Origin of the sequence: Microcoleus sp. ARI1-B5 (assembly GCF_036705795.1) — a bacterium.
Taxonomy (GTDB): domain Bacteria; phylum Cyanobacteriota; class Cyanobacteriia; order Cyanobacteriales; family Microcoleaceae; genus Microcoleus.
On record NZ_JAUBVK010000009.1, the window covers coordinates 56,556 to 171,898 of the forward strand.

At 45.8% G+C, this 115,343-nt stretch carries 104 protein-coding genes and 1 riboswitch (1 of these 105 only partly in view); of the genes, 63 read left to right on the top strand and 41 right to left on the bottom strand.

The features are described from left to right. Together QUB63_RS15825 and QUB63_RS15830 are read left to right on the top strand one after the other, a co-directional pair. A protein-coding gene (locus tag QUB63_RS15825) for a hypothetical protein (protein ID WP_332946209.1) crosses the window boundary here: on the top strand, positions 1–81 show its final stretch. It extends 120 nt beyond the left edge of the window; only the last 81 of its 201 coding nucleotides appear in the window; the start codon falls outside the window, past its left edge; the stop codon is at positions 79–81. Beyond that, entirely contained in the window at positions 72–203 is a 132-nt protein-coding gene (locus QUB63_RS15830; protein ID WP_332946210.1) for a hypothetical protein, read from the top strand. The genes QUB63_RS15825 and QUB63_RS15830 overlap by 10 nt, the downstream gene beginning before the upstream one ends. Positions 204–247: 44 nt before the next feature. Here the strand turns inward: QUB63_RS15830 and QUB63_RS15835 are convergent, their stop codons facing one another. The 5 genes from QUB63_RS15835 to QUB63_RS15855 form a co-directional block, all read right to left on the bottom strand. Then, the gene (locus QUB63_RS15835; protein WP_332946211.1) at positions 248–574 is read right to left on the bottom strand and encodes a hypothetical protein; all 327 of its coding nucleotides are present in this window, start codon (positions 572–574) and stop codon (positions 248–250) included. A 108-nt stretch (positions 575–682) separates the two neighbouring features. Next, on the bottom strand, positions 683–1,078 hold the full coding sequence (locus QUB63_RS15840) for an HNH endonuclease (protein ID WP_332946212.1): 396 nt from the start codon (positions 1,076–1,078) through the stop codon (positions 683–685). Positions 1,079–1,081: 3 nt separating this feature from the next. Further along, entirely contained in the window at positions 1,082–1,429 is a 348-nt protein-coding gene (locus QUB63_RS15845; protein ID WP_332946213.1) for a hypothetical protein, read from the bottom strand. A gap of 260 nt (positions 1,430–1,689) precedes the next feature. After that, positions 1,690–2,892, bottom strand: a complete 1,203-nt coding sequence (locus tag QUB63_RS15850; RefSeq protein WP_332946214.1) for a hypothetical protein — start codon at positions 2,890–2,892, stop codon at positions 1,690–1,692. A gap of 84 nt (positions 2,893–2,976) precedes the next feature. Beyond that, positions 2,977–3,375: a pentapeptide repeat-containing protein gene (locus tag QUB63_RS15855; protein WP_332946215.1), complete on the bottom strand. Its 399-nt coding sequence runs from the start codon at positions 3,373–3,375 to the stop codon at positions 2,977–2,979. Between the two features lie 384 nt (positions 3,376–3,759). Here QUB63_RS15855 and QUB63_RS15860 point away from each other — a divergent pair, with 384 nt between their 5' ends. After that, positions 3,760–5,454 (top strand): NB-ARC domain-containing protein, encoded by a 1,695-nt coding sequence (locus tag QUB63_RS15860; protein WP_332946216.1) that lies wholly within the window; start codon positions 3,760–3,762, stop codon positions 5,452–5,454. Positions 5,455–5,794: 340 nt separating this feature from the next. Here the strand turns inward: QUB63_RS15860 and QUB63_RS15865 are convergent, their stop codons facing one another. Further along, entirely contained in the window at positions 5,795–6,775 is a 981-nt protein-coding gene (locus tag QUB63_RS15865; RefSeq protein WP_332946353.1) for an ABC transporter ATP-binding protein, read from the bottom strand. Between the two features lie 110 nt (positions 6,776–6,885). Here QUB63_RS15865 and QUB63_RS15870 point away from each other — a divergent pair, with 110 nt between their 5' ends. Beyond that, entirely contained in the window at positions 6,886–7,107 is a 222-nt protein-coding gene (locus tag QUB63_RS15870; RefSeq protein ID WP_332946217.1) for a hypothetical protein, read from the top strand. A gap of 165 nt (positions 7,108–7,272) precedes the next feature. Here the strand turns inward: QUB63_RS15870 and QUB63_RS15875 are convergent, their stop codons facing one another. Continuing rightward, on the bottom strand, positions 7,273–8,202 hold the full coding sequence (locus QUB63_RS15875; RefSeq protein ID WP_332946218.1) for a phosphoribulokinase: 930 nt from the start codon (positions 8,200–8,202) through the stop codon (positions 7,273–7,275). Positions 8,203–8,383: 181 nt separating this feature from the next. Here QUB63_RS15875 and QUB63_RS15880 point away from each other — a divergent pair, with 181 nt between their 5' ends. From QUB63_RS15880 to QUB63_RS15900, 5 genes are all read left to right on the top strand, one after another. Further along, positions 8,384–8,671: a hypothetical protein gene (locus QUB63_RS15880; protein ID WP_332946219.1), complete on the top strand. Its 288-nt coding sequence runs from the start codon at positions 8,384–8,386 to the stop codon at positions 8,669–8,671. A 309-nt stretch (positions 8,672–8,980) separates the two neighbouring features. After that, on the top strand, positions 8,981–10,114 hold the full coding sequence (locus QUB63_RS15885; RefSeq protein WP_332946220.1) for an adenylate/guanylate cyclase domain-containing protein: 1,134 nt from the start codon (positions 8,981–8,983) through the stop codon (positions 10,112–10,114). A 605-nt stretch (positions 10,115–10,719) separates the two neighbouring features. Further along, complete coding sequence (locus tag QUB63_RS15890) at positions 10,720–10,929, top strand: hypothetical protein (RefSeq protein WP_332946221.1); 210 nt, start codon at positions 10,720–10,722, stop codon at positions 10,927–10,929. Between the two features lie 331 nt (positions 10,930–11,260). Further along, a complete protein-coding gene (locus QUB63_RS15895) occupies positions 11,261–13,660 on the top strand; it encodes an ATP-binding protein (protein WP_442921810.1) in 2,400 nt (799 codons plus the stop codon). 84 nt (positions 13,661–13,744) lie between these two features. Further along, on the top strand, positions 13,745–14,341 hold the full coding sequence (locus tag QUB63_RS15900) for a hypothetical protein (RefSeq protein WP_332946223.1): 597 nt from the start codon (positions 13,745–13,747) through the stop codon (positions 14,339–14,341). A gap of 86 nt (positions 14,342–14,427) precedes the next feature. On the opposite strand, the gene crn3 is transcribed toward QUB63_RS15900, so the two are convergent. From crn3 to QUB63_RS15935, 7 genes are all read right to left on the bottom strand, one after another. Next, a complete protein-coding gene (gene crn3 / locus QUB63_RS15905; protein WP_332946224.1) occupies positions 14,428–14,757 on the bottom strand; it encodes a CRISPR-associated ring nuclease Crn3/Csx3 in 330 nt (109 codons plus the stop codon). A gap of 308 nt (positions 14,758–15,065) precedes the next feature. Beyond that, positions 15,066–15,995: a DUF192 domain-containing protein gene (locus QUB63_RS15910; RefSeq protein ID WP_332946225.1), complete on the bottom strand. Its 930-nt coding sequence runs from the start codon at positions 15,993–15,995 to the stop codon at positions 15,066–15,068. A 19-nt stretch (positions 15,996–16,014) separates the two neighbouring features. After that, positions 16,015–17,724, bottom strand: a complete 1,710-nt coding sequence (locus QUB63_RS15915) for an NAD+ synthase (protein WP_332946354.1) — start codon at positions 17,722–17,724, stop codon at positions 16,015–16,017. Positions 17,725–17,813: 89 nt separating this feature from the next. After that, positions 17,814–18,107, bottom strand: coding sequence for an isochorismate lyase (locus QUB63_RS15920; protein ID WP_332946226.1), 294 nt, complete (start codon positions 18,105–18,107; stop codon positions 17,814–17,816). A gap of 206 nt (positions 18,108–18,313) precedes the next feature. Continuing rightward, positions 18,314–19,063, bottom strand: coding sequence for an NUDIX hydrolase (locus QUB63_RS15925; protein WP_332946227.1), 750 nt, complete (start codon positions 19,061–19,063; stop codon positions 18,314–18,316). Next, the gene (locus QUB63_RS15930; RefSeq protein WP_332946228.1) at positions 19,024–19,623 is read right to left on the bottom strand and encodes a nicotinate-nucleotide adenylyltransferase; all 600 of its coding nucleotides are present in this window, start codon (positions 19,621–19,623) and stop codon (positions 19,024–19,026) included. Before QUB63_RS15930 ends, QUB63_RS15925 begins: the two co-directional genes overlap by 40 nt. 375 nt (positions 19,624–19,998) lie before the next feature. Beyond that, complete coding sequence (locus QUB63_RS15935) at positions 19,999–21,402, bottom strand: nicotinate phosphoribosyltransferase (protein ID WP_332946229.1); 1,404 nt, start codon at positions 21,400–21,402, stop codon at positions 19,999–20,001. 246 nt (positions 21,403–21,648) lie between these two features. Here QUB63_RS15935 and QUB63_RS15940 point away from each other — a divergent pair, with 246 nt between their 5' ends. Next, positions 21,649–21,813 (top strand): hypothetical protein, encoded by a 165-nt coding sequence (locus tag QUB63_RS15940; protein ID WP_332946230.1) that lies wholly within the window; start codon positions 21,649–21,651, stop codon positions 21,811–21,813. Between the two features lie 621 nt (positions 21,814–22,434). On the opposite strand, the gene QUB63_RS15950 is transcribed toward QUB63_RS15940, so the two are convergent. Next, a complete protein-coding gene (locus tag QUB63_RS15950) occupies positions 22,435–23,133 on the bottom strand; it encodes a diacylglycerol/polyprenol kinase family protein (RefSeq protein ID WP_332946232.1) in 699 nt (232 codons plus the stop codon). 273 nt (positions 23,134–23,406) lie between these two features. Between QUB63_RS15950 and QUB63_RS15955 the strand changes: the two genes are divergently transcribed. The 5 genes from QUB63_RS15955 to QUB63_RS15975 all read left to right on the top strand — a co-directional run bounded on the left by QUB63_RS15955 (position 23,407) and on the right by QUB63_RS15975 (position 25,959). Next, entirely contained in the window at positions 23,407–24,282 is an 876-nt protein-coding gene (locus tag QUB63_RS15955) for an SDH family Clp fold serine proteinase (protein ID WP_332946233.1), read from the top strand. Between the two features lie 223 nt (positions 24,283–24,505). Beyond that, on the top strand, positions 24,506–24,712 hold the full coding sequence (locus QUB63_RS15960; RefSeq protein WP_332946234.1) for a hypothetical protein: 207 nt from the start codon (positions 24,506–24,508) through the stop codon (positions 24,710–24,712). Positions 24,713–24,714: 2 nt separating this feature from the next. Beyond that, positions 24,715–24,900: a type II toxin-antitoxin system RelE/ParE family toxin gene (locus tag QUB63_RS15965; RefSeq protein ID WP_332946235.1), complete on the top strand. Its 186-nt coding sequence runs from the start codon at positions 24,715–24,717 to the stop codon at positions 24,898–24,900. Positions 24,901–25,003: 103 nt separating this feature from the next. Then, on the top strand, positions 25,004–25,285 hold the full coding sequence (locus tag QUB63_RS15970) for a putative quinol monooxygenase (protein WP_332946236.1): 282 nt from the start codon (positions 25,004–25,006) through the stop codon (positions 25,283–25,285). 170 nt (positions 25,286–25,455) lie between these two features. Next, positions 25,456–25,959: a DinB family protein gene (locus QUB63_RS15975; RefSeq protein WP_332946237.1), complete on the top strand. Its 504-nt coding sequence runs from the start codon at positions 25,456–25,458 to the stop codon at positions 25,957–25,959. 219 nt (positions 25,960–26,178) lie between these two features. Here QUB63_RS15975 and QUB63_RS15980 read toward each other — a convergent pair whose 3' ends face one another. Both QUB63_RS15980 and QUB63_RS15985 read right to left on the bottom strand, forming a co-directional pair. Beyond that, positions 26,179–27,135 (bottom strand): glycosyltransferase family 2 protein, encoded by a 957-nt coding sequence (locus QUB63_RS15980; protein ID WP_332946238.1) that lies wholly within the window; start codon positions 27,133–27,135, stop codon positions 26,179–26,181. Positions 27,136–27,260: 125 nt separating this feature from the next. Then, on the bottom strand, positions 27,261–27,731 hold the full coding sequence (locus QUB63_RS15985; RefSeq protein WP_332946239.1) for a tetratricopeptide repeat protein: 471 nt from the start codon (positions 27,729–27,731) through the stop codon (positions 27,261–27,263). A gap of 76 nt (positions 27,732–27,807) precedes the next feature. On the opposite strand from QUB63_RS15985, the gene QUB63_RS15990 reads away from it, so the two are divergent. After that, a complete protein-coding gene (locus QUB63_RS15990) occupies positions 27,808–29,187 on the top strand; it encodes a glycosyltransferase family 4 protein (protein WP_332946240.1) in 1,380 nt (459 codons plus the stop codon). A gap of 37 nt (positions 29,188–29,224) precedes the next feature. Further along, positions 29,225–31,144, top strand: coding sequence for a hypothetical protein (locus QUB63_RS15995; protein ID WP_332946241.1), 1,920 nt, complete (start codon positions 29,225–29,227; stop codon positions 31,142–31,144). Positions 31,145–31,448: 304 nt separating this feature from the next. Here the strand turns inward: QUB63_RS15995 and QUB63_RS16000 are convergent, their stop codons facing one another. Next, on the bottom strand, positions 31,449–31,595 hold the full coding sequence (locus tag QUB63_RS16000) for a hypothetical protein (RefSeq protein ID WP_332946242.1): 147 nt from the start codon (positions 31,593–31,595) through the stop codon (positions 31,449–31,451). 862 nt (positions 31,596–32,457) lie between these two features. On the opposite strand from QUB63_RS16000, the gene QUB63_RS16005 reads away from it, so the two are divergent. Together QUB63_RS16005 and QUB63_RS16010 are read left to right on the top strand one after the other, a co-directional pair. Beyond that, positions 32,458–33,033 carry a DUF4360 domain-containing protein gene (locus QUB63_RS16005; protein ID WP_332946243.1) on the top strand — a complete coding sequence of 192 codons (576 nt, stop codon included), beginning with the start codon at positions 32,458–32,460 and terminating at the stop codon, positions 33,031–33,033. Positions 33,034–33,175: 142 nt separating this feature from the next. After that, a complete protein-coding gene (locus QUB63_RS16010; protein ID WP_332946244.1) occupies positions 33,176–33,610 on the top strand; it encodes a helix-turn-helix domain-containing protein in 435 nt (144 codons plus the stop codon). A gap of 691 nt (positions 33,611–34,301) precedes the next feature. Here QUB63_RS16010 and QUB63_RS16015 read toward each other — a convergent pair. The 4 genes from QUB63_RS16015 to QUB63_RS16030 all read right to left on the bottom strand — a co-directional run bounded on the left by QUB63_RS16015 (position 34,302) and on the right by QUB63_RS16030 (position 38,195). Beyond that, a complete protein-coding gene (locus tag QUB63_RS16015) occupies positions 34,302–35,549 on the bottom strand; it encodes a URC4/urg3 family protein (protein ID WP_332946245.1) in 1,248 nt (415 codons plus the stop codon). Continuing rightward, on the bottom strand, positions 35,546–36,628 hold the full coding sequence (locus QUB63_RS16020) for an adenylate/guanylate cyclase domain-containing protein (protein ID WP_332946246.1): 1,083 nt from the start codon (positions 36,626–36,628) through the stop codon (positions 35,546–35,548). The genes QUB63_RS16015 and QUB63_RS16020 overlap by 4 nt, the downstream gene beginning before the upstream one ends. Before the next feature lie 89 nt (positions 36,629–36,717). Next, positions 36,718–37,965, bottom strand: coding sequence for a GTP cyclohydrolase II (locus QUB63_RS16025; RefSeq protein ID WP_332946247.1), 1,248 nt, complete (start codon positions 37,963–37,965; stop codon positions 36,718–36,720). 83 nt (positions 37,966–38,048) lie between these two features. Beyond that, on the bottom strand, positions 38,049–38,195 hold the full coding sequence (locus QUB63_RS16030; protein ID WP_332946248.1) for a hypothetical protein: 147 nt from the start codon (positions 38,193–38,195) through the stop codon (positions 38,049–38,051). Positions 38,196–38,374: 179 nt separating this feature from the next. On the opposite strand from QUB63_RS16030, the gene QUB63_RS16035 reads away from it, so the two are divergent. The 14 genes from QUB63_RS16035 to QUB63_RS16100 all read left to right on the top strand — a co-directional run bounded on the left by QUB63_RS16035 (position 38,375) and on the right by QUB63_RS16100 (position 64,026). Further along, entirely contained in the window at positions 38,375–39,703 is a 1,329-nt protein-coding gene (locus tag QUB63_RS16035; RefSeq protein ID WP_332946249.1) for a cytosine deaminase, read from the top strand. 219 nt (positions 39,704–39,922) lie between these two features. Then, complete coding sequence (gene queC / locus QUB63_RS16040) at positions 39,923–40,597, top strand: 7-cyano-7-deazaguanine synthase QueC (protein ID WP_332946250.1); 675 nt, start codon at positions 39,923–39,925, stop codon at positions 40,595–40,597. Between the two features lie 131 nt (positions 40,598–40,728). Further along, positions 40,729–40,920, top strand: a complete 192-nt coding sequence (locus tag QUB63_RS16045) for a diguanylate cyclase domain-containing protein (RefSeq protein WP_332946251.1) — start codon at positions 40,729–40,731, stop codon at positions 40,918–40,920. Positions 40,921–41,362: 442 nt separating this feature from the next. Further along, on the top strand, positions 41,363–41,755 hold the full coding sequence (locus tag QUB63_RS16050) for a hypothetical protein (RefSeq protein ID WP_332946252.1): 393 nt from the start codon (positions 41,363–41,365) through the stop codon (positions 41,753–41,755). 463 nt (positions 41,756–42,218) lie between these two features. Continuing rightward, positions 42,219–44,567, top strand: a complete 2,349-nt coding sequence (locus QUB63_RS16055) for a PhoX family protein (RefSeq protein ID WP_332946253.1) — start codon at positions 42,219–42,221, stop codon at positions 44,565–44,567. A gap of 259 nt (positions 44,568–44,826) precedes the next feature. Then, a complete protein-coding gene (locus QUB63_RS16060) occupies positions 44,827–45,966 on the top strand; it encodes a M15 family metallopeptidase (protein WP_332946254.1) in 1,140 nt (379 codons plus the stop codon). Between the two features lie 30 nt (positions 45,967–45,996). Next, complete coding sequence (locus QUB63_RS16065; RefSeq protein ID WP_332946255.1) at positions 45,997–46,680, top strand: lysozyme; 684 nt, start codon at positions 45,997–45,999, stop codon at positions 46,678–46,680. A gap of 73 nt (positions 46,681–46,753) precedes the next feature. Beyond that, on the top strand, positions 46,754–48,883 hold the full coding sequence (locus tag QUB63_RS16070; protein ID WP_332946256.1) for a caspase family protein: 2,130 nt from the start codon (positions 46,754–46,756) through the stop codon (positions 48,881–48,883). A gap of 148 nt (positions 48,884–49,031) precedes the next feature. After that, the gene (locus QUB63_RS16075) at positions 49,032–51,746 is read left to right on the top strand and encodes a CHAT domain-containing protein (protein ID WP_332946355.1); all 2,715 of its coding nucleotides are present in this window, start codon (positions 49,032–49,034) and stop codon (positions 51,744–51,746) included. A gap of 172 nt (positions 51,747–51,918) precedes the next feature. Then, on the top strand, positions 51,919–53,199 hold the full coding sequence (locus QUB63_RS16080; RefSeq protein ID WP_332946257.1) for a glycosyltransferase: 1,281 nt from the start codon (positions 51,919–51,921) through the stop codon (positions 53,197–53,199). 225 nt (positions 53,200–53,424) lie between these two features. Beyond that, complete coding sequence (locus QUB63_RS16085; protein ID WP_332946258.1) at positions 53,425–59,772, top strand: AAA family ATPase; 6,348 nt, start codon at positions 53,425–53,427, stop codon at positions 59,770–59,772. Then, positions 59,769–60,803, top strand: a complete 1,035-nt coding sequence (locus QUB63_RS16090) for an ATP-binding response regulator (RefSeq protein ID WP_332946259.1) — start codon at positions 59,769–59,771, stop codon at positions 60,801–60,803. The genes QUB63_RS16085 and QUB63_RS16090 overlap by 4 nt, the downstream gene beginning before the upstream one ends. A gap of 212 nt (positions 60,804–61,015) precedes the next feature. Then, positions 61,016–61,648, top strand: coding sequence for a response regulator transcription factor (locus tag QUB63_RS16095; protein ID WP_332946260.1), 633 nt, complete (start codon positions 61,016–61,018; stop codon positions 61,646–61,648). Between the two features lie 140 nt (positions 61,649–61,788). Beyond that, a complete protein-coding gene (locus QUB63_RS16100; protein ID WP_332946261.1) occupies positions 61,789–64,026 on the top strand; it encodes an SPFH domain-containing protein in 2,238 nt (745 codons plus the stop codon). A 460-nt stretch (positions 64,027–64,486) separates the two neighbouring features. On the opposite strand, the gene QUB63_RS16105 is transcribed toward QUB63_RS16100, so the two are convergent. After that, positions 64,487–64,726, bottom strand: coding sequence for a transcriptional regulator (locus tag QUB63_RS16105; RefSeq protein WP_332946262.1), 240 nt, complete (start codon positions 64,724–64,726; stop codon positions 64,487–64,489). A 100-nt stretch (positions 64,727–64,826) separates the two neighbouring features. On the opposite strand from QUB63_RS16105, the gene QUB63_RS16110 reads away from it, so the two are divergent. The 4 genes from QUB63_RS16110 to QUB63_RS16125 all read left to right on the top strand — a co-directional run bounded on the left by QUB63_RS16110 (position 64,827) and on the right by QUB63_RS16125 (position 69,999). Beyond that, positions 64,827–65,111 (top strand): DUF2470 domain-containing protein, encoded by a 285-nt coding sequence (locus QUB63_RS16110; protein ID WP_332946263.1) that lies wholly within the window; start codon positions 64,827–64,829, stop codon positions 65,109–65,111. A gap of 194 nt (positions 65,112–65,305) precedes the next feature. Beyond that, positions 65,306–66,946, top strand: a complete 1,641-nt coding sequence (locus tag QUB63_RS16115; protein WP_332946264.1) for an AAA family ATPase — start codon at positions 65,306–65,308, stop codon at positions 66,944–66,946. Positions 66,947–67,168: 222 nt separating this feature from the next. After that, entirely contained in the window at positions 67,169–68,269 is a 1,101-nt protein-coding gene (locus QUB63_RS16120) for a site-2 protease family protein (RefSeq protein ID WP_332946265.1), read from the top strand. Between the two features lie 284 nt (positions 68,270–68,553). Further along, complete coding sequence (locus QUB63_RS16125) at positions 68,554–69,999, top strand: hypothetical protein (RefSeq protein ID WP_332946266.1); 1,446 nt, start codon at positions 68,554–68,556, stop codon at positions 69,997–69,999. A gap of 126 nt (positions 70,000–70,125) precedes the next feature. On the opposite strand, the gene QUB63_RS16130 is transcribed toward QUB63_RS16125, so the two are convergent. Beyond that, the gene (locus tag QUB63_RS16130; protein ID WP_332946267.1) at positions 70,126–73,788 is read right to left on the bottom strand and encodes a PAS domain S-box protein; all 3,663 of its coding nucleotides are present in this window, start codon (positions 73,786–73,788) and stop codon (positions 70,126–70,128) included. Between the two features lie 687 nt (positions 73,789–74,475). Next, the gene (locus QUB63_RS16135) at positions 74,476–74,862 is read right to left on the bottom strand and encodes an AbrB family transcriptional regulator (RefSeq protein WP_332946268.1); all 387 of its coding nucleotides are present in this window, start codon (positions 74,860–74,862) and stop codon (positions 74,476–74,478) included. 266 nt (positions 74,863–75,128) lie between these two features. On the opposite strand from QUB63_RS16135, the gene QUB63_RS16140 reads away from it, so the two are divergent. The 4 genes from QUB63_RS16140 (at position 75,129) to pyrR (ending at position 77,958) form a co-directional block, all read left to right on the top strand. Beyond that, positions 75,129–75,572 carry an Rrf2 family transcriptional regulator gene (locus tag QUB63_RS16140; protein WP_332946269.1) on the top strand — a complete coding sequence of 148 codons (444 nt, stop codon included), beginning with the start codon at positions 75,129–75,131 and terminating at the stop codon, positions 75,570–75,572. A 33-nt stretch (positions 75,573–75,605) separates the two neighbouring features. Beyond that, a complete protein-coding gene (locus QUB63_RS16145; RefSeq protein WP_332946270.1) occupies positions 75,606–76,007 on the top strand; it encodes a GFA family protein in 402 nt (133 codons plus the stop codon). A 99-nt stretch (positions 76,008–76,106) separates the two neighbouring features. Beyond that, positions 76,107–77,186: an adenosylcobinamide-phosphate synthase CbiB gene (cbiB, locus tag QUB63_RS16150; protein ID WP_332946271.1), complete on the top strand. Its 1,080-nt coding sequence runs from the start codon at positions 76,107–76,109 to the stop codon at positions 77,184–77,186. 238 nt (positions 77,187–77,424) lie between these two features. Further along, positions 77,425–77,958, top strand: coding sequence for a bifunctional pyr operon transcriptional regulator/uracil phosphoribosyltransferase PyrR (pyrR, locus tag QUB63_RS16155; protein ID WP_332946272.1), 534 nt, complete (start codon positions 77,425–77,427; stop codon positions 77,956–77,958). Between the two features lie 506 nt (positions 77,959–78,464). On the opposite strand, the gene ltrA is transcribed toward pyrR, so the two are convergent. After that, positions 78,465–80,189 (bottom strand): group II intron reverse transcriptase/maturase, encoded by a 1,725-nt coding sequence (gene ltrA, locus QUB63_RS16160; RefSeq protein ID WP_332946273.1) that lies wholly within the window; start codon positions 80,187–80,189, stop codon positions 78,465–78,467. A gap of 733 nt (positions 80,190–80,922) precedes the next feature. Between ltrA and QUB63_RS16165 the strand changes: the two genes are divergently transcribed. The 6 genes from QUB63_RS16165 (at position 80,923) to QUB63_RS16190 (ending at position 87,498) form a co-directional block, all read left to right on the top strand. After that, on the top strand, positions 80,923–81,612 hold the full coding sequence (locus QUB63_RS16165) for a hypothetical protein (protein WP_332946274.1): 690 nt from the start codon (positions 80,923–80,925) through the stop codon (positions 81,610–81,612). Positions 81,613–81,732: 120 nt separating this feature from the next. After that, entirely contained in the window at positions 81,733–83,163 is a 1,431-nt protein-coding gene (locus QUB63_RS16170; RefSeq protein WP_332946275.1) for a hemolysin family protein, read from the top strand. A 497-nt stretch (positions 83,164–83,660) separates the two neighbouring features. After that, positions 83,661–84,149: a 2-amino-4-hydroxy-6-hydroxymethyldihydropteridine diphosphokinase gene (folK, locus tag QUB63_RS16175; protein WP_332946276.1), complete on the top strand. Its 489-nt coding sequence runs from the start codon at positions 83,661–83,663 to the stop codon at positions 84,147–84,149. 78 nt (positions 84,150–84,227) lie between these two features. Further along, positions 84,228–84,776 carry an NUDIX hydrolase gene (locus tag QUB63_RS16180; protein ID WP_332946356.1) on the top strand — a complete coding sequence of 183 codons (549 nt, stop codon included), beginning with the start codon at positions 84,228–84,230 and terminating at the stop codon, positions 84,774–84,776. 272 nt (positions 84,777–85,048) lie between these two features. Continuing rightward, positions 85,049–86,500, top strand: coding sequence for an FAD-binding domain-containing protein (locus QUB63_RS16185; protein ID WP_332946277.1), 1,452 nt, complete (start codon positions 85,049–85,051; stop codon positions 86,498–86,500). A 350-nt stretch (positions 86,501–86,850) separates the two neighbouring features. Beyond that, positions 86,851–87,498, top strand: coding sequence for a Uma2 family endonuclease (locus QUB63_RS16190; protein ID WP_332946278.1), 648 nt, complete (start codon positions 86,851–86,853; stop codon positions 87,496–87,498). Positions 87,499–87,548: 50 nt separating this feature from the next. On the opposite strand, the gene QUB63_RS16195 is transcribed toward QUB63_RS16190, so the two are convergent. Then, positions 87,549–87,998 (bottom strand): hypothetical protein, encoded by a 450-nt coding sequence (locus QUB63_RS16195; protein ID WP_332946279.1) that lies wholly within the window; start codon positions 87,996–87,998, stop codon positions 87,549–87,551. A gap of 101 nt (positions 87,999–88,099) precedes the next feature. Here QUB63_RS16195 and QUB63_RS16200 point away from each other — a divergent pair, with 101 nt between their 5' ends. The 4 genes from QUB63_RS16200 (at position 88,100) to QUB63_RS35060 (ending at position 92,106) form a co-directional block, all read left to right on the top strand. Beyond that, a complete protein-coding gene (locus tag QUB63_RS16200; RefSeq protein WP_332946280.1) occupies positions 88,100–88,420 on the top strand; it encodes a hypothetical protein in 321 nt (106 codons plus the stop codon). An 18-nt stretch (positions 88,421–88,438) separates the two neighbouring features. Then, positions 88,439–90,571 carry a pentapeptide repeat-containing protein gene (locus tag QUB63_RS16205; protein WP_332946281.1) on the top strand — a complete coding sequence of 711 codons (2,133 nt, stop codon included), beginning with the start codon at positions 88,439–88,441 and terminating at the stop codon, positions 90,569–90,571. Between the two features lie 340 nt (positions 90,572–90,911). Next, positions 90,912–91,316 carry a hypothetical protein gene (locus QUB63_RS35055; RefSeq protein ID WP_442921807.1) on the top strand — a complete coding sequence of 135 codons (405 nt, stop codon included), beginning with the start codon at positions 90,912–90,914 and terminating at the stop codon, positions 91,314–91,316. Positions 91,317–91,368: 52 nt separating this feature from the next. Then, positions 91,369–92,106, top strand: coding sequence for an RNA-guided endonuclease InsQ/TnpB family protein (locus QUB63_RS35060; protein WP_442922318.1), 738 nt, complete (start codon positions 91,369–91,371; stop codon positions 92,104–92,106). 34 nt (positions 92,107–92,140) lie between these two features. Here QUB63_RS35060 and QUB63_RS16215 read toward each other — a convergent pair whose 3' ends face one another. From QUB63_RS16215 to QUB63_RS16225, 3 genes are all read right to left on the bottom strand, one after another. Beyond that, positions 92,141–93,715, bottom strand: a complete 1,575-nt coding sequence (locus QUB63_RS16215) for an FAD-dependent oxidoreductase (RefSeq protein WP_332946282.1) — start codon at positions 93,713–93,715, stop codon at positions 92,141–92,143. A 243-nt stretch (positions 93,716–93,958) separates the two neighbouring features. Then, positions 93,959–94,657, bottom strand: a complete 699-nt coding sequence (locus QUB63_RS16220) for a Uma2 family endonuclease (RefSeq protein WP_332946283.1) — start codon at positions 94,655–94,657, stop codon at positions 93,959–93,961. A 118-nt stretch (positions 94,658–94,775) separates the two neighbouring features. After that, entirely contained in the window at positions 94,776–95,516 is a 741-nt protein-coding gene (locus QUB63_RS16225) for a Uma2 family endonuclease (RefSeq protein WP_332946284.1), read from the bottom strand. A gap of 193 nt (positions 95,517–95,709) precedes the next feature. Beyond that, a riboswitch (cobalamin riboswitch) is annotated at positions 95,710–95,856 on the top strand. Positions 95,857–95,878: 22 nt separating this feature from the next. Between QUB63_RS16225 and QUB63_RS16230 the strand changes: the two genes are divergently transcribed. The 5 genes from QUB63_RS16230 (at position 95,879) to QUB63_RS16250 (ending at position 99,887) form a co-directional block, all read left to right on the top strand. Beyond that, positions 95,879–96,637: an energy-coupling factor ABC transporter permease gene (locus QUB63_RS16230; RefSeq protein ID WP_332946285.1), complete on the top strand. Its 759-nt coding sequence runs from the start codon at positions 95,879–95,881 to the stop codon at positions 96,635–96,637. A 4-nt stretch (positions 96,638–96,641) separates the two neighbouring features. Then, positions 96,642–96,974 carry an energy-coupling factor ABC transporter substrate-binding protein gene (locus QUB63_RS16235; RefSeq protein ID WP_332946286.1) on the top strand — a complete coding sequence of 111 codons (333 nt, stop codon included), beginning with the start codon at positions 96,642–96,644 and terminating at the stop codon, positions 96,972–96,974. After that, positions 96,971–97,771: a cobalt ECF transporter T component CbiQ gene (gene cbiQ / locus QUB63_RS16240; protein ID WP_332946287.1), complete on the top strand. Its 801-nt coding sequence runs from the start codon at positions 96,971–96,973 to the stop codon at positions 97,769–97,771. Before QUB63_RS16235 ends, cbiQ begins: the two co-directional genes overlap by 4 nt. Before the next feature lie 208 nt (positions 97,772–97,979). Then, positions 97,980–98,867, top strand: coding sequence for a class I SAM-dependent methyltransferase (locus QUB63_RS16245; protein ID WP_332946288.1), 888 nt, complete (start codon positions 97,980–97,982; stop codon positions 98,865–98,867). Between the two features lie 171 nt (positions 98,868–99,038). Beyond that, positions 99,039–99,887: an energy-coupling factor ABC transporter ATP-binding protein gene (locus tag QUB63_RS16250; RefSeq protein WP_332946289.1), complete on the top strand. Its 849-nt coding sequence runs from the start codon at positions 99,039–99,041 to the stop codon at positions 99,885–99,887. Positions 99,888–100,066: 179 nt separating this feature from the next. Here the strand turns inward: QUB63_RS16250 and larC are convergent, their stop codons facing one another. Next, positions 100,067–101,482 (bottom strand): nickel pincer cofactor biosynthesis protein LarC, encoded by a 1,416-nt coding sequence (larC, locus tag QUB63_RS16255; RefSeq protein WP_332946290.1) that lies wholly within the window; start codon positions 101,480–101,482, stop codon positions 100,067–100,069. Positions 101,483–101,557: 75 nt separating this feature from the next. Here larC and QUB63_RS16260 point away from each other — a divergent pair, with 75 nt between their 5' ends. Next, entirely contained in the window at positions 101,558–102,223 is a 666-nt protein-coding gene (locus QUB63_RS16260; protein WP_332946291.1) for an L-threonylcarbamoyladenylate synthase, read from the top strand. Positions 102,224–102,952: 729 nt separating this feature from the next. On the opposite strand, the gene QUB63_RS16265 is transcribed toward QUB63_RS16260, so the two are convergent. Beyond that, positions 102,953–103,237: a DUF427 domain-containing protein gene (locus tag QUB63_RS16265; RefSeq protein WP_332946292.1), complete on the bottom strand. Its 285-nt coding sequence runs from the start codon at positions 103,235–103,237 to the stop codon at positions 102,953–102,955. Positions 103,238–103,334: 97 nt separating this feature from the next. Here QUB63_RS16265 and recQ point away from each other — a divergent pair, with 97 nt between their 5' ends. From recQ to QUB63_RS16280, 3 genes are read left to right on the top strand one after another with little or no spacing between them, the layout of a single operon-like run. Next, positions 103,335–105,530 (top strand): DNA helicase RecQ, encoded by a 2,196-nt coding sequence (recQ, locus tag QUB63_RS16270; protein ID WP_332946293.1) that lies wholly within the window; start codon positions 103,335–103,337, stop codon positions 105,528–105,530. A 60-nt stretch (positions 105,531–105,590) separates the two neighbouring features. Continuing rightward, on the top strand, positions 105,591–106,715 hold the full coding sequence (locus QUB63_RS16275; protein ID WP_332946294.1) for an AAA family ATPase: 1,125 nt from the start codon (positions 105,591–105,593) through the stop codon (positions 106,713–106,715). After that, a complete protein-coding gene (locus tag QUB63_RS16280; protein WP_332946295.1) occupies positions 106,712–107,398 on the top strand; it encodes a hypothetical protein in 687 nt (228 codons plus the stop codon). Before QUB63_RS16275 ends, QUB63_RS16280 begins: the two co-directional genes overlap by 4 nt. A 98-nt stretch (positions 107,399–107,496) precedes the next feature. Here QUB63_RS16280 and QUB63_RS16285 read toward each other — a convergent pair whose 3' ends face one another. Both QUB63_RS16285 and QUB63_RS16290 read right to left on the bottom strand, forming a co-directional pair. Beyond that, positions 107,497–108,237, bottom strand: coding sequence for a peptidylprolyl isomerase (locus tag QUB63_RS16285; protein ID WP_332946296.1), 741 nt, complete (start codon positions 108,235–108,237; stop codon positions 107,497–107,499). Between the two features lie 85 nt (positions 108,238–108,322). After that, entirely contained in the window at positions 108,323–109,120 is a 798-nt protein-coding gene (locus QUB63_RS16290; protein WP_332946297.1) for a calcium-binding protein, read from the bottom strand. On the opposite strand from QUB63_RS16290, the gene QUB63_RS16295 reads away from it, so the two are divergent. From QUB63_RS16295 to QUB63_RS16305, 3 genes are all read left to right on the top strand, one after another. Further along, positions 109,098–109,583 (top strand): hypothetical protein, encoded by a 486-nt coding sequence (locus QUB63_RS16295; RefSeq protein ID WP_332946298.1) that lies wholly within the window; start codon positions 109,098–109,100, stop codon positions 109,581–109,583. The genes QUB63_RS16290 and QUB63_RS16295 overlap by 23 nt on opposite strands. 6 nt (positions 109,584–109,589) lie before the next feature. Beyond that, complete coding sequence (locus QUB63_RS16300; protein WP_332946299.1) at positions 109,590–109,985, top strand: hypothetical protein; 396 nt, start codon at positions 109,590–109,592, stop codon at positions 109,983–109,985. A gap of 93 nt (positions 109,986–110,078) precedes the next feature. Continuing rightward, positions 110,079–110,240, top strand: a complete 162-nt coding sequence (locus QUB63_RS16305) for a hypothetical protein (RefSeq protein WP_332946300.1) — start codon at positions 110,079–110,081, stop codon at positions 110,238–110,240. A 158-nt stretch (positions 110,241–110,398) separates the two neighbouring features. Here the strand turns inward: QUB63_RS16305 and QUB63_RS16310 are convergent, their stop codons facing one another. The 7 genes from QUB63_RS16310 to QUB63_RS16340 form a co-directional block, all read right to left on the bottom strand. Next, the gene (locus QUB63_RS16310) at positions 110,399–110,713 is read right to left on the bottom strand and encodes a hypothetical protein (protein WP_332946301.1); all 315 of its coding nucleotides are present in this window, start codon (positions 110,711–110,713) and stop codon (positions 110,399–110,401) included. A 203-nt stretch (positions 110,714–110,916) separates the two neighbouring features. After that, positions 110,917–111,219: a hypothetical protein gene (locus tag QUB63_RS16315; RefSeq protein ID WP_332946302.1), complete on the bottom strand. Its 303-nt coding sequence runs from the start codon at positions 111,217–111,219 to the stop codon at positions 110,917–110,919. Positions 111,220–111,396: 177 nt separating this feature from the next. Continuing rightward, on the bottom strand, positions 111,397–111,696 hold the full coding sequence (locus tag QUB63_RS16320) for a hypothetical protein (RefSeq protein ID WP_332946303.1): 300 nt from the start codon (positions 111,694–111,696) through the stop codon (positions 111,397–111,399). Positions 111,697–111,873: 177 nt separating this feature from the next. Next, positions 111,874–112,173 (bottom strand): hypothetical protein, encoded by a 300-nt coding sequence (locus QUB63_RS16325; protein ID WP_332946304.1) that lies wholly within the window; start codon positions 112,171–112,173, stop codon positions 111,874–111,876. 349 nt (positions 112,174–112,522) lie between these two features. Then, positions 112,523–112,702 (bottom strand): hypothetical protein, encoded by a 180-nt coding sequence (locus tag QUB63_RS16330; protein WP_332946305.1) that lies wholly within the window; start codon positions 112,700–112,702, stop codon positions 112,523–112,525. A 30-nt stretch (positions 112,703–112,732) separates the two neighbouring features. Further along, positions 112,733–113,188, bottom strand: coding sequence for a HetP family heterocyst commitment protein (locus tag QUB63_RS16335; RefSeq protein ID WP_332946306.1), 456 nt, complete (start codon positions 113,186–113,188; stop codon positions 112,733–112,735). Positions 113,189–113,466: 278 nt separating this feature from the next. Next, a complete protein-coding gene (locus tag QUB63_RS16340) occupies positions 113,467–115,269 on the bottom strand; it encodes an HlyD family efflux transporter periplasmic adaptor subunit (RefSeq protein ID WP_332946307.1) in 1,803 nt (600 codons plus the stop codon). Positions 115,270–115,343: the final 74 nt, after the last annotated feature.

A 115,343-nucleotide genomic window follows, 5' to 3' on the forward strand; every position in this document is an offset into this window, starting at 1 on the left:
ACCCCTGGTTTACTGACAGGACAACTCGGTGATGCTTTTTTTGAACCCTTACCATTCGAGGAACTGGAAAAATGGGAATAAGCTACCTTATCGACATGATTATGGCACAAGCTGAACTCGAAAATTTGTCGCTTATTACCTACGACACAGCCTTTCACACGGGGCTAATTCAAGTTATCCCCACCATCGAATCAAGAGCATGAGTATCAGAAGGGCGATCGCACATTATAAGTAACTAACTTTCTCCTCATTTCACGGATATTTGGACTTCCTTGTTTAAAGAGAATCGTTCTATTTCTATAAATTCAAAATCGCCCAGATTAATCGGGAATTCTAGAGAGTCTCCGCGATTAAATTGAGACAATAGCTTATACAGTTTGACACTGGCTTCCTGATTCCATCTAAAGGTTTTGCAGAAATGCGAATCGCCCTTGATTAACGGGATAGTCTGTCCTGAAGCTGTGGCTGTTTCTGCGGTCATAGTAAACTGATGCCGATCGCGATCGAGCAATATAATGATATTGAATGTTCCCAATTCGATCGCTGGTTCTATTGAAAGCACTGTGATATTCATGGGATGCCTCAGAAAACTGCTGGCGATTCCTCTTGAGGTTCGGGGGAACTGCTAAGCTTTGTGCTGATTCCGATCGCACTATTCTGAACTTGAGAGCGTGAAGCGAAGCTATCCCGAAGGGAATCGCCTGCGTTCGGCCAGTCGCTCATCGCTGTTAAGCTGTAGTAAATTGACAGTTGTGCGCCCTTCTGGGGTTAACCCAATAATCCTGCCATTATCTAAGGTAAAGTGTTCGGGCCAGTTATGCGTCCGGGGGTGGAACAGGAAACTAAAAGCGCCAGTCTGGGGATCGAAAGAACCGAGGTCAGTCCCTTTATATCGGTTGCACCGCCAGCAAGCGAAGGCAAGATTGTCTGCATCAGTTGTACCTCCATGCTTGACAGCAATTATATGGTCAACTTCGTGAGGAAAGAAACTCAAAGAAATTCCCAGCAGACAATACTCGCAGCCGTAGGAAGCGCGTTCTTCAATATATCGGCGAAGGGTGGCAGAAATATAAGTCACAAATCAAGATTGGCGGGTGAGATAAGGTAGGTTGCCCATTTTGAGCATGATTACTAGATGTTCAATCCGCTCGTATTCATCTAGTTCTAGTTGTTCTGCGTTCGTGAGTTCACCGGCTTTGCTGCGTGCTACCAATATCCGCAGGCGTTCTTGCATCTCAGGAGTGGGGCGGAAGGCTGCGATTTCTTCCGCTGTGGGCGCGCTGGCAAGAAAGTTTAAAATATAGCGGTAGGTGCGGGATGGCAACACTGGCTGCTCGACACACAGGCGCAAGAGTTCTGGCAGTTGTTCGCCCAAGAGTGCGAGTTGCTCCCAGAGCTCGTCGGGAACTTCAATGGTGATGGTTGTCACTGTTATAAACCCTCAAAGTACAGGAGCTATTACTTATTCTAGGGCTTTTAGGATAAAGGGCGATCGCTCTTTTTGACGTAAGGGCGAGATCACTTTTGAACCGCAGATGCACGCTGATGGACGCGGATGGGGGAAAGGGATCTCGCTCTTTTTAACGTAAGGGCGATCAGTTTTAGTGGTTTTAGATAAATGAGAAGGCGATCGCTGGACTACAAAGTTTCAAGTTCTGAGTATATAATAAACTCGGAAAGAATTAACCACTAATTGAGTTCATTAACAGGTATATCCCGCCCATCTGCTGCCTCACGTTTGATGAGGACAGAACCGTAAACCACTCCTCTGCCATAATTAGTCCAGTGGAAGTTTGGGTATCCTCCCCCGTAACCATTTCTTGAGGCCCAACTACTGACAGCGCGGAAGAGTTCCTCTGGGGTTTGAGGGTTTCCCAACTCGTTAGCTGGGATGTCCCGCCAGTCTGCTGCTTCACGTTTGATGAGAACAGCACCGTAGACAACACCTCTGCCGTAATTAGCCTGATGGAAGTTTGGGTATCCTCCTCTGTAGCCATTTCTTGCTGCCCAATCACTGATAGCCCGAAACCGCTCTTCTGGGGTTTTAGGGTTGCCTAATTCACTAGCTGGTATATCTCTCCAATCTGCTGCCGAAGTTTTTATTAGCATTGAACCGTAAACAGGCCCTTTTCCGTAATTAGTCCAATGGAAGTTTGGATAACCGCCTCTGTAACCGCGTTTTGTTGCCCAGTCATTAACAACACGGAACCTTGGTTCAAGCCTCATCTGACCTACTAATTCTGTTCCATAATACTGGTTGCGGGCTCCTGTATTTGGTAGATTAGGCGACTCATAGAACCGAAACCCATTGGCATCGTCAAGAGGGACTGACGCAGCTATATTACCCGTACATGACGGGTTTTTACGTGGCTCAATGTGTATGTGAGCATATCCGCTGGGAGTAGATTTTTCTGGATTTACCGTACCCAGTACAGTTCCTTCTTCTACAGGTCCAGGCTTCACTCTGCTAGCAGGATTTAGATGACCAATGAATAGGCTCCCGCCCCCAGATTCCGGCGATAGACAGACAAATTCATTCCAACCATTAATGTAAGTTACATTTCCTGTTACAGGTGCCAAAACTGGTTGATTGTTGGACGCACTATTTGTACCTGGTTGGCATCCTGTTCCTCCTGGTCTAAAACTGTTTTTTGCAAAAGACAAGTCAAAAGCAAAAGTATTTCCATGACTAATTGTTCCATTGTAACCTTGGCAAACATACCAATATTGACCAGCCTTAAACGGAAGACCAATCCTCCGAACTTTTGGTTGAACTAACACTTGCGCTAGGCTGCTACTATTTGTTAATTCCAACAGAATGGGTATAGATATAGCTATTAAAAATACGATCAGCAAGCGCATCCAAACTTTGCGTAGATTAATTGTTTTCATGTTAATTGCTAATTAATGGTGATAGAATGCGTAATTTTTAGTAAGAACGCAATTGTATTTAACCCGAATATTACGCTGTCGTAATTATTTATAGTTGTTTATTGTGCCGTCAGGCATTATTGCACCGCTAAGGTCAGCATTCTTTAAAATAGTACCAGCTAAATTAGCACCAAATAAATTAGCTCCTTTCAAGTTAGCACCAGTTAAATTAGCACCTAACAAATTAGCTCCTTTTAAGTTGGCCTTAGTCAAATTAGCACGAGTTAAATTAGCGTCATGTAGGTCAGCTTCACTCAAATTCACACCACTTAGATCACAATTTTGGCATTGCTTAGTTGTCAACAATTGCCTGACTGTATCCAGATTTTTTTTTGTACATAGGCTTGTTAGATTCACGACTCTACCATCTGCTGTTTGCATATAACAGCTCCAATTATTATCTGAAGCAGGTTTGACAGAATTCGTAGTAGCTTCTGCTCCCATAATTGGGAACACAAGATAATTGAATACTTGCCAAAGCAGTAATCCTAGAAAATAAAAATTTCGGTGGCGATTTTGTAAACTTTTCAACATAAGAAATGAGATGTAAATTTCGGTGCTAGGAGCATCCTTTGTTCATTTACTTAGTTCATAAAGTTCATAGGATAGTTAATCTACTGACTTTGATTTCACTCGTGAACTGTATCCGAAAGCCAAAGTCATGTATCTACAATAATCCCTAATCCTTGCTCTGTATCGGCTCAACGGCTCACCATTTGGCTCAATGTGAAAGGCTCATTTGGCTCATTTGGCTCATTTGGCTCATCTTTCGGCTCTCCGATGTGAGCTATAATCCCATTGAGGTAAAGTTGTGGTATAGGAGTAAAGATGGCAGGTTTGCTCAGAGCATCCGAAGAAGGATTGAAAATTATTGATATGGTGCGGCGCAATCTTGGATGGAATAAAACTGAAGATACCTGGTGCAAAGCCGCTCTAACTTCAAAAGCCACTTTAAAGCGGTTTTGGACGCAAAACCGAATTCGACGCGAAACATTTATCGATATTTGCAAAGCTGTCGGAATCAATAACTGGGAAGATATTATCGAGCGCAATGATATAAAACAAACAGAATTACTTTTAGCCGCCTCGATCGCAGATATCGCCCTCGACTCCCAAACCGATCGCACTTTCCCCCTACCAGAAAACTTACCCCCCATCAGAAATTGGGTACAGCGCACCAAAGAAATCGACACCTTAAAAACCCTAATCACTGCTCCCCCCCTTACCAATGAGTCGCCTGCTCCTGCTCCCCCCCTTACCAAGGGGGGGCTGGGGGGGGTTCCCATCGCCATCTCAATTGTCGGATTACCTGGCACCGGCAAAACCACCCTCGCCAGCCAACTAATTCGCCAACTCCACACAGAAAATACCTTCTTCGCCTCCGTCGCTTGGCAATCCTTGCAATCTGCAACAAGCAAAGCACCACCGTTCGATCGCACCATTGACTCCCTGCTATTCACCCTCTCCAACGGCGAAATTACCCCAGCCGTCACCCCTCAAAATGACTATTTCAAAAAAACCGAAAACCTGCTCAAAATCCTCAGAGAAAAACCTTGCTTGCTGGCGTTCGATCGCGCCGAAACACTTTTGCAAACAAAAGAAGCAAAAACCGCCGGTTATTTCGCCGAAGATTGTGCGGAATATGCTTGGTTGTTCAAACAACTTTTAGAAACAGAACATCAAAGTAAAATCGTATTTATCAGCCGCGAAAGCTTGGCAGAATTGCCGCCAACAATTACTCGCGAAATTAGGCTCGACGGAATGACAAAAAATTGCGCTGTTGCCCTATTGACATCATTTAATTTAATCGCTACAATTGAAGAATTGACCGAACTTGCCCTGCGCTATCGAGGACATCCCGAAGCTTTGCAACTAATAGCGTCATTGATTCGCGATGACAGCGAATATCAAGGCAATGTTAGCAAATTTTTGCAAGAGAGAGACTGGTTGCTAACTCGATCGATTGAGAGTTTGCTCGATGAAACGATCGCCCGCCTCAGCGACATCGAGCAAACTTGCACGAGCCGAATTTCTGTCTATCAAACCGCAGAATATCCGCTAAATTTTGCAGCAATTGCCGCTCAAATGCCAGAAGTTAGCAAGTACGAACTTCAGGAAAATATTATTCAAGCGCTCAAACGCCGGCAATTGCTGTATTATGACAGTCAGCGATCGTCCTATCAATTGCATCCCTTAGTGCGCGAAAAGGGATCTCGGCTGTTGCATCAAAATCCTGAAAACTTTCGCACCGCACACCGCCAAGCTTACCGCTATTTTATCAGCATTCCCCTCAAACCGGAATCTGAATGGCAAGATATCGAGGATATAAAACCTTTGATGAGAGCGCATTATCACGGGTGTCAAGCTGGGGATTTGGATGCAGCAGCGACGGCTATTTCGGGAGTTGATGAATATCTGAAAGAGTGGAATTATCCAGAACAGATTTGCAGTCATCCGCCATTACCATTGTTGGCTGATGTGCAGAATATTACAGAAGATTTCCCGCAGGATAGCGATGTTTAATACAGACATAATGATTGTAGGGGCGGGTTCGCCGAAATCTATGATATAAACAAAAGATCCACGAAACCCGCCCCGGCCGGATATTATTGTTAATCAACCGGAATTGATAGAAAACGAAGCCTTAACCCGAAAGACCGCCAGGGACTCAAGTCCCCCTCTTATAGCGAAAGTCCTCTTGCATAGGACTGAAGAACTCATCAGTCCTATGCAAGAGGACTTTCGCTTTGAGGCGGGGGTTTAAACCCCCGCCGGACTGTGGGAAAGCGCGTTAAGTTAATTAACTAACACGCCTTGGGCATTGCCGTTTCCCTACAGATATTCTGTATTAACAAAACACCATTCAACTGCTCGAATAAATCCCTCTTTCATGCAGTTGCTGCATAAAAAACTCTTCCAAACTAGGCTTAGCCAAATTCATCCCAATTAGCTGCCCTCCCGTACCACTCAGACTAGAAATAAACTCCTTCGGACTGCCTTGTAAATGACCGTACCACAAATCATTATCAACTTCCATATCCGGTATCCATTTTTGCAGGATATTCAAGTGGCCGCCCCTACCTTGAACCCGGTAAGTTTCTGTTTTGCCGAGGAGTTCGTCGATCGCACCAATGCAGATTAACTCACCCCGGGCCAAAATTGCCACCCGATCGCAAATCTTCTCCACATCAGACAATATATGCGAATTAAAAAAAATTGTTTTTCCTTGATTTTTCAGCAATAAAATTATCTCCCGCATCTGATAGCGCCCCATCGGATCTAAACCCGACATCGGCTCATCTAAAAATACCACATCGGGATTGTTAATCAAAGCTTGAGCCATGCCGATCCGTTGCAGCATTCCCTTAGAATACTGGCGCAACTGTTTTTTAATTGCCGCCGATTGAGATAGCCCAACTAAATCTAGTAAATGCGGAATTCGCTGCCGCTGAATCGAGGCGGGAATTTCAAACAAGCCCGCCGCAAACTGCAAGAATTCCCAGCCCGTGAGATAATCGTAAAAGTAGGGATTTTCCGGCAAGTAGCCGACTCGTTGCTTCACAGTGCGATCGCCCAAAGGCCTCCCCAACAGCAGCGCACTGCCAGAAGTCGGCCGCACTATACCCAGCAAAGTCTTCAGCAGCGTAGTTTTCCCCGCTCCATTTTGCCCTAACAGCCCGAAAGTTTCCCCCTCACAAACAGTCAGAGTGCAACTTTTGAGCGATTCAATCTTTTCGTTCATCCAGAAGCCGGTACGGTAGAACTTCCCCAGATTAAATGTTTCCACCACTGGGGTAGCTCCGGGCCTCTCGGTGGGAGTTGGCGCATCTATAACAGGTTCCATTTTCGTCATATAAATAAGTAGCACCTGATTATATTCTATTGCATAAGTTTAGTCATAATTGCTCTTTTTAATGTTAAACTCATATTAGCTGCACTTAAAATTTTGTGAATATGGAACGTTCAAAAATTATTGCTATTATCACCGGCGTGATTTCTATAATTTTAGCAGTTGCCTACCTGCTGCTCGTCACAGTCTTGGACTTCCGAGGCGAAATGCTGCCCGCACCTCAAAGTCAGTTGCCAGTCTCGCTGCCTGTTGGGCAACTTGCTATTGCTAATCAGACGCAGGCCAGCACTGAGGATTTATCCTTAATTGTGACACCAATAATATAATTTAAATTTCGCCATTTCGCCAATAAATTATGTACATAAAACTACTGGCGAAATGGTGCTATTTGTAGGGTGCAATCGCGAGTATTCGCAGCAGTGTGACCGTCCTCGCTCCTAACATCGCACGCGAGCGGGCGCGCTCGCACTGCACTCTGACTGATGACTCAATTAATACACATGAATTGCTTTCATCATGTGATATGCTACCAGCAACTGCGTCAAAGCTAGCGGGTAACTTTGCAAAACTTCGCCAGTTGTGCCGATTAGTTTGCCAATTTCCGGGTTGCCTTGGGCGCTGCAAAATCCCCGGAGGTGGGGCATTTCGTTGCACAAAATCTTTTCCAGTTCGTTTACTTGCTCGCTGGTAGCGTGGGAATCTACTTCTAAAACATCTACTGGTTTGCCCATATCGCGATCGAGTCCCAAGCGAATTGCAGGCTTAAAACTCTCGCTGCCTCGACCTAAAATCTCAGTAAAATCAGGGTGAGGAATTGTCGGTCTCAGCACTAAACGCACGCTCAAATTGGATTCATTGTCCGCTTCTGGCGGGTAAAAACTAACTACAACGTCTGCAACTTTGCGCTGAGGGCGAATGAAATCTTCTGAATCCGGTTCCCGTTTTTTTATTTCTGCAAGTACCTGTTCTTCTGTATAACCGCGCTTCATAACATCGCGCTTAACTTTCCACTGAGTTCGCAATTCTTCTGGGGGAGCGAGATACACTTTTACGTCGTAAGAATCGCGGATTGTTCGAGTTGCGTAACCCAGCAAACCTTCAACTATTACAAATTTGCTGGGCTTGATGTATTCCGGCGGGTCGAATGTACCTGATTTGTGGTTGTAAATGGGTTTGAGAATTGCTTGTCCGGTGCGCAGCAGGCTGAGGTGCTGCTGCATGATGTCGAGATAATTGCAGTCGGGATGCAGTGCTGTGATCCCGATTTGGGCCCGCTGCTTTCTGTCGTACCTATGATAGTCGTCTGTACAAATCACAGTGACATTTTCCGGCCCCAATACTTGGGCAATTCCCCGTGTCAGGGTGGTTTTGCCCGCTGCGCTGTCTCCGACAATACCGAGAATGATTGGTCGATCGCTCATTGTTTTTACCCCGACGGACAATAGCAAATTTTGTTGTTAATATTAAATCTTATCAAAATTCGGTTCGATCCGATCGCTAGTCGCATGGTTTGACTTGCTCCCCTCCCGAGTCTCCCCAATCTGTAAAATTATTGTATTATTTCTTAATAAAATGCGGCACCGGAGACTCAGAGAGCATCTGATGAAAAAATCGCGCCCATTTCTCGATCGCGCAGGATGTCGATCGTACTTTTGCATCCGGCTATACTCAGAATTTCGGGAAAATTACCGCTGCCAAGTGTCCCGCTCGTCTGTGAGTGTAGTGCAAATAGCAGCAGCGGTGGCAGTGATGGGATATTTTTGGTTTCAAAACGGGCAGCAAGCAGTGAGTCAACTTTCCAGTCAATCAATCGACACGGAGGGCGATCGAATTTACCCGGAATATGAAGTTTTAGCCAAAGCTTTCGCCGTGCCTGACAAATTAAGATAAATTTGAGTTTAGGATGTACTCCCGCCCTCAGAAACCAGTTCTTTTTAATCTTTCTGACCTGCTGCAATGAAGTATCTTCGTGAATAAACCCGATTTCGACGCACCTGTGCGTAAGTTCTCAATTTAAACAAATCTTAAATTTAACTAATACCACATTCCCAAAATAATGGAACTGTAGGCAAGCTCCCAACCCATATCCACTAAGTGATTCCTAATCTCAAATCGTTCGACACTCCGACAAGCGATCGCGACCAGGAGCGCGATCGCCGAAATCTCAAATCTCAAATGGTATAAGCCCATAGCAAGCTGATGAATCAACCATATTCTAAACAATTTAGCGGCAGTATTTTAATTGTTGACGACAATCTTAACAATTTAGCGTTACTGGAGCGGATATTATCGAGGAAAGGCTATAAAGTACGACTTGCATCTAACGGCCAACTGGCGCTCGATTCTGTCAATTTGACTCAGCCTGACTTGATTTTGCTGGATATTATGATGCCCGGTATGGATGGCTATGAAGTTTGCAGTCGCTTGAAAGCTAGCGATCGCACTCGCGGCATTCCCATTATTTTTCTGAGTGCTTTGGTAGAACTTTCTAATAAGCTGAAAGCCTTTAATGCTGGCGCGGTGGACTACATTACTAAACCTTTTGAAGCCGTAGAGGTGGTGGCTAGGGTTGAAAATCAATTGCGGCTGAGGGAACTCGAACTGCAACTGAGGGAGAAAAATAAGATGTTACAGCAGGAAATTGCCTTTCGGGAAGAGGCAGAAATTGAAACGCGGTTGCTGTTGGAAACAACCAAGTTTCAGAAAGAAGAAATTGAAGAATTGTTATTAAATATTTTGCCTAAAGCAATTGCCGATCGCTTGCAGGAAGGACAAATCATAATTGCTGACAGCTTTTCGGATGTTAGCGTTTTATTCGCAGATTTGGTGGGATTTACGAATTTTGCATCTCAAAAAAGTGCGACTGAAACAGTAAAAGTTCTCAATCAAATTTTTAGTCAATTTGACCAGTTATCGTTACAGCACGGTTTGGAGAAAATCAAAACTATTGGCGATGCTTACATGGTAGTCGGCGGTTTGCCGGAACCTCAGGAAAATCACGCTCCGGCGATCGCCCAAATGGCACTGGATATGCAAGCTGCTCTCGCTAGCTTCAATCTCAAAAACAATCAAAGCTTTAGTCTGCGCATTGGGATCAATATTGGTGGGGTGGTGGCGGGAGTCATTGGTTTAACTAAATTTAGTTACGATTTGTGGGGGGATACAGTGAATGTTGCTCAGCGGATGGAATCAAACGGTATTCCGGGGGAAATTCAGGTGACTGCTGCGGTTTACGAGCGTTTGAAAGATAAATTTTCGTTTAAAATGCGCGGGGCTATTGAGATTAAAGGTAAAGGAGAAATGATGGCTTATTTGTTGCGGGGGCGAAATTAGTTATTAGTCCTTAGTCCTTAGTTATTAGTTATTAGTTATTAGTCAGTAGTTATTAGTTATTAGTTATTAGTTATTAGTCAGTGGTCATGAGTCATGAGTTATTAGTCATTGGTCATTCTGTAGATGAGCGGCACAATATATAAGCAGTCAAAATAACGGTTTTAATAACATGGCTCAAGCGCAAAGAAGTGCTGATTTTAATTTAAACACACTCAAAATCCTGTTCAGAATGAAATACTGCTCTAATTTTTATAGATTATATTTTGAGTTTTTGAGGTTAGATTGTTTTAATCTGGGAGCGGAAATTTTGCCGATCGACCTCTCTTAAATATACTTTATTTTAATTTGTAACTTTTAATACAATATTTTACCTGTATTACTACTTAGTTAAAACAGTCTTTTGGGTTCATTTAAGGCATTTAATATTAAGCGCCGAAATTTATACGCAAGTAAAAAGCTCCACTGGCGATCGCAAAAGTATAAAATGTTGTTTCCTAGCAGCTCAGTGGAATTTGAGATCGAGACATGGAAAATTATGATGTTTATGCCCTAAGATAGATACATTAAGTTTTTTCAAGTTAATGTCTGGGTTGGGGTGAGCCGATATGGATGCAACAGTAGATGTAGTAGATTTGACTGCGGTGATGCCTGGAGATCGCCCGAACGCGCAATTTTACACCGATTATCGATCGGCTGTCGCGCCGCGTGCCATCGGGATCGGCAACCCGCCCTCCGCAAACTCTGGGAGTTTCGCAACCGGCGCGCAACGGTCAAAAATATCGATATTCCCGGCACAATTCCTGCCCGGAGTATAAAACCCTACGCCGGCAGTTACGTCCTTGTGGAGGATTTCCGCGACGCCGCGATCCCAGAATACGATCGAGTTGCATCAGCAGCAGTTAATTGCACCGCTCGAAATAGTCCTCAAGCGAACAGACATTCTCGACGCACTCGAACGGAGTCCAGTTATTTACAAATAGATTCCACTCCAATTATGGGGATTTTTAGTGATAGTAAAAAAACAGATTTTTAGGCTAATATTTAGCACAAATAGGCGACGCATTCGCCATATATTCGAGCCGTAACCCGAAGCACACCGACAGGGGAATGCAGGCCAAATTTATTGGAGAAATTGTCTGGCAGGAAATGCTAGTAACTATGATACACAACTTTTACGATACGCTGGCACATTTGGCAATCTATGCAGGTGCCGCACCGACGGAGCGCAAAAAAATCCTTAAGCGCGTTTGGGCAAGTCAGAAAAAACTCAAAGAATGCGCGCACCGCAGCCCGATCGATTACCAGCACAAGCTCGATCTGGTTGAGGCAGAATGGCTGCGCATTTTCGGGAAGAAAGCAGAAGCAATGGAACTTTACGATCGAGCTATTGCCGGAGCTAAAGCTAACGACTCTTGGAATGAAGAAGCTCTTGCTTGCGAACTCGCTGCTAAGTTTTATCTGTCATTGGGAAGAGAAAAAATTGCCCGAGTCTACATGATAGACGCCTATGATTGCTATGTCCGCTGGGGAGATAGAGCCAAAATTGACGAATTAGAAAAATGCTATCCTCAATTGTTGTCACCCATTTGGCAGCCTGCAAAACTCGCTGCAAATCCATTAGCAACTTTCGCAGCGCCTGCCAACCAAAATCAATCGCTGCATCCATCCATTCATGCGTCTGTGTCGGCGAGTGTCTCAGATTTCGGAATTTTTTCAACTCTGCTCAAAGCTTGTCAAGCGCTGTCTAGTGAAAGAAATCTCGATCGCCTGATTGCCAAACTGATGCAACTGGCGTTGACAAATACAGGCGCTGACAAAGCAGTCCTGATTTTGCCAAACGGCAATCAATGGGAAATCGCAGCGATGAGCGCTCTTGACAATGTGGGTGTCCAGCGGGCGGGAGGCTTACGATCCGCAACACTCGATGAAAACAGCGATATCCTGCCCCTCAAAATTGTTGACTGCGTTAAAAACTTGTTGAAACCTGCGATCGTGCGGGATATCGCTCAAGAATGCGATTGGGATTCCGACTCTTACATCCTCAAATACCAACCGCAGAGCCTGCTGTGTTGGCCAATTCTCGATCGAGGCAACTTAGTCGGCATTTTGTATCTAGAAAATCGGTTAACCGCAGGAGTTTTTACCCGCGATTGCCTGCAACTTCTCAATCTCCTCTGTTCCCAAGCAGCCATCAGTTTGCAAAATGCTCTGCTTTATAAAAAATCTCAGGATTACAGCCAAAAATTAGAGCGATTGCTAACAAAATTCAGCCGCACCGAAGCTCAGCTTGCCGAGCAGAAACAAATGTTACAAGCAATTCTTGATGTCGCTCCGATTTGGATTTGGATGGTTAATCCTCAGGGAAAAGTACAGTTTTTTAACAACACATTTTGTCAAGATATCGGTGTGCCTCTCTCCGCTTTCCTAGCTGTGGATCATTACAAAGAGATACTGGGGGAGGATGCAGAGGGCTGTATGACTTCAGATGCTGCCTGCCTTGCCCAAGATTTGCCGCATTACTCCAGCGAAACTCTCACATTGGTTGACGGAAAAAAACACTATTTAGAAATCACGAAAGTGCAGTTAAAAAATTACGAAGGCGAGACGGTCGGGATTATTGGTTTGGGTGTTGACGCCAGCGAGCGCAAGCGCTCAGAAGAACTTTTGCAACAGCAAAATCAACAGCTAGAACAAACTTTAAAAGATTTACAGCAAGCACAGTTACAGCTCGTACAAAACGAGAAAATGTCGGCTTTGGGCAATTTAGTCGCCGGAGTCGCCCACGAAATTAACAATCCCATTGGGTTTATTTCTGGCAATTTAAGCGAAGCTAAAAGGAGTTTGAAAGATGTTGTGGAACACTTGGAATTGTATCGCTCCGGTGCACCCCAATCGGAAATTGCCGACCATGCCCAAGAGATAGACCTCGATTATCTCTTGGAAGATTTACCGAAGATGATTGATTCAATGCAAGTCGGGTGCGATCGCATTTGCAGCATCAGTACCAGCCTCCGCACCTTCTCCCGAGGCGACAAAGACTACAAAGTTCCTTTTAATATTCACGACGGCATTGATAGCGCCATTTTAATTTTGAAACACCGCCTTAAAGCAAACGAACACCGCCCGCAGATCGAAGTGATAACTAAATACGGCAGTCTCCCTAAAATCGAATGTTTTCCCGGCCAATTGAATCAAGTTTTCATGAACCTGCTTGCCAACGCGATCGATGCCTTAGAAGAGTCAAATCAAGGGCGCAGTTTTAGCGAAATTGCCGCCAATCCCAACTGCATCACGATTTGCACTGATGTAGTGGGCGAAGGGTACATTAAAATTACAATTGCTGATAACGGCACGGGGATGAAAGAGGAAGTCAAAAAGCACATATTCGACCATTTGTTCACGACGAAAGGTGTCGGGAAAGGAACTGGATTGGGGTTAGCAATTGCCCGTCAGATTGTGGAAGAAAAACACGGCGGCACCATCGAGGTGAATGCCGAGTTAGGAGTTGGCACTGAGTTTGCGATCGTTTTGCCTGTGAAAGGATAAATTTTAATTAAACTTAAATGTTTTTTGGGCGATCGCGTGATAACATTTAATTTGACCGATCAATTCTCTTGGAGGGTCTTTTAAATGCCCTACAGCCAATTTAGGCTCGAACAAATCAAGTCAGAATTTGGCATAACTCTCTCCGAACAATTCGGACTTTTTGCAGAAATTCCCGAGGCTACCTACAGCCAGTTTTTGTCGGAAACCCTAGAGTACAATATTCCGCTAGCTCTAGCAATTAACTCTGAAAAATCTCGTTCTGAAATGATTGTAGCGCCAATCTTGATTGAACTCAGAAAACAATTTGACAATGGGATAGGCTTATTTTCAGGTAAAGATTTTACGGTAGATAGCCAGAGAGGTTTAAACGGATTTTGCGATTTCCTGATTAGCAAATCGCCCGAACAGTTAATTATCGAAGCGCCGGTTATTGCTTTAGTCGAAGCCAAAAATGATAATATAGAATCGGGTTTGGCTCAGTGTATGGCTGAAACGATCGCAGCTCAATTGTTTAACCAACAAAAAGGTAATGAAATTAAGAAAGTTTACGGAGTTGTGACAACGGGCAGTCTCTGGAAATTTATGCAGCTAGAAGACCAAACTATATCGATCGATATAAATGAGTATTTTGTGGGGAATCCTGGCAAAATCATCGGTATTTTGAAAAGTTTTATTGAATAACGTTGTACAATTTGTTTGATCGTTCGGACTTTAGTCCTCGGATTGATGCGGACTGAAGTCCGAACGATCGAACCTTTTCTAATTTACTAACTTGGTAAACTTAATTTTATTACCTGTCCAACTGATACCTCGTGCTTGTGCGTCGCTACTACCACGGCACCTTCTAATCGCGGATCGTAACATCCAACCCAAGCCGCAGGATGGCATTCGTGCACTAAATACCCGTACAGCCAAATTGCTCCTCTACCTTCAATGACAATTCCTTGGCTGAATTGAACGTCTTGAGGAAGTTTCAAACCTTGTAAGTCCTCGGGTGTGATAATACCGTCTTGAGTTGTAATTCGCAAGCGCAAATGTTGGTAGGCTAAACCGTCTTGAGTTTGATTGGGGATTATTTTTAATTCAATAGGATTCATTGGATGCACAAATGTTGAATGCTGTTTTCAGTTGACAGTTGACCTGGGATAGCGACCTCTACCTGGAAGGAAGAGGATTGGAGTAATGAATAGTCGGATTTTAATTTCTCCCGAAAAAGCTTTGGGCTTTAAACCAATTCTTTCTGGTAAGTAGAAGGAAGTTCGGCAACGGATTCGCTTGCGCGAGATGTAACGGATGTAACGGATGGAAGGAAGAAGGAAGAAGGAAGAATGCTGATAGCAGCTCGTTTTTGAGCAATCTGTATTTGACGTTTAATTAGGTGGATTTACTTAAAATCATATACCTTTTAAGGTAAATTTGGAATGCGATCGCCCACTTTGATTCCCAATTGGGCCGCCCTGCCGCCTTTGAGTTCAATAACTCCGTCAACGGGAACATCCGGGCCGTAGTTGGGGCAGGTGTCGCTCAAACACGGCGGTACGTTGGGAATTATCGCCTGCACTACGCCTTCGCGCAGAAAAACCATATCGAGCTCGATTAACACGTTTTTCATCCAGAAACGCACGTTTCGCGCGGGGGCGATCGGGAACAGCATTCCCCTGTCATCGGGCAATTCTGTGCGAAACATTAACCCAATTGCTTGTTCTTGGGGAGTTTTCGCCACTTCTAGTCCCAGGGCGCGATCGCCCACAGTAGTGTTGACAGAAACTGGCAAAAGCTGACCCGTATCCATCCCGCCAAACATCGATATAAAGTTGGATTCAGTCAGATTAAATCTTCCCGAAACGACTCCTAAATAGTTGCCCGAATTTTTATCTTGCATCACAGTTTGGTTATCAGAAACAGAAATATTCAAATCGCTAAACTTAATGCCATCGGTCAAGACAATTTTATCATTGCCGCTGCCAAAATCTGTAATTACATCGGCTTGGGCGACAGTAGATGCGGCGGAGGTTCTTTCAAGCACAAATAAATCATCGCCCGCGCCTCCTGTCAAGATATCTTTGCCTTCGCCGCCGATTAGCAAATCGTTACCCCGATCGCCAAAAATCCAATCCGAGTCTTGTCCTCCATAGATTGTATCGCTACCCTGGCCTCCAAACAGCGTATCGGCGCCTTCATTTCCGGCGAGCAAGTCATTTTCCCGATCGCCAAAAATCAGGTCATTTCCCGCCAAACCTTGAACAGTATCATTACCCGCAAATCCTCTAATCGTATCGCTGTTGGGGGTTCCCAGGAGAAAATCGAAGCCGAAAGTACCGCCGGTGTTAACCATTTTGCGTTTAATGATGCGTTTAATAAGAAGAAGCTTTGGCGATCGGCATCCGCCAACCGGTACCAAAAGCTCGAGCGCTAATTTTCAAGCCCGGGGCTGCTTGCCGCCGTTTAAACTCCGATTGCATGACTAATTTTACTACAGGTTTAACCACCGCAGCATCGTGTCCCGCAGCGATGATTTGTTGGACAGATTCGTGATGTTCTATTAACCGCTGCAAGATGTCATCCAAAACATCGTAAGCAGGCAAAGAATCTTGGTCAACTTGTCCCGGTTTCAGTTCAGCACTCGGCGCTTTACTAATAATATTAACTGGAATAATTTCTTTTCCCATCTCGCTGTCAGAATTCAGCCACCGACAAAGCGAATAAACGCGAGTTTTCGGCACGTCAGAAATTACCGCCAATCCGCCATTCATATCGCCGTAGAGAGTGCAGTAACCCACGGACATTTCTGATTTATTGCCAGTGGAAAGCAGCAAATGTCCGAACTTATTAGAAATTGCCATCAACAGATTGCCGCGAATCCGGGATTGAATATTTTCCTCGGCAATCCCGAAAGTGGTATGGACAAACAAATCGGCGAGAGTGCGATCGTAAGTTTTCATCAAATCGCCGATCGGCAACATTTCGATCGCAATACCCAGATTTTTAGCTAATTCCAAAGCATCATTAACCGAATGATCCGAACTGTAAGGAGAAGGCATCAGCACCCCCAGCACATTTTCGGGCCCGATCGCGCAACTGGCGATCGCCGCCACCAAACCCGAATCTATCCCGCCGCTCAAACCAAGTACAACTTTAGAAAAACCGCATTTGCGAACATAATCTCGGACTCCCAAAACCAAAGCCGCCCAAATTTCTGCATCCTCTTGGGCCGGATGAAAACTCAACGGTGCCGCCTCACTTCCTGCTGTAGTTTGCTGATTGCTGCTCGCTAAATCTTGTTTATTTTCGTCATATTCCAGCACAGCAAAATCAGTTTCAAAAGAAGCTAATACCTGAATCAAATCACCCTTTCTATTTACAGCAAAACTGCTGCCATCAAAAATAATATCATCATTTCCCCCAACCTGATTGGCGTAAATAATCGGTATCCCGCAGCGGATGATGCTGTGCTGCAACATAGCCGATCGCACTTCCCGCTTCCCCACAGAATAAGGCGATGCCGACAAATTAACCACTAAATCCACGCCCAATTTGGCCAAATCGGAAATTGGATCGCCCGCGTAACTGCGTTTACCCCAAAACTCCTCATTGTTCCACAAATCCTCACAAATTGTCACCCCAATTTTGAGTTCGCCAAGAGTAAAGTAATTGCTGTTTTCTCCCTCCTCAAAATATCTATCTTCATCAAATACATCATAAGTCGGCAACAAGCGTTTATTAAAAACTTGTTTGACGGCGCCATTTTGCAACAAAACAGCGCTGTTAAACAATGATTTTCCGCCTAATTTAGCAGCACGATCGTTAGGTACGGCCGTGCCGGCTATAACTGCCAACTCCGGTGGCAAAGCTTGCGCCAGTTGCTGCAACTGTGCGGCTGCGGCTGCAATGAAACTCGGATCGATTAACAAATCGCGCGGCGGATAACCGATCAGGGAAAGTTCCGGTGTTAGCAATAAGTTTGCGCCCTCAACAGTTGCTTGTTTCGCAGCCTCCAGAATTAGGTTGGAGTTGCCAAAGATATCACCAATCGTTGGGTTGAGTTGTGCGATCGCAATTTTCATCTCACTTTCTTCACTACCATAAATATTGCTAACAGTCCGCCCGGGCGGACTCAATTTCCTATACTCCTAGATTTGAATCTAGGCAAACATTACTCAGATTTGTAATGTTTCAACTCTTCCTCAATATAATAATTTACCAAATCCCGGTAAATATTTTCAACCACATCAGGATTCAAACCCGATTCACTCGCCCACTCCCGCCGCTGCTGCAACATAGCCTGAAAGCGATCGGGCGCTCTAACGCTAGCTTCACTGGTTTTGAACCGGGCGGCGGCGATGACGTATTTAAATCTCTTGCTCAAAGCATCGATCACTTCTCGATCGATGATATCAATTTCCTCTCGAACCTCGTGAATATTAGCGCATTCATCAGGGTCTTTCATCGTCGGCACTCCTTAATAGCTTATTTTCTCATGTTACTCAATTGATCCCCGAATGTCCGTCAATTTTAGATTTTAGATTTTAGATTTTAGATTTACTCGCCTTGATTAATCTGAGAGCTTGAACAGGAGTCTAAAATTTGGGGAGATCCACAAAGCGATCGTCAGGGGCTTGTAGCCGTTTTTGGGCCCAGTCATCCTGGTAACAGCTAGATAAACACCAGCGGCTTATTTTTCAAAGGAGCAAAAGCTGCCGCATCAAAGCGGTACAAACTAGCAGGGCGGCCGGCCCCCCGCGAAACCTTAACCCCGGTATCGCACAAAAAACCCAATTTCAACAATCGAGTTCTAAAATTAGAATAATCCGCAAAATTTTCCCCCAAAATAGTCGTATAAAGTTGATACAAATCGCTTAAAGTAAAAAGCTCCGGCAAAACTTCAAAAGCTACCGGACTGTATTCAAGTTTGTTGCGCAGTCGCCGATATCCGTATTCGAGAATTTGATTGTGATCGAAAGCTAGTTTAGGAACTTGTTGCACGGGATACCAAGCAATGCCGCCGACGCGGTGGCCGACACCCGCAACTACACTCCCAGCAATTAACTCAGCTTCCTCAAACCGCACCAAAGCAAAATAACTCACCGAAAGATAGCGATCGCCCCTGGTAAATTCCCGAGGATCGCGTCCCGGTTCCCCAAAAGTATACAATTGCTCCAGATACAAATTTTCTACCCTGATTTTCTCCGACAAAATCCGGTAAGCCGCATTTTCCAGAGACTCTCCGTGCCGCACCAAAGTACCGGGAAGACTCCAAGAATCGATAAACGGTTCGTCTTGCCGCATTACCAACAGCACCAGCAAGCGGTTCTGCACGGTATCGACGGAGAAAATCACATTATCTACTCCTACTTTAAAGTCAGCTAACGAGCAACCCTCGCTCTTTTTTGTGCCTCGTGCCATGCGTACAAATGCTCCCGATTGATGTAATCTTCGATGGGTGGAGTCAGAGCTTCCGTGTCTCCTGTTTCGCGATAGGAAGTAGAAGAAACATCGGGAGCATTTAAAGATGCGATCGCCACTTCTGCACCCAGGCGCCTCAACTGCCACAAATCTAACTGTTCTGATGGATAACCAGGGCGCGGTACTATCAACAACTCCACTTCTTTTAACAACTGTTCAAATTTGTACCAGCGAGGCAGTTGCGTCACCAAGTCGGAACCTATTACCAGCGTCAACTCTGTATCCGGCCACTGCAATCTTGCTTGTTCCACAGTTTCTAGCGTCCTCGGACTGCTGAGTTCTGGATGCAAGCACAGGTTGTGTCTCGGCGAATTAATTTCTTGAATGATTAACAGCAGCATTGCCGATCGGTGTTCGAGGGATGTTTGGTGCGACTTAAAAGGATTGTCCGACGCCCAAACTGCTACCCAATCAAAATGCTGAGAAAGCCAACTCAGGATTGTTTTGTGTCCGGCTGTCGGCGGATCGGCACTGGTTCCAAACAAGGCAATTTTTTGCATAGGGAATCGGGAATGGGGAAAAAGGGAATGGGTTATTGGGAATTGGTAATCGGTAATCGGTAATTGGGGATTGAACTAGATACTAATGACCCAAGCGTGTCAACTTAATTATCAAACGTAGTTCAAAGCCTGCTGTTTGATGATTAACCTCTCGATCCCCCCTAACCCCCCTTAAAAAGGGGGGGACAAGAGCGATCGAAGTCCTCTCACAAAGGAGAGACTGTAAGCTCTCAAAGTGGGTCTTCTTAAGGGGGATTTAGGGGGATCTAGACGCTTGGTAGAAGCGAGATTTTTCATGAATTTTAGTCGGAACTTGACACCAATAACTGATGACTGATGACTGATGGCTGATGACTGATGACTGATGACTGATGACTAATGACTCTTTTTAGTTTTTTGAGTGAGACTCTGCAAATCAGTAGAAATTTCCACCGGCGGCGAAATCGGGTTGTCTAGCTGGCGAGTTTGGGCCGGGAGACTGGCGACAGAAGCAGCAGTTCGTTTAGCAATATCCTCCAAACTTTCCGCCTCCTGCACTCGTTTGCCCTCCTTGACAACCAATTCCATTAATGGTATGTAAGAATCGCAATTGTGAATATTTTCCCCTGTCAGTCCCAAACAATCGCCGATAATTTCTCCATCTTTCACAGTTCTAAAAATTTGCTTTCTTCCTGGATATGTTACCTTGCCACTGGCCTCCTTCATCACCGGAAGCCCGTCAATTTCCACCAACTTATAAACACCGTTCACCGGCGAACCGCTGACCAACTTGGTTCCCAAACCGTAACCGTCAATGCAAGCGCCCGCACTTTTTAATTTAGCAATTTCTCGATCGTCCAAATCGCCGCTAGCAATAATTGGCACGCCCGGAAGGATCGATCGCACTTCCCGAGACAGCGCCGCCAAATCCCCCGAATCCAGGCGCACGCCTTGCAAGGGCATTTCACCGTTATTTACTCGATCTGCCAACATCCGCGCCGCCCCCACAGTATCGTAAGTATCGATCAGCAGCGGCGCACCGGGAAAATAGCGGTGAAAAGCTGCAAACGCCTCATCTTCGCTGCCTTCAAGAGCCGCCACAGCCATTACCAAAGCATGAGCCATAGTACCGACTGGTTTGCGGCCCAACTTCAAAGCAGCCAAAACATTAGAAGTTCCATCTAACCCAGCAGCCAGAGCCGCCCGAGCCGCCCACACAGCAGCTTGAGGCCCAAAAGCCCTGCGCGTCCCGAATTCCAGCAACTTAGTCTCCGGGCCCGCCACATCCCGCAGCCTGGCCGATCGCGTCGCAATTAAAGTTTGATAATTGATCGCATTCAACAAATAAGTTTCGACTAACTGAGCCTGCCACAGAGGAGCTTCGATGCGCAATAGAGGCTCGTTAGCAAACACCGCCGTCCCCTCCGGAACCGCCCAAACATCGCCAGTAAAGCGGGCTGCGGCGAGCAGAGTCCAAAATCGCTCCGGGGCGCCAGCAAAAATCCCAGTGGACTGCAAAGCCTGAATTTGCGCCTGGGAGAACCGAAATTTCTCTAGATAGTCGAGAACTTGGGCTAAACCCATGGCGATCGCATAGCCAAAACCATCTGGCAGCCTGCGCGCGAATAATTCAAAACTCGCAGGGCGATCGTCGAGCCCTTCCCCGACGTAACAAGCAGCCATCGTTAGCTGGTAGAGATCGGTCAAAAGGCTGTAATCTGCTGGGGAAACCGTGAGTTCCCGGTCTTCTAAGATTTCCTCAAAACCTGTGAGGTGCAGGCTTTCTGTCGCAGTTTTCATAGCGAAAAACCCCGGACAAACTTCTTTGTCTTAATTATAGTGACAAACACCATATCTTTTTGTAATTTTTTGATGAAGATTGCAGATATCTGTCGGATGATTTCGTTGATTACGCCCTTTAATAGCTGGTTTCAGCTTAATAGCTGCAGGAATATTATGGTAGAATCAATAAAAATAGCTGTTTAAGAATCTCAGCAATTAACCCCAAAAACTCAAGGATTCGGGGTTGTTTAGGAAAATATTTCGTTGCAGCCCTCGATCGAAGTTAAAAAACCGGGTTGGCGATCGTCGTCCGTGCGATCGCGACTGTTTGCGTTAAGTCAAGAAAAATATACCAGGAAACCGGGGCGATCGCCCAAAAACGCGCGATTTCTCAAAGCTTCAGTTTGCTTCGATGCAGTTGACAGTTGACCGCTTGACAGTTGACAGTTACATATGGGAATCAAACCGTTTAGGGTAGAGGGGCCTCGGGTTCTATTCATGAGGTTATCGGTAGTCTTAAAAGCCAAGAAGGTTGCTATATACCGGGAAACCGGGGCGATCGCCCAAAAACGGGCAATTTCTCAAAGCTTCAGTTTGCTTCGATGTTGCAGACTAATAAGTAATTAAAACAAATATTGCTAAAGCGATCGCTCTGAAGAAACTCAGACTAATCTATAAAGTATCAACAGCCAGAAAAGAGAGGCGGTTCTTATGAATCTTTCTAAATCTGTGGTAGGCGCAATGCGTTACGTTTCGGAAGCTGCATCGAGGATTTTTAGACGGAGCGATGACGATTATCCGGCTACTGGCGTTCAGCCTTTTGAAGGTAGGCCACCCAAAGGCTCTAAATGGGACAGATGAAAAGCCGATCGGGCTTTTCTAGCGAGGTAGGCAAAGACATTGGTCTCACACAATAACGGTAAATTTTTCAACTACTTTTAAGTATCTTCAATTGGCCCCAGCTAAAATTTGTTTAGCTGGGGTTTTGCCGTTATAAATTGGTAGTGATGACCTTAATGTTTTGAGTTTTATGAGGACTCGGGGTCCTCACTACGAACCAATTACCCAAAATTGATCGAGCAAAAAGGCGATCGCCCCGCTGCCAATTGGCACAGTCAAATTGTCAATTCCCAACTTAGACACCGACTCCAAAGTAGCAGCAACCAAAGCCACAATTGCTGACACAGCCAAAGTTTGCCAAACTGCGCCGCCAACCCCCAGCAAAATCAAACTGCTAACAGCAAAACTCACCAAATACATAGTTGCAGAACCTTCCCAACTCTTCTGCATTCCCCAAACTCGATAAATATGCTTGCCGTATTTTTGACCGATGACAGCAGCCAATCCGTCGCCCCAAGTCATCACTAAAATGCCCAAAGCAGCGTATTCTTGATGTTGCATCGGCCAAAACCAAGCTACGAGAACGCTGATACTCACAGCATAGAAAAAAGTCCCCCAACTTGAACGGTTGATACTGTTAAGACTCGGCAAAATCGGAACTTGGTAGGAAATTAGGGCGATCGCACCAGCCAAAACCCCTGCCGAAATCCCCACCCAGCCGGGTATTTCCAGCCACCAAGCCAGCAAAATCACGTTTCCAGTACCGATGTGAACCACCTTCCGCGATACCTCCGCACCGACAGCAGTAAAGCGGTTTAACCCCTCAGCTACCAGTAAAATCACGCCCAACCAGGCTCCCACGAGGGAAATTTGCAACCACACAGTCGGAATTTCAGAAAATATAGACACGATATTTAGGAAAAACTCAAATCGGGCACTGTTTACTACTTTAGTGGAGATTCAATCGATTTCGGCATCAAGGGCGATCGCTCTCCCGACAGATTGGTTTAGACCCCGCTTAATGAAAAAATATAAATAAGTAGGTGAGGCTTAAAAATACATAACTATGTCATTGCGACCGAAGGGAAGCAATCGCCAAGTTGACGATCGCTTTAGATTTTGTGACACGGTAACTTTTATTTGCGCCTACCTACTCAACTACCGCTAACTAAAATTGCCCCCATGACCTTCAGCATATTCGATTTGTTTTGGGTTTTTCTATTGCTTAGCTCCCTGCAACCGGCTTGGCAAAAACGCTCTCTAGAATTCCGGCGCCTCCAAGCACTCAAAGAATTCGAGCGAGAGCGAAACAGCCGCGTGATTTTCCTAATTCACCGACAAGAATCGATTAGCTTTCTGGGAATTCCCCTTTCCCGCTACATCAGCATCGAAGATTCCGAGCAAATATTGCGCGCAATTCGCTTGACGCCTCCCGATGTGCCGATCGACCTTATTCTCCACACTCCCGGCGGCTTAGTGCTCGCCACCGAACAAATTGCCAGAGCTTTAATCCGCCACAGAGCAAAAGTAACAGTATTTGTGCCCCACTACGCCATGAGCGGCGGCACAATGTTAGCCTTAGCTTCCGACGAAATTATTATGGACGAAAACGCCGTTTTAGGGCCGGTCGATCCGCAGTTGGGCAATTTTCCCGCCGCCAGCATTCTCAAAGTTCTCGAAGACAAACCCGCCAGCGAAATCGACGACCAAACATTAATTATGGCAGATTTGTCGCGCAAAGCAATCAGACAAGTACAGCGATTTGTCCGCACGCTTTTAGAAGATACCGTTCCCCAACCGAAGATTAAACCGGAAAACATAGACCGAATTATTGAAACGCTGACGACAGGACAAATTACTCACGATTGTCCGATCGCAGTTGAAGAAGCGACGGAGTTAGGATTGCCGATAACCGTTGGTTTGCCGAAATCCATCTACTATTTAATGGATTTGTACCCGCAACCGCAAGGCGGCCGGCCCAGCGTGCAGTACATCCCCATGCCTTACGAACCGCGGCCTGCTTTACCGGAGCCCAAGACTCAGCCGGCGGTTCGCTGAAACAGAGGGCACAAGTTTAAAATTGTCGGCGGGGCGATCGCCTTGCGGTGAGAAATGTGCGATCGTCCGTTAGAATTTACTGCATAACAAACTTAACAGGAAAATAAGTTTTATTGCTGTGCAGTATGTCTTAATTATTCATGAAGTAAACTCAGCGCTTGAAACCGCGTTTACTTTTTCCATGTTAGATTAATCGGATAAGCACGATCGGGATTTTTAGACTATGACTTTCAGTGATGTAGTTGAGGCAATCAAAATTCTTTCCGCTGATGAGAAGCAGGAAATTCAACTGTTGTTGAAGCAATATCTCCGTGAAGAACGCCGTGAGGAGATATCTGAGAATTTTAAGTCGGCGCAAGTCGAACAACAAAAAGGTTCGCTGAAATTTTCTGCCAACATCACTGAACTGAGACAACTGATAGAGGAGTAATCATGGAAGTCAGTTTCAGTTCTTCATTTAAACGTGCTTTCAAAAAGCGCATTAAAGGCAATGCAGATTTAGAGGCGAGGTTTTGGCAGAAATTGGAGCAGTTCACGATTGATCCATTTGATCCGAGCTTGAAAACTCACAAACTGTCGGGGAAACTTAATGATTTGTGGAGTTTTACCGTAGATTAGGACGAAAGGGTGCTATTCTACTTTACGGAAGATGGAAAAGCTGTGGTTGTAGATATTGGTAGTCACGATCGAGTGTATTGATAGGAAAATAGGTTTGATTGCTATGCAGTATGTCTTAATTATTCATGAAGTCGAAAATTATGCAGCTTGGAAAAAGGTATTTGACAATGCTGCAAATATCCGAAAAGAAGCTGGCGAGCGCTCCTATCAGGTCTTGAAGTATGACAATGAACCCAACAAAATTGTTCATTTCTCGGCGTGGACATCGACAGCAGATGCCAGGGCGTTCTTTGAGTCGCCTGCACTGGTTAAAATTAGAGAGTCAGCGGGAGTTAAAGCTCCTGAATTTATCTATTTAGACCAATTGGAGTCAGGAGTATTGTGAAAGACGCATTCGTATAATGTAAGTTGTTCAGTCCTAGACGCACAGGACTAAAGAAACCGGGTTTTTGACCAAATCTTCTGGCTCAAACGAACTATTTTCGTAAAAAACCCGGTTTCTGACTACCCCTGCATCCAGGACTATTATTCAAACTAGGTGGTTGAGTTTTTAGTATGTACGACGGTAGCTACTACCAGCTAATGGCTGAGTACAATTGCTGGATAAACCAAAATCTATATTCTGTCTGCTCGGCAATTCCTGATGAACAGCGCAAACAGGATCTCGGTGCATTCTTTAAGTCGATTCATGGCACTTTGAATCACTTACTGTATGGTGACAAAGCATGGATGGGTCGTTTCACTCTTGAGCCATTTTTGGTGACAGCGATCGGTCAAGAATTGTATGCTGATTTTGATGTTTTGAGAGCAGAACGGGAGACAACCGATCGCCAAATTATACAATGGTCTAGACACCTTAATTCTGACTGGCTGAGTCAACCGTTTGAGTACACAAGCAATGTAGACGGTAAATGCCGGGTGTTACCGACTTGGGTTTTGGTGACACATATGTTCAACCATCAAACTCACCATAGAGGGCAACTTACCACACTGCTAACACAACTTGGTTACGCTCCAGGCGTTACAGATATTCCCTGGCTACCGGCAATATCGTGTTGAGATTTTAGATTTTAGATACTTCGATTTCGCTCAGTACAAGTTTTAGATTTTAGATTGGGGAATTGGTAATTAATTTGTGAGTGCCTCATTTTCCTGATAACCGCTGACTCAAGAAACCGGGTTTTTTAACCTTTATTGAGGGTTTGAACCAAATATTTTGGTTGAAAAACCCGGTTTCTCGCTACCCGTGCGATCGCGAACTAATATCGAAATCCTCTTTCACAACTCGCGTTTCAACAACTTTCGCACCGCCGCAAAAGCCCTCCCCCGCCACTTGACCGGCAGCAGCGACAATCCCAAACCCGCCCACATTTTCGCCTCAGAAATCGACTTTCCCGCCCGAACCATCCGCCGCCCTTTTGCAGTTTCACCCACCTCAATCAGCCGCAAACCAAGCGCTAATTGAGTTTCTGCAATCCTTTTGAGCCTGACTGTTTCCAACTTCTGGGACTCAAACTCGTAGCCGGTCAAATAGCGCAATTTATCGCTCAAATACGGAATTGCCCGATCGACTCCTTGCTGTTGAGCGTGAAATCGATACTCCATCAACAGCTCGGGCAAGTAATAGCACTTTTTGCCGGAAATTGCAAGTCTTACGAACAAATCGTTATCTTCGCAGTTTTGCCAATTCGGCCGCAGAAATCCGACTGATTCCAGCGCGCGGCGCCGAAACAAAGTTGCTCCTATTTGCAAACTTTGTCTCAGAAAAACTGTAGCCAGCAAATCTTCAATAATTCCAGCCGACAACTCGGTGCGGCCCCACCGCTGCGAATTGAGTTTTGTCTGGTTTTCGTCAATATTATTGTTGACATCAATTACCCAGTGGTCGGTACTGACAAAATCAATGCTGGGGTTTTTATCTAAAATAGCAGATGTCCGCTCTAGAAATTGCGCGCTCAGGCGATCGTCATCGTCAAACTTAATAAAATATTCGCCCCTAGCCGCCGCAAAGCCCGATCGCATATTATTGCTTTTACCGATATTCTGCAGGTGGCGAATGTAGCGAATCGGGCGATCGACAAATTCCGACATCAACAGCGCAGTGCTGTCAGTCGAACCGTCATCGCAGACAATTAATTCAAAATCTGTATAAGTTTGATCTAGCACGCTGGCGATCGCACTAGCCAGCAAATGCACTCGATTGCAAGTAGGAATGCAAACGCTAATTTTCGGCACAAACTGACACCATTTTAGATTGGGGATTGAGATTGCGAAAAAATTTCGCAATTGAGTTCAGGGAAAGAAACCACCTATGCCCTATGCCCTATGCCCTATGCCCTATGCCCTATACCCTATGTATTTTAATTTAAACGAGCCGTACATTCAAGAATTAACTTTTGATTCACCAAAGCAAAAGGTTGAATTTCCAAAGCGCGGCGAAAAGCTCGAATAGCACTTCTGTATTCTCCCAGAGCAGCGTAGCACAAACCCAGACCGTGCAAAGCCCCAAAATGCACCGGATTCAGTTGGAGGACTGTTTCGCAGTCTTGGATCGACCTTTTATAATTTCCTTGGGTATAGTGAAGTACGGCGCGCCGGTTCCAAGCTTCAGCAAAATCCGGCGCTTCCGCAATCAGTTTCGTCAGCAAATCCAAAGCGTGGCGAACATCACCTGCATCTAGGGAAACTTGCGATCGCCTGAGAACTTGCATCCCGTACTCACCCTTCTGGTTAAACCAAGTGCGCCAGAGTTCTGTAGTAGCCCGATCGCGCACGCTTTCGTCAGACTTTTTCAAGTCTTCGAGCAGCGCCTTGACAGATAATTCGTCCATAAGTGGGAAGATTGTTAAAAAAGTTTTATCAATCAATTTTATCGCGACAGCGACAACTTTATTTATCGAACAGCGCATGAAGATTTTGATGCTTTCCTCGACTTTTCCCTATCCGCCAAGCCGCGGCGGAACTCAGGTAAGGACGTTTAATTTATTGCAATACTTGAGCCGGCGGCATGATGTAATTCTCGGTACTGTGCGATCGCCCGATGTCACCGACTCACAAATCGACGCATTACGAGGGCAAGTTACAGAATTGGCAGTTTTCCCCCACCCGCAGACACCCCCCCAACCCCCCCTTGCTAAGGGGGGGCTAAGACTCCACCAGGAGACTGAGGAAGGATTCTTACCTCCCCCCCTTAACAAGGGGGGGACTGAGGGGGGGTTCTTTCCTCCCCTCAATCAGGGGATTGATGAGAAAATGAACGAAATACTAGGAAAACTGCACAGATTTAGTCAATTTTTGTTATCCGGGACGCCTCCAAACCTGCTCTCCAGCTACTCAAGAACCATGCAGAATTGGGCAGACGATTTGGTAACAGCCGGCAAATGCGATGCTGTTACCTGCGAACACAGCGTTAACGAGATTTACGTGCGTCCAGAATGGCGGCAAAAACTGCTGACAGTGGCAAATATTCACAGTTCCGTTTGGGGAACTTGCAGGGAAATCTTAGCCACCGGCACTTCCCAAAACCCCCTGCGCGATCGACTAAATTTGCCCCTACTCGCCCGCTACGAAAAACGCTACTGTGCCAAATTCTCCCGCATTGTGGCGACAACATCCACAGACAGAGAGCAACTCCTAGAATTGCTGTCGCCTCCGGGGAGACTCCGAGGGGAACAAGATTTTTTTGTGCCGCCAATTGATGTCATTCCTAACGGCGTGGATTTGACAGAATTTCCGTACCGGTCGATCGATCCAGGAGGTCACAACTTAATCTTTGCAGGCGCCATGAACAATTTGCCCAATATAGACGCGGCCAGGTTTCTCAGTTTGCAAATACTGCCGCCTTTGCAGCAGCGCTATCGGGATGCTACCCTCACCTTAGTCGGCGCCTCGCCAGTCCCCGAAGTCCTCGCCTTGGGGCAACTTCCGGGAATTCAAGTAGTAGGCCGGGTGCAAAGGGTGGCAGAATATTTGCATCAGGCTGCTGTTTGTGTGGTGCCCATGCGGATTGGTTTTGGGATTAAAAATAAAACATTGGAGGCGATGGCTGCGGGAACGCCTGTAGTTGGTAGCGATCGAGGTTTGGAGGGTTTAGCCGTCGGTGGCGGCCGAGAACCGACAAGGGCCTTGCGGGCGAACGAAGTTCAGGAGTATGTTGAGGCGATTACCACTTTGTTGGAAAATCATCAGCTAAGACAAGAACTGTCTCTGAGCGCGCGAAAGCGAATTGAAAGCCAATACACCTGGGATATCATAGGTCGGCAGTACGATCGGCTATTCCAATTTTAAACTCTAAATTCTAAATTCTAAATTCTAAAATTCGACGATGGAACACAAAATTAACCCCTCAAAAAATCGAGCCAAACCCCCAGAAAATCCCAAAGTTGCTCCCCCTCCGACAAGACGCCGCCGCCAAACCCGACGCCCCAAAAAACTTCAAGAGTCCCAGCTTCCCATATCAGCTTCCCCAACTCCCGCCAGATATCCCTGGAAAAGACTGGTAGCTAATTTGACAGCCCTCAGCGTCTTGTGCGGCTGTGCAGCTTTGATGGGAGGCGGCGCTTGGCTGAGTTACCAGCTAATTGTCGATCCCAACGGCAACAAGTTGATCTCTCAGTTTGTGCCTGGATGGTCGCGCCTGCCTACAGGTAGCAGAGATTCGATCCAAACTCTCGATCAAATCAAAGCCAGCATCCGCAAATTGGGATTCGTAACCGGAGAACCTCTGCCGCTTCCCGTCGAGGAATCGGCAGATAATTCTATTTCCGATTTGCTGTTGCCGGTGATGGTGGAAAGGACTGTTAATGCTTCTACTGTTTGCAAAAATCCTTGCCGTCAAATTGTCGAACTTCGCGTGTACAAGCGGGTGCAACTTCCCGATCGCGATTCCGATACCGTGCAGTATTTTCAGCTAGCAAGTTCAGTGAATATAGAAGGCCCTGCGGAATCTTTTGTTATTGCTTCTTTGGATGACTCCCCGTCTAACAATCAAGCCTCGAATCAGCCGCTACCGCTGACCGAACTGCGCCGCTTTGACGGCAAGCCCCCCTCATTGGGCATTTGGTTTAATGTCAGCGGTCAACTGGTGCGGGGCGACAAGAAAATTCCCTACGGACAAGTCGTTCGCTACAACCCCAGCCAAAATCATTTAATCTCGCTGTTGGATTGGGCCAGTGCGGCCGGACAAGCGCCGAATTGGCAGCAAATTGTTAAGGGCCAAAACCCGCAGTTGGCGATCGACCAAACAGTTGGTTTAGAGCCGCAATTTACCATTTATCAAATTGGCCCGCGCAAATTTCTGCCGAACCCAGTTCAGTTAACAGCGATTTCTTTAGAAGAATTTGCCTTCAATGACGAGACTTATAAAAATGGGCTGCGGCTGGCGAAAAGCGGGCTGTGGTCTCCAGCATTAAATGTCATGCGTATTGCTAAGGGGAAAGCCGGTCAGAATTGGCCGGCTGTCGCGCAAGCTCAGCTAGAAACGATCGAATTTCACGCTAAAATTACTCGGGCTCAGGCGATCGCATCTTGGGCCAGTCCCAGCCAACAAGTTCTCGCAGAATTGATCGACGGCCGCTGGAGCGAAGCTTTGCAAGTATTTGAAGCCGATCCGAGCAACAGTCACGAAATTGCCACCACCCTCAAAAATGACGGCGGGCGGATCTTCAACCGCGTAGACGCCGCCCTGAGAGTCAATGCTGCTGATGCCGATGTCAAGGCTTGGGGCGCCCTGATTGTAGCGTCTCAAGACGGAACTCGCGAGGCGATGAATTGGCTCGACCAGCAATCAGATACTGACAGCGAAACTAGAAGTCGAATTCGGAATTTGGTCAATAAACTTGAAGAAGCAGTTTCTCAAGCTGAAAGTTTAGAAGACCACAAGAGTCAAATTATGGGTTCTGCTACTTTAATTAGCAGTATCAATCCCGCTGAGTGGCTGGAACCCACCGCGAAAAACGAGTTAAAATTGACCGGAGAACAAGTTTGGTATCAGGTGCAGGTAGCGAGTTTTTACGACGGCACCCGCTGGGTTAACTCGCCCTTTGCAGATGTAGAAGTGCGCTCTTTTCCTGCTACTCAAATCAAGTGGTTGTGGGGGCGGCTGGGCTTGCAGGCTGACCCCAAGATTAAGATTGAGGTAGCGATGGCTAACGGTCAACAAAGAGTTGCTGTGGGAACGGTGAAAGCGGTGCAGATTCAAGACGGAAGTCTGCGCTTGCTGGCGGCGGTTGACAAGCGATCGTAATCTGCCAGAAAGCCTTCAGCAGAGGGAACAGTCCTAGACGCACTCTTGACACAAAGAAACCGGGGTTTTTTACCATTTCTGCCGATTGCAACAGAAGTATTTTCGTAAAAAAACCCGGTTTCCTTCCACCCGTGCGTCCAAAACTAAGAATCAGGAAAATGCTTTCTTCTCCCCCTCCCGCAACTCCGAAAGAGGCGCAATCTCAAAACTCTTCCCCTCCCCACTTATCGCTCTTGGACAACAATGCAGACAAAAATTTTGTTAATTTAATTAACACAAGTTGCACACAAAAAACCCAGAGATGTCAAATCGCGCCCTTTTTAGAGAGTGCTGCAATCATCTGCCGTTTCACCGCTTTAGCCCAAAGCTCAAACTCCAAACTGTTGATATTCTGAATTTTTACTTCCTCAACAGGCTGAGTTGGGGCTTCTTTCTGTGCTGTAGTCTCCATTGTTTTTTTCCTCGTCCAAAAAATGTTATTAGTCGATCGCAAGCAGTGAGCATCATACCTATATTTTATGTAGTAATTGCTGCCATTATTTATACTAAATACAGAGAATTTAACCATAAAATGCAGTAAATACATCTAGATAATGCAATTTGCGAATATCAGGTCAAAAGTCCTGTAACTCCTGCTAGATATAGGTTTTTCCTGACATTAAAATGTGACAATTTACATAGTATAGCCCGCTCGAACCAATACTTAAGTTAGTCAACTTATTTGAAAATCAATGTATTGGTATATACAGCAAAAATATATTTTATGCAATTTACCAGAAAGAATGGGTTTAAAGCCCCAAGCTTTTTCGCCCTTGATAAATTAAAAGAAGACTATTCATTACTCCCATCCTCGGACTTATGATTGTCAAGTGCTGTCCACTGTCAACTGTCAGCTGTCAACTGAAATAGGGCCGTAAAGCCGATCGTCCGCATCTCCCACTCCCAGCACAATATAGCCCTATGGGAACGCAGATCCGCCCCAAAAGCCTCCCGACCGAGCTCCCTCGCTGTCTCCCGCTCCAAAACAGCCCCATAACACAGATCCGGAGTTTCGCACAAGAATCTTCCGGAACATTCACGAACAGAGATGAATCTTAGAAAGTATCACCAGAAAACATTTTTTTTCGATTAATTCACCAATCGAAAAAACCGGCTCTACATACTGCAATTGAGGTAATCAGCTTGGCTTGAACGGCTTTTCATCTTGAAAGATGACAGCCGTCACATCCAAGTTTAAAAAACCTTACCTAAATTCAGTTTAAATTTTTTAGGCTGCTTCTAACACACAACTTAACTTATTAAGGAGAACATCCATGAAATTTGTAAAACTCTTGCTAGCCACGGCATTAACGACTGCTGCTATCAGCCCCGCCTTTGCTGCTACTCCGTCAGTTCAAATAGTAGGTGCAAGCTACGGCGGTACCGGTTGCCCAGACCGCTCCGCCAGCGTCACCGTCAGCCCCGACGGTCAAGAACTCAGCATCCTATTTGATAAGTTTGTAGCCCAGGGAAATGTCTCAGCAGAAACCCGGAAAAGCTGCAATCTGACCATTCCCATCAAAGTACCCCAAGGCTTCCAAATTTCGATCTACGATGCCGATTATCGCGGTTACGTTGCTCCTAAAACCAGCGGAAACCTCAGAGCAGAATACTTTTTCGCAGGAACCAAGGGCCCAGTTTATTCTCGCACTTTCAACGGCGAAACCAACTACAACGTTCGAGATAGCTTAGCCACTGTAGCTGATGTTTGGTCTCGCTGCGGCGACAGTGTAAATATGCGAGTCAATGCTGCGATGACAGCCCGCGGTGCCGGCACAGCCACCGTTGACTCCTTCGATTTAGCTCATCGCGGTTTAGTTTATCACGTCAAATATCGCACTTGCCGCTAAGCATAACCGCCAAAAAAACATCACACCGATGACCCGGTTTCGTAAAGGAACCGGGTCATCGGTGCGCTAATGACAATTTTAAGACTTATACCATTTCCCGAAAAATTTGCTACAATGACGCTGAGGTTTTGAGGAAGGTTCTATGAAAGTAAACTACCAAGAAAGAATTGATTTAACATCCGAGGAATTAAAAACAATTCTGGAGCAGCAACGAACCTTGACTAATCGCTCAAAAATTCAAGCACTTTATTGGTTAAAGGCTGGATATAGCCAAAGCCTTACAGATGTAGCTAAACGTCTAGGTGTACATAGAATTACTGTACATAGATGGTTAAAACAATATAGTGCTGGCGGTCTGCAAGAACTGTTAAAAATACGGCAAGCAACTGGTAGGCCCAGAGTAATTCCCTCCGCCGTAATAGCTGGAATTGCAGAAAAATTAAGTGAGGACTCCTGTGAATTCAAGAGTTACAAAGAAATTGCGGCATGGGTAGAAGATAACTATCAGGTATCAGTCAAATATCAAACATTACACAAGCAATTACACTATCGCATGAAAGCAAAATTAAAAGTATAGCAGTTGACAGTTGACCTGTGACAGTTGACAGCTTACTATGTACCCTAATCAAACCGTTTATGCGAGCGGTTTCAGGGAGCTATTGATCGGGTTATTTATGTCCGCGCCAGATGTGGCGGTTGCTATACCAAGGCGTTAGAGTAACAAAAAAGATAATGATGCAGTCTGCTGATTTTTCAACAACCACCATACAGCCTATAATTGAATCCAATCGCTCGGGTATGGCAGCACATAAAACAAGAACTGAGTTGGGTGATTTATGATAATTTAGATACTATTAAATAAAAAGTTGGCACTTATATAGCAATCCTAAATCATTTTCAATAACTGGTTAAGAGGCAGAGCCTCTTAACCGATGTCACTCTTGAAGAGCCTCGTCTGCGAAAATGGAGGCAGAGCCTCCGGATATGCCTTACCAGGCAGAGCCTGGTAACGAGTATAATCATTTAGGATTGCGATATTGAATACTTTTTAACAGTAACAATAGTATCTCTAACCGGGTGGGATTACATTTGATCGGCCCTAGCTACTGTTACATGACCTTTAAAAATTGGTATTAGGTTTGATCGTTCGGACTTTAGTCCGCATAAAAGTCTGAGGACTAAAGTCCTCACTACCAACCTTCTTTCTTCTTCCGACTTCACGCTTGACTTCGGTCAACTGTCAACTGTCAACTGTCAACTGTCAACTGTTAAAACACAGTGCCATCACTTTTAATCTGAATTGGCGGCAATCCACCAGCCCTCAATTCCCCGGCAATTTTCCGCCCCGCCGCCCAAGTTCCGCCTTGCAAAATCTTCACTAGCGGCAATGCTGCCGCACTCAAATGCAGCTTTTCTCGCATAGCTGCGGCAATTTTATCTAAAAGAATCACAGTGAGCGATCGCCATTCTACGATAACTTCCGAACCCGGCAAATAACTCTGCTCAAAAATAGCCGAATCTTTTGCCCGCAGCAGCCCCATATCCAAACACAAACCGCCGTTACGATATTCCGGCAATCCCGTCAACTCGTCCAATCCGGCGACGGCTAAACCGAGTTCTTGTAGCGGTTCCAACAGCGAATAAGTCAACCACTGCGAGAGTTTGTGAAACGGCACAAATTCATCTCCCAAATTTTCTCCTGTCAAAGCCCGATGCCGCCAAACATCACCTAAATTAACGCCACCAATGGCATATCTTCCCGGCCAAATTTCCCCAAAACCTGTCAAAACAGCGCTCAATACTTCAGCACACTTCACAGTTTTGACTCCAGAAACCCGACGGTCGAACAAGTATTTTGCCAAATTACCGGGACGCGGGTTTTCCCTATCAAACAATAATGGATGTTGGCAAATTGCCTTTCCCAAACGCTGCAACAATTCTAATCTGCCTGTTAAACCAACTAGCGGATTGTCTCGGCTTACCTGAAATCCCGCCGCTAAGCTTTCTAGTTTTAATTGAGAAAGTCCGCGAGAATCAGCTTGCCAAGGAAAATCGGGATTGCTGGAAAAAACTCCTTGACAAAACATCCGAAAAGTGGCTACTGCTAACCCTTCAGAACGGCGGTAAACTTGTCCGGTTTGTGCTTCGCAATACTGCCAATCTGCACCGGCACCGGCATCGAGCAAAACGCTGACAATTGCTAAATCAAATTTTATTTTAGCTTGTTCTATGGGTAAAAATTCTGTTAAAGCTGCATCCAATTCGGTGACTCGCGGCAGGTTGCCGGCTTCAAAATGCCGCCAGCGACTGTGAAAGGGAATGTTAAAATCGGGATACTGTTGGCGCGCTGTGTTAATTACATAATTAACTGCTTTGTCGAGTTGGGATAAATCGACGCAGAAGAAACAGAGTTTGTTTTCGGAGGCTAAATTAAAAAGCCGATCGCACTTTTGGCGAATTGCAGCCGGCGTTCTCAGATATTTTACAGTCTCAAGTTCAATTTGATTCAACTTCATACAACCAAACATCGGTAAACATCGTTTTCTTGAAAAAAGTCAAACTGACTGTAATCTAAAAGATTATCTAAAATCGCATTTTTATCGATTTTAATCAGCTTGTATTCCCACTTCGAGCCGCTGACTTCGCGTTTTATTTGATCGGAAACTATCACCGAATTTTTTTCTGTAGCCGGAGATACTATTTTACTTAAATCTTCCAGCCTGTCGGCTATGTTAATATCTTTCCCGTAAGTGCAAGACCGAAATATATACAAATTTCCTTTAGCAATTCCCACCGACAAGCCGCAAGGTATTTGATTCCCGTGAATAAACAGTTTCCAATTCTCGCACAAACTTTCCATTGCAGCTAAGGCTGAGTGAGCTTCCGGGAAAGTCAACAAATGCGAATCGCCAACAATACTCCGAATTGTACCGCCGTATTCTTCGCAAATTGTTTTTTCAAAAGTATCGAAGTTAGTGAGCAAATATTCAACATCTTTGATAGAATTAGATTCTTGATAAGCAATAAAACCTCTCAAATCAGCTTTAATTATTGCTTGATTTTCCACAATTCGCGTCTTATAACTTTGGTCAACTTTGTAAACCTTTTCAGGTTCGCTCATCCCTTTCAAAGAAAACTCGTTGACAAAAGATGTTTGTACTTCGGCTTTGTTGAGTGCCAGCCATGCTGCTTGGGACAAATATATTTCATCCGGCGGAGTTACTGATTCTATGCGCGCGGTTAAATTCACCGTATCGCCAAAGATATCTTTATCTTGATGCAAGACATCTCCTAATGTAATCGACACGCGAATAGCCAATCGTTCGTCGTTCGATTTGCTAGATTGTTCAGCTCTCAATTCTTGCTGCATTTCTATGGCTGCCACAGCCGCTGCCGTGACGCTGGGAAAAATCATCCAAAATGAATCTCCTTCCCCTTTAATCACGCTGCCTTCATTTCTGGTGCTAATATCTGAAATAAAAGTTTTATGAGCGTTTAACAAACTACTTAAGTCCGACTGAGATAATTTTTTAACTCTGGCGGTATAGCCGCAAATATCTGTTTTTACGATAACAGTAGAACGCAAATTAGCCATAACCTACCCTGACCGAGCAAAAACCAACAATAAATTTTCTTTGGCAAAGACGCGAGTGTTCGCGTGCGATCGATCGCGTCAAAGCCTTCTCAATCTCCTAAATCGCGTCCTTTGGCTGCTGCAAGAATTGTAGCATCAGGCACGGGGTCTGGCGTGTAGTAGCCGGCGGCTTTTTTGGCGACGATTTCGACTTGTGCGTCTGCGGGAATCCAATCTTCAGGAATGGGGATGCGATCGACCACCTGAATGCCAGAATTGATAATCGCATTGTATTTCATATCGCTCATGGAAACTAAACGGTCAATGCGAGAGATACCCAACCAGTGCAGCACGTCTGGCATTAGCTCTTGAAACCGCATATCTTGAACTCCGGCAACACATTCAGTGCGAGTAAAATAGGCATCAGCGCGATCGCCGCCTTCCTGCCGTTTTCTGGCATTGTACACCAAAAACTTAGTCACTTCCCCCAAAGCTCTGCCTTCCTTGCGGAAGTAAACAATAACCCCAGAACCGCCGGATTGTGCCGTTTGGATGCAAATTTCAATACCGTGTACCAAATAAGGACGGCAAGTGCAGATATCCGAACTAAACACGTCAGAACCGTTGCATTCATCGTGTACCCGTACCGCCAACGGCTTCTGTGGGTCAGAAATATTCGCGACACCGCCAATAATATAAACCGTAGTTCCGCCAATTGGCGGCAAAAAAACCTGCAAATCCGGCCTCGTCACTAAATCCGAGAACATACCGCCTGTTTGCTCGAACAAGACACGGCGGAGAACGCTTTCTTCAACGCCGATCCGCCGAGCAATTCCTGGCAAATACCACACCGGGTCGATCGCAATTTTAGTTACTGCTAAATTACCGCCTGCTTTGACTATTTTGCCATCAATTTGCACCCGCCCCTTAGCGATAGCATCTTGCAGTTCCGGCATATTAATGTGAGCTTTAGTCACAGCAATTGTCGGTCGAATATCGTATCCCTGCTGGGAAAACGAAGTATAAATTTCGCTCACCAAACCCCCAAACGGATCGAGAGAAACAATCAAATTGCGATCGCCCCAACTCGGGTGCGGCCCGATGCGTGCGGCCGGAGATGTGTTAGTAAAATCGGGGCGGTGATCGGCTTGGAGTGCGCCGCTCGCAACTGCTAGCGCTCGATAAACAGAGTAGGAACCTGAATGAGTGCCGATCGCATTCCGGTGAGACGATTTGCTGAGGCTACCAATCACAGGCCCCCGTTTCAGAGGATCGATTTCTCCCCAGTAAATAGGAAGAGGTTTTGTGCCGGATCTGTCGGGATGGGAAGTTAAAACTATATGCTTGGGTTTTGACACAGTTTTCTTTCTTGCTATAGATACTACTGTTGGTTGGAAGCTTCATTGCAATTTGAAGCAGTGATTTATGATAGCAACAAGATTCATGCTCTGGAAGTATCTGAGATAGCCAAAATTGTGACTCTGGCTTCGGGGCTTGCGTTAAAAATATAAAAATTTTGCATTTGTGCTTCAGCGCGAGCGGGCTGCACTGCCAACACCACAGCTATATATTTAACCCAATTTTCCATAGCAATTATATTTCATATGTCAATGAGATTTTTTTTACTAACCGCAGAGGGCGCAGAGGGCGCAGAGGATTTAGAAAAAAAGAAAGAGGGAAAAAGAGATGTTTATAAATCTTGCAAGGGTTGCTATAGTTACAACTGGTAGCGCTAAATTCTAAAAAAAATATTAACTCACAAAATTAATGTTGCCAAGTACATCTAATTATTTGCTCAAAAATGCTCGCGTGCCCGCTTCTCTTCTAGAGATGCAATCGATCGCGCCGGCGGCTATTACTATCCCAATTAGACAAGCTGAGAACGGTTTGTGTGCGGTGGATTTGGAAATTGCAGCAGGTACGATCGCCCAAATCATCCCCACAGGTACAGAACATTTATTCCCAATTGCAGATAATGCAATTGTCGATTTGTGCAATGGCTTAGTTTTGCCGTGTTTTGTCGATATGCACGCGCATTTAGACAAAGGGCACATTTGGGAACGATCGCCCAATCCCGACGGAACATTTGCTAGCGCGATCGACACAGTACGCGCCGATGCCGAAAAACACTGGAATGCAGAGGATGTTTACCGGCGGATGCAGTTCGGCCTCAAGTGCAGCTACGCCCACGGCACCAAAGCTATCCGCACTCACATCGACAGCGCAGGGGAACAGGGAACCGTTAGTTTAGCAGTATTTGAAGCGCTGCAAGCCGAATGGGGCGATCGGCTAATTTTGCAAGCAGTTTCCCTAGTTTCCCTCGACTATTACCTGACACCCGCCGGCGAAAAATTAGCAGACAAAATTGCCCAAATCGGCGGCATTCTCGGCGGCGTCGCCTACATGAATCCCGATTTAGACAAACAACTCGATCGAGTATTTAGCTTAGCCCGAGAACGCAGTTTAAACCTCGACTTCCACACCGACGAAACCGACGATCCAGAATCAACAACACTGCGGGAAGTAGCAAAAACCGCCATCCGCCATAAATTTAGCGGTCAAATTATCTGCGGGCACTGCTGTAGCTTAGCCGTACAACCGCCAGAGTTAGTAACAGAAACTATCGATTTAGTCAAGGAAGCAAATATTGGCATTGTCAGCTTGCCGATGTGCAACCTTTACCTGCAAGACAGACAATCTGGGCGTACACCGAGGTGGCGGGGAGTGACTGTATTGCATGAACTAAGAGCAGCAGGAATTCCCGTCGCAGTTGCTAGCGACAACTGTCGCGATCCGTTTTACGGATTTGGCGATCACGATGTTTTAGAAGTCTTTAATATGGCAGTCCGCATCGCGCATTTAGATCGGCCTTGGGAAGATTGGCCGCGCACAGTGACAGAGACACCAGCAAATTTAATGGGATTGCCGAATTTAGGAAAAATTGCCGTTGGTTTACCAGCAGATTTGATTTTGTTTAAGGCGCGGAATTTCAGCGAACTGTTATCTAGGTCGCAGCGCGATCGCACAGTTTTGCGGCAGGGTAGAGAAATTGATACAACCTTGCCCGAATACCGCGAACTAGACGATTTGTTGTAAATTAGATAAAATGCAGAATCCGCACCCAACTTCTCTTCCCTTCCCTTCATTTCTCTTCCTTCGCGACAAGAGCGCTTACGCGCGGCGCAAGCCTAACGATCCGAAAGCGGTTCGTTCAAAAAAATCTATTTCACAACGAATCATTTAGGACTGCTATCTTGTCAATTCCCAAGGAATTTGATATAAATATAAAACCTGATGCGATCGAGGATGTTTTAAGTGAAAGCAGTTATTTTATTGTCGGGAGGGCTGGATTCCTCAACAGTTTTGTATCAAGCCAAAGCCGACGGCTGCGAGTGTTACGCGATTTCCTTTGACTACCAGCAAAGGCACCGGCGGGAGTTGGAATCAGCACGGGCGATCGCACTTTCAGCGGATGTTAAGGCGCATCAGGTGGTAAACTTTGACCTGACGCTGTGGGGCGGTTCGGCTTTGACGGATAATGAGATGGAATTGCCGATCGATCGCAACCTTGCAGAAATGTCGCAAAACATCCCCATTACCTACGTTCCAGCTAGAAATACAATTTTTCTCAGCTTTGCCCTCGCCTACGCCGAAACTCTACAAGCTGAGCGAATTTACATCGGCGTCAACGCTTTAGATTATTCCGGCTATCCCGACTGCCGCCTCGATTACATCCAAGCAATGCAGGAAGTATTCCGGTTGGGAACGAAGCAGGGAAGGGAAGGAGAAGCTATTAAGATTGTCACACCTTTAATCGAACTTAAAAAAACAGAAATTATTGAATTGGGCAACAAGTTGGGAGTGCCTTGGGAGCAAACTTGGTCTTGTTATGCAGGCGGCGAAACTGCGTGCGGGGTTTGCGATTCTTGTCGGCTGCGGCTGGCCGCTTTTGAAGAATTGGGGTTGCAAGATCCGGTGCTTTACGCTTAATATGTAGGGTGCGTCAGACGGCAAACCCTAATTATTTCGTACTCGCTTCAAGCCTGACGCACCTTACAAGTTATTTTGTTGGGGTAGTGATTTTGATATTCATTGTTTGATTTGAAAAGGATGCTTCTTAGATGAATTATTCAGATATTGACAGCTTCACCGAATTGGGTAATCGAAAACTGATGCAAACTCGCTTCGATCAATTTGCTGGCGACGGAACCAAATTTGGGATCATCTTGATAGATAGAGATGGATTTATATATTTCAACGATCGCTACGGTCATACTGCTGGCGATGAAAAACTGAAACAGATTGCTAAGTAGATTTGCCAAAATTTACCGGATGGTATTGATGTCTTTAGAACAGGTGGAGATGAATTTTTAATTATTATAAATAATTTGAATATGGCAGAAGTTGTCTTACTAGCACTGCGAATTTGTAAGGCCGTTAATCAGAATTTTTCTCATCTTCCCCCATTGCGAAGATTTTTTTTGTAGGAGCGATATCAGTTATGTAGAAGTTCCTCTTCCGTTGACAGTATCTACAAGCCCTTTTATTGCCAATTTTTACCCAAAAAGCTGTATTTTTTGGGTAAACCCGACCAGATAAAATATTTTTTTAATCAAACCTTAATTAGGTGTTAAATTTGGTTGATTATCATTGACAAGTGTCAGCCTTTAGTAAAAAAAAATGAATTTGCATCGGCGCTTATTTTCAAGTTTTATTTTAGCAACGGTCTTTTTTGTCGCAAGTATATCAGTATCTTTGGCAGAAACTAAGGAAAGCTATCTTACCCTAAATTCGGACGGCAGTCAATCTTATGCAAGTTTAGTGCAGCAGGCGGAAGATTTAGCCGCATTGTCGATCGCCCGCCAGTTTCAAGAAAACCCGGCATTAACAGAAGTTACGGTGATAGTTACAGCCGATCGCAGCCGGCAAAGAGTTCCGGTTTTGCGATCGAGAGTATCCCGCAGCCAGTGGCAGAAAAATTCGAGCATCGAACAGTGGACTAGATATTTTGCGGATGCTAAATTGCTGCTGGGATTCATAGATCCCAATATCTCGCCCGCAAATTCCGGCCAGCCGCAAAGGATTAATGTACCTGCGCCCAGTCGATCGGCATCCCGACAAAACGATCCGGCTTTTCGAGATGATTGATATCATGTTGACAGTTGATAGTTGACAGCTTGCCCCGAGCGAAGCCGAGGGGTTGACAGCTTGCCCCCCGAGCGAAGTCGAAGGGTTGACAGCTTGCCCCGAGCGAAGCCGAGGGGTTGACAGCTTGCCCCCCGAGCGAAGTCGAAGGGTTGACAGCAATGTTTTTAAGTTGACAGCGTAGCAAGTGGACAAAGTTGTTCGCTATCCGCTGTCGGTCTGTCAACTTCGATCGCTGCCAATTTTAACGTTTTTTTAATTAAAATCTTCCCCTACTTTAAATAGTCAGATGTGCAGCGCGCACACTACGAATATACTGACGACTAATTAGCGGCAAATTTAACGTGTTTTTAACCAAAAAATTCCTCTGATTTAATTAACCAAAAGTTTAACTATCCTTAATTTAACAGTAGTAAATTTCTATGGAGACTCGTAAGACTAGGGATGTTGGGTTGAAAAGGAATTTATGTCTAAAATAACTCGCCGACAACTGCTAATTTTCTTCGGCAGCAGTGCAGCTACCACCGTGCTTGCTCCTGGCCTAACTCAAACGCTCTTCGGCATCAATTCCAGCGATGCCAAAGCTGTAGTTACGACATCTTTCACTCCTTTAAGACTTCCCCACCCGCTGCCAATTTATCGAGAACTGTCGAGTTTCATGCCGACGGCTTTGAACGGACAGGGGACTGTGATGAGTGCGTCGGGGGATACTAAATTAACCAGTTACAACGTGGTTGACGATGTGGTTGTGCCGCCGGAATACGAACGTTATGTGATTCTCCGCTGGGGCGATCGCGTTTTCCCCGATCCGGCAGACTATTTCGGCTACAACAACGACTATACAGGCTTCGTAGGCCTGCGCGGCAGCAATGACGACGGCTATCTGTGGGTCAACCACGAGTACGTATCTTTCCCGATGTCGAAAGTTGCACCGGAGGCCCCGTCGGATGTGGCATCTTTTCCAGCGAGCGATCGCGCCGTCCTCGGGATAGACTTATCGGTAAAAAATCAGGCTACCCTCGGCGAATTCCTGTACAATCTCGGCGGATCGATCGTCCGCATCACCAAACAAGCTGACGGACGCTTTGCTGCCATTCCCCGCGATCCCCTCAACCGACGCATTCACGGACTTTCCGGCCTCGGAATCAACAGCCAGCGCAGCGATAAATACAAAGATGTCACCGGATGGGGAACCAGACAAGGCGACAACAACTATCTCACGGGCACGGGCCCGGCAGCCACCCAAGTCTTCGCCACCGTCAACAGCGACGGACTCGGCAACCGCATCATCGGTACAGCTTACAACTGTTCCGGTGGCACAACCCCGTGGGGAACAATCCTCTCCGCCGAAGAAAATTTCCAAGGCAGCGAACTATTCTTCGTGGGAGTTCAGGAAAACATCAAACCCAACGGCGGCCAAACCGGCTACGCCAAGGGAACTACCGGTGAGGAATTCGGCTTAGTCGGCGAAAAATACGGCTGGATGGTAGAAGTCGATCCCCAAGATCCGAGTTTCCGCCCGCGCAAACACACGGCTTTAGGCCGTTTCCGCCACGAAAACGTCGCGATTCGCGCCGAAGCAGGCCGCAGATTAGTAGTGTACATGGGGGACGATCGGCGCGGCGGACACACCTGGAAATTTGTCAGCAACGGTACTGTTACAAATCCCGCAGATAAAACCAACAGCCGCTTATTTGAAGACGGCGTTTTGTACGTCGCCCAATACAATCGCAACGGTGCGGGAAGATGGCTGCCGCTGACAATCAATACCCAGACAAATCCGGTGCGTCCCACCAAAATGGGCGAGGCCGAATTGGCAACTTTTGGCAAAGCTCAAAGAGATGCAAATACTCGCTTGCCAAAACGCGCCGGAATTGCCGGTCAAACCGAAGATGGCGGTTCTTTTGTAGCAGATACAACTAATGAAGCAACAGCACTTCCCGGCTACAGAAATAAAACTCTTGCTAATTTCTACAGCAGCCAAGGTGCGGTTTTAGTTGATGCTTTTTTAGCTGCTAATTTGATTGGCGGCACTCCGACGGCGCGGCCGGAAGATTTGGAAGTTAATCCTACTACTAAGGAAGTTTTCATTTCCTATACTGACGCTGCACCGGGAAGCGACGGCTATCCAGATTCTCGCATTTTTACTGTTGCTAAATACGGTAGCGCACTCAATAGCACCCAGCAGTCGGGAGGAATTTACAAAATAATTGAAGATAGTTCTGACGGTGCTGGTTTGACTTTCCGCTGGCAGCGTTTGGCCCAAGGCGGAGAAGCCGGCACAGTAGCTGGCGCGGGATTTGCGAGTGTGGACAATTTGGCTTTTGACCCTCAAGGCAATATTTGGGGTGTGACTGATATGTCTACTTCTACGCACAACGGTTTTGATGTGGGTGCTGTTGGTAAGCCAAATGCGATCGACCACACGAAGACTGGAAATGTCTCGGATTTTACTGGTGTTTTCGGCAACAATTGGCTGTTTTACATTCCGACATCTGGGCCGAATGCGGGCACTGTAATTCCGTTTGCTTACGGCCCGAATCGGTGCGAAATGACGGGGCCGACTTTTGTGGGAGATACGCTGCTGATTTCGGTGCAGCATCCGGGGGAAGATTGCCCGATCGATGACGGTACTGTTTTGCGCCGCCAAATTGAGATGTTGGATTTAAATGGTGCTGTTTTCAATCAAACTCGGACTGTTTCGCGGGGGAGTTTGTGGCCGAGCAATATCTCGAATGATTCGCGCCGATCGCCGATGCCGTCGGTGATTGGGATTCGCCGCGTGCGAACAAATTCCACTGGCCAGTTTGTTTAGAGCGATCGGCTAAATTGCACGGCATTTTTGTAGGGACACGGCATTGCCGTGTCCTTACTTGTGAGAATAGGTATTACTGCGTTTGGCGCGACACCTAGCCAAAAGTTCAGGTTATTTCCTCCACCTAGAGTCAGTCGCCAGCTAGCCATTTAGCTAATTCAAGACTCAACTAAAAGCTAGAACCTATTTGGGAATAATGTTCTTAGGATTGAAGCTGTGAAAAAGAGATACAATCCACAGTCAATTTTATTAAAAAAATATGACCCAAGTAGATGAATTAGTCCAAAAAATGTTAGACCTTGATGAGGATACTCTCAAGGCACAGCTTGGAATCCGCGCCCAAGCAATAGCGCAAGATACAACGGCGCGATCGGCTTCTCTGGAGAGTCTTGATGAGGCCCTAAGTGCTACTCCGAGAGGTGGAATTCCCGATAGTGCTGATGTCGATTTGGGCGACAAGTTTTTCAATAAATTAAATATCAAATCCTATGATTTGATGTGTGGCGAACTCTTAGACCCTGAACTGACAGCCAAAATTGCGGCAAGCTACAAAGAAAACTCTGATAAAGCAGCGGCATTTTTAGCCCCGACTTTAGCAAGTCAACTCCATTTACCTTTTTCGATGGCCGCGATTGTTGCAGTGTTGATTATCAAAACACTGGTTTCGGCAAGTTCTACAATGGCCTCAACCACATCGGAAACAATTTGCGAAGTTTGGAAAAAAAAGCTAGGAATTGAACCGTGCGATCGCATCAATCAGACAGATAATGACCCAGCTCAACGGCGAGCATTAGAAGATGTAGGCGCTCGCGGTACAGTTACCCTTCAGGACGCTCCCGGCTGTTCAACCGCTGTAGTCCGCCTGCTCGACAAACAGCTTATTGAAGAAATGAACAAGATAGAGCCGAACTGTCTCGTAAGTTTCGCCGATCTCGATGTAGAACTCGGTGAAGGCGTTCACCCTTTTCTTCAGCTTCCCGCAAAAGAAGCACTCGCTCAGGCTATTCGCGATCGCGGTCAAAAACTGCTCGTCAATTCAGCTTACCGGACGATCGCCCAACAACAATTTCTATTCACTCGTGGCTCCAGTTGCGGTTATGACCGCGTTGCAGAACCAGGCTCTAGCGAGCATGAAAGTGGTCTAGCCTTCGATATCGAAGACCCTGAAGGCTGGAGTTCTTTTTTAACAAAGTATGACTGGTATTGGCCTGCATATGCTAACGACCTATGCCACTTCGAGTATCAAGGAAGCGACAAGCAGGACATTAGAGGTACTGCTGTACTAGCCTTCCAAAAACTGTGGAACAGACACAATCCCAACGAACAGATTGACGAGGATAGTGCAGTTGGGCCTGCTACGAAAGAAAAACTCAACAAATCACCTGTAGAGGGTTTCTAAATAGTTGAGAATCCCCATCAAAGCTCAGATTTGATAATTGAGTCCACCTACAACACGCTAGGACAAATCACTATGGAACGGGTGCTGCACATTTTCCCTGATGGGAGTCTGTATGAAATGGAAGGCGAGATAGCAGTAAAGGCGATCGCCACCAAAGGACAAGTAAAATTGCTCTCAAAAGCTTTGCGATTCACATTAGCTAAAACATTTATTACTGCACCTCCCGATAAAGTTACTCCTCAAGTTAGGGAAATAGGAATTCGGGGAGGAATGACGATTAACCAAGATGGGGTGAATTTGATTAAATCTTTTGAGCGAATGGAGTTAGAAGCCTATCTGGATGCTGTTGGCATTTGGACAATTGGATACGGACATACCCAAGGCGTATATGAGGGAATGACAATTACTGAAGCGCAGGCCCAGGAGTTGCTCAGAAAAGATTTGGCAGAATTTGAAAGCGCTGTCTCTGAGGCTGTGGAAGTTGATATCAATGAAAATCAATTCTCAGCTTTAGTGTCTTTTAGTTTCAATTTGGGTGCAGGCTCTCTATTCGAGTCAACGCTTTTAAAACTTTTGAATCAAGGTGATTTTCAGGGTGCGGCTGATGAATTCCCGATCTGGAATAAGGCAGGGGGTCAAGAATTAGAAGGATTGACGCGGCGGCGGAAGGCTGAGAGAGCTTTGTTTTTAGGGGAAGATTGGGCAGTTTTTTAGATGTCGCTTCCACAGTGAAATCATATCTATAAGAAAGGAAAAAGTCAGCAACTCCACAAAATCTGAGAAATATATGGCTAGCGCACCAAATTCAACCGACTCAAAGTTTTACGCATTACTGATCGGGGTAGACTGCTACCTGCCTAATCAGTTGTATAAAAATCTTAAGGGATGTGTGCGAGACATTAACCTTGTGGCAAACTATCTCCTGAAGACACTCGAAATTCCGTTCGAGCAAATTTTTAAGTTAACCTCTCCTAATCCTGACACTATTGAGGCAATTCAAGCGCCAGACATTCTGCCAACTTATAAAAATATCGTGGAGAATTTTCAGATTATTACGGAATTTGCTCAGCCTCAAGATCGAGTTTACATTCACTATTCCGGGCATGGAGGACGTGCAGCAACCATCTATCCAGAACTCAAAGGAGAGGGACAAAATGATGAGGGAATTGTTCCCATGGATGTCGGTGAATCAGACGGATATTATTTACGCGATGTAGAGTTGGCGACACTCCTAAAACGCATGACTGATAAGCAACTGATTGTCACTGTTGTTTTAGATAGTTGTCATTCTGGAGGGGCGACGCGAGGCGATTGCGATATTCGAGGTTCAGAGTCGGCAGATTTTGCAACACGTCCCAAAGATAGTGCTGTTGCTTCCCGCGATGAATTGATTAGGAATTGGCAGATATTGACAGAGGGAAATGGTTCTTCCTCAGCATGGTTGCCGCCATCAAAAGACTATGTTCTGCTAGCCGCTTGCCGTCCCACTGAGTATGCTTTTGAGTATAACGTTAATGGGAAAGAACGACATGGAGCGCTGACTTACTGGATGATCGATACTCTGACAAGCACGACTTCAGGTATAACTTACAAATCGCTGTACGATCGCATAAACGCTAAAATTCAGAGCAAGTTTCCCGCTCAAATGCCCATGTTGCTCGGTGAGGGCGATCGCTTAGTCTTTGGGAGCGATCGCATCTCTACCCAGTATGCTGTAACGCTGATGCAGGTAGACGAAAACCAGAAGCAAGTCACATTAAATGCAGGACTCGCTCAAGGATTGAGCAGCGGTACAAGATTTGCAATTTATCCGCTAAACACAGCAGATTTTTCCAATAAGCAGCAACAACTGGCAATTATTGAAATCACAGAAGTTGAAGCGTCTACTTCCCAGGGTAAAGTTCTAGAAGCTGACATCGGTGGGATGATAGTTAAAGGACAGATTGAGCAAGGTGCTCCAGCAGTTATGGTATCTGCACCTGTCGATTTGGTGCGTCGAGTGCGCTTGTTTGACCAAAAACAAGTCGGCGACAAAGAGCATGAATTGCCGGCGGAGTTAGCAGGAAAGCAAACGCCTGTTTTAGAAGCTGTGCGGCAAGCTTTAATAGATAATGGTTGGCTTCTTGAATTGCCACCGAATGACGAGCGAGAAGCTCATTATCAAGTTGCGGTTGGCCGCAATGGCGAGTACGAAATCTGTAGTGGAATGCCTCTTAAAAATCTCAGGCCACCACTCGCGATCGATCATCCTGATGCGGCAGCAACTTTAGTCGCTCGTTTAGTTCATTTAGCTAAATATCAGACTGTTCAGGAACTCGACAATCCCGCTTCCGAACTAACAGACTGTCTTGAATTTGAATTGTGTGATGCCAATAAACAACCCTTCCCTAGTTCAAGTAACATCACCCTAGAAAATCGAGAAGCAACATATCTACGAGTCAAGAATACTTCCTCCGAACCGCTCAATATTGCAGTGCTTGATTTAGATCCTACTTGGGCTATATCTCAGATTCCTATTAAAAGAATTGAAGCGCCTTTTGATCAGTTACAAGGTCGAGAACAGAAATTTATCGGACGGCTGCGTTTTTCAGTGCCGGAAATAGAGGGATACGAGCAAGTGACAGAAACACTCAAGCTGTTTGCAACTCGCGGACTAGCTGATTTTCGATGGCTAGCACTCGCTCCTCTGGATGAAGAATTAGAGAAAAAGGGAAATCTCAATCAAGAACTAGAAAACCTCGCAAAGGAGTTTACCCAAAGGGGAGAAGCACAAAGCATTAGTCCTCTGAACAATCTGTTGACGACTATCGGTGCTGATGTTGATAATCCGCCTAGTGTCGCTCGTAAAATGATTTATGAACCTGACCCTAATGCAGAGTGGGTGGTAAAACAGATACGGATGGTTATCAAACGATAGTAAATCACTAAAACTATCATGATGAGGACTAAGGCTAAAGAAACCCGGTTTCTTAAAAAAATATTGGTTCGGAGACGAGAATTTTACGAATAAACCCGGTTTCCGACCCGCGTGCGGAGCGTCCCGATCGCCTAATGTTTCCACCCAAATATACCGCTGGGTTAAATATATGAAAAAAATTCTAATTTTAGCATCCAATCCCAGAAAAGACCTGAACCTAGATCGAGAAATTCGAGACTTAAATAAGGTGATAAAACGCCAGGGAAAGGATGCTCAATTCGATGTAGAAATTGAGTTGGCAGTGCGTCCAGACGATTTGCAGGAGCTGTTATTAGAGCATGAACCGCTAATTATCCATTTCTGCGGACATGGAACAGGAGAGCAAGGTTTGGTACTACAAAATGATGCAGGACGGGAACAGTTAGTCAGTACAAATACTTTCTCCAGCGTACTTGCACTTTATGGTAAGATTCAATGCGTTTTGCTGAATGCTTGCTACTCAGAAATACAGGCTCAAGCCATCATTGAGCATATTAACTTTGTGATTGGGATGAGCCAAGAAATTCGAGATGATGCTGCGATAGCTTTTGCGACAGGCTTTTACCAAGCATTAGCTTATGGAAAATCAATAGAGGAGTCTTACAAGCATGGCTGTGTTGCGATTCAAATTAAGATTCCCGAAAAAATTACTTCGGGTTCGCGCAGTCTCGAAGGAACTCGCAAGTTTGAACTGATCGATCCGATTGAAGAAGTTATTGTCATACAAGAACATTTAAAGCCTGTTCTCATGAAAAAATCAGAACTGGCTAGAATTCCCGAATATCGAGCAACAACTTATTTAGATAATTCATCGGATTTGAGAGAAGCACTAAAAGCAGAAATTGCCCGCAAACGATATCGAGAACAAGCGAGAGAAGTTTGGGATGATTTTGGACAAGTTCCTGCTAGAGTTCAACCGCTGACTCAACGAGAATACCGTTACAGACAGGCTTTACTGAATCGAGTCAAGGATTCCTGGATCAAAGGATTTTTAGCCAACGCTCTGCATACCCAGGTTCTGATTGAATGCAACACAAAAGAACGTCCCGATGCCGTGAAACGTCCATTTGATGATGTAGATGATGTGCCTGTAGAACTCGATGAATCCTTTGAAGAACTACAGGAAACAGAGATTTATGCAGAGATGGGGACAGGTAAAACGCTGCTGATTTTAGGGGAACCCGGAACCGGAAAAACAATTACTCTCCTGAAGATAGCACAGCGCTTGGTTGCTCGCAGCGAACAAGATTTAAGCCAGCCTATTCCAGTAGTGTTTACCCTATCATCTTGGGGAAATAAGCGACAGACTATTGCTGAATGGTTGGTAGATGAACTCAATAATAGATATAAAGTTCCTCCATCTTTGGGTAAAAATTTGATTGAACAGGAAGAACTAATTCTGCTGTTGGATGGTTTAGATGAAATTGCCGAAAAATATCGCAATGCTTTTGTTCGCGCTTTGAATCAATTTATAGAAGCTCATGGCGTTACTGACATCGTTGTGTGCAGTCGTGTCCGAGAGTATGATGCTCTATCAGAGCGTTTAAAGCTATGCAGTGCAATTTGCATTCAACCGTTAACTTCCGAACAAGTTTACCAATATTTAGATGAGGCAGGAAACCAACTCATCCATTTAAATAAACTGCTACAACAGGATACTGAATTAGAGGTGTTTGCCAGAAATCCTTTGATTTTGAGTGTGATGAGTTTGGCTTATCGGGATTGTTCGCGGGCAGAGCTGTTAAGCCAACTTAGCTCACGAGAGCAACGCTATCAACGCTTATTTGATACTTATATTAAACGGATGTTTCAACGGGGTAAAAAAGTTAAGCCCTATTCAGAGCAGCAAACGAAGCGATGGCTGCATTGGTTGGCAAAAAGCATGGTTAAAGGGTCACAAACACTATTTTTGCTTGAGCAGTTACAGCCGAGTTGGTTACCAAATAAAATTCCAATAAATGTTTATTATAAAGTTGGTGTGGCGCTGCTGACAGTGTTAATGTCGGGGATAATTTGTTTGCCAATTGGGATGATTATTTGGTGGCTGGAATATGTGTCGGGAATAAAGCATGAACTGATTGTCGTTCTGATTCCTGTAGTGAGCAAAGGAATGACTGCGGGATTGATATTTGGGTTGATTGTGGCGCTGGCAAAACTAGAAATTAAACCAGTGGAAAGCATAAAATGGTCTTGGCAGGAAGCGAAAAGAAGTCTAACTTACGGGCTAAGTTTTGGAGTAATTTCTGGGCTAATTTTTGGAATACAAACTGCGCTGGTTTTTGGAAATCCTGCTTCTGCTAATATGCTCGGAGCGTACAAATTACTCGGAACACAGAGAGCAGCGCTGATAACAGGTTTAGCTCAGGGGTTGCTTGGAATACTAATTTATTGTTTGAGTCGGGGCTTTAGAGGCCCAGAAATAGATACAAGAATTTTCCCCAATCAGGGTATCTGGAAATCTGCTAGAAGCGCGGGGTTATTGGGACTGTTAGGAGGGCTGGTAGTAGGGCTGCTACAAGGGTTGCAAGGAGGGTTAATAGTAGGCCCGATGGTAGGAATAACCGGACTTAAGGCAGTGATGCCAGCTTTGGGCGGAGGCTTTTTTTATGGATTATTTCTAGGGGTAATTTTTGGTGGAAGTGCTGCGTGCATTCAACACTTTACTTTACGTCTCATCCTTTACTTTCACAAATACGCTCCCTGGAACTATGCCCGCTTTTTAAATTATGCTGCTGACTGTCTTTTTCTGCAAAAGGTTGGGGGTGGGTATATTTTTGTTCACCGGATGTTGCTGGAACATTTTGCTGGGATGAAGCTGGATTAGAGTTGGATTGGAAGTTGGGCGATCGCATCCTAGCAACAAGCGATCGCCCTAAAACCTCCTCCCTCACAACAGTCAGCCGTAGGAAAGCGTAGCGAATCGCCCCAGCAACAAAAACTACTCATACTAACGATATAATCTTACAAAAAAATTCAACCCAAAGGAGCCTTTACTAATGACCCACTTCGGCATTCTCTGTCCGGCAGGCGACGGCCACTTCAACCCGATGACAACTTTGGCCAGCGAACTACTTCGCCGAGGACATCGAGTCACGGTATTTGGATTCCCCGATGCTCAAGCAAAAACTCTAGCCAGCGGATTAGAATTTCATCCATTAGCTGAAGATGAGTTTCCCGTTGGCTGGTTCGCAGAAATCCTTACCCAACGCGGAAAACTTAGCGGACTGGCGGCATTGCGACATACTCTTAAGGAAGTTGCCAAGACTTCGACTGCTATTCTCAGAGAAGCTCCCATCGCCATTAAACAAGCCGATGTAGAAGCTTTGTTAGTAGACCAAGTTTCACTGGAAGGAGGAACAATTGCCGACTTTCTAAACATTCCTTTTATCACAGTTTGCAGTGCGTTACTCTTAAATCGAGACCCCAACCTTCCACCCATTTGTACCCTTTGGTCATACAGTCCAACTTGGGGAGGACGCTTACGCAATCAAGTCAGCTATCAGTTACTCAATCTGCTTGCCAAACCGATTCGAGAGGGCATCGCCCAGTCTCGCAAAGAGTGGAAATTACCTTTGCACTCTCACCCGAATGATGCTTACTCTCAACTGGCTCAAATCAGTCAATCACCTGCTGAATTTGAGTTTCCCCGGCCAAATTTACCCCCGCATTTCCATTTCACCGGCCCTTATCACAACAGGGCCACGCGCAAATCTATACCTTTTCCCTTTGAAAAATTAACAGGTAAACCCTTAATTTATGCCTCAATGGGAACCATTCAAAATCGCTTGCTGGAAGTTTTTCAAACCATCGCCTCTGCTTGTGAAGGGTTAGATGCTCAATTGGTCATCGCTCTCGGTGGTGGCGCTACTCCTGAATCTTTACCTAAATTACCCGGAAATCCGATCGTTGTTGGCTATGCACCGCAATTAGAACTGTTGCAAAAAGCGGCTCTCACGATTACTCACGCGGGGATGAATACAACCTTGGAATCCTTGAGCAATGGAGTACCGATGGTGGCAATTCCTGTGGCGAACGATCAGCCGGGAGTGGCGGCGCGGATTGCTTATACTGGTGTTGGTGAAGTGGTTTCTTTGAAGGAGTTGAGCGTTGCTAAATTGCGATCGACAATTCAGAAAATTCTAACCCAAGAGTGTTATAAACAAAGGGCGATGGATATGCAAGGGGCGATCGCGCGATCGGGAGGAACGAAGCGCGCCGCTGACATTATCGAACAGGTTGTCTTGACCGGAAAACCTGTCTTGGCTTCTAAAATCTAAGCTGTAGAGTCAAATTTATACTTCGGGACGCACTAGGAACCAAGAAACCGGGTTTTTTAACCGAGATTCAGGATTTTAAGCAAATATTTCGTTAAAAAACCCGGTTTCTGACTACCCGTGCGCTGAAAATCTCAAATCTAAAATCTCAAATCTAAAATCGCCTCACATCTTGTGCGATCGGCATATTTATGCTATGTTCAACGCACCGTTGACCGCAGGGTGAATATGCTGACTCTTCCTGACGTTGAAGTCACAAGTCAAATCTACGAAAGCGCAAATTCCCTAGTTTACCGAGGATTTCGGCGATCGCACAGCCAGCCGATCGTCCTCAAAGTCCTCAAAGAAAATTATCCCACACCTCAAGAACTCGCGCGCTACCGCACTGAGTATAAGATTACTCAATCCTTGAACCTGACTGGCTGTATAAAAGCCTACGATTTGCAGCAATATCAAAACACGCTGGTGATGTTTGTTGAGGATTTTGGCGGCGAATCCTTGAAAATTTGGACGCAGCAACAAAAATTTACTATTGAAGAATTGTTACGAATTGCGATCGCCACCGCTGAAAGTTTAGGACAAATTCACGCAGCCAACATCATCCACAAAGACCTCAACCCTTCAAATATCGTCTTCAATCCAGCTACCCGCCAGCTAAAAATCATCGACTTTGGCATTTCTACACAGTTAACGCGAGAGAATCACAGCCTAAGAAATCCCAACATTTTAGAGGGAACTCTTGCTTATATGTCGCCGGAACAAACCGGCAGAATGAACCGCAGTCTCGATTACCGCACAGATTTTTATTCCCTCGGTGCTACCTTTTACGAACTTCTGACGCACCAACTGCCTTTTGACACTCATGATGTGCTGGAATTAGTACACAGCCATCTCGCCAAACAGCCGCCATCTCCATCCCAGGTGAATCCTGAAATTCCGCAAATTCTTTCGGATATTGTGATGAAGTTAATGGCGAAAAATGCTGAAGAACGCTATCAAAGTGCTTTGGGAATTAAAGCCGATTTAGAATCTTGTTTGAATCAATTGCACGGCAATAATACAATATCAGTTTTTCCGTTAGCTTGTCAAGACATTTCCGATAAATTTAAAATCCCGCAAAAACTTTACGGCAGAGAGCGAGAAATTGCCACTATTTTAACTGCGTTCGATCGAGCTTCCGAGGAAAGCCAAATGTTTCTGATTGCGGGTTATTCTGGGATTGGGAAAAGCGCGATCGTCCAAGAACTCTACAAACCGATTACTCAAAAACGCGGCTATTTCATTTGCGGCAAATTCGACCAGTACCAGCGCAACATTCCCTACAGTGCTGTTGTCAGCGCCCTGCGAGAATTAGTCAAACAGTTATTAGCTGAAAGTGAAGTACAGCTACAAGAGTGGCGGCAAAAATTATTAACAGCTTTAGGAATCAACGGTCAAATCATTATTGATGTAATTCCCGAAGTAGAGTTAATCACAGGCAAGCAACCAGCCGTACCAGAAGTAGGGCCGAGCGAGAGCCAAAATCGCTTTAATTTAGTGTTTCAGAATTTCATTACAGTCTTTATTAAACCCGAACATCCTCTGACTGTATTTATAGACGATTTGCAGTGGGCTGATGGCGCTTCTCTCAAGTTAATCGAACTGTTAACGAGCGGTAGGACACCTGGTTTGTTTCTAATTGGCGCGTATCGAGATAACGAGGTTTCTCCCGCTCATCCTTTAAGCTTGACAATTGAAGAAATTATCAAAAATGGAGCCAGTGTCGATCGCATTTTTCTGTCACCTTTGGATTTAGCCACCGTCACTCAATTGATTTCCGATGCGCTGAATTGCCGCGAGGAAAGAGTCACAGCGCTTGCTGAGTTAGTGCTGTTAAAAACAGGTGGCAATCCTTTCTTTATGAATGAATTTCTCAAAGCGCTTTATACGGAAGGGTTGTTACAATTTGACTTTACCGCTGTCAGATGGGAATGGGATTTAGAGGAAATTAAAGCGAGGGGCTTCACTGATAATGTTGTCGAATTGATGGCTGGTAAAATTCAACAACTGTCAGATAATACGCAGGAAACGTTAAAAATAGCAGCCTGTATTGGCAATCAATTTGAGCTGAAAACTTTAGCCTCGCTTTGCGAAAAATCTGTGGGAGAAATGGCGGATGATTTGCACGCATCCGTTGCGGAAAATTTAGTTTTGTTGCTGGGGAATATGGGAGATGTGGAATTAGAAATTGCCGGAAAATTACCCAGCGATCGAACCCTAGAATACAAGTTTGTTCATGACAGAATTCAGCAAGCTGCTTATTCGCTAATTGCCGAAGAGGATAAGCCGATCGTCCACAAACAAATAGGACAAATGCTGCTGCAAAATACTTCGATATACAAGCGAGAAGAAAAAATATTTGACATTGTTAATCAACTCAATTTCGGCTGCGAGCTAATTTCCCATCAAACAGAAAAAGATGAACTGGCCCAGTTAAATTTGATTGCTGGCAATAAAGCCAAGGCATCAGCGGCTTATCAGCCAGCTTTCAACTACCTGCAAACAGGGATAAATTTGCTGGGAGAAAACTGTTGGCTGGCGCAATACAAGCTCAGCTTGCAATTGCATCAAGAAGCCGCAGAGGCAGCTTATTTTTTTGGGGATTTCGATCGGATGGAAAGTTTAGCTGCCCTCGTGCTGGAAAATGCTAAAATCGCGGTCGATCGAGCAAAGATTTACGCTCTTAAAATTCAAGCAGCGCTGTCTCAAAGCAACTTTCAAGAAGGCATAAAAATCGGTTTGTATTTTCTACACTTATTGGGGATAAATTTACCGGAAAACCCAGACATGAGGGATGTTGAAAAAGGGTTTGAAGAAACAAAATCTCTTTTAGAGCGCTGGAAAATAGAGCACTTGCTAGACTTGCCCGAGATGACACAACCCGAACCACTGGCCGCTTTATTGATTTTATCAAAACTAATGGGGGCTACCTATATAGCTAATCCCAACTTAATGATATTAATGGTTTTAGCTAATGTCAATTTATCGATCGAATATGGAAATTCTATTTTGTCTGCTTTTGCTTATGCGACATACGGCGTTGTATTGTGTGGGATTGTTTTAGATATTGAGTTGGGTTATCAGTTTTCTCAATTGGCATTAAAGTTAGTAGAACGCTTTAATGCTCGGGAAGTCAAAGCTAAAGTTTTAGATGCTATTGCCCATCACATTCTCCATTGGAAAAAGCATTTAAAAGAAACTAGAGCGATGTTATTAGAAGCTTATCAAAGTGCGGTTGATACAGGAGACGTGCAATTTATTGGCTATATTTTATTCGAGCGACCTTTTAATTCTTATGCAATGGGCTTTGAACTTGGCAAACTAGAACAGGAAATCGTAAATTACAGGGAAAGTATTAGCAAATTCAGACAAACAAGTAGCTTAAATTACCTCTCTATGGTTTTAGAGGTGGTTCGCAATTTACAAGCTAAGTCAAACAATACTATTCAGTTGATAGGAGATGCTTACAATGAAGAGGAATCGCGGGATGTATATCTCTTAAATAATGACAAACACGGGTTGTTCTTGCTTTATTTCAACAAACTGATTTTAGGTTTTTTATTTGAAGATAATTATGTAGCGATCGATAATGCAGACCTGGCACAACAGTATATAAGCGGCGAGACAGGAATAGTTGCTGTTCCGATATTTCACTTTTATGATTCTTTAGTTTATTTAAAATTAGCGAGCGATCGAACACCGATTGAGGATAAAAATAATTGGCTCGATCGAGTGACTCTCAACCAAGAAAAAATGTGTAAATGGGCGCAGCACGCTCCCATGAATCACTTGCACAAATTTTATCTAGTTGAAGCTGAAAAAGCGCGAGTTTTAGGGCAATTTCTCGAAGCAATGGATTATTACGATCGCGCCATTTCCCTCGCCAAAGAACACGAGTACATTAACGAAGCCGCCCTCGCCTACGAACTCGCAGCTAAATTCTATTTATCCAGGGGAAAAGAACTCACAGCCAAAGCTTATATGCAGGAAGCTCGTTACTACTATCAACTTTGGGGTGCGGCTGCTAAAGTCAAAGATTTAGAAATGCGATACCCGCAATTATTTACGCTCGATCGACCTACAAATAAAGCCATTTCAACCACTATATCAACTACTGGCAGCCGTTCTAGTTCTTCCTTGGATATCGATACAGTCATGAAAGCTTCCGAGGCAATTGCGGGCGAAATTGTCCTGGATAATCTACTTTCCCGACTGATGAAAATCCTCATTGAAAATGTGGGGGCGCAAACAGGTTATTTGATTTTAGAAGAGCAAGGTAAGTTGCTGGTGAAAGCTGAAGGTGCAGTCAATGACGATCGCATCAAAGTATTGCCCTCTATTCCGATCGCAAATTGCCCGGAAATTTGCGAAGCCGTTATTAATTATGTCGCTCGCACTCAAGAAAATTTAGTGCTAAACGATGCAACTCGCGAAGGACAATTTACCAACGAACCTTACATCAAAACACGTCAGCCCAAGTCTATCTTGTGTGCGGCTTTGATGGATCAAGGTCAACTGAGCGCGATCGTCTATCTCGAAAATAACCTCACCGCCCAAGCTTTTACTCCCGAACGTTTGGAAGTTTTGCAATTGTTATCTGGACAAGCGGCGATCGCACTTACCAACGCCAAACTCTTCTCCGAAGTAAAAGAACGCGAAAGCCGTTTGACTCAATTTATCAATGCAATGCCGATCGGCGTAAGTGTCCACGACACCACGGGACAAATCACCTACGCAAATCGCACAGCGCATCAACTAAGCGCGATTCCGACTATACCCGAAGCAAATACTGAGCAATTAGCAGAAGTTGGTCAAGTTTATCTAGCAGGAACTAACCAGTTATACCCCACGCACCAAATGCCCATTGTGCGTTCTTTAGCGGGTGAAACGGTCAAAGTAGACGATATGGAGTTTCATCGACCTGATAAGATTGTTTCCTTGGAAGTTTCCAGTACGCCCATTGTTGATGAAACGGGTAAGATTAATTATGCGATCGCCACTTTTGCCGATATCACCGATCGCAAACAAGCCGAAAAGCTGCTAGCCGACTACAACCGCACATTAGAACAGCAAGTGAGCGATCGCACCCTCGAACTCCAGCGGGAAATCACCGAGAGAAAACGAGCCGAATCCGCAGCCCAAGCAGCCAACCAAGCAAAAAGTACATTCCTCGCAAATATGAGCCACGAATTGCGAACTCCCCTCAATGCAATTCTCGGTTTTTCCCAACTAATGAATCGCAGTTCTAACCTATTTCAGGAACAGCAAGAACACCTGAATATTATCAGCCGCAGCGGCGAACATTTGCTCGCACTAATCAACCAAGTATTAGATTTGTCCAAAATAGAAGCCGGACGCGCGACGCTGAACGAGACAAACTTTGACCTCCACCGCCTGCTGAACGACCTCGAAGATATGTTTCAACTTCAAGCAGAAAATAAGGGATTGCAGTTATTAGTAGAGCGGGCGTCAGGCGTTCCGCAATATGTGCGAACCGATGAAATTAAATTGCGCCAAATCTTGATTAACCTGCTTTCTAACGCGATTAAATTTACCTCCGCAGGCGGCATTTCTGTGAGAATAAACCGTCAGGAGTTTGCTCGGAAAATCTGCTTTGAGATCGAAGACACCGGAGAAGGAATGGATGCTAGTGAATTAGACAAACTATTTGCAGCTTTTGTGCAAACCAAAACCGGGGAAAAATCCCAACAAGGAACCGGATTAGGTTTGACAATTGCCCGTTCTTTTGTGCAGTTAATGGGCGGTGAAATGACGGTTAAATCTCGTGCGGGAGTCGGTACAACTTTTCAATTTGACATTAAAGTTAAAGCCGTGGAAAGTGCCGATCGCCCACCGGAACAGCAAAGGCGGCGAGTAATTGCGATCGCACCGAATCAGCCCCGCTATCGAATTGTCATTGCAGACGACGCTCAAGACAACCGCCAACTCCTAGTTAAACTACTTTCCCCCTTGGGTTTTGAAATCTACGAAGCCCAAAATGGGATAGAAGCAATAGAAAAGTGGGAGCAATATGCACCGCACTTAATCTTTATGGATCTGCGGATGCCGGTGATGGATGGCTATGAAGCAACCAAACAAATTAAAGGCACTACCAAAGGTCAAGCAACAGCAATTATTGCCATCACAGCAAGCAACTTTGAAGAAGAGAAAGCCGTAGTTCTTTCTACCGGATGCGATGATTTTATTCGCAAACCATTTAGGGAAGCAAACATATTTGATGCCCTGCACAAACACATCGGAGTGCGATTCGTATTTGAAGAACTAAATGCAGCGCCCAGTTTCCCAGAAAATGAAGTAAATGTATTGACAAAAGCCGCCTTTTCTGAATTGCCTCCTGAGTTAGTAGCCAACCTCCAGCAAGCCATTAGCAATCTCGATTTGGAACAGATGCAAACAGCGATCGGTCAAATCCGCGAAATCAATCAGCCCTTAGCTAGGGCGAGCGCAACCTGCATTAAAAATTTTCAGTACGAACAGTTGCTAAATTTAATCCACACATTGAGGGAGGAAACATGAACAAAAACCTCAGTTTTACCCGCCCCGAAAGTATCTTAATTGTTGATGATTGTCCTAACAACTTAACACTTTTAAGCGGGATACTATCGACCGCTGGGTATAAAGTTCACCTAGCCCCAAGCGGCAAATTAGCTCTCAACTTTATCCAGTCCAATTTACCAGACTTAATTTTACTCGATATTATGATGCCTCAAATGGACGGCTACGAAGTCTGCGAGCAGCTCAAAGCTGCTGAACAAACTCAAGATATCCCCGTAATTTTTATCAGCGCTTTGCAGGAAATATTTGATAAAGTCAAAGCATTTTCGGTGGGCGGAATAGACTACATTACAAAACCTTTTCAGCAACAAGAAGTTTTAGTGCGCGTCGAAAATCAATTGCGGATTAGAAGGCTTTCTCGACAACTGATCGACCAAAATATTCTGGAAGAGCGCAACCGGATGGCGCGGGAAATTCACGACACTTTAGCGCAAACTTTTACAGGAATTATTATACATTTGGGAGTCGCAGAACGGCTAATAGCAGCCAATCCAGAACAAGCGCGATCGCACATCCAAACAGTGTGCGAACTGGCTCGCTCTGGACTTGGTGAAGCGCGGCGCTCTGTAGAATCTTTGCGCCCGCAACTTTTAGAAGATGGCGACTTGTATAGCGCTCTCAATTACATTACCAAACAAATGTCATCTGATACTAATACCCGCACTATTGTTGAAGTAGTTGGCACGGCATATTCCCTGCCCTTAGAGGTGGAAAATAACCTGTTGCGCATCGGGCAGGAAGCGTTGACAAATGCTTTTAAATATGCCAAAGCTACGGATATTAAAATTAATTTGGTTTACGAGACATCGAAGTTTATTTTGCGGGTGCAAGACAACGGACAGGGATTTGACACGGAAAGTATTTGTTTTAGTAATGGCTTTGGTTTATTGGGGATTAGAGAACGCGCGGGACGCATTAACGCACAATTGGATATCAACAGTCAGCCGGGGGATGGAACGGAAGTTATAATTGCAATTGATCGGGAGTCATAAAATAAAGTGCGCCATCAGCACAATATAGCATAAATTTGTAGTGAGGAATTCATATCATGTCCGGTCGATTACATAACAAAAACGGTTCGGAACGCACGTGCGGACTTGGGTCCTCCGCCTGAGAGCGGACTTTCGGGCGCACTACGAACTAATCTTGTTGCGATCTAGCGGACATGATATCAGTCATCTTTGATAAGATTAACAGGGAAACTATGACTAACCAATCAAATATTATTCGCGTTTTAATTGCCGACGATCATTATATTGTGCGGCAAGGTTTAGTGGCGCTGCTGGAGCACGAATCAGATGTGAAAGTTGTGGCGCAAGCCAGCAACGGGGAGGAAGCTGTGACGATGTTTCGCGAACATCAGCCGGATGTCGCGCTGATGGATTTGCGGATGCCTCAAATGGATGGAGTCGCGGCCATTGCTGCGATTTGTGGGGCGTTTTCTACCGCGCGAATTGTCGTATTGACGACTTATGATGGTGATGAAAATATCTATCGCGGATTGCAAGCGGGTGCTAAGGGCTATCTGCTTAAGGATGCGGAACCGGAGGAAATTTTGACAGCAATTCGGGCTGTTTTTGAGGGGAAAAAGTACATTCCGCTAGCTGTGGGTGTTAAGTTAGCCGATCGCCTCAGCGGGCCCTCCTTGAGCGATCGCGAATCAGAAGTCATCCGCCTGATCGTCGCCGGTAAAAGCAACCACGAAATTAGCGAAGTGCTGCACATCAGCGAAAGCACAGTCAAGTTTCACATCAACAATATTTTGAGCAAGATGGGAGTTTGCGATCGCACGCAAGCCGCCATTGCCGCCTTAAAACGGGGGATTGTCAGCCTGTAGTTTACTTCTGAGTATTTTTACTAAAAATTATGACTATTATGACGGGAAGTAATGACAAATAAGACCTTAAGTTTTACGTCAAAACTTTTGAGCAAGGCTAAGGTAGAGCTAATAGGACAAATTAGCTCGTATCAAAAAAAATGCTTTATTCACTTTTGCCCAAGTCTCAACTCAAACTTCGCGTTTTAAAACAGTTTGCAGCCGCTGTTTCGGCGTCTTTAGCCCTCAGTGCAACAACCAGTTTGAAACCCTCGCCGGTATTAGCTGCTGGCGATATCCCCCCTGCAACTCAAACCTCGATCCAGCTAGCAGCAAAACCTGATTCTAGCTTGCAGCTAGGGCAGTTGCGCGCGACTGTTCCCGTGCAGACAATGCAGCTCGATGCGGGTGGATTTATCCCGATCGCGATCGGCGGTATGATAATTATCCTAGTGCTACCGCTATTTTTTGGCGGATTAGTCGTAATTGGCGATCGCGAAGTTGGCATTGTCAGTAAAAAGTTTAGCTTCAACGGCAAATCTTTACCCGCAGGCGATTTAATTGCCTTAAACGGAGAAGCTGGATATCAAGCTGATACTTTGCCTCCCGGCTGGCACTGGGGTTATTGGCCTTTGCAATATAACGTCCGCAAAGAGTCTCTAACTGTAGTTCCCCAAGGTGAAATTGCCCTAATTATCGCAGCAGGCGGTCAGCCGATTCCGCCGCAGCGAATCCTCGGCAAATTCACAGAATGCGACAATTTTCAAGATGCTCGCAAATTCCTCAAAGGCGGCGGCGAAAAAGGCAGACAACTCGGCATCCTGACTGGTGGCAGCTATCGAATAAATACGGCATTATTTACCGTAATTACAGCAGCAAACGCTCCCAAGCACGGGATGACACCAGAACAGTTGAAATTGTACAAAATCGCCCCGGACAAAGTAGGAATTGTCACAACCTATGACGGCGTTCCGATTCAAGATGGCGAAATTGCCGGCCCGATTATTCCGAATCACGACAACTTCCAAAACGCGCAAAAATTTATCGGCGGTGGCGGGCGGCGCGGTTTGCAGGAACAGGTTTTGCTTTCCGGTTCGTGGAACTTAAACCCTTGGTTTGTCGGGGTTGAGCAAGTGGCGATGACCGAAATCCCGATCGGCTATGTCGGCGCCGTGATTTCCTATGTCGGCAAAACCTCGGAAGATGTCAGCGGCGCAGCTTTCACCCACGGCAATTTAGTAAATGTCGGCAACAAAGGCGTGTGGGTGACTCCTCTTTATCCCGGGAAACATCCGCTGAATACTCGCATTTTGAAAGTAGAGTTAGTACCAACTACTAATATTGTATTGAACTGGTCTGGCAAAACAGAACGCCACAGTTACGACTCTAAACTTTCATCTTTAACTGTGCGTTCTCAAGACGGTTTTGCCTTTGATTTAGAAGTAGCTCAAATCATTCACGTTGGAGCTTTGGATGCTCCGAAAGTCATCTCTCGCGTCGGTTCGATGCAGAATTTAGTAGACCACGTTTTGCAGCCGACAATCGGTAATTATTTCCGCAACTCTGCTCAAGCTTATTCTGTGTTAGATTTTCTATCGGCCAGAAGCGGCCGGCAAGCGGAAGCCGCCGAGTATATCAAAGCAGCTTTGCGCACCTATGACGTGCAAGCAATTGATACTTTGATCGGTGATATTTTGCCGCCTGCTGAGTTGATGCAAACTCAAACAGACCGCAAAATTGCTGAGGAACAGTGCAAGACTTATGAGGTGCAGCAAATAGCACAAACTCAGCGGCAACAATTGGTAAGAGAAACTGCTTTGGCTGAGATTCAACAAGAGATGGTGAAATCGGAACAAGGCGTGAAGATTTCTGAGTTGAAAGCGAATTCTCAGGTGAAACAAGCTCAAGGCGAGGCTGAATCTATCCGGGTGAAGGGAAATGCTCAAGCTGAAGCTTATCGCGCGGGTGTTGTGGCTTTGGGCGGTTCCGGTTATACAGCTTTGCAGTTAATGCAAATTATAGGCGATCGCCAGGTGCGAGTTGTGCCGGATGTTGCAGTTAGCGGCAACGGTAGCGGCGGCGGTTTGGTTGACGGTTTGCTGGGAATGATGATGTGGAATCAAACGAGCAAAAATGGGGAAAATGGCGGGGAGTTGCCGATAATTAAGTTGGAAAAATCGCAGCCTGCTGTTGTGGAACCTGCGGCCAAGTTACCTGTAGCAAAGGTGAATTCAACCAAGCCACCAGTTGCGAAGTCTGAGGCTGTTGCAGAGTCTAATATTGATTCGCGAGCAAAGGTGCTTTCAGCGCCACCGGTGGCGAAGTCAGAGGATGTTGGAGAGTCTGATATTGATTCGCTGTTTGATGATTTGCCGTTTGACGAAAAATCTTTTAGTTAGATCGCTTTAGAAGACTGGGCGAATAGAATTTTACTCGTTACCAGGCGCTTTGCCTGGTAACGCAGATGCTTTGGCTCTGCCTCGACTGTTCCCATGTTTCCCATCTTCTCATCAAGCCTCGCGAGGCAGAGCCTCTAGACATGGGTTCCCAGGCACAGCGAAAGGAACCAGTCAAACCAGTCACAACCAGTCACAAACCAGTCACAACCAGTCACAAATCAGTCACAAGCTTTTAGTCAATAAGGACTAAAGTCCTTACTACAAACAAAATCTAGTTTTAAATTCAAGCAGTTTTTTTAACTGGATGCAGCGGAAAGAAAACAGCGGGCGAGACGCAGAATAAATCAGCAAGTTTTTGTATGTGTTCGGTTGTAAGTTTGCGCTTTTCACGAAGGATATCGGAGACAATAGATTCGGTCTTAAAAATATGAACTAGGTCTTTTTGTCTGAGGTCAAACTTTTATATCAAAGCATTTAATAGTTCTACTCCATAAATATCAGGTATGGGTTCTAAAGTTTGTTCGTATTCATAAACAAGCATTCCCAATAGGTTGAGGTAGTCGCATTCGTCGGGAGTCAATTCGCCTTTGTCCAATAGAGAGTCGCTCGTTTCTTGAGTTGCGATTAATTCTGACTCCACAGTTATGGGTCGCGGTGGAAATGATTTAAGCAATTCAATATAAGCATTAGAGTTATTCATGAGATTATTCACTCTTAATAGAACACAATATTATCATCTATACTCTCCGTTGCGACAAATCGCAGTACAATCGATCGATATTGCATATGAGGAATCTCCCATGTCAGACCAGTTTTCCACCGAGATTAGCGATCGCATCTGCACTCACATGAACGAAGACCACGCTAGCGCCGTAGTTTTGTACGCTCAAGCCTACGGCGGCCAACCCGAGGCTACATCCGCTCAAATGCTCGCTATTGATGCCAACGGCATGGATTTAACCGCTCAAGTCAATGACGAAATAGTGCCAGTCAGAGTAAAGTTCGATCGCACTTTAACAGACGCCGAAGATGCTCACCACACTCTGATCGATATGGTGAAACAAGCCCGAAAAGTTGCTAAGTAGCCAAATTATCCCTATTCTGTTATAATTTCAAGGTTCGTTCGCAGTACGGACTTTAGTCCGTTTAAATCCTCGCTCCGGACTAAAGTCCGAACGATCAAACCTTGAGTCTGGTGAAATGCTTAAGAAGGACTAAAGTCCTTACTACAAACAAAATATTTAATCTCGTTAAATTTACATCTAATATATCAAATAAAATGACAGAACAATACACCCAACCCAGAGAATTCGATGCCATCAATGCCAGTCAAAATAACCCTTTCGAGGCACTGGTAAAGCGACTGGATTTGATGATTCGCGCCCGGTACTCCCTGCTGTACATTGTCGGCGCGGAAGAGGAACCAGTCGAAGCTGTAATTGCCCAAGTAGCACTACAAGTAACTCCGGCGCGCCGAGTATTGTTCTGGGATATCGTGCGCGGCTGGGAAGATAACGGTTCTGGGAAAGGTTCGGTAATGGCGGCGCTCGATCGCATCGGCAAGACCGCTGTCGAAGAATATACCATATTTGTACTGCGGGATTTGCACCCTGTTTTAAAATCTCCCTACACCGACAAAAATGCTCCGGTAGTCCGGGAATTGCGCAATTTAACGCGGGAATTGAAGCGCAGCAAAAAAACGATCGTCCTCACTTCTCACGCGCTGGAATTGCCGGAAGAGTTGAAAGAAGAAGTAACAGTAATTGATTTCCCTTTGCCCAACGTCCAAGAAATCAATCATTTAATTTCCCACGTTGTGGAAAAGCCGGAACAGTTGCAAGTTAGCGGCTTAGCAAAGGAACAGTTAGTTAAAGCTTGTCAAGGTTTGAGCCGCGCTCGCATCGGGCGGGTTTTAGCTAAAGCTTTGGCCGCCAAACAGCAAATTAACGAGTCAGATATTGATGGAGTTTTGGAAGAGAAACAGCAAGCAATTCGCCAAACGGGAATTTTGGAATTTTTCAATTCCCGAGAATCCCTGAAAAATGTGGGCGGATTGGAGAATTTGAAGCAGTGGGTAAAGATGCGGCAAGATGCTTTTACAGACGAGGCGCGCCGCTACGGTATACCCAATCCTAAGGGTGTTTTGTTAGTAGGAATTCAAGGAACGGGCAAATCTTTATCGGCGAAAACTATTGCTTGTGAATGGCGTTTGCCGCTGCTGCGTTTGGATAGCGGGAGATTGTTCGGCGGCATTGTCGGGGAAAGCGAAAGCCGCGTTCGGCAAATGATACAATTGGCAGAGGCGATCGCACCTTGCGTCTTGTGGATCGATGAAATAGATAAAGCCTTCGGCAACATCATCAGCGGCGGCGACGGCGATTCGGGAACTTCGCGCCGGGTATTCGGCAGTTTGATCACTTGGATGCAGGAAAAAACCAGCCCGGTGTTTATTGTAGCAACTGCAAATAACGTGCGGATTTTGCCGGCGGAGTTGCTGAGAAAGGGCAGGTTTGATGAGATTTTCTTTTTGAATTTGCCCTCAGAATCGGAACGGCAAGATATTTTTAAGGTGCATTTGCAGCGTTTGCGCCCAACTAGATTGCGCGATTTTGATTTGGCAATTTTGGCGAAGTCTTCTGAGAATTTTAGCGGTGCGGAAATTGAGCAAGTTGTGATTGATGGATTGTACCGGGCTTTTGGGACTTTTGTGAACGGGCAGCGCCGGGATTTGACGACGGAGGATGTTTTGAGGTCGATCGAGGATACTGTACCTTTAGCTGCGATCGCGCGATCGCAAATTGAAGATTTGAAGCGCTGGGCGGCGGCAGCGGGTGCGAGAACAGCTTCTAACGATACTCGATTGATCGATGAATTGAAGCGCTACAGCCGGCCGCTGGGAGGAGATGCGATCGACAATTAACGCATAGATTGATTTGGTAGGGACTTTAGTCCTTAAACTGAACCATTACCTCATCAATCATTCCCAATCTAAAATCTAAAATCTAAAATCTAAAATCGTAAAACCGAACCTCCGCAGACGGATAACACCCTAATTGCAACATTAACATCTCAGTTACATTTCGTTACGATAAGGAAACAGAGAGCAAAAAACTCTCCCCTATAATATCAGAGGTAGCCAATTATGAACGGTACATTTCGCGTCGGCAACCTGTTTGGAATTCCCTTTTTTGTCAACGCTTCTTGGTTCCTAGTCCTGGGTTTAGTAACCTGGCAGTACGGCGGTGCACTAGCCCTGTTTCCCGCATTAGGCCCCGTAGCGCCGTGGCTGCTGGGATTATTCACAGCCCTGCTGTTATTTGCTTCCGTCTTGGCCCACGAATTAGGACACAGTTGGGTAGCCATCAAACAGGGAATTGGCGTGAAATCGATTTCGCTGTTTCTGTTTGGCGGGCTGGCTAATTTAGAAAGAGAATCGAAAACGCCAGCAGAAGCATTTTGGGTGGCAATTGCAGGCCCGTTAGTTAGCTTATTTTTGGCTGGTTTGTTAACAGTTATCGGCGTCGGTGCAGCCCTCACAGGCCCCGCAGCAGCCATCGTCCAACTTTTAGCTTCCATCAACTTAGCTTTAGCCTTATTTAACTTAATTCCCGGTTTGCCCCTCGACGGCGGCAACATCCTCAAAGCGATCGTCTGGAAGATTACCGGCAACCCTTACAAAGGCGTAATTTTTGCTAGCCGCGTCGGTCAAATCATTGGTTGGATTGCCATTGCTACAGGCATCTTCGGCAGTATTTGGAATCTAGTAATCGGTTGGTTCTTGCTGCAAAATGCCGGTCAGTCTGCACAATATGCCACAGTCCAAAATCAACTCGCAGGGCTGACTGCCGCAGATGCTTTGACCCCCGAAAGCCCGATCGTCCCAGAAAACTTATCCCTCAGAGAATTTGCTAACAACTACGTCATCGGTAGCACTCACACCTGGCGCCGGTTCCTAGTTACCGATGATGCTGGACAATTGGTAGGGGCGATCGACCTTGACGACATGAAAACCATTCCTACCGGAAGCTGGCCCCAAGTTCAAGTTAAAGAACTGCTGAAGCCGATCGAATTTACCACCACCGTCAAACCCGAATTATCCCTCCTCGAAGTCGTCACCCTTCTGGAACAACTTAAAGTTCAAGAACTCCCCGTAATTCGCGAAAACGGTGTCCTCGTCGGGCTTGTAGAAAAAGCTGAGATTGCCCGCCTGCTGCAAAGACGGACTCAAGCAAACCCTGCTTGATACCCTCAGATACTTGACAAATAACACCTGTTTCCCAAAAAGAATCCAACTGTAGGGAAACTCCCTACTCTGGTAATCCTCAGTCATTCCCAATTCTTCAATCGAAAATCGAAAATCGAAAATCGAAAATGGTATAATAGTTAACCCCCTCGATTTACCTTACCAAAAGGGCGATCGGGGGGGTTAACTGTAGCTGTACAAAAGTTAAGTAAAATACTAAATTATTAGCTGCAAATCAGCGATGATAACTATAATAGTGTATTGATCATCTGAGCGAGGACGCTATGCAATCTCAGGACGTTTCCTCTCAATCCGAAACACAAGAGTCAAAAGTTCTCCCTGCTCTCACAAACAATATATTGCCCGAGGCTCTCGCGCCTCAACCAACAGCTCAATTAAAAAAATCAGAGCTGACTGTTTCCGCAGCTCAAGATATCATTTACAAATTTTTTCTATATCACATCAACAACTCGGAATGCGAATTAGGTTTCCAGGAATTTAAAAAAATATTTATAGAACTAATTGCTCCAGTTAACGAGAAATTAATTCAAGCCCTACACACAATAATTGACTTTGACAGTCAACGAGAATTTAACAACTTATTTAAACGCTGCTGTTACATCTTATTAAATAACTGGATCGCTCACAAAAAATACCAACTTGCTGGGGAATTAATTACAATTATTAGCGAGAGAACCCTCAGCGAGCCCCAGGCGGACAATTGTCTCAAAATACTGAGAGTGTGGCTGACAAACTTTGTCAGCAGCCAAGACTATGAAGACATCAAGTTATTTGTATTCAAGTACGGCGACTACCAGCCCGTAGAAAAGCACTGGACTTCTCGCTATCAGCCTTATTTGCTAGCCACTCAATATCTAGATGCTAAAAACACCCTCGAAGAACGCCAAACAGCCAAACTATTGTCGCAGCAGCTAAAAGACAAGTACAAGTTTGACCTAGCAATGTATACATCTCGCTCTCAGTCTGCCGCATTCAAATTAAAAAATTATCATAATCCCACACTTTTAGGAGATGAAGCCCTGCGTTTAATCAAAATAATTTTGGTTAACCGAGGCTCCTTGAACTATCGCAGCTTAGCCAATATTTTTATCAAGCAGAGTCAAAATATTACCTACAAGCAGTTTAAGGAATCTCTGATGAAGTATTTATGTTATTACGAGGAAAAATTTTATAGTTCTGATATTTATCACCAACAACTCATTAATAGTTTAGAGAATTTTCATCCCGAAAATGACGGAGAAAGTTTAAACAGCGGCTTGCAGCTCAGAACTTGCAATTATCTAATCAAATGTTTGACTGTGGAAAATTCCGGGGAACCCACAGCCTTATTTCTAATTTTCGTCGCTCAACTAAATCCTTTAACACTAGCAATTTTGATGCTCAAAATAATTTTAATTTCGCCGTATTCCCAAACCTACTTAGAACTTTGTTTTGCTCGATTAATTGAATACTATCAAGATAACTCGGCTGCTGAATGTAAGTGGCTCATTAATTTTTTAGAAGTTTGCCAGATAGCTCTAACTATTTATGGAGAAAATGTTCAATACAATCTAGTGAATATGTCAGACAAACATCAAGAAGAACAGTTGTTTATCGACCTCAATAACTGTCGAGTTTTTTCTCAACAGAAACAACTCCCCAAAGATCGAGATCGGTCATCACCCAATACAGTTCACTTAAGATCGATCCCCCCTAACCCCCCTTTTTAAGGGGGGAACAAGAAAACTCTTAAAGTCCCCCGGGAGGGGGATGCGAGGGGATCTCCGAATATAAGAGTCGATCGTGAACCGTATTGAGTCATCACCCATCAGTCATTAGGTGCGCCGCGGCGCACCCTACAGCTCAATTTCGGCAATCAAATCGAGTATTTTTGCATAATCAAAATTATATAGATGATTTATCATAACTTCTGCAAAAACATGATTATCGCTGCGGATTTCCTCAATTCTTTTGGCAATAGAGTCGAAGTCAGCCTCCTGGACTGCCTGTTTGAGATTGCGCGTCCACTCAGGCGAAACTTTCGGCTTCGAGTCAAGCGTAAATATTGCAGAACTATCAGATAATTTTTCTTGTACAATAGTTGAACTCTCCGAGAAATCATTTAATTCAACATATTTATTGATGATTTGAACAAAGCCGGCTGATGTCACAACTTGGATGTCAAATTTGAAGACTGTGCCGCGTCCCACTTCGCTCTCGGCGGTAATGTCGCCACCCATTAATTTGATGAACTCGCGGCTGATACTTAATCCTAAGCCTGTACCTTTTTGAAGTTTTTTACCCGATGAACTTTGCACGAATAATTCAAATATACTGTCTAATTCTTCAGGGTAAATTCCCAGCCCTGTATCGGCAATTTCAAAGTTAATGACAACCTTTTTTTGACCTTTTGATAGATTGAAATTGTCGCCTTGTTCCGGCGTAATTCGTTCTTCGTTGTGCCATACTGTTACTGAAATCGAGCCTTTTTGGGTAAATTTAACCGCATTATCTAATAGATTAATCAGCACTTGTCGCAACTTAACGTCATCAGTTTGCACGTACTGGGGAACATCGGATGAGCGGTCAATAATTAATTGCAATCCTTTATTTGTCGCGGGAATTTGGAACATATTTTGCACGTCGCCCAGCAAGCGGTACAAGTCAAAGTTTTTGGCGTTGAGTGTCATGCGCCCCGATTCAATTTTAGATAAGTCTAAGACTTGATTGATCAGTTGGAGCAGGTGTTCTCCGCTGCGGCGAATAATTTTGATATTTTCCTTTTCCGGCCCAGTTAAATTAGCGCTGGGTTCCATTAATTGAGCGAAGCCGAGAATGGCGTTGAGGGGGGTTCGCAATTCGTGGCTCATGTTGGCGAGAAAGATGCTTTTAGTTTTGTTGGCGGCTTCTGCTGCTAATGCGGCTTGTTTGAGTTCTTGTTCTGCAAGTTTTCGATCGCTCGTATCAAGTATGACGCCGTGCCAGACAATATCTCCATTTTCGCGCAATTCCGGTCGAGAATAACCTTGCAGCCATTTGAGTTTTCCCGATGCTGTCACAATCCGCCATTCGTGGGAAAACGGTTCCAGAGTTGTTGCACTTGTGACAATTGCCTCGAAGTGGCTGGGGCGATCGTCTGGGTGCATTTGTTCGTAGAGTAAAGCAGGGTTGTTCTTGACTTCCTCCGGCTCTAATTCTTGAATTTCTCGGCACAGCGGACTTATATATTCCATCAGGACTGAGCCGTCGGGATGCTGCACGAATATGTAAAGTTCTCCGGGAACAGTGATCGCTAATTTGTGAAACAGAGCTTCGCTTTTTTGCAAGGCTAATTGTGCTTGTTTGCGATCGCCAATATCAATCCCAAATCCAAAAAGAAAGTCAAAATTGCCATTTTCATCCAAAACGGGCGTACCGTGCCACTCGACTAACAAAGTGCGATCGCACTTGGTGAGAATCCGATGCTCGTTAACCGTTTGCGGGCTCGTTGTGATGCGCTCAAAAATCGAGTGCAATCCGGCTCGATCGCCGGAGGGTACAAATGTAGCTAAATAATCTTTGCCGATAACTTCCGCAGCAGTATACCCTACAGCTTGCAGCATACTGTCATTCGCCAGGAGGATTTTACCAACAGAGTCGATCGCCACAAAAAAGATCGGAGAATTTTCGATAATCTTTAAGTTAAAGTCCCGCTCTTGGCGGATAATTTTTTCAGCTTGCTTGCGCTCCTCAATTTCGCTCTCCAAGCGGGCATTGATTTCGGCTAACTCGGTTGTGCGCGAGGCTACTTCAATTTCCAGGGTGCGGTTGTAGTCAGCCAATATTTGCTCTGCGTGTTTGCGAGCCGTGATATCTTTAAAAACAGTCAGAATATAAAGGATATTGCCCGCACCGTCAAACACCGGCAGCGCTCGCACTTGCAAGCGAATAATTTTCCCGTCTCGGCGAATTTCCATATCTTCAGCAATCACCTCAATGCCGCTCAACGCCCGCGCAAACGGCATTTGCTCGGCCGGATACACTCGATCGGTTCCTGTTATATAAGTTTGATAAGCTTCTGCTAGCTCTTCTGCGGTAGCATCGGGCATTTGTCCCCTACCCAATATTTGCTCTCCCGCCGAATTCATGAAAATAACTGCGCCGCCCGGAGTCATCGCCGAGACTCCAACGGGCAAATTTTCTACCAGCTTGGCAAATTTTTCTTCACTGGCGGCCAAAGCTTGAAAAGACTTTTTCAGTTGAGCAGCCATCTCGTTGAAAGAGTGCGCTAATTCACCGACTTCATCCAGCCTGCTGACAGCAACAGCGCGATCGAATTCTCCTGTGGCGATATCTTTAGCTGCGACTTTGAGCCGCAGCAGCGGCAGCGTTACCCACCGGGCTGTCAGCACTCCGGCAATTGTCGATAGCAGCAGCGCCACCGCACAAAGTAAAATTGTAGTGCGGGTATTTCTGTTAATTTGCCCCATGAAATCGGATTCGGGAACTCCGATCGCGATCAGCCAGTTCAAACCGTAACTATCAGCAAAGGGCAGCACTTCCACAAAATATTCTTCCCCTTGGAGGCTAAATTTTAGTTGCTGCCGCTGCTTAATATTGCCAAAGCCCCCGAAGTGTTCGTACAAATACTTAGCTGCGGTGCGAATGACAGGAGTTTGGCTGTCTAAAACATTCAGCCGCTCGGCTTCCTGCTTTCGGGACATCTTTCTAAAGGGTGATTCTTGACTCGAACTAGCAACCAGCAAGCCCGATCGTTCGATCGCGAAAATTTCTCCCGTTTTGCTAAAATTGACGCGATCGAGATATTGCTCGATCTCCAAGAGCGAAAAATTTACTGCACTAACTCCCAGCAATTTACCCGAGCGATCGCGAATCGGTTGACTCGCACCAATAAAAACAGTCCCCGGAGTAAAACCCGGATAAATGCTCGTCCAAATCGGTTTGTTAGCTGAGACAGCTTCTTTGTACCAAAGGCGCCCGCGGGCATCGTAGGTTCCCGGTTCTGCGTTTAATTTGGCGGTGCGAGTGCCTCTGTTGTCTGTAGCGAAGTAAATGTTCTGAGAGTTGGTAGATTTGTTAGCGGCGACAATTTGCAAGCTGCTGTCGATGGGGTTGCGCCAAACCCCCAGATATTCTCCTGATTTTTCAGAACCGAGGGAAATCGACTGAATGCTTTTAAACGATCGCATTTGCTGCCACAGGTACTTCTCTCCCCGAGGCTGGCGCCGTTCTAACTGTAAGTTTAATTCCCTGCGGTCGATCGCTTCAGCGTTAAGTTGATTTACCCAGTGGGCATTTTCGAGAACAGCAGTCAGTTGTTCTTCAACTCTCTTCCCCGTCTGGGCCATCAATTTCTGGGCGAGCTCTTCGACTGCTCTTTCTCCGTTGCGAAAAGAAAGATACCCGACAATCCCGACTGCTGCGACGATTTGCACCACAAAAGAGGCTACTAGAACGCAGCGCAGGGGTATTTTTGTTGGTTGTCGGACAGTTGGAAAGGCGAATCGGGACAACGGCATAGGCTGGTGACTAATTGCTCCCTAACACTTTAACTGTTCCAGCCCGTAATTTCACTTACGGGCGATCGAAGCCGTTTGCTTCGGTGTCAGTCAGTCGATTTTAGATTTTAGATTTTAGATTTTAGAATCGGCGATGATTGATTCTGTATGGGCCCGGAGGTTGCCCACAGTTGCATTCTTTTTTTTAACTGATATTGCGCACTCTTGGCTGAGAATAGCTCCGCCATTTTCTTGACGAAGTTTGGTTTCTTAGCTCAACCCAAGCTACTTTTTCCCTCAAACCTCATCCGTAAAATCCGTTAAATCCGCTATAAAATACATTTTCCCTCGAACATCTTCCCTCTCCCCTCTTCCTTCTTCCCTCTTCGTTGTTCGAGCAACTGTCAACCCAACGACTGCGCTCGGGGGGCAAGCTGTCAACTGTCAACTGTCAACTGTCAACTGTCAACTGTCACCAGCTACGCGGAAAATCCCCCGCTTGTCCAAACGGATATAGCGAGGGGCGAGAATAGGTATTCTCGGAAAATATAAAGTAGTGGCAGTGACTTTTGTCGAGCCATTGCCATCTATAGAATCCATACTGTTTTAGGCGCACTGAAAAATTTCAGAGCCAACTCTCTGCTTGCAGTCAATGCTTGAAGTCAACCCAACCTGTTCAAGCAAGAAGTCAAAGCAAATTGTAAAGACCTAGGATACTTCTTCGCGATCGATTTGGCGCAGGTGAATGTGCTTGCGTCCCAGAGAAATTTCAAATTCATCTCCCGGCTGGAGTTCCATCTGCTTGGTGTAGGCAGCTCCAATCAGTAAGTTGCCGTTAGATTGAACGCTAATCCGATAGCTAGCCGAGCGTCCGCCGCGTCCGTTGCCGTTTTGCTTCCCGTCTAGCTGAATGCCTTCTGCATCAATCAGCGCATTCAGGAATTTCATCATGTTGACCCGTTCTACGCCGTTCTTGGTAACGGTGTAGTAGCCACAGGCTCTAGCTTTTTCTTCCTTGGTAAGGTTCTCTAGGTCTTTGACCTTTTTGATCAGACCTTCGCCTTCAAGGGGTTCGATATTTTTCTTTTTAGCCATTTACTGAGTCCTGAAATATTCAACTGGTGTACGGATTTTTTCTCGGTTGGTTTTTGTCTCGACCAAGAAACTTTAGCTTTATAGCCGGTCGTAAAACCATATTACACCGATCGGCTCAATTGTTAACCACTATTATCTAAATATTTTTAACAAGGTGCAGTCTTTCTTGAGGAGTAGCACCGAGCCGGTGCGAGCAATCTCTAAACTCGGTAGCATAAGCTATCAGCTATCAGCTAGCTGAATATTTGCCCCAATCTTAAAATCCCATGAAGTTAACCACACGCGGACACTACAGTGTCAAAGCATTACTGGATCTAAGTTTGCAACCTCGGTTCGGCCCGACATCGGTGAAATCGATCGCGAACCGACAGGAGTTACCGGCTCCGTATCTAGAAAAATTGCTGATTGAAATGCGACGAGCCGGTTTAGTCCAATCTGTTCGGGGCTCCCAGGGAGGATATCAATTGGCCAGGGAGCCTGCTCAAATCTCTTTAGGACAAATCTTAGAGGCTGTAGGCGAAACTATTGAACCTTTACCTCGACATTCTCCCGACGCGAACCAACCAGAGGACTGGGTTACATTCAGTTTGTGGAACCGATTGCACAAAAAACTTGCCGAAGCGCTATACAGTATTTCCCTCGAAGACTTATACTATGATGTCCGCAGTTGGCAAGCGGCTCTTGGGGAAGAAACTAGCTTTATCATTTAAATGGTAAGTTGATTTATTCGATCGCCCGAGAACATGGACGCCACACTTGTTACCTACTCCGGCGGCACACGCTGCGGTGCTGTCTGCTTCACAGTCGCCGCCCTCAAACACGAAGCATCAGATTGCAACTGCTCCATCTGTAAAAAGAAAGGATTTTTGCACCTCATTGTGCCGCCGGAACGTTTTACCTTGCTGTGCGGGGAAGATGTTTTGACAACTTATACGTTTAATACAGGCACTGCTAAACATACTTTCTGCCGGATTTGCGGCATTCACTCGTTCTATCGCCCGATCTCGCATCCCGATCGATTCGATGTCAACGTCCGCTGTCTTGACGACTATGCCGTTTCCCAATTTCAGATTCTACCCTTTGACGGTGTTAATTGGGAGCAGAACGTACACTTGCTGCGTGACGAAAGTAATCTCAGCAGTTAAAATCAGGGATCAAAAATTCAAGTCCGCTCAAGGTAGCAGCAGTTAAAACAGCAGCTACCCGATCGCTCGGACGTACTATCAAGTTTGACAATATATATAATGATGCCCGATGAATTTGGTGTTTTGATTTTAGCTGCGGTATTGGATTATTCGATCGGCGATCCTTGGGGTTGGCCGCATCCCGTACAGGCCATGGGTTGGGCGATCGACCTTTACACTCGACTTGTCTTTAATATATGGAACAATCCCGCAGACAAAATGCCTCCCTCTGGCGATCGTCCAGCTCTCGTCCGGCACAAACTGCTGCTGCGATGTGCTGGTACAATACTAGCGATCGGGCTGATTCTAGGCAGTTATAGTGTCAGTTGGTCGATCGTCCTTGCTGCTAGTTGGGTGCATCCTCTTTTAGGCATAGCCCTGCAAACCGTTTTGCTGGCTAGCTGTTTTGCCGGTCGCAGTTTGAGGGCGGCTGCTGAAGACGTGCTAGCACCTTTAAATGTTGGAGATTTAGTCAAGGCGCGAGAACGGTTGAGCCTTTACGTCGGCCGGGATACCGAAAACTTATCCGAACCCGAAATTCTGCGAGCATTGTTAGAAACTGTAACAGAGAATGCAGTCGATGGCGTGAGTGCACCGCTATTTTATGCCTTAGTTGGGTTCGCTCTGCCGCATCTATTATTAACTGTTACCAATTTGCCGATCGATCCTAACTCGATGTGGGCGAGCGCGATCGTTCCCTGTGCGATCGCTTACAAAGCAGCCAGCACATTAGATTCTACCGTCGGCTACAAAGAAGCGCCATACACTGATTTAGGATGGTTTAGCGCCAAACTAGAAGACGTGCTGACATGGATTCCTTGCCGGCTAACAGTGATAACTTTAGCCCTGATATCTGGCAAACCGATTTACATTTGGCAGATTTGTCAGAGAGATGCTGTTAAAGATGCCAGTCCCAATTCCGGTTGGAGCGAGTGCGCCTACGCCGCCATCTTGGGAGTACAACTAGGAGGTACAAATTCCTATCGCGGAGTTATCAAACACAAACCGCCCTTAGGCGAGCCGGTTCGCGCGATCGCACCGCAGCTAATTGGCCAAGCATTGCAATTAACTCGGTATTGCTTTCTGATTTGGTTGGGACTATCATTGCTTTTTTATACCTTATTATGTTTGAGCCGCTAACTGCCGACCTCACCCGCAGACAGATACAGGCTCCCGACAGGACTCTGGAAGAGCCAAAAAAGTTTTGACGTTAGTAGTTCTACCCAGATTCATCTATCAAGTCAATCTAAAATCTAAAAATGGAAAATCTAAAATCGTTCCACCCCCAGATTCATTTGTCAAGTCAATCTAAAATCTAAAATCTAAAATCTAAAATCGTTCGATTCGCCAACAGCCAACAATTAGCTCCCAGCAAGCAATGACCAAAATTATCAAAATTCTCTCCCCCGATGAAGTGAGGCGCACTCTCACCCGCGTCGCTTCCCAGATTGTCGAAAAATCAGGAGCTCCCTCGGAGTTAGTGCTGTTGGGGATTCATACTAGAGGAGTGCCCATAGCTCAAATGTTGGCAGCTCAAATTGAAGTCCTCGAACAAGTCAAAGTATGCGTGGGCGCTTTGGATATTACTTTTTACCGAGATGACTTGGATCGAGTGGCGATGCGGACACCGGCTAAAACAGAAATTCCTTTCGATTTGACCGGCAAAACGGTGGTGTTGGTAGATGACGTTATATATAAAGGTAGAACAATTCGAGCGGCTTTGAATGCGGTAAACGATTACGGCCGGCCGGAGAAAATTTGGTTGGCGGTATTAGTCGATCGCGGGCACAGAGAAGTACCGATTCAGCCGGATTTTACGGGTAAAAAGTTGCCGACTGCAAAGGAAGAAAAAGTTAAGGTTTACGTGCAAGAACTCGACGGGCGCGACGGAGTGGAATTGATTAAGCGTTGATATCGTTTTCTTTGGCATCGGAATCATAATTTTCGCCCTGGAGCGTGCGATCGACGCGCGCGGAGCCAAGATATCTCAGGAAGGAGTCGATCGAGCGAATGTCTAGTTTGCGGCGATCGCACGCTCAGACCTCAGAAACCGGGTTTCTACGTATATTTCTCGTTACTAAACGTAAAAATTCGTAGAAACCCGGTTTCTCGCCTCCCATGCGTCGAGGGAAGAAACCCGGTTTCTACGCGGATGGAGCATCTTGATTTATTAGTCCTGGACGCACTCCATGGCTCAAATGCCGATCCCCCCGGCGCCCCCCTTAAAAAGGGGGGAACCTGAAAGCCCCCCTTTTTAAGGGGGGTTGGGGGGATCGATGCGTCCAGGACTGTTTATTTAAAATCGGCAGTGCAGGAGTTGAACCTGCCTGAGGCGAATTAGTTGCCTAAGTATAAGAGTTACCCCTTATACTCGGCTGCCAAACCGGACGTACACTTTTCAGCGTATCCGGCTTTACGTTAGATGGAATCTGTAATAGACCCCGCATTTTCCCGGTGGATAGCATCGTGGCAATATAGATGAACTAAAGTCTTGTTTGACCTTTTGTTGTTGTTTCTATTACCGTCGATGTGATGAACCTCAATGTAATCTTCAGTGGTGAAAAGTTGTTGACAGTGTGAACATCGACCCTTCTGATTTTTTAATCCGAGTCGAATGTCTTTAGGTGTTAGTGGGTGGTCGCCTCGGCGTGTAGCCCAATACACCCAGTCTCCGTCGTAGGGGCTTCTAGTGCCTTGTACCTTGGTGTAGTGTTTGTACTCAAATGAGTACAACATTTCCACTAGATAAAGATGCTCCCCTTCTTTCCATCCAAAGTTCCACGATGATTCCTTGCTTTTGAAAAATATTCGCGAGCAGATATATCCATCCCCTCTTTGAGAAAATTTCTTTCTCCCCCAGTTCAAGTAAACCTTATACAGGCTATGTTGAACTTTAGAGAATACCTCCTGTGAGTGACTCCCACTTTTGAAGTAATTTCCCCATCCTCTAATGAACCAGTTGAGGCTTTCAATCATTCGAGCTGGTTCTTGGGATTGTCCTTTGTTTAGTAAGGCTTTTAAATGGGATTGAAATTGTTTTATGGATTTATCCGAAGGTAGCACTTTCGTAACCATCTCCAAGGATTTACCATTGGTCTTCTTTCCCGCTCTATTTTTCCCTCTAGAAAAGGATTGGATATGGAACCCTAAGAAGTTGAAACCTGGCTTTTCCCCTTCGTATTCCTCTAATGTGTGACATAATTTGGTCTTTTGCTCGTTTAGCGAAAGTCCTATGTTTGCCATCCACTGTTTGGTCTTTTCGAGGGCTGCCTTGATTACTTCCTCTTCTTCGTGGAATATTACAAAATCGTCGGCATATCTTATTACTCGTGCATCACAGTATTCCTTCATCTTCCCTTTGGGTTGACCTATTCTTGTCTTCCTTACAGGAAATTCGGATGAGATGTAGCTTTCAAAGCCGTGTAGGGCTATGTTTGCTAGTAATGGTGATATTACGCCGCCTTGTGGGGTTCCTGATACTATTTTATGAAACACATCCCCAACTAGGACGCCTGATTTGAGCCAAGCTCTTATCTGCTTTTCCATGTCTGGAAACGTCTTCAACTTTTGTACCAGAGCCTCGTGGTCAATATTATCGAAACATCCTTTTAAGTCGGCATCTATTAGATACTTGGGTTTTTTTCGGATGCTTAGTTCGATTGCCTCTATAGCGTCGTGGCAACTTCTACCTGGTCGAAATCCATAGGAATTCGGTTCAAATAGTGCTTCCCATTCAGGTTCTAAGGCTAACTTTGCTAATGCTTGCTTTGCCCTATCTTCTATCGTGGGAATGCCTAGAGGACGTTTCTCCTTTTTGCCCGGTTTTGGAATTTCAACCCTTCTTAGGGGAGAGCTTTTACCGTCTAGTCGTAACTGTTCGGCTAGTTCTATCCTCTGTTGGGGAGTTAGAGATTTAATTCCGTCAATTCCAGCCGTGCGTTTCCCTTTATTCTCTTGTGTTACGCGACGAACTGCTATCAGTCTGGCGCTGAATGAAGAAATCAGGGTTTTTTGGAGTTTGACCACAAGTGGTTTGTTTCCACTTTTTGATGCTTCGTAAATCTTCGTCTGTAGCTTTATCACCTTTGTCTGGATTTCACTCCAGACTATAGATGACCATTCCGCTTCTAGAGCCTTGGACATAGCCGACCTACGTGATTTACATCTTTCTAACGTTCAATCTTTTGGCGTATCCCACACATTACATGAGGGCTTTTGCTTGAGATTGAATCCTTCACATCTTCGATTTACCTAGCTGGTAATCCCTGTTAAGGGCTTAAACCTTAGATGTTTCCCTCTTATCCTGTACCGAGCATATATGACGATTTAGGTGCCTGCTTTCTCCAGATGGGATTTATTGGATCGTCTCTAGGGTACTCAAAACCTAGTTTCCTTCCCATGTGTCCTTTTGAACCCAGCGTATCATTCCCTTTCGCTGGTGCGTCTGACTGGAGTTGGTAATGCAGGTTCACTTTCGTTCACCTTGTCGTCTCCCTCCCCTAACTACTGTGTGTGGATTCACTTAGTAGATGGGTTTTATCTCTAGCTTATAAATCCTGGGTGTTGCTACTTCCCAGAACCGAGATATGGAGTCCCCAGACGAATATGGGGGATGGATTTGCACCATCATGCTCGATCGGCATCGAGTCGCACTGAGTTCGCTGCCTAAACCGCTCGGCCAACTGCCGTTAAATCGATTTGTTCGATCCAACTCAGAAGTAATTATAACATAATTTCCCAGTCCGTGCTAGAACTAGAGAACAAAAATCAAAATCTTTAGATTTGTTGAGTCCCCGATCGCCTGGAACGCCGCTGTGCCCTCCGAAAGCTCGACCGGAATTAGCAATTTCTACAACTCGGTATAAAATTATAGGCAATGGCAGTGAATTCGACGGTAGTGCTGACTCTAATTCTCCTGGCTCTGATGTTTGGAGCAGGTGTGACGAGTTCTGTTTGGGGATTTACGATAGGTCGCGAAGCCTTGAAAGGAACGACTCAACCCGATGTTCGCCCCAGCAACAATGCTTCGAGCGGCAAGCCGGGAACTGTGGCTAGCAAAGACCAAGTAAGCATTTTGAAGGAAAAAGACATTCTCAAAACCGTCAAAGCGCGGGTAGAAGGTCGCGATCCCGAAAAAACGGCCGGGGCAAATAATAAAACAGACAAGGCAAGCTCTAAACCAGCCACAGCCAAAAAACCGGGCGCGCCAAATGCCAGCGCCAAGTTTCCCCTGAACAGTCGCGACGGAGGAGTCACCCTGGAAGTGAGCGCGGCCAGTCAGCGCAGCAACTCGATGCTGCTAGACGTGAGCATGAAAAACGAAGGTTCCCAAGCTGTGAGGTTTCTCTACAGTTTCTTGAACGTCACTGACAATCAGGGGCGGGCCCTTTCGGCGACTGCCGAGGATTTGCCGGCGGAACTGCCCCCCAACGGGCAGGTGTATTACGGTACGGTGAGTATTCCCACTGCTTTGCTGGAAAATGCTAAGGAAGTTTCCTTGACGCTGACAGATTATCCAGGTCAAAAACTCCAGTTGCAAATATCTGGCATTCCAGTGGCGAAGTAAGACAATCAGGAGACAAAACCTCCAGACGGATTCTCAGGTTGTTCGATCGAGAAAGTTGTTCTAGGGAGCATTGTGTCACTTTTAGGGGCGAGAGTTCAGGAGATAGCTGAGTTACCCGCGATGACTTGGACAGAGGTGCTGTCGCGGTTGCTTTCAGTGCTGCTGCTGATTGCGATCAATGCTTTTTTTGTGGCGGCTGAGTTTTCGATGGTGACGGTACGCCGATCGCGCATCAATCAGTTAGTGGATACCGGCGACGTTGCAGCTCTAACTGTACAATCTTTGCAGAAAAGTATCGAGCGATTGCTCTCGACAATGCAGTTGGGAATCACTCTTTCGAGTTTAGCTCTCGGCTGGCTTGGAGAAAGTACGATCGCCGTGCTAGTCCGAATGTCGATCGGCTATTTGCCGCTGCCAATTTACATCAAGTCGGCGATCGCCCATTCTTTGGGCATATCAATAGTAACTTTTTTCCTGCTAGCTTACCTGCAAATCGTACTCGGCGAACTGTTTCCCAAATCTGTAGCGTTACTTTATTCCGAACAGCTAGCCAGAAGTTTAGGGCCTCCGAGTTTATTGATTTCCCGCTTGTTCAATCCCTTTGTGTCGTTTCTCAATCAATCCACTCGATCGCTCTTGCGACTTGCAGGCATCGAATACGACCTCAGACACAGGCCGGTTACTCCCGAAGAACTGCAACTAATCATAGCTACTTCCAGCGAATCAAGCGGCTTGGAAGCAGAAGAGCGAGAACTGCTCAACAACGTGTTTGAATTTGGCGAAGTTTGGGTAGAAGAAGTGATGGTGCCAAGGCCCAGCATTGTCGCACTTCCGAAGACGGCCACCTTTCAAACTTTGCTCGACGAAATGGCGATTTCCAACCATTCCCGCTATCCCGTCACGGGAGATTCTTTCGACGATATTATCGGCATTATTGGCTTCAAACAACTTGCGAAACCCTTAGCTGAAGGTTTGCTATCTCCCGACACGCCAATTGTAACGTGGATGCGTTCCGTGAGATTTGTGCCGGAGATGATGCTGCTGGGGGAACTGCTGCCTTTGATGCAGGGTTCGTCGGAAGAAATTGCGATCGTCGTCGATGAATTTGGCGGCATTTCCGGGTTAGTGACGCTGAGGGATTTGATAGCTGAAATTATCGGCCGCACTTACCAGTCGCCCGACAGCAAAGAAATAGCTTTGCAAGTATTGGACGATCGCACTTTTTTAGTGCAAGCGCAGTTAAATGTCGATGACGTGAATCAAATATTGAATTTGGATTTGCAGGTGACAGACGAATATCAGACTATCGGAGGTTTTATGAGCTATCAGTTGCAAAGAATGCCGGCTGTTGGGGAAGTTTGGCGCGGCGAAAATGTGGAACTTACGGTGGTTTCGGCGATCGGGCCGCGGTTGGATCAAATTCAAATTCAGTTGCTGGATGGGGCGGCGGGCGATCGAGTTTTGGGTGAAGTTGCAGCGGCGGGCGGGGAAGTTGTGGGGAAAGGGCGATCGAATGGCGGGTTGAGAGGTGCGGCGAAGTTTTCTAGTTAGGATGGGGATGGGGATGGGCGATCGCTCTAGCGCAACTCTTTAGTTAAAAGGAATTATCTGCAAACTGTTTAAGTCGATCGTTCTCCATTTTGTTAGAGTTAGAAATCGCTATTTTTGTTCTCCGTCGAAGGCAAAAAACAAGAACTGTATAAATTCATCGCTACACCCACAACACCACCATATAAGTGTTTGCCACCTCTTAGTGCGGCTTCGTCTGCCGCCCGATACAGAGTGGAATAATCTAAGCTATTGTGCACTTAAATTGGATGTTGAAAAACAATCAAAGTCTTGTGGGCTGGGCGGGAGAGCCCGCTCTAAATATACAATTTAAATGCGCGACAGCTTACACCATGTTCCGGATAGAAAGCTACCCCACAAGGGGCGGGTTTCACCCGAAACATTTTGGGGTAGCGAAGGAAATCGATAAACCCGCCCCCGCGTTACTAAAAAAATAATGCCCAATTACCTTTTTCCCAATTACCTTTTTCCCAATTACAATGAAATTAACAAAATGCGCGCTCGCCCTCGGTAGCAACTTAGGCGACTCCCTCGCCACCCTCAAAAGCGCGATCGCAACTCTCAACAACACCCCAAAAATCACAGTAAAATCTCATTCAAGCTGGTATCAAACCGCCCCCGTCGGGCCGCCGCAACCCGATTACATCAACGCCTGTGCCATCCTAGAAGTAGCACTAGAACCAGAACAATTGCTAGCAACTTTATTAGAAGTTGAAATAAAATTTAATCGGATTCGCCGCGAAAAATGGGGGCCGAGAACCCTCGACCTAGATTTGCTGCTGTACGATGATTTAATCCTAGAAACTCCGACACTGAGTTTACCTCATCCCCGGATGACCGAAAGAGCTTTTGTATTAGTACCTTTAGCAGAAATTGCGCCGGATTGGGTGCATCCAGTGACGAAAAGTGCGATCGCCCAACTCCTGAAAACGGTAAACTGTTCGGGAGTGGAAAAAATGAAAGTGTAGAAATTGAGCAAAATTCCGGGCTGCGATCGCATATCATGTCTTAAATCGGTGCAATCCAACATTATTCGCTTCTCGCTTATGTCGATCGGTCAAGAACTACCCCAACTCCTCAAACAGCGCCTGTTTTACCAAGGGCGCAAATTCAACTTTGACGTAGCCAGCCTCCGGCTTCCCAACGGTTCCGAAGGCGACTGGGAATGTATTCGCCACCCAGGCGGAGCACTTGCAGTTCCCGTCACCCCCGAAGGTAAACTCGTCTTAGTGCGACAATACCGATTCGCCGCCAAAGGGCGGATTTTAGAATTTCCCGCAGGTACAGTCGAAATCAATGAAAGCCCCGCCGAAACAATCAAACGCGAAATCGAAGAAGAAACCGGATATCGCGCCGGAAAATGGCGGGAATTAGGCAAATTTATGCTCGCTCCCGGTTATTCCGATGAAATAATTTATGCTTTTTTAGCGCAAGATTTGGTCAAACTGGAAAAGCCGCCAGAACAAGATGACGATGAAGACATGGAGACAGTTTTATTCAGTCCCGAAGAATTAGAAAAAGCTATCTTAGCTGGCGAACCAATTGACGCGAAATCAATTTCTAGCTTTTTCTTGGCGCGTCCATTTTTGACATAAAGCAGACTGTCCAGGACGCACACAATCTCTCTGTAAGGTGCTTCTGACGCACCCTACTTATTATATAGTAGTAAGGTGCGCCCGCCGAAGCACCATACTATATATTACTCATTCTTCCTTCTTTCTTCTTCCTTCTTTCTTCTTCCTTCGTGTCATAAGCGTCTTCGCGGTTCAATCAGTAATGTGTGCCGTGCGCACCCTACTTATTATATAGTAGTAAGGTGCGCCCCAAGCACCCTACGGGAACTGTAAGAAGTTAAAATATAAAAAAAATGTCTGATTTAATTTTATTTTGGCACCGCCGCGACTTGCGTATTTCTGACAATATCGGACTAGCAGCAGCCCGCCAGCAAAGTCCGAAAGTAGTCGGGATTTTTTGTCTGGATCGCAATATTCTCGATCGCTCTGACGTAGCGCCAGCCCGAGTCACATACATGATCGGTTGCTTGCAAAAACTTTCCTCACGTTACACCGAAGCAGGCAGCCAATTGCTGATAATTCAAGATGACCCGATTCTCGGAATACCGAAATTAGCAACAGCGATCGATGCTAAAGCAGTATTTTGGAACTGGGATGTAGAACCCTATGCAAAAGAGCGCGATGTAGCCGTATTAAACGCCCTCCAACAAGCCGGAATTCAAGTTCAAAATTTCTGGGATCAAATCCTGCACGCCCCGGAGGAAATTCGCAGCGGTACAGGACAACCCTACACAGTTTATAGCCCGTTTTGGAAAAACTGGAACAGCAAACCCAAAGCCGAACCAGTAGAGACATTGCCGATAACTTATCTGGAATTAATGACCGGATTAACCGCAGAAGAACAAGAAATCGCCAACCGAGCCGGTGCAATAGAAACACTGCCAACTGCCTTTAGTTTGGGATTTATTTGGGAAAATCCATTAGTAATAGAACCCGGAGAAGATGCAGCGCAAAAAAAATTAGAAGAATTTTGCGATCGGGCAATTTACCAATATCAAGAACAGCGCAATTTCCCCGCAAATAACGGCACATCCCAACTCAGCGCCGCCCTCAAATTTGGTGCAATAGGCATCCGCACTGTTTGGCAAGCTACCCAGAGAGTAATGGACACTTGCCGCAGCGAAGAAGCGCGCACAAGCATCCGCACTTGGCAACAGGAAATAGCGTGGCGAGAATTTTACCAACACGCCATGTATAACTTCCCAGAATTAGCAGATGGGCCCTACCGTCAAGCATTCAAAGACTTTCCGTGGGAGAACGATGAAAAGCTGTTTCAAGCTTGGTGTAGGGGCAAAACAGGTTATCCCATTATCGATGCAGCAATGCGGCAGGTAAATCAGACAGGTTGGATGCACAATCGCTGTCGCATGATAGTCGCTAGTTTCCTCACCAAAGATTTAATTATTAACTGGCAGTGGGGCGAAAAATACTTCATGCAAAAATTGATTGATGGCGACCTTTCTGCTAACAACGGCGGCTGGCAGTGGAGCGCATCGAGCGGGATGGACCCGAAACCTTTGCGAATATTTAATCCCGCCAGTCAAGCTCAAAAATTTGACCCGGAAGGGGAATATATTCGGCACTGGGTTCCCGAATTGCGCCGAGTTGATACTAAACTTTTGCTAACTGGAAATATTTCGCCTATAGAACGCCGGCTGCTTCATTATCCCGATCCGATCGTAGACCACAACGAGCAGCAGCGCAAGTTTAAGGAACTTTTTAAGCAGCAAAAAATCGTTGAGTAGAAAATCGGGCGAATAGAATTCGCACGCCACACAGACAAAACCCACTCCAAGCGGGTTGAAGAAAGAAAGAAAACCGGGCGCATGGAATTAGGTTGTTTTCTTTACACGAAAGAATTGGTTTAAAGCCGGAACCCTTTGAGGGAGAAATTAAAATCCGACTATTCATTACTCCGATCCTCTTCCTTCCAGGTAGAGGTCTCTCTCAACTGTCAACTGTCAACTGTCAACTGTCAACTGAATGAAACCTTCTGAATTCGGACGAATTTTTTTGTAGACGCGGTTTCAACCGCCATCTTATCCGATCTAAATCGTATTGAGTTACAATAAAATTAAAGACATTGGAGGTTGAAATGGTAACGCTGCAGTTAAGACAAATCAGTGTGCCGCCAGGACATAGACTGCTGTTGAACGATGTCAACTGGCAGGAATTTGAGGCGATTTTAGAAGAGTTGGGAGAACACCGCGGCTCTAGAATAGCTTACAGTCAAGGAACTTTGGAGATTAGGATGCCGCTACCAGAACATGAATTTAATAAAGAAATTATTGGGGATATGGTCAAAATACTGCTCGAAGAACTGGAAATCGATCGAGAATGCTTTGGTTCGACGACTTTCAAGCGAAAAAGTATGTTGCAAGGAATTGAACCTGATAACTGTTTTTACATCCAGAATTACGCTTTAATGATTGGCAAAAAGCGTATCGACTTAACTGTAGATCCGCCACCGGATTTAGCAATTGAAGTCGATTTAACTTCCAAGACTCAACTGGATGCTTACGAGGCGCTGGGAGTCCCGGAAATTTGGCGCTATGAAAATAAAAGGCTTCAGATTAATGTGCTTGAAGATGGGAAATATGTTGAATCGGAAATGAGTCCGACATTTCCAAATCTGCCAATTGTTGAAGCGATTTCTCAGTATTGCGAACAAAGTCAAACAGCGGGCACGAGTCAAACTCTCCGATTGTTTCGGAAGTGGGTTAGAGAGCAAATACAAAATTGATCGCAAATCCCCAATTTTCTGACAGCAAACGCCCTAATTTCGTTGTATTGTTACTTTCGCTGTTGGGAAATAGACAGAGAGTAAGGGTGTTGACCTTGCGATCGATCGCCCACAAAAATCACATAAGTTCCCTTGTCCCCATAACCGGAAAATTCTACATTCCCCGCAGCAGCATTCGCCGGTAGGACGCAGAAACGACCCCTCGGCCCCTGAATCATCAAACTCGGAGCTCCCGCAGTTTGTACTGCAATCCGCCAGTAAGGTAAATCCTGGGTTACTTCGATGACTTGGTTCGGCCCTTGGGACACAAAACCGCAGTCGCCGCTATTGTTCGGGCCGCCGGAAACTCCTGAAACGCTCAGCGGTTCGCGAAATCCCGGAGCAATTTGCAGCGGTTGGCTCCGAAGGGCTCCGGCATCCGCTAAAATCATTCCCAAGGCTAGGGTCGCGATCGCACTAAACCACCGTTTGCCGCGATCGCCCGCACAGTGTATCTTCATATTTCCTCACTCACACAATGGCATTGAGTCCTAGTTCTTTGACAGTAGGCCATAATTGCGGTTCCAAACAGATTAATCTAAACTAACTACTGAATTTTTTTATGAATCCTCAAAATAACTTCAATTGGCAGCAAGCGATCGGAGAACTAAAAGCTAAACTAGAGCGATCGCCCCTCATCCAACAAAATCCAGACAGCTATCAGGCCGTCGGCACCTTCTACAATCAATTTCTGGACAAGTTTCAAAGACTCCCCAAACCAGGGCAGGTGGCAGTCTTTGCCGTCGGAGCGATAATTGTCCTGACAGTCTTCAATAGCATCGTACAGCTAATTTCCGCGCTGATGACTCTTGCCGTTCTCGGAGTGCTAATGTACATAGCGTATAAATTGGCAATTGCTCCAGATTCCAACACTAACGACTAACAATAGGAAATTATAAATATGGCCAGCCCAACCGCACCCGGTGGTATTAATCAACCCGATCCGTCTTGGCAAACACCATCCAAGCAAATGCCACTGCTGGTTCGCAGGTGCGGCGCCCTTGCCGTTGAAATTTCGCTCATTGCGGCCAGCGCCCTCGTTCCCTTCAGTATCGGGGCATTGGTTAACAAGGAAACTCAAACGGTGCCGCTCAATTCCTCAGTAGCAGCAGCATCCGAAACCGTCGCCCGTATTTTGGGCATACCCGTGCGCGATCGCAATCCCAGAGTTGCACCCCTAACTAATCTATTCTGGTCGGGGGCGCTGCTGGCACCGGCAGCTTTAGCCGCGTGGCAATTGTTTTTGCTCGCCAGAACCGGTCAAACTCTCCCGAAACGCTGGTTCGGCGTCAAAGTTGTCACCGCCTCGGGCAATCCTCCGGGTTTTGGGCGAATGCTGGTTCGCGAAATTTTCGGGCGCACTGGAGTGCCTCTGGGCGTCGCTTACGGCATTTGGCGCTTGACTGGTGCGTTTCCGGATTTAATCATTTTAGGGGGGCTGAGCTGCTTGGCAGTGCTGGCAGATGGCGCTTTTGCACTGCGCTACAAACGGCAATCCGGGCACGATCGCCTCGCGAATACTTTGGTCGTCAATGCTCGATCGCACCAACAGTCTGCCAATCCTGTCAAGAGTCAAGAATGGACTGAGGAAGACGCGCAAATTGCAGCTTTGGTTTTGACTCCGGAAACCAGCATGAAAGAAGATCCCAGTTTGTGGAATTGGATTCGCCAACATCCAGGCACAACTTTAGTGATAGTTACTATTGGCAGCGCGGGATTGATTTTAACTTTGTTTGTTGGCACTCTGATCTACACCCAAAGTCAAGCAAATTTGCGGGATTCCCGGCAGCGGAATGACGAATTATTTGTAGCTTTAGTGAATAAATTGTCTCCGACTTCGGCTAACGGAACATCGGGGAGGCGATCGGCAATTTTGGCTTTGGGGGCCGTGGAAGACTCCCGCGCCGTACCGCTGCTAGCGGATTTGCTGGCCCAAGAAGACAGCAAGGCGATGCAGGACGCGATCGGGCAAGCTTTAGTTAGTACCGGGCCGAAAGCTTTACCTGACTTGCAGCGGTTGAACCAAGCACTCAGCAATGACCTGGAATCCCTGCGCTACGGGGGGAAGACTGCCGAACGCGAGTTAGCGGCGGCCCGCCAGCGAACAGTGCAAAGGGCGATCGGCAAAATTCTCACAGTGTATAGCAGCCAGCTCAACGGCGCCGATCTGGGCCGCACCGATTTAGGTCAAAGTCCTGCCGGCCCCGGTCAGTTTACTTTAGTATTAGACAAAGTTGACTTGTCGGGAATTAAGCTGAGAAACACCAATTTAACGAATGCCAGCTTGCAGGGAACTCGCTTTTACGGCACCGGCGAAGACAGGCGTCCGGGTACATTTGACGATTGGATTTCTGACTTGAGCGGGGCTAATTTTGAAGGAGCCAATTTAACCGGAGCATCCTTGAACAGTGCTGTAATGAACCGCACTACTTTTGTGCGCGCTGTCCTGAACAAAGCTAATTTATCAAGCGGAAATTTGAATGGAGCTAATTTTAGCAGTGCTCTTTTGATTGGCGCTTCTTTGCAGCAAGCAATGTTAAAAGATGCAAGTTTTACTGGTGCAGATATCGGAAGCGCGAATTTTGCAGGAGCGAATTTGTCAGGTGCGCGTTTGGGCAAAGTCAAGGCTCAAGGCACTCAATTGTCTTTGACAAATTTGTCTAAATCGGAATGGCAAGGTGCTGACTTGTCCGGTGCGGATTTGAGCGGCGCAAACTTACAAAATGCCGATTTTAGTTCGGCTAAACTCGCCAACGCGAATTTAAAAGATGCTCGGTTGCAAGATGCTAATTTGCGGAATGCGGACGTGAGTTCGGTTGATTTTAGGGGCGCGAATTTAGCTGGAGCGAATTTTCAAGGCGCTGTTTTCCTGGGGAAGGCGGCTTCGGAGCAATTTATTCAAAGTCCGCCCGGTAGCAAATCAGGTCGATTCCAAGGAGTTAATTTTGCGGATGCTAAGAATTTAGATCGAAGTCAAATTGCTTACATTTGTTTGCAGGGGGGGACTCATCCGAAGTGCCCGCCGAAGAATTAAGACTTGGTTCGATCGTTCGGACTTTAGGGAGCATTTCATTTTTGTAAAAAGCATTTTTTTGTTTGAGTGCTGTCCTCGCTCGCTTGGTGATAAAAGCCCGTGCGAGCGAGGACAGCACTACAAAAGCTGGCGCGCTTGATGCTCCTTCTTCCTTCTTCCTTCTTCCTTCTTCCTTCTTACCGGAAATTTGGGTAAAAGCCCCGTCCTTATAGGACGGCTTTAATTCTCTAAGTCTCTGGAGAGAATTTTCCGGTTTTAGACGGAGAATGTAAAGTGTAAAGATTCTTTGAGTAATTTATTTTATAGCCATAATTATATATAAATATGATACAATACTTCCATGATTGTATTAGAGTTCAAGTTAAAAGGCAAACCACAGCAGTACCGGATATTAGACGAAATGATCCGCACCGCTCAGTTTGTCAGAAACAAAGCTCTCAGATACTGGATCGACAATCAAGGAGTTAAACTATCCGACCTCTACAAACAATGTGCCATCATGGCAAAAGAGTTTGAGTGGGCGGGCAAACTTAACTCAATGGCACGTCAAGCTTCTGCGGAACGTGCCATTTTTGCTATCCAACGTTTCTTCGCCAATTGCAAAGCCAACAAACCTGGAAAGAAAGGGTACCCGCAGTTCAAGAAGCTCACACGCTCTGTGGAGTACAAAACTTCAGGATGGAAGCTTTCTTCTGATAAAAGAAGCCTGACTTTCACGCTCTGGCTTTGTGGCAGGTACCTTTAAATTAGTCGGCTCTCGTGACTTGCACTTCTATGCTCCTGACGAGATTAAGCGAGTGCGGGTTATCCGTCGAGCTGATGGCTACGGAGTCCAGTTCTGCGTCAGTGTAGAACGGGTGGAAGAAGTCCTCCCAACAGGTAAGGCTATTGGTCTTGACGTTGGGTTGAATCACTTTTTGACTGACAGTAATGGAGCGACCATCCCTAATCCTCGTCATCTGCGTAAAAGCGAGAAGGCACTTCGTCGAGCCGAGCGAAAAGTCTCTAGTAAGAAGAAGGGGTCAGCCAATCGCAAAAAGGCTATCAATAAGTTAGGGAGAAAACACCTCAAAATCAGTAGGCAACGTAAGGACTTCGCCATCAAGACGGCGCTGTGCGTAGTGAAATCTAGCGATTTCGTAGCCTATGAAGACTTACAGGTGAAGAACATGGTGAAAAACCACAAGCTTGCTAAATCAATCAGTGATGCAGCGTGGGCTCAGTTTGCTCAATGGTTGCAATACTTAGGGAAAGTGTACGGTAAAACAGTAGTTTCTGTTGCCCCTCAATACACTTCCCAAGATTGTTCAGGCTGTGGCAACACGGTTAAGAAGTCGCTATCGGTTCGGACTCATGTGTGCAATTGCGGGGTAGTATTAGACCGCGACCACAACGCCGCACTGAATATCTTAGCAAAAGCTCTACGGCAAGCAGGAATTGAGTTAAATACGGCGGGGCACGCCGGAATTAACGCTTGGGGACAGACCGACCTCTACTCGCTGATGGTGACATCAACGAGCAAGCCGACTGGTTGAGCCAAGAATCTCCGTGCGTTCACGCCGGAGAGTGTCAAGCAATAGCATCGGCACCTACAAGAGTCTCGAATTGCGCCAATAGCGTTCCATCAGCATTGTTTGCAACTCCAAAAATTTTAGGTAACTGACCTGTTTGGGCGAGAACTTGTCTCACTTCTCGGTTAGATACATCGGCTAAATTTTTGTTATTTAGAATGGCATTAACGGCAGCGATACCGACACCTTGACCAACTGCGGCGTTGAATTCCACAATTCTTCCCACAGAACAAGCCAGCCCTTCAAATCCCGAACACGGACTGACAACTGCCAGGTTAGGAACGTTTTTTATCAAGGCGTGGCGGATGCCAATATTGAAGGTAGGCTGTTTGAAACTCAGACTTTTAAACCACCCCAAACTGTTTGCTTTCTCGCCAATACCCGAGATGCCTCCCCGGACATCAAAATGATAGCTAAATGTTCCCAGTGCTTCAGTAGCTGGTACGCCACCAAGCAGCATTTGTGCACCTGTTAAAGGTTCTACAACTCCCGTCACGTTCCCGGCGTGTCTGATATACAGTTCTGAAGCCGGAGTAACATAAGTAGCCCCCAAACTTTTCAGCCAAGCGGCCACAAATGACATCTCTCTCTGCATATTAGCTGTGGGTTTGCTCCCGTTTCTCGCTAAGGATTCTGCTTCGCTGCTGGTGACTGCAAATAACAGCGCATTCCACGAAAGTCTTTCATTTGGAAGTATGGCGATATTTCCTTCGTCTAAAATTATGCCTGTTTCAGGAAAAGATAGCTTTCTGCCTCTAAAAGAGTGGTAAGCTACAGACAGAGCAGGCGATCGCACATCGATGTAATCGTTGCCCGCCCACAGAGTTTTGAGATTTCCTCTGGTGTCGATCATTTCCCGCCGGAGTTCTTCTGCTAGTTTCGCATCCTTGTCGGCAGCGTACAGTAAAAATTTTTGACTCTCTGAATCGGCGAGGTTTGTGAAGCGTTTTAGATACAGGTAATCGAGTTCTTTCAGTCTTCTTGCACTGAGTCCTTGGGTTTCAAACACGAGGGTGACTGGAAGTTCTGAGTTAGGCAGACCAAAGGTTTCAAATCCCTTCAGCTTTCTCGCACCTGCGGCTTGAGCTAATTCGGCATTGACAGTGGCATCAATAAATTGCTTGCCTGCATAAACTACGCCTTTAGAGGTGGTTATACTGGCAATTTTTTGGCCTTCTTTATTGACTGATTGAATTTCTACTTTGCTGAGGAGATCGACCCCTGCTTGTAACAGCATTTCTTTCAGCGCTGCGCTGGATTTGGGGGGGTCAAGTGCGATCGCGGTGACACCGGATTTTTGCAGGAATTCTTTATAGATTGTCGGCGGTGAACCAAAGGTATCTAAATTTAAAGATTGTTGCAGTTCTTGACTAATCTGGCTTCTATCTAAATAAGCGAGGCCGCCTCTTACTAAATGCCCGCCAATTCCTTCCTGCAAGCTTCCTTTAGACATCAGCAAAACTCGCGGATAACGCTTTGTCCGGCGACGGTATTCTCGGGCGGCGGAGATAACTGCTAGAACTCCTGGAACTTCATCACCAAAGCAGATGACATCGTAAGAACGCAGATCCATGACCATTATTTAATTACCTCTCCCGCCATTTTTTCGATCTGCATCTCAATTTTTGCCATCAAACTCTTTGTCTGTTCCAAATAAGGCCGCATCTTTCCTGATTTTTTTGATAATTTTCACACATTTCTGGACGCAAAAATCGGGATTTTCGGGAAAATCTTGCGTTTAGGGCGATCGATCTCGCTGGAAAAACCCGGTTGGCGATCGGCCTTGAGTGCGTCTGTCTCGTACTCTTGACTGCAATTAGCTTATATTATCAGGATCTATCCCCAACTCGCGCAATCGTTCAGCTAGTCGATCGGCACGTTGCGATTCCTGTTGGGCACGTTGCGCTGATTCCTTCACCTGTTCTTCAGGAGTCAGATAGCGTTTACCATCAGCATCGTACCAATACAACCACTCCCTTGTCACCCCAGAATAATTGCCCCTTTCACAACCAATACCCAGACCAATTTCTGGCATCCAAACAGGATTTCCCGGCTGTAACTCATACTTTCCCTTGACTAACTTATATACTTCAAAACGGGGATCGTTACGGCGGCGGGAAGAATAAACCACGTAATAAAGTATGCCTAAATCTTTATATTTTTCCCACTTGCCGGTGTATTTGTGGTGATAAGTAGCCGAAAGCAATTCGAGGACAAAAATTGGTATAACATTTTCCTCCCATAACTGGTAATTGGGACGCAATTCTTCCTGGTAAAACCGTTCTATATCTAAACTTAAGAAAGCATCTGGCCTGATGAACTCTTCGTCTGAGTCTTGGTAAATACCCATATTTAAACCCAAAAACCAGTCCATGCGTTCTGCCCAAAGTATCAGCAATATTGCTTTTAGCAATCCTGGAATTAATTCTTTAAGTTCGTCATCCGCAGGTGGTTGATAGAATTTTTGTCGTTCTTCGGGTGAGGGTGAGTGCGTCGGCAATTTATAGTTTGACATGGCGGCTTTCCTCAAAAATCACTAAGATTATAACTTTGATATTAGACCACTCTTGTGGAAAGAAAGAGAGTGGCAAACACAGCGAAATTACCCCTACAAAATCCCAAATATTCGGCAATCAGCTAAGATTATCTGGATCTATCCCCAACTCGCGCAATCGTTCAGCTAGTCGATCGGCGCGCTGGGCTTCCTGTTGGGCGCGCTGGGCTTCCTGTTGGGCGCGCTGGGCTTCCTGTCGGACAAGTTGCGCTGATTCTTTCAACTGTTCTTCAGGAGTCAGATAACGTTTTCCATCCGCATCGTACCAATACAACCACTCCCTTGTCACCCCAGAATAATTTCCCCTTTCACAGCCAATTCCCAAACCAATTTCTGGCATCCAAACTAGATTTCCTGGCTGTAACTCATACTTGCCATTGACTAACTTATGCACTTCCAAACGGGGTTTGCGGCGGCGGCGAGAAGAATAAATGACGTAATAAAGTACGCCTAACCTTTGATATTCTTTCAACTTGGCGCTGTATTCCTTGCGAGAAGTCGGGGAAACAACTTCGAGGACAAAAGTTGGCATCACTTTTTCCTCCCACAGCACGTAACTGGGACGCAATTCTTCATCGTAAAACCGTTGTACACCTAAACTTAAGAAAGCATCTGGCACAATGACAGGTTTGTTGAGGTGATGGTAAATAGCCATATCTATGCCAAAAAACCAGTCCATGCGTTCCGCCCAAATTATGAGCAATATTGCTTTTAGCAATCCTGGTATTAATTCTTGCAGTTCGTTATCCACTGGTGTTTCATCTGAGTCTGGTAGTTCGTCTGCTGAGGGCCAGTGCTTCGGAAAGTTGTAATTTAACATGGCGGCTTTTCTCGAAACTCATTAAAATTCTAGCATTTAGTTGTTGGGTATTTTTTTGTATTTGATTAAGATTTTTATGGGTTGCAAAGACGCTAAGTAAGAAAAGGAAGAAAAGCAAGATGATAGGTAATCTTGAGTTACTTAATCTGAAATAATTTTTGTAAAATATTGGCTGAGACTTGCCCGATCGACTATACTAAGCTAACGATTCGGTTCTAATGGGGAGCAGCCATTAGAGGAAAGGGGGAAAGTTCGGTGCAAGTCCGGCGCTGTCCCGCAACTGTAATGAGAGTTTTGTCGCTTTCTGAGTCAGGATGCCCGCCGATGTGTTAGTTTACATTGTCTCATCTGCGAGGTTCAGCATGAAGGCCGGAAATCGGAAATTAGTCAGCCTGGGATTGATGGCTGGCTTGAGTTGTTATCTTGTCCTGGGTTCGGCAGCGCCCGCCGCAGCTATGCACATTTCGGAAGGTTTTTTGCCTGTGCAATGGGCTGCGTTTTGGTGGATTGTGGCGCTGCCTTTTTTTGTATTGGGTTTGCGATCGATCGCCCGAATTACCAAAGAACACCCGGAACTTAAATTATTGCTTGCTTTGGCGGGTGCGTTTACTTTTGTGCTTTCTGCTTTAAAAATTCCTTCGGTAACAGGGAGTTGTTCTCACCCGACGGGTACGGGTTTGGGTGCGATTTTGTTCGGCCCTTCGGTGATGGCTGTACTGGGCGCTTTAGTGCTGTTGTTTCAAACGTTACTGTTAGCGCACGGCGGCTTGACAACGTTGGGGGCGAATATGTTTTCGATGGCGATTGTCGGCCCTTTTGCTGCGTATTTTATCTATCGATTGCTGTTGCGAACTGGTAGCCAGCGGGCGGCAATTTTTGGCGCGGCGGCTTTGGCAGATTTGCTGACTTATGTGACGACTTCGATGCAATTGGCGTTAGCTTTTCCCGCAGCAAGCGGCGGCTTTATGGCTTCGTTTCTCAAGTTTGCTGGCATTTTTGCTATCACTCAAGTACCTCTGGCTATCAGTGAGGGATTGCTGACTGTATTGGTCTGGAATTGGCTGCATTCTTACGGGAAGCCGGAGTTGGAAACTTTGAAATTCTTGAGACAGGAGTCATAAAGTTGTGAATCAAAAACCTACTAAAAATCAACAAGCTAGTTCGCTGCAAAATTGGATGTTGGGGGTTTCTGTGGTTGTTCTTGCTGTTATTCCCCTGGTTTTTGTGCGGGGTGAATATGGCGGTGCTGATGACCAAGCTAAGAAAGCAATTACTCAAATTCAACCGAGTTATAAGCCTTGGTTCAATCACTTGTTTGAGCCTGCTAGCAGCGAAATTTCCAGTCTATTGTTTGCGTCTCAAGCAGCGGTGGGCGCTGGCGTAGTTGGCTATGTGATTGGGTTGTATAAAGGCCGATCGCAATCTCGGCAACAATCTGATAACAAATCGTCGGAATGAACCATCAGATTGATAGTCTGGCTTATACAAATCGCTTGCGGGGGTTGCCGCCAACTCACAAGCTATCTTTTGCGATCGCCCTATTAATCCTCTCTCTAGTTTCCAATGCAGCGGTACAGTTGTCGATCGCCCTTTGGTTGACAATCTGGATCGTCGTTTATGCGGGAATTCCGGCGAAACTCTATCTGCGGTTGCTGTCGCTACCGTTGATGTTTTTGCTGACGAGTTTGCCTGCGTTGGCGATAGGTGCGGTTGCGGGCGATCGAATCTCGGCAATTCAATGGGATATTTGGCAAGGTTGGGGAATTAGTATCGGCAGTTTTTATCTGTATGTGAGTCGCACGGGGATATATCAAGTGAGCGTGCTATTAGCGCGCGCCTTCGCATCGACAAGCTGTATGTACTTCATCCTGTTGACGGTGCCATTTACCGAAATCTTGCAGATTCTCCGAAAATTAAGGTGTCCGGAGTTGGTCACAGAACTGCTATTACTAATGTATCGGTTTATTTTTAGCTTATTGGCGATCGCGGATGAACTTTGGATAGCCCAAAACTCGCGCGGCGGCTACCGCACTTGGAAATTAGGAATGCGAAGTTTGGGTATTTTAATCGGACAATTGTTGCAACGAACTTTAGAAAACTACCGTCAAGTTTCGCTGAGTTTAGCCTCGCGCGGCTTCAATGGAGAATTGCGCGTTTGGAATTCTTATCCTTATAAACCTTCGCGCAGATATACATTTGAAGCAGTGTTTGGCTGCACGGTTTTAACCATAGTAAGTATTGTATTTCAACCATGATATTATTATGTCCGGTCAAATAACCTCGATGGGGTTTGATTGCGGTGGTTCTCTTCGGACATAATATGACTTGCGCATGAATAACGTAGTTATATTAATTTCTGACCAAAGTTGGCAATTTATGCCCTCGCGTGTTATTAACATATATGCAAGCGCTGGGAAGAATTTCAACCCTGCCGGAAATCCTCAATTTTATCCAATTCTCCCAATGCCGAAGTCACAATCAATTTCTATTTCCAAAGTAACTCGCTACCAAAATGCAGCGCTGAATTACTATTTGGGGCTGACAGATTCGCCCTATCTTCACTACGGCTATTGGAAAACTCTGCCTGTGCCCGCTGAGGAACTCACCATCGCGCGGCTGCGTATCGCTCAGCAAGCTTACACGGATAAACTGTTAGATTTTATCCCCAAAGAAATCAAGACTGTGCTGGACGTAGGATGCGGGATTGGGGGAAATGCGGCTTATTTGCTCGATCGCGCTTTTGCAGTGGAAGGCCTCGCACCCGATCCCTTCCAACAACAGCGCTTTCTCAAGTGTACGGGCGATCGCGCCATCTTCCACCTCACCAAATTTGAAGACTTCAAAGCCACCCATTCCTACGATTTAGTTCTCTTGAGCGAAAGCAGCCAATATATGTCTGCTGTCGATATTGCTTCTTGTGCTGCGGCTGTCCTCAATCCTGGAGGCTACGTACTGCTTGCGGATATGATGCGCTCCGATCCTAACTATACAGAGGGAATGTTTTCTAACTGTCATGTTGTGAAAGAGCTTGAAACTGCATTGATGCAAGCGGGGTTCACTTTAGTAAAAACTGAGGATATTTCCGCTCATATTTTACCGACAATTGACCTGTATGTCGATACTTTCCGCAGGTATGGACTGAACACAATGATTTATGTTGCGGATTTAATTTCGATCGCAGTTCCGCCGATTCATAAATTTCTGCGTTGGATATTTCGCCGCTGGTTTAAGAAATTGGTGGTTGAAGGATTGGAGGCGAGTCAACTGTTTGAAAAGCATCTTTGTTATGAGATTCAACTTTGGCAGTTGATAGAAAAAGATGGAAGTGCGAATAAATTCACAGGTTCGTAGTGAGGACTTCAGTCCTTCTTACAGGTTCGTAGTGAGGACTTCAGTCCTTCTTCCCGAGGCTTAAAATCCTCACTAGAAAACAGGTTCGTAGTGAGGACTTCAGTCCTTCCTCAATGCGGACTAAAGTCCTCACTACAAACCTATTTTACTTTAGTTATTTATGATAAATATATGTCTCAATCAATCCTCGAATTCGATCGCACTTTCTACTCATATCCCTGCGGTTCGCGATCGGCAATTCACGATTTAAGCCTCAAAATCCCCGCCGGGAAGCGCTGCGGACTCATCGGTCAAAACGGCTGCGGCAAAACCACGTTTTTCCTGCTAGCAAACGGCTTGTACCAACCGCAACAGGGAATTATTCGCTGGGAAGGCGAACCGTTTCGCTACGATCGCAAATCTCTCATGAAACTGCGCCAACAAATCGGGCTCGTCTTTCAAAATCCCGAACATCAATTAGTCGCTTCCACGGTAGAAGAAGATATCTCCTACGGATTGTACAATTTAGGTTTGGCAGAATCCGAAATTGCTCGACAGGTGCAACAGGCGATCGACCAATTCGATTTAAGCGAACTCGCCCGCGAACCAATTCACAATCTCAGTTTAGGACAAAAAAAGCGCGTTTCCATCGCCGATATCATGATTCTCAAGCCGAAACTGCTGCTGCTAGACGAACCTACCGCCTATCTCGATCCGCGCCACACCCGACAACTCATCGGTTTGCTGCAACAAATTCACGCAGCCGGAACCACCATACTTTTAGCAAGTCACGACCTCGATTTCATCTACCGCTGGGCGGATTGGGTGTTTGTGATGGATTGCGGAAAACTGATTTTAGAAGGAACACCGGAAGCCGTTTTTGCTCAGCGGGATGTCTTGGAACAATTGCAGCTTGGCGTACCGCTGGCGATCGAGTTAATCGACCAAATAAAGGATCTCGTTGAACAAAATCCTAACTCAAAAATGCCCGCTTTTGAGGAATTGCAACAACAAATTTTAGACGCGCGCCGACGGCTTTAATAAGCTGATGACTTACGCACCCCGACTCCAGAAACCGGGTTTTTACCTTATTTGCAGACTCCGACGAATAATTTCGCAAAAAACCCGGTTTCTCGCCACATCCCAGAAACCGGTTTTTTACCTTATTTGCAGACTCCGACGAATAATTTCGCAAAAAACCCGGTTTCTCGCCACTAGCATTAAGTGCGATCGTACCAACTTTGCAGCGCCAACCGATGAACTTCGCGCCAACTAACATTATTAAGTCTGGCAATTTCCGCGCAATCTTCATATTCCGGCTGCACATTAACAATCGTTTGTCCAGACTTAGCAACTTTAATTTTAACTTCGCCGTACTCAGTTTGAACAGTCTCAAATTCTCGATGCAAAACAGTTCTCTGTTGAATCGAGCGCCTAATTCCCAGAGTAGTAGTCTCCCGAAACATCACAGCTTCGCAAGCATCCTGAAATTCGGGATGACAAATCGCAGTTAACAACACGCCCAACCGCGACTTTTTCATCACAATAGGCGCCGTAAAAACATCCAGAGCTCCGGCGAGAAACAAAGCATCAAAAACATAGCCGATCGCCTGCGGACTCAAATCATCAATTTGCGTTTCCAAAACACAGACTGTTTCCTGCGAATTGGTAATTGGTAATTGGTATTTTTCTGACTTCTTCCCTCTGACTTCTGCCCTCTGACTTACATCCGTTACATCCGTTACATAATCCGTTGCTAATCTTCTCTTCTTCTCCCCAATCCAGAGGCGCAAAATATTAGGAATTGCCAGATGGCGAGAACCTGCACCCAAACCGATCGCCCGAACTTGCATCGGGGGCGCCGGGCCAAAAGCGGAGGCGAGAGTACAGGCGATCGCAGTGCCCGTAGGAGTACACAATTCGCGATCGATCCCGTTGCTGTAAACCGGCACTCGGTGCGTTTCCCACAACCGCATCACCGCCGGCGTGGGCACCGCCAACCTGCCGTGGGCCGCCTTCACCGTACCGCCGCCAGTCGGCATCGCCGAAAAGTAAAACTCATCAATATCCAACCAATCCAAGCCCAAACAAGTACCGACAATATCAATAATTGCATCCGTAGCGCCCACCTCGTGAAAGTGAACCTCACTTGCGGCGATACCGTGTACAGCAGCCTCTGCATCTGCTAATTTGCTAAATACCGCCAAACTCCACGCTTCCACGCGCGCCGGCAATTTTGCAGAGACAATAATCTGCTCAATTTCTGGCAAATGGCGGTGATGAGTGTGGCTGATTTCGGCATCTGCTTCGCCGTGACTGTGCGAATGTTCTTCCCCGTGATGGTGGTGGCGGCGGCTGTCGAAAGTTGGAGATTCCGTTTCCGAGGGATCGAGGGCCCAGTCAGCGGGATTTTCTGGTTTTAACGACAAATCGGCAGCTAAATCGACATAAAATTTAGTTGCTTGTTGAGTATTCCGGTGGACTAATTGGGCCCGCAATTGGTACTCAGTCGAAATGCCGAGTAAATTGAGTTTTTCGATCAGGTAGTCTAAAGGAACACCCGCGTGGAGGAGAGCTCCGATGCACATATCGCCAGCAATGCCGGTCGGGCAGTCAAAATAAGCTATTTTATTCATTATTAACGATTAATTTTCAACATTGATTGTTTTAGCACATTTGGCGATCGCCCACTTAGCCTGAAATATCTTAACATGGCAATTATTTACGGACTCCATCCAGTTGCACCCCAGAAAGACCGGATCGAGAAGATTACAAAAGCTCTCAAAGATGGGGCAGTGATGCTTTATCCCACAGATACAGTTTACGCGATCGGCTGCGATCTCAACTCCAAATCTGCGGTAGAACGAGTCAGGCGGATCAAGCAACTATCCAATGATAAGCCTTTAACATTTCTGTGTTCCTCATTGTCAAATATCACCGAGTATGCTGCCGTCAGCGATGAAGCATACAGAATTATCAAGCGCTTAATCCCCGGGCCCTACACATTTCTGCTACCAGCTACCAAGTTAGTGCCCAAATTGGTAATGAACCCAAAACGCAAAACCACGGGAATTCGCGTTCCCAACCACCCGCTTTGTTTTACACTTCTGGAATCTTTGGGAAATCCGATTATTTCCACATCTGCTCATATTACCACTGATGATGAAGGTGCTGCACCAGTGCCATCTGGAAAAGGAGAAAGCTTTGGCAAGGCTGAACTATTTGACTGTTTTTTAAAGTTAGTAGATATCATTGTCGATGATGATTCCGATCCAGGATATCAAGTTTCTACCATTCTCGATTTGACAGAAAGCGAACCGATTGTGGTGCGTCGCGGCTTGGGATGGGAAGCCGCCGCCGCTTGGGAACAAGATTAAAATTTGAGGGGTTCTTGCGCTTCTCCAACAGTCCGCCGGGGGTTCAAAACCCCCGTCGAGAGAGCAAAAGTCCTCTCAAAGAGGACTATTAAATATAGCGGTTAGGGTATTGAATTTAATTAAGCTCTGTCCTATATTTTAAAGGATTGACAATTATCATAGGACGCTATCAGTAGATATTAGATATTATTTTGATTTGAACTCATCGCAACTTATGTTATTCATCCCTAATTTCCACAGTCGTCTTAAGACGACTTCAGCTATGAGCCAGGGAATTAATTCCCTGGCGGCCAGTCGGAATCGCCAGCTAACAAACCCGCAGACAAAACCTAAGCCTCTACCTTAACTCCTTCGTCGCGGCTTGGGATGGGAAGCCGCCGCCGCTTGGGAACAAGATTAAAATTTGAGGGGTTCTTGCGCTTCTCCAACAGTCCGCCGGGGGTTCAAAACCCCCGTCGAGAGAGCAAAAGTCCTCTCAAAGAGGACTATTAAATATAGCGGTTATGGTATTGAATTTAATTAAGCTCTGTCCTATATTTTAAAGGATTGACAATTATCATAGGACGCTATCAGTAGATATTAGATATTATTTTGATTTGAACTCATCGCAACTTATGTTATTCATCCCTAATTTCCACAGTCGTCTTAATACGACTTCAGCTATGAGCCAGGGAATTAATTCCCTGGCGGCCAGTCGGAATCGCCAGCTAACAAACCCGCGGACAAAACCTAAGCCTCTACCTTAACTCCTTTCCAAAAAGCAACATATCCTGCAATATTTTTAGCAGCATCTTTCGGAGTAGGATAGTACCAAGCAGCATCCTTATTAACTTGTCCGCCGACTTCAACACTGTAGTAACTAGCAACACCTTTCCAACCGCAAGTAGTGTGAGTGCTGCTATCCTTGAAATACTGGCGGTTGATGGCATCCGCCGGGAAATAATAGTTGTTATCTACCATTTCGCACTTATCGCTCTCGGCCAAAACGGCACCATTCCAAATTGCTTTCGGCATCAGTTTCTCTGCTTAAATTGAGATTCTCAAATATTGTAACTGTATTTGTGCTCAAAAGACCTAGAATAAGGTAGAAGTCAACAACCAATTACTGCAAATGTCAGGGTCGAATCCGCCAACATCTCTCGCGCCCTCATCCCTCGAACAATCCCTCAAACATTTCTTTGGCTACGACTCTTTCCGCCCCGGGCAGCGGGAAATTGTCGAAGCTGCTTTACAAAAACGCGATATGATGATTGTCATGCCGACTGGCGGTGGCAAGTCTTTGTGCTTTCAATTACCGGCTTTGTTGAAACCGGGATTGACTGTGGTTGTTTCGCCGCTGATTGCCCTGATGCAAGACCAGGTGGAAGCTTTGCAGGATAATGGGATTGGGGCGACTTTTCTCAACAGCACTTTGAGCGCTATGGAAACCCGATCGCGCTCCACAGCAATTCTCGAAGGTAAGATTAAATTGCTGTACGTTGCGCCCGAACGCTTGCTGGGCGAGAGATTTTTACCGTTTTTAGATATAGTAGCTTCTAAGTTGGGAATTTCGGCATTTGCGATCGACGAAGCCCACTGCGTTTCGGAATGGGGACACGACTTTCGACCAGAATACAGGCAAATGGAGCGAGTGCGCGATCGCTACCCAGACATCCCCATTATGGCACTAACCGCCACCGCCACCGAGCGCGTCCGCCAAGACATCATCCAGCAGCTAAATCTCCGAAATCCCTACATCCACGTCGCCAGCTTCAACCGCCCCAATTTATACTACGAAGTCCGCCAAAAAACCAAGCACAGTTTTGCCGAAGTTCTGCAAATCATCCAAAAAAAAGGCGGTTCAGGAATCATCTACTGCCTCAGCCGCAAAAAAGTTGACGAAGTTGCCTGCAAATTGCAGCAAAACGGCATCCAAGCCTTACCATACCACGCCGGAATGAGCGATGTCGATCGGGCAACCAACCAAACCTGCTTCATCCGCGACGACGTACAAGTAATGGTAGCCACAATAGCCTTCGGGATGGGAATCAACAAACCAGACGTGCGGTTTGTAATTCACCACGACTTACCCAAAAACCTAGAAGGATACTATCAAGAATCAGGCCGCGCAGGCAGAGACAACGAACCATCCCATTGCACCTTATTTTTTGGTTTTGGCGATGTCAAAACCATCGAATACATCATCAAGCAAAAACCAGACGAACAAGAACAAAGAATTGCCAGCCAACAGTTAAGGCGAGTAATCAACTATGCAGAATCCAGCGATTGCCGCCGCACAGTCCAACTAAGTTATTTCGGCGAGTCATTTCCTGGCAACTGCGGCAACTGCGACAACTGTTGCAACAAAAAACCCGTAGAAGATTGGACGATTGAGGCAATGAAATTTCTTTCTTGCGTTGCGAGGAGCAAAGAAAAATTCGGCATGAATCACATTATTGACGTGCTGCGCGGCTCAAAAAATCAAAAAGTATTGCAATACCAGCACGACCAACTTTCTACTTACGGCATTGGCAAAGATAGAAGTGCAGACGAGTGGAAAAAGTTAGCTCGCTCGCTGTTACATCAAGGTTTGCTAGACGAAACAACAGACGGCTTTCCCATTTTGAAACTCAACGAGAAAAGTTGGGAAATCATGAAACGCCAGCGCACAGTTGAAATCGCCATCGAAGCGCCGCGAGAAGTACAGGCAAGAGTGCGGTCTTTAGCCGTAGAAATAGAAGGCTTATTTTCGATATTGCGAAGTCTCCGCAAACAAATTGCCGACGAACAATTCGTACCGCCTTACGTAGTTTTTGCTGATAGAAGCTTGCGAGACATGGCAGAAAAACGCCCGCAAACTCTCACAGAATTTGAGGAAGTTTACGGCGTCGGCAGCAACAAGCGAGATAAGTACGGCAAGGTTTTCTTAGAGGCAATTCGCGCTTTTTGCAAAGAACAAGGATTGCCAACAAGTGCTGCACCTTCTGATGTCGCCAATCTTCCCACTCTTGCTAACGTTCCGTCTTATTCGCAGATGCAAACCTGGGAATTGTACCGCCAAGGTTTGACAGTTCAAGGCATAGCCAATGCGCGGGGCATGAGTCCGACTACTATTGCGGGTCATCTGGTAGAATTGATGGATATGGGCCAGGAAGTTGATATAAATTTGTTGGTGGAATCGGAACGCCAGCAGGCAATCGTACAAGCCATTGAAGTTATTGGAGATGAAAGATTGAGAGCCATTTATGAGTATTTGCAAGAACGCTATACGTTTGATGAGATTAAGTTTGTGCGCGCTTGGTGGCGGCAAAATTATGTCAGTTTTTAACCGCAGATGTAGCTGATGAGCGCGCTATGGACGCAGATGATTAATGGATAGGAGGGGAAAATGAGAATTAAGAAAGTAGCTTTTTGGGATAATGTATTAGAGTGGCGTTTTGAACCAATCTATTTTTCTAATCTTGCCTTGCTGGTTGGGGTATCTGGCGTTGGCAAAACTCAAATACTTAAAGGAATTTCGAGGTTAAAAGAGATAGCAAATGGTGCTTCGTTAAATGGCTTAGCGTGGGATATTACATTTTCGACAATAGATGACGATGTGGAGTACCAATGGCAAGGCGAGTTTGAAACGAAAAAAAATCCTGTCATAATTCCTAATCAGGAAGACGAAGCCCATAACTGTAGGATTGTTCGCGAGCACTTATCTAGAAATGGAGATATAATTATCGAGAGAACTCCTACAGAAATTAAGTTTAAAGGAAATATAACGCCAAAATTATCACCGTTTCAAAGCGCAGTGCAAATCTTAAATCAAGAAGAAGATATTTCACCGGTTCACCAGGATTTTAATAAAATTACTTACAGCGGTAATTTGAGTTCGGTTAATGAATTTTACGATATACCGATCAGGCTAATCTCGACGATTTTAAGAAGTGATATTTTATTAGAACAGGTTAAATCAAGCAATCTGCCCATTCAAGTTAAAATAGCTTTAATTTATCGAAATTCAAATATTTTTAATGAACTCAAACGTGCATTTATAGAGGCGTTTCCTCAAGTCGAAGATATTAAAATAGAACCCGTTGAAGATGACGATTCATCATTTACAAGTTTTCCAATTCAGATCAAAGAAAAAAATGTCAACAATTGGATTTCTCAGGATAACATTTCCTCGGGAATGCTGAAAACGCTAATTCTCATTAGCGAACTGTACTTGTTGCCAGAAGGAACTGTAATTCTGATTGATGAATTTGAAAACAGCTTGGGCATTAACTGTATCGACGTTGTTACCGATTTGATTGTGGAAAATAGAAACATTCAATTCATCCTCACCAGTCATCACCCGTACATTATCAACAATATCAGCATGGAATACTGGAAAATAGTAACTCGCAAGGGAGGTGTAGTAACGGTAACTGATGCGAAAGATTTGAACCTGGGAAAATCTAGACATCAGGCTTTTACGCAATTGATTAATCTCGAAGAATATAGCGAAGGAATTAAAGTTGAATGAATTTGTATTTTTTAGTCGAAGGGATGCAATCGGAGAGAAAAGTTTATCCAGCTTGGCTAAGTCATTTATTACCTGAATTAACACGAGTTCAGAGTTACGATGAGGTGAATGAAAAAAATTATTACCTGATTAGTGGCGAAGGATATCCTTCATTATATGATTTTATTCCTCCTTCGATTGAGGAAATTAACTTAAGCGGGAAATACAACTATTTTGTAGTGTGTCTTGATGCGGAGGAAAATACTGTTGCTGAAAGGCACGTAGAAATTTATGATTTTTTTAAGCAGGAAAAGCTAGAATTAAAAAACGCAGAACTTGTGCTAATTGTTCAGAATCGCTGCTTGGAAACTTGGCTGCTGGGAAATCGCAAGATTTACTCAAAACAGCCTCAAGACCAACCTTTATTAGATTATACTAAATATTATAATGTTTCAGTTGACTGTCCTGAAAAAATGGGAAAATATCTAGATTTTAATACTCACGCTCAGTTTCACGGAGCTTATTTGAGAGCATTATTTGCAGCTAAAAACACCACATATTCTAAAAAAAGACCTGGAGATGTACTCAAGCCATTTTATTTGGAACAGCTATTGGTCAGAATTCAAGTGCAACCAGAACAACTGACTACTTTTAGTCATTTTGTCGATTTTTGTAATAGAGTTAAATCTAAATTGCAGCATTAAATGGCAATAATTACAGAAATTACGCAGAACCTCTATATGTAGGAGTCCCTGTACTAACCTGGAAACGATATTAGACTACTCTGTGCTCCCGGTGTACCCTACACCTTACAATTGTACAATAAATAGTTGACCTCATTAGCCAGCCATTCGTTAAACATATTGTGCAATATTTCTTGATACCGTTCAGGGGTTAATTCCGCTGGGATAAACTTTTCAACCATGCACAAGTGATATCCTCGCTCTGTTTCAATTGGACGAATTACTTCTCCGGGTTTAGCGCTGAATACGGCAACGGCTATGTCTGGTTTTAAACCCCACCGATAAACTTTGCCTTCGCAACCGCATAAATGCCGGCGATTTTCGTCGATGTCGTACAGGTGGGCGGCATCAAAAAAGCTGATTTCTCCTTCTTGAATTTCATAAAATATTTCTCTGGCTAGTTGCAGGTTGGTAACAATTATTTGATAAAGAATTATTTGATCGAATTGCAATTTGTTTTGCACGAAAATCTTTTCTACTTCTTTGGCAAATAAGTGTTCGGCTAGTTTTTGGGCGAGGAGCCGATCGCAAATTCCGGCCTCTAAGTCTTCTACCGAAATCATCTGCTCCGCCAGCCAAGCAATCGTATCCGCCGCTTTCTCCAGACGCTTCTCGCGCCGCAGCTTGTCGCCGGCAACTTGAATTTCTTCGGGAGTCACAGTTAACCCCCGTTCCTCGGCTGCTTTGTCAATAACTTTTTTCTGCAAAACTTGTTGACAAAATGGCTTTAATTGCCGCTCTTTTCTGAGTAGTTTGATGATTTCACTTGATTCAATCAATGGCTGGTAAAAGTCTTTCATCTTTCTCTCTCAAGCTATATAAGTTTATTAAGCTCATCTCCCGAGGCTTCCTGCGGGGGAGTTCGCGTTAACGGTTAACGGTTAGCTACAAGATGTTATTGGGCAAACTGATAAAATCAGCACTGCTCAAAGTTGTTGCACCCGCTGCGTTAACTGTTCGCAAAACAACACCTAAAATTCGATCGCCATTATTTGAACTAAACTTAACCAGAGTCGCGTCTGCCGTACCGTTACCGTCAGTATCAAACGCCACCAGTGCAATGTCTGCGGCAGAAAGTCCCCCAGTCAGCCCAATTTTATCGCCTTCAGCGGCATTGAAATCAACGACTATATCTGCTAAAAATGGATTAGCCACAGAACTCGCTGTCTCGCGTCTAAATGCAAAGGTATCAGCGCCGCTACCTCCAATCAATGTATCGATGCCGAAGTCGCCGCACAGAAAATCGTCGCCGTTACCGCCAATCAGCAAATCTTGACCTCTTCCTCCCCGCAAAGTGTCGTTACCATCCCCTCCTTCGATCGCATCGCTACCTCTGTTACCTTTAACAAAATCGTCGCCGCCTCCAGCAAAAACGCGATCGAACCCGCTACCGCAAGTAATCACATCAATGTCGCTGGTGCCGAGCCAATATCCGCCACCGTTGCTGTCGTAGGTGACAGTTAATTCCGCTACTACCGCAGGATTCTTTTCTGGGGGGGTAATTTCTGGGGCTGGGGTTGTATCAGCATTGCTGTTGTTGGTACTGTTATCGGGAAGTGCGATCGGCAAATTGCTGGTACTGTTATCTGTTGGCTCAGCAATTATCGTACTCTCGCCACCACCACCGGTACTTTCTGGAGACAAATTAGAAGGACTTGAATTGCTAGAAGTTCCGTCAGTCACCGAAGCAAGCGGCGCACCGTCATCGTCATTATTATTTGACGGTGTTGGAGTTGGAGTTGGTGCTGGTGTTGGAGTTGAAGCAGGTGTTAGCCGTATTGGTATTGGTATTGGCGCTGGTGTTGGTGTTGGCGCTGGTGTTGGCGCTGGTGTTGGTGTTGGCGCTGTGATATTAATTGCCGGTGCAGAGTCTGTAGCAGCCGCAGCAGGCGCAGGAGCTGGAGCTGGAGCTGGCGCTGGAGCTGGAGCTGGAGCTGGAGCTGGCGCTGGAGCTGGAGCTGGCGCTGGAGTAGCAGCAGGAGCTGGAGCTGGAGCTGGAGCTGGAGCTGGCGCTGGAGCTGGAGCTGGCGCTGGAGTAGCAGCAGGAGCCGAAGCAGTGGCGCTAGCAGTCGGGGGAGTATCTAAACCACTGCTAGCTGAGGCGATCGCACTACTAGAAGTGCCACCGGGAGCCGATGCTGTCTGAGTGCTGGTGCTGCTCCCAGTCGGAGAAGTCGCTGTCGCGCTGCTGGTGCTGCTCGCACCGCTGCTGTCTCCTAAGGGCGCAGGTGTTGGTGTGGGCGCTGGCGCAGGTGTTGGTGTGGGCGCTGGCGCCGGTGTTGGTGTTGGCGCTGGCGCAGGTGTTGGTATTGGTATTGGCGCAGGTGTTGGTGTGGGCGCTGGCGCAGGTGTTGGTATTGGCGCTGGCGCCGGTGTTGGTGTTGGCGCTGGTGTTGGTATTGGTATTGGCGCCGGTGTTGGTGTTGGTGTTGGTATTGGCGCAGGTGTTGCTGCTGGGGCGGAAGCTGTGGCGCTAGTAGTTGGGGGCGCGACTGTAGAAGCACTCGCTGCCGCGCTGCCGCTGCTAGATGTAGCCCCCGCAGCGTAAGCAGTCTGACTGCTGGTACTGCTTCCAGTCGGCGAAGCGGCTGTCGCGCTGCTGGTACTGCCCGCACCGCTGCTATTTACAAAGGAACTAGATTTGCTGGAACTGCTGCTGCTGCCCGCACCAGGGTTATTCGCCAACGAATTCAAGGTGTTTAAACTATTGCTGTTTCCAACATTATTTAAGGGTTCAGGAGCTAATGAATCTAAGGAAGGCATCGCGATTTATCTCCTTTTAGCTGTATGGCTGTCCCGCTGAATGTTTCTTAAATTTGATTGAGCCATCACAATCATCAAAACGCCTTTTTAAATTTGCGCCGGCACTGCAGCAGTTTTCAATTGCGTGAGTACAGTCTGACAATTACCTTTTTTCCAATTACCATTTCTGATTCAACTGCCAACCGCGATCGCAAATCATTAGGGAATACCGCTAGAGATGAACAAAGATCTGCTATCGTTCAAGGACACAGAATAACTGTTGCCAGTGCGAGAGTAAGAGTTAGCTGTAGCTGAGGCTTCAGTAAAAGCCATATAAGGGCTAACATACACCTTTGTGTAAGTGTTAGCCTCAGTCGAGGTATTTTGGCCAAGAGCAAAAGCATTAGCATCAGCACTGCCAAATCCATAGGTAGCAAAAGTCTGAGCGCTACCAGTAGCGCGCGTATAACCAGCACCTACAAGTTTGCTCGCTCCTAAAACTGCCTCTACATAATCTAAATCATCAACTATCATGTTTTTTCACCGCAACAATTTTTAGTGGCTGCTTAACTGATGTTAGAAAGCAAGCCAGCCAACGCCATTAAGTATGTTGGCACAGTTCAAAACAGCTATGTAAAGTTTGGCAAGAATTTGTGACTTACTTATCTAGAAATCAATCCAGCAATTCTTGCATTGCTTTACATAGCTGGGTTTCTGACTGCTTGTCTGCGCTGTGGTTAGTAGCAGTAGCAGCTAAAACCAGAAGTAGCTGCGATCGAAGTACCGCCCGAGGAAGAGCTGTAAGGTGTGGTAACAGCGTTGTTGAAGGTCTGAGTCACAGTGCCAGGGCCTACAGCGGATGCTTTAGATTCTGCAGTGGCTGCATGACCGTAAACATACACGTTCGAGCTGATGTATTTATTCAGGTTGAAATTTTCGTTGAACTGCACGTTCGAGTAGTCATAGCCTAAGTCAAAACCGCCGACTACGCTGGTGGATTCAGCAACGTTTTCGACATGGTTCAGGTCAGAAATAATCATGGTTTTTATCCGCGAGAGTGAGTGTATTTTGTGTAAAGATTGCAGAATTTTGTCGGGAGTTTAAACTTTAGTTGCCGTGAGGGTTTTACTGACTGTTTGACGGTCAAACTGCTACGGCGATGCGATGGATTGAGTTTAAACTCCCAGATGAGCGAGAGTCTGGCTTGACTGTTGTGATTACCAGCGGTAGTAGAAACCAGAACTAGCTGCGATCGAAGTACCGCCCGAGGAAGAGCCGCCCGGTGAGGTGACTGCGTTGTTGAAGGTCTGAGTCACAGTGCCCGGGCCTACAGCGGATGCTTTAGATTCTGCAGTGGCTGCATGACCGTAAACAAACACGTTCGAGCTGATGTATTTATTCAGGTTGAAATTTTCGTTGAACTGCACGTTCGAGTAGTCATAGCCTAAGTCAAAACCGCCGACTACGCTGGTGGATTCAGAAACTTCTTCGACATGGTTGAGGTCAGAAATAATCATGGTTTTTATCCGCGAGAGTGAGTGTATTTTGTGTAAAGATTGCAGGATTTTGTCGGGAGTTTAAACTGTAGTTACCGTGAGGGTTTTACTGACTGTTTGACGGTCAAACTGCTACGGCGATGCGATGGATTGAGTTTAAACTCCCAGATGAGCGAGAGTCTGGCTTGAGTGTGGTGATTACCAGCGGTAGTAGAAACCAGAACTAGCTGCGATCGAAGCACCGCTAGAGGAAGAGCTGTAAGGTGTGGTCTCTGCGTTGTTGAAGGTCTGAGTCACAGTGCCCGGGCCTACAGCGGATGCTTTAGATTCTGCAGTGGCTGCATGACCGTAAACAAACACGTTCGAGCTGATGTATTTATTCAGGTTGAAATGTTCGTTGAAATACACGTTCGAGTAGTCATAGCCTAAGTCAAAACCGCCGACTACGCTGGTGGATACTGCAACTTCTTCGACATGGTTCAGGTCAGAAATAATCATGGTTTTTGTCCTTTTAATTGAGCGGTTGTTTGAAGCAACCTTGTTTTGTTTCGATGTACCTAATATATCTGGGCTAATTTGAGCTGTGTTGCCAATTTGGCAGATTTGTTTAAAATGAAAATCTCAATGTAACTTCATGAATATATGTTAACTATTTGCTCCACAACTACAGAAGATATCTCTACGAGTCCTGGACGCATCAACTGGGTTGGATGGAGGAAAATACTTGCTTGTAGGCCTCGATCGCAGTTGAAAAACCCGGCTGATGAGAGTAATGAATGCGTCCAAGACGGTTTGCATTCAAACACGAAAAACAGCCTCGTTTTATACTTTATGAACGAGACTGGAATTAGATTTTAGTATTTGGCTCGATCGATCGCCCGTACAGACAAACGCTGCTCCAGCTCAACAGGATGAATTGCAGATCGGTTTGTCTTTTGTGAATCGCAAACACATTATCTGGTACGATCGCACAACCGTGTTGCCATTTTGGCAGAAAACTCCGAAAAACCCGATCGCAGCCACTCAACGTTTACAACCGGGTTGTCGATCGACTAATTTACTTTCCCGCAAAATTAAACCAGCGCGTCTTAAATCCCGCAAAAAATCCTTGATTTGGAACATCAACCGCCGGCGCCGAGATATTTGAACCTTCGCCGCCGACCCCGGCCACAAAACCTGCGGTAGCTGAGTGCAACTCGCTAACATCCTCAATTGCACAACCACCTCGAACTCCGGCTCGTTTTTCCCTCACCACTTCCACATAATCTAAATCCGCAATTTTGCCCAGCGCCGACTGAGTTTCCGGTTTCCTCATTTGGGTATTTTCCTTGAGCAAGCGGTTAGAAGTGCGGTAGGGGATATAGTCGAGAGGGTTGTAACCCGTGCACCGCAAAAGCAAAAAACAAGCCCAAGAATACTTTCCTGCCAGAATCGCTGAAATTATCTCATCCAATTGTTCGGGTTTGATTCCAATTTGGGAAGGATTGGCAGAATGGTGAAATTGCGAATTCATCGTTTTATCCTATTTTGCGTAAATTATTTGACTGTTGACTGCGGTTTGATCGTTCGGACTTCAGTCCTTCTTTCTGCGGACTTGCATTCCGAACGCTCAAACCTGAGAGGGGGAGAGTGGGAGAGGGCGAGAGGGGAGAATTTTGCTTTCTCTCTCGAACTACTAACTAATGACTAATGACTACTAACTAATGACTACTAACTAATGACAACTGTCAACTGACAACTGTCAACTGACAACTGTCAACTGTCAACTGTCAACTGTCAACTGTCAACTGACTACAAACTCATGCCACCTTTTTGTAGTTGCTTGAGCGGATCGAGCAAAATGTCAGCTATCGAGCGCTGGCGGATGACAATTTCCGCAGTCGCTGTCTGGCCCGCTTTGAGTTTCCAGGTTTGATTGTTGGCTTTCACTGAGTCTCGATCGAGACTCACTTCCACCCGGTAAACAACACCCAATCGCTCGTCTGTTTTGGCATCCGGCGAAATTGATACAACTTTTCCCGGAATCACGCCGTAATTTTGATAGGGAAAAGCATCGAATTTGACTTGTACCGGCATTCCGGTTTTGACAAATCCCGCTTCTCGATTCGGCAAACTCACTTCCAGCACTAGCGGAGCGTGATTCGGAGTCATTTCTGCAATAGTTTGACCCGGTTGCACGACTTCGCCGGTGTTGTGAATGTTGAGCGCGGAAATCACTCCGCTGACTGGTGCGTAGAGAAATCTTTGTTTGAGTTTATTTTTGGCTTGAGCGAGGAGGGTTTGGGTTTCGGCAATTTTGGATTTGACTTGGTTTAATTCCATTTCCAACTGCTGAACTTTTTGCTCTTTTTCTAACTGCATTTGGCGCGCTGCGGCTTGTTTGCTGGCGGCTTCGGCTTGCAGCCGATCGACTTCTGCGAGTTGTTCTGTTAATTGGCCTTGCATTTTGCCGATCGAACTGGTGCGATCGCGCAAACCTTGCTCGACTTCAAACAGCTTTTCCTTAACCTGAGTTGTATCAGACAGTTGACTCCTGATCGCAGCACTTTGCCTGTCGCGCACGGTTTGCTCGACCTCAAAAACTCGATCGTCAGCCTGAGTTTTCTCCCCCAACTGGCTTCTAATCACGGCATTTTCGCTTTCTCGCAGAGCTTCCTCAGCTTGAAACAATACATCTTTTGACAGCGCTCCCTCATCTACCAAAGGTTTGAGCCGCCCGATCCGCTCTTTGTGAGCCGCCACTTTTGCTTGCAACCCGGCCACCAAGTCTTCACTCTTATTTTGCAGCGGTTTCACGCGATCGCGCCTCGCCTCGCCAGAAGTGACATCGGTTTTCAGTTGCGACAACAGATTTTGTGCCTGCTTTTCTAGAGGTTTGAGCTGTTCCTGCCGCGCTTTCTGAGACACCACATCTGCTTGCAATTGCTCGATTTGAGACTGCGTGGTGGCGAGTGTAGCGCGAGCGCGATCGATCGCAGCTTGAGCCCCCTGCTTGTCCGCAGCAGCAATCGCTTGGCTCGCCTGAGCTTCCAGTCGAGTTCTCTCGATCGAACTAACCTGCTGCACCAATTGAATCTGATAAGCGTCCAGAATTTTATCGAGACGCTCCACCTCGCTCGAAGCATTTTCCGGGTCTAATTGGGCCAATAACTGTCCAGCTTTGATTTTTTGACCTTCTTTGATCGCGAGGTTAATAATTTTTCCCGGCTCCGTCGGATGAATTTTGTAAACATCACCTTTGGGAACTAATTTGCCCTGAGCGTGGCCGACTCGATCTATTTTTCCCAAAGTTGCCCACGCTGCAAAAGCTAGGGAAAACACCAGTCCTCCTAGGAGCAACCGCTGGGGAAAAGATACTGGCGGTTGGTCTAGTACCGAGTGCAAAGAAGTAGACCAATTATCAGCATCCGGCTGCCGGAACTTGCCAATATTGATACCGTCATTAGTATTAGAAGAGCGATTTTTAGATTCTACAACTTCTAAAGAGCGGTCTTTTTTTCTGGCTTCGTTTTCTTGCCTTAAAGCTACGCCCCCATAGACTTCATCTATCTCATCAGGAGCGACGATTAATTCTTTGCCATCTTGTGAAACCATGATATTTACTCCAAATTGGGAATTGGTAATTGGTAATTGGGAATTGGTAATTGGGAATCTGTAATTGGGAATTG

Excerpts from the sequence above, each read along its gene's own strand:
- QUB63_RS16035 (WP_332946249.1), top strand. The coding sequence starts at position 38,375 with ATGTTGCCAAGTACATCTAATTATTTGCTCAAAAATGCTCGCGTGCCC.
- QUB63_RS16180 (WP_332946356.1), top strand. The coding sequence starts at position 84,228 with ATGTCGATCGGTCAAGAACTACCCCAACTCCTCAAACAGCGCCTGTTT.
- QUB63_RS16005 (WP_332946243.1), top strand. The coding sequence starts at position 32,458 with ATGAAATTTGTAAAACTCTTGCTAGCCACGGCATTAACGACTGCTGCT.
- QUB63_RS16030 (WP_332946248.1), bottom strand. The coding sequence starts at position 38,195 with ATGGAAAATTGGGTTAAATATATAGCTGTGGTGTTGGCAGTGCAGCCC.
- QUB63_RS15970 (WP_332946236.1), top strand. The coding sequence starts at position 25,004 with ATGCAGTATGTCTTAATTATTCATGAAGTCGAAAATTATGCAGCTTGG.
- QUB63_RS15920 (WP_332946226.1), bottom strand. The coding sequence starts at position 18,107 with ATGAAAGACCCTGATGAATGCGCTAATATTCACGAGGTTCGAGAGGAA.
- QUB63_RS15860 (WP_332946216.1), top strand. The coding sequence starts at position 3,760 with ATGGCAGGTTTGCTCAGAGCATCCGAAGAAGGATTGAAAATTATTGAT.
- QUB63_RS15900 (WP_332946223.1), top strand. The coding sequence starts at position 13,745 with ATGCCCTACAGCCAATTTAGGCTCGAACAAATCAAGTCAGAATTTGGC.
- QUB63_RS16170 (WP_332946275.1), top strand. The coding sequence starts at position 81,733 with ATGACTTGGACAGAGGTGCTGTCGCGGTTGCTTTCAGTGCTGCTGCTG.
- QUB63_RS15930 (WP_332946228.1), bottom strand. The coding sequence starts at position 19,623 with ATGCAAAAAATTGCCTTGTTTGGAACCAGTGCCGATCCGCCGACAGCC.
- QUB63_RS16015 (WP_332946245.1), bottom strand. The coding sequence starts at position 35,549 with ATGAAGTTGAATCAAATTGAACTTGAGACTGTAAAATATCTGAGAACG.
- QUB63_RS15925 (WP_332946227.1), bottom strand. The coding sequence starts at position 19,063 with ATGGCACGAGGCACAAAAAAGAGCGAGGGTTGCTCGTTAGCTGACTTT.
- QUB63_RS15985 (WP_332946239.1), bottom strand. The coding sequence starts at position 27,731 with ATGGACGAATTATCTGTCAAGGCGCTGCTCGAAGACTTGAAAAAGTCT.
- QUB63_RS35055 (WP_442921807.1), top strand. The coding sequence starts at position 90,912 with ATGATTGTATTAGAGTTCAAGTTAAAAGGCAAACCACAGCAGTACCGG.
- QUB63_RS15830 (WP_332946210.1), top strand. The coding sequence starts at position 72 with ATGGGAATAAGCTACCTTATCGACATGATTATGGCACAAGCTGAACTC.
- QUB63_RS15965 (WP_332946235.1), top strand. The coding sequence starts at position 24,715 with ATGGAAGTCAGTTTCAGTTCTTCATTTAAACGTGCTTTCAAAAAGCGC.
- QUB63_RS16325 (WP_332946304.1), bottom strand. The coding sequence starts at position 112,173 with ATGATTATTTCTGACCTGAACCATGTCGAAGAAGTTGCAGTATCCACC.
- QUB63_RS16230 (WP_332946285.1), top strand. The coding sequence starts at position 95,879 with ATGAAGGCCGGAAATCGGAAATTAGTCAGCCTGGGATTGATGGCTGGC.
- QUB63_RS16250 (WP_332946289.1), top strand. The coding sequence starts at position 99,039 with ATGTCTCAATCAATCCTCGAATTCGATCGCACTTTCTACTCATATCCC.
- larC (WP_332946290.1), bottom strand. The coding sequence starts at position 101,482 with ATGAATAAAATAGCTTATTTTGACTGCCCGACCGGCATTGCTGGCGAT.
- QUB63_RS16220 (WP_332946283.1), bottom strand. The coding sequence starts at position 94,657 with ATGTCAAACTATAAATTGCCGACGCACTCACCCTCACCCGAAGAACGA.
- QUB63_RS16190 (WP_332946278.1), top strand. The coding sequence starts at position 86,851 with ATGGTAACGCTGCAGTTAAGACAAATCAGTGTGCCGCCAGGACATAGA.
- QUB63_RS16140 (WP_332946269.1), top strand. The coding sequence starts at position 75,129 with ATGAAGTTAACCACACGCGGACACTACAGTGTCAAAGCATTACTGGAT.
- QUB63_RS15960 (WP_332946234.1), top strand. The coding sequence starts at position 24,506 with ATGACTTTCAGTGATGTAGTTGAGGCAATCAAAATTCTTTCCGCTGAT.
- crn3 (WP_332946224.1), bottom strand. The coding sequence starts at position 14,757 with ATGAATCCTATTGAATTAAAAATAATCCCCAATCAAACTCAAGACGGT.
- QUB63_RS16020 (WP_332946246.1), bottom strand. The coding sequence starts at position 36,628 with ATGGCTAATTTGCGTTCTACTGTTATCGTAAAAACAGATATTTGCGGC.
- QUB63_RS16045 (WP_332946251.1), top strand. The coding sequence starts at position 40,729 with ATGAATTATTCAGATATTGACAGCTTCACCGAATTGGGTAATCGAAAA.
- QUB63_RS16100 (WP_332946261.1), top strand. The coding sequence starts at position 61,789 with ATGCTTTATTCACTTTTGCCCAAGTCTCAACTCAAACTTCGCGTTTTA.
- QUB63_RS15855 (WP_332946215.1), bottom strand. The coding sequence starts at position 3,375 with ATGGGAGCAGAAGCTACTACGAATTCTGTCAAACCTGCTTCAGATAAT.
- QUB63_RS16000 (WP_332946242.1), bottom strand. The coding sequence starts at position 31,595 with ATGGAGACTACAGCACAGAAAGAAGCCCCAACTCAGCCTGTTGAGGAA.
- QUB63_RS16110 (WP_332946263.1), top strand. The coding sequence starts at position 64,827 with ATGTCAGACCAGTTTTCCACCGAGATTAGCGATCGCATCTGCACTCAC.
- QUB63_RS15835 (WP_332946211.1), bottom strand. The coding sequence starts at position 574 with ATGAATATCACAGTGCTTTCAATAGAACCAGCGATCGAATTGGGAACA.
- QUB63_RS15890 (WP_332946221.1), top strand. The coding sequence starts at position 10,720 with ATGGATGCAACAGTAGATGTAGTAGATTTGACTGCGGTGATGCCTGGA.
- QUB63_RS16125 (WP_332946266.1), top strand. The coding sequence starts at position 68,554 with ATGCAATCTCAGGACGTTTCCTCTCAATCCGAAACACAAGAGTCAAAA.
- QUB63_RS16145 (WP_332946270.1), top strand. The coding sequence starts at position 75,606 with ATGGACGCCACACTTGTTACCTACTCCGGCGGCACACGCTGCGGTGCT.
- recQ (WP_332946293.1), top strand. The coding sequence starts at position 103,335 with ATGTCAGGGTCGAATCCGCCAACATCTCTCGCGCCCTCATCCCTCGAA.
- QUB63_RS16195 (WP_332946279.1), bottom strand. The coding sequence starts at position 87,998 with ATGAAGATACACTGTGCGGGCGATCGCGGCAAACGGTGGTTTAGTGCG.
- cbiB (WP_332946271.1), top strand. The coding sequence starts at position 76,107 with ATGATGCCCGATGAATTTGGTGTTTTGATTTTAGCTGCGGTATTGGAT.
- QUB63_RS15895 (WP_442921810.1), top strand. The coding sequence starts at position 11,261 with ATGCTAGTAACTATGATACACAACTTTTACGATACGCTGGCACATTTG.
- QUB63_RS16105 (WP_332946262.1), bottom strand. The coding sequence starts at position 64,726 with ATGAATAACTCTAATGCTTATATTGAATTGCTTAAATCATTTCCACCG.
- QUB63_RS16055 (WP_332946253.1), top strand. The coding sequence starts at position 42,219 with ATGTCTAAAATAACTCGCCGACAACTGCTAATTTTCTTCGGCAGCAGT.
- QUB63_RS15910 (WP_332946225.1), bottom strand. The coding sequence starts at position 15,995 with ATGGTTAACACCGGCGGTACTTTCGGCTTCGATTTTCTCCTGGGAACC.
- QUB63_RS15975 (WP_332946237.1), top strand. The coding sequence starts at position 25,456 with ATGTACGACGGTAGCTACTACCAGCTAATGGCTGAGTACAATTGCTGG.
- QUB63_RS16215 (WP_332946282.1), bottom strand. The coding sequence starts at position 93,715 with ATGGATCTGCGTTCTTACGATGTCATCTGCTTTGGTGATGAAGTTCCA.
- QUB63_RS16265 (WP_332946292.1), bottom strand. The coding sequence starts at position 103,237 with ATGCCGAAAGCAATTTGGAATGGTGCCGTTTTGGCCGAGAGCGATAAG.
- QUB63_RS15990 (WP_332946240.1), top strand. The coding sequence starts at position 27,808 with ATGAAGATTTTGATGCTTTCCTCGACTTTTCCCTATCCGCCAAGCCGC.
- QUB63_RS16165 (WP_332946274.1), top strand. The coding sequence starts at position 80,923 with ATGGCAGTGAATTCGACGGTAGTGCTGACTCTAATTCTCCTGGCTCTG.
- QUB63_RS16010 (WP_332946244.1), top strand. The coding sequence starts at position 33,176 with ATGAAAGTAAACTACCAAGAAAGAATTGATTTAACATCCGAGGAATTA.
- QUB63_RS16060 (WP_332946254.1), top strand. The coding sequence starts at position 44,827 with ATGACCCAAGTAGATGAATTAGTCCAAAAAATGTTAGACCTTGATGAG.
- QUB63_RS16320 (WP_332946303.1), bottom strand. The coding sequence starts at position 111,696 with ATGATTATTTCTGACCTCAACCATGTCGAAGAAGTTTCTGAATCCACC.
- QUB63_RS16115 (WP_332946264.1), top strand. The coding sequence starts at position 65,306 with ATGACAGAACAATACACCCAACCCAGAGAATTCGATGCCATCAATGCC.
- QUB63_RS15995 (WP_332946241.1), top strand. The coding sequence starts at position 29,225 with ATGGAACACAAAATTAACCCCTCAAAAAATCGAGCCAAACCCCCAGAA.
- QUB63_RS16185 (WP_332946277.1), top strand. The coding sequence starts at position 85,049 with ATGTCTGATTTAATTTTATTTTGGCACCGCCGCGACTTGCGTATTTCT.
- folK (WP_332946276.1), top strand. The coding sequence starts at position 83,661 with ATGAAATTAACAAAATGCGCGCTCGCCCTCGGTAGCAACTTAGGCGAC.
- pyrR (WP_332946272.1), top strand. The coding sequence starts at position 77,425 with ATGACCAAAATTATCAAAATTCTCTCCCCCGATGAAGTGAGGCGCACT.
- cbiQ (WP_332946287.1), top strand. The coding sequence starts at position 96,971 with ATGAACCATCAGATTGATAGTCTGGCTTATACAAATCGCTTGCGGGGG.
- QUB63_RS16095 (WP_332946260.1), top strand. The coding sequence starts at position 61,016 with ATGACTAACCAATCAAATATTATTCGCGTTTTAATTGCCGACGATCAT.
- QUB63_RS15850 (WP_332946214.1), bottom strand. The coding sequence starts at position 2,892 with ATGAAAACAATTAATCTACGCAAAGTTTGGATGCGCTTGCTGATCGTA.
- QUB63_RS16310 (WP_332946301.1), bottom strand. The coding sequence starts at position 110,713 with ATGATAGTTGATGATTTAGATTATGTAGAGGCAGTTTTAGGAGCGAGC.
- QUB63_RS15935 (WP_332946229.1), bottom strand. The coding sequence starts at position 21,402 with ATGAAAACTGCGACAGAAAGCCTGCACCTCACAGGTTTTGAGGAAATC.
- QUB63_RS16275 (WP_332946294.1), top strand. The coding sequence starts at position 105,591 with ATGAGAATTAAGAAAGTAGCTTTTTGGGATAATGTATTAGAGTGGCGT.
- QUB63_RS16285 (WP_332946296.1), bottom strand. The coding sequence starts at position 108,237 with ATGAAAGACTTTTACCAGCCATTGATTGAATCAAGTGAAATCATCAAA.
- QUB63_RS16205 (WP_332946281.1), top strand. The coding sequence starts at position 88,439 with ATGGCCAGCCCAACCGCACCCGGTGGTATTAATCAACCCGATCCGTCT.
- QUB63_RS16085 (WP_332946258.1), top strand. The coding sequence starts at position 53,425 with ATGCTGACTCTTCCTGACGTTGAAGTCACAAGTCAAATCTACGAAAGC.
- QUB63_RS16080 (WP_332946257.1), top strand. The coding sequence starts at position 51,919 with ATGACCCACTTCGGCATTCTCTGTCCGGCAGGCGACGGCCACTTCAAC.
- QUB63_RS16280 (WP_332946295.1), top strand. The coding sequence starts at position 106,712 with ATGAATTTGTATTTTTTAGTCGAAGGGATGCAATCGGAGAGAAAAGTT.
- QUB63_RS15885 (WP_332946220.1), top strand. The coding sequence starts at position 8,981 with ATGAATCAACCATATTCTAAACAATTTAGCGGCAGTATTTTAATTGTT.
- QUB63_RS16335 (WP_332946306.1), bottom strand. The coding sequence starts at position 113,188 with ATGAATTCGCAATTTCACCATTCTGCCAATCCTTCCCAAATTGGAATC.
- QUB63_RS16260 (WP_332946291.1), top strand. The coding sequence starts at position 101,558 with ATGGCAATTATTTACGGACTCCATCCAGTTGCACCCCAGAAAGACCGG.
- QUB63_RS16120 (WP_332946265.1), top strand. The coding sequence starts at position 67,169 with ATGAACGGTACATTTCGCGTCGGCAACCTGTTTGGAATTCCCTTTTTT.
- QUB63_RS16245 (WP_332946288.1), top strand. The coding sequence starts at position 97,980 with ATGCCGAAGTCACAATCAATTTCTATTTCCAAAGTAACTCGCTACCAA.
- QUB63_RS16315 (WP_332946302.1), bottom strand. The coding sequence starts at position 111,219 with ATGATTATTTCTGACCTGAACCATGTCGAAAACGTTGCTGAATCCACC.
- QUB63_RS15870 (WP_332946217.1), top strand. The coding sequence starts at position 6,886 with ATGGAACGTTCAAAAATTATTGCTATTATCACCGGCGTGATTTCTATA.
- QUB63_RS16225 (WP_332946284.1), bottom strand. The coding sequence starts at position 95,516 with ATGTTAAATTACAACTTTCCGAAGCACTGGCCCTCAGCAGACGAACTA.
- QUB63_RS16135 (WP_332946268.1), bottom strand. The coding sequence starts at position 74,862 with ATGGCTAAAAAGAAAAATATCGAACCCCTTGAAGGCGAAGGTCTGATC.
- QUB63_RS16090 (WP_332946259.1), top strand. The coding sequence starts at position 59,769 with ATGAACAAAAACCTCAGTTTTACCCGCCCCGAAAGTATCTTAATTGTT.
- QUB63_RS15880 (WP_332946219.1), top strand. The coding sequence starts at position 8,384 with ATGAAAAAATCGCGCCCATTTCTCGATCGCGCAGGATGTCGATCGTAC.
- QUB63_RS16070 (WP_332946256.1), top strand. The coding sequence starts at position 46,754 with ATGGCTAGCGCACCAAATTCAACCGACTCAAAGTTTTACGCATTACTG.
- ltrA (WP_332946273.1), bottom strand. The coding sequence starts at position 80,189 with ATGTCCAAGGCTCTAGAAGCGGAATGGTCATCTATAGTCTGGAGTGAA.
- QUB63_RS15875 (WP_332946218.1), bottom strand. The coding sequence starts at position 8,202 with ATGAGCGATCGACCAATCATTCTCGGTATTGTCGGAGACAGCGCAGCG.
- QUB63_RS16130 (WP_332946267.1), bottom strand. The coding sequence starts at position 73,788 with ATGCCGTTGTCCCGATTCGCCTTTCCAACTGTCCGACAACCAACAAAA.
- QUB63_RS15955 (WP_332946233.1), top strand. The coding sequence starts at position 23,407 with ATGACCTTCAGCATATTCGATTTGTTTTGGGTTTTTCTATTGCTTAGC.
- QUB63_RS15915 (WP_332946354.1), bottom strand. The coding sequence starts at position 17,724 with ATGAAAATTGCGATCGCACAACTCAACCCAACGATTGGTGATATCTTT.
- QUB63_RS15865 (WP_332946353.1), bottom strand. The coding sequence starts at position 6,775 with ATGGAACCTGTTATAGATGCGCCAACTCCCACCGAGAGGCCCGGAGCT.
- QUB63_RS16200 (WP_332946280.1), top strand. The coding sequence starts at position 88,100 with ATGAATCCTCAAAATAACTTCAATTGGCAGCAAGCGATCGGAGAACTA.
- QUB63_RS16340 (WP_332946307.1), bottom strand. The coding sequence starts at position 115,269 with ATGGTTTCACAAGATGGCAAAGAATTAATCGTCGCTCCTGATGAGATA.